At 64.1% G+C, this 115,343-nt stretch carries 93 protein-coding genes, 2 tRNA genes, 3 rRNA genes and 2 pseudogenes (1 of these 100 running past the window's edge); 35 read left to right on the top strand and 65 right to left on the bottom strand.

Annotation, left to right across the window (positions count from 1 at the left end; all coding sequences use genetic code 11):
- The 3 genes in view from QFZ94_RS02575 to QFZ94_RS02565 are tightly spaced (each overlapping or abutting the next) and all read left to right on the top strand, a layout consistent with a single transcriptional unit that may run on beyond the window.
- Positions 1-284, top strand: the 3' portion of a protein-coding gene (locus QFZ94_RS02575) for a (2Fe-2S)-binding protein (RefSeq protein WP_429455490.1). It extends 277 nt beyond the left edge of the window; the window shows 284 of its 561 coding nt (coding positions 278-561); its start codon lies beyond the left edge, outside the window; its stop codon occupies positions 282-284.
- Positions 281-1,288: an FAD binding domain-containing protein gene (locus QFZ94_RS02570; protein ID WP_429455489.1), complete on the top strand. Its 1,008-nt coding sequence runs from the start codon at positions 281-283 to the stop codon at positions 1,286-1,288. The genes QFZ94_RS02575 and QFZ94_RS02570 overlap by 4 nt, the downstream gene beginning before the upstream one ends.
- Positions 1,285-3,546: a xanthine dehydrogenase family protein molybdopterin-binding subunit gene (locus QFZ94_RS02565; RefSeq protein WP_429455488.1), complete on the top strand. Its 2,262-nt coding sequence runs from the start codon at positions 1,285-1,287 to the stop codon at positions 3,544-3,546. The genes QFZ94_RS02570 and QFZ94_RS02565 overlap by 4 nt, the downstream gene beginning before the upstream one ends.
- Positions 3,547-3,590: 44 nt before the next feature.
- On the opposite strand, the gene QFZ94_RS02560 is transcribed toward QFZ94_RS02565, so the two are convergent.
- Positions 3,591-4,013, bottom strand: coding sequence for a PRC-barrel domain-containing protein (locus tag QFZ94_RS02560; protein WP_368583596.1), 423 nt, complete (start codon positions 4,011-4,013; stop codon positions 3,591-3,593).
- A gap of 295 nt (positions 4,014-4,308) precedes the next feature.
- On the opposite strand from QFZ94_RS02560, the gene glgX reads away from it, so the two are divergent.
- From glgX to QFZ94_RS02545, 3 genes are all read left to right on the top strand, one after another.
- Complete coding sequence (gene glgX, locus QFZ94_RS02555) at positions 4,309-6,522, top strand: glycogen debranching protein GlgX (RefSeq protein ID WP_368583595.1); 2,214 nt, start codon at positions 4,309-4,311, stop codon at positions 6,520-6,522.
- A gap of 161 nt (positions 6,523-6,683) precedes the next feature.
- Positions 6,684-6,860, top strand: coding sequence for a DUF2934 domain-containing protein (locus QFZ94_RS02550; RefSeq protein WP_368583594.1), 177 nt, complete (start codon positions 6,684-6,686; stop codon positions 6,858-6,860).
- A gap of 95 nt (positions 6,861-6,955) precedes the next feature.
- Positions 6,956-9,022 carry an AI-2E family transporter gene (locus QFZ94_RS02545; RefSeq protein ID WP_429455487.1) on the top strand — a complete coding sequence of 689 codons (2,067 nt, stop codon included), beginning with the start codon at positions 6,956-6,958 and terminating at the stop codon, positions 9,020-9,022.
- Between the two features lie 46 nt (positions 9,023-9,068).
- Here the strand turns inward: QFZ94_RS02545 and QFZ94_RS02540 are convergent, their stop codons facing one another.
- From QFZ94_RS02540 to QFZ94_RS02520, 5 genes are all read right to left on the bottom strand, one after another.
- Complete coding sequence (locus tag QFZ94_RS02540; RefSeq protein WP_429457677.1) at positions 9,069-10,670, bottom strand: efflux transporter outer membrane subunit; 1,602 nt, start codon at positions 10,668-10,670, stop codon at positions 9,069-9,071.
- A gap of 70 nt (positions 10,671-10,740) precedes the next feature.
- Entirely contained in the window at positions 10,741-12,330 is a 1,590-nt protein-coding gene (locus QFZ94_RS02535) for a DHA2 family efflux MFS transporter permease subunit (RefSeq protein ID WP_429455486.1), read from the bottom strand.
- Positions 12,327-13,523, bottom strand: a complete 1,197-nt coding sequence (locus QFZ94_RS02530) for an HlyD family secretion protein (protein WP_429455485.1) — start codon at positions 13,521-13,523, stop codon at positions 12,327-12,329. The genes QFZ94_RS02535 and QFZ94_RS02530 overlap by 4 nt, the downstream gene beginning before the upstream one ends.
- Before the next feature lie 139 nt (positions 13,524-13,662).
- The gene (locus QFZ94_RS02525; RefSeq protein ID WP_184227466.1) at positions 13,663-13,836 is read right to left on the bottom strand and encodes a hypothetical protein; all 174 of its coding nucleotides are present in this window, start codon (positions 13,834-13,836) and stop codon (positions 13,663-13,665) included.
- Between the two features lie 39 nt (positions 13,837-13,875).
- The gene (locus tag QFZ94_RS02520) at positions 13,876-15,501 is read right to left on the bottom strand and encodes an FAD-dependent oxidoreductase (RefSeq protein WP_429455484.1); all 1,626 of its coding nucleotides are present in this window, start codon (positions 15,499-15,501) and stop codon (positions 13,876-13,878) included.
- A gap of 266 nt (positions 15,502-15,767) precedes the next feature.
- On the opposite strand from QFZ94_RS02520, the gene QFZ94_RS02515 reads away from it, so the two are divergent.
- Together QFZ94_RS02515 and QFZ94_RS02510 are read left to right on the top strand one after the other, a co-directional pair.
- Entirely contained in the window at positions 15,768-17,912 is a 2,145-nt protein-coding gene (locus QFZ94_RS02515; RefSeq protein WP_429455483.1) for a response regulator, read from the top strand.
- Positions 17,913-18,065: 153 nt separating this feature from the next.
- Positions 18,066-18,347, top strand: coding sequence for a hypothetical protein (locus QFZ94_RS02510; RefSeq protein ID WP_429455482.1), 282 nt, complete (start codon positions 18,066-18,068; stop codon positions 18,345-18,347).
- 120 nt (positions 18,348-18,467) lie between these two features.
- Here the strand turns inward: QFZ94_RS02510 and QFZ94_RS02505 are convergent, their stop codons facing one another.
- From QFZ94_RS02505 to QFZ94_RS02495, 3 genes are all read right to left on the bottom strand, one after another.
- On the bottom strand, positions 18,468-19,487 hold the full coding sequence (locus tag QFZ94_RS02505) for a class I fructose-bisphosphate aldolase (RefSeq protein ID WP_368583588.1): 1,020 nt from the start codon (positions 19,485-19,487) through the stop codon (positions 18,468-18,470).
- 97 nt (positions 19,488-19,584) lie between these two features.
- A complete protein-coding gene (locus tag QFZ94_RS02500) occupies positions 19,585-20,004 on the bottom strand; it encodes a secondary thiamine-phosphate synthase enzyme YjbQ (protein ID WP_368583587.1) in 420 nt (139 codons plus the stop codon).
- Between the two features lie 15 nt (positions 20,005-20,019).
- A complete protein-coding gene (locus QFZ94_RS02495) occupies positions 20,020-20,340 on the bottom strand; it encodes a thioredoxin family protein (protein WP_368583586.1) in 321 nt (106 codons plus the stop codon).
- 172 nt (positions 20,341-20,512) lie between these two features.
- Between QFZ94_RS02495 and QFZ94_RS02490 the strand changes: the two genes are divergently transcribed.
- The 5 genes from QFZ94_RS02490 (at position 20,513) to QFZ94_RS02470 (ending at position 24,892) form a co-directional block, all read left to right on the top strand.
- On the top strand, positions 20,513-20,809 hold the full coding sequence (locus tag QFZ94_RS02490; RefSeq protein WP_368583585.1) for a DUF2628 domain-containing protein: 297 nt from the start codon (positions 20,513-20,515) through the stop codon (positions 20,807-20,809).
- 76 nt (positions 20,810-20,885) lie between these two features.
- Positions 20,886-21,329: a hypothetical protein gene (locus tag QFZ94_RS02485; protein WP_429455481.1), complete on the top strand. Its 444-nt coding sequence runs from the start codon at positions 20,886-20,888 to the stop codon at positions 21,327-21,329.
- A gap of 236 nt (positions 21,330-21,565) precedes the next feature.
- Positions 21,566-22,909, top strand: coding sequence for a sugar efflux transporter (locus QFZ94_RS02480; RefSeq protein ID WP_368583583.1), 1,344 nt, complete (start codon positions 21,566-21,568; stop codon positions 22,907-22,909).
- Between the two features lie 213 nt (positions 22,910-23,122).
- Positions 23,123-24,157, top strand: coding sequence for a phosphogluconate dehydrogenase (NAD(+)-dependent, decarboxylating) (gene gnd, locus QFZ94_RS02475; protein ID WP_429455480.1), 1,035 nt, complete (start codon positions 23,123-23,125; stop codon positions 24,155-24,157).
- A gap of 36 nt (positions 24,158-24,193) precedes the next feature.
- Positions 24,194-24,892, top strand: coding sequence for an HAD family hydrolase (locus tag QFZ94_RS02470; RefSeq protein ID WP_368583581.1), 699 nt, complete (start codon positions 24,194-24,196; stop codon positions 24,890-24,892).
- A 63-nt stretch (positions 24,893-24,955) separates the two neighbouring features.
- Here the strand turns inward: QFZ94_RS02470 and QFZ94_RS02465 are convergent, their stop codons facing one another.
- Positions 24,956-25,495, bottom strand: a complete 540-nt coding sequence (locus tag QFZ94_RS02465) for an ankyrin repeat domain-containing protein (RefSeq protein WP_429455479.1) — start codon at positions 25,493-25,495, stop codon at positions 24,956-24,958.
- Positions 25,496-25,959: 464 nt separating this feature from the next.
- Between QFZ94_RS02465 and QFZ94_RS02460 the strand changes: the two genes are divergently transcribed.
- Together QFZ94_RS02460 and QFZ94_RS02455 are read left to right on the top strand one after the other, a co-directional pair.
- Positions 25,960-28,353 (top strand): phosphoketolase family protein, encoded by a 2,394-nt coding sequence (locus QFZ94_RS02460; RefSeq protein WP_410849223.1) that lies wholly within the window; start codon positions 25,960-25,962, stop codon positions 28,351-28,353.
- Between the two features lie 11 nt (positions 28,354-28,364).
- Complete coding sequence (locus QFZ94_RS02455) at positions 28,365-29,510, top strand: acetate/propionate family kinase (RefSeq protein WP_429455478.1); 1,146 nt, start codon at positions 28,365-28,367, stop codon at positions 29,508-29,510.
- Positions 29,511-29,540: 30 nt separating this feature from the next.
- On the opposite strand, the gene QFZ94_RS02450 is transcribed toward QFZ94_RS02455, so the two are convergent.
- Positions 29,541-29,795, bottom strand: a complete 255-nt coding sequence (locus tag QFZ94_RS02450) for a BON domain-containing protein (RefSeq protein ID WP_368583577.1) — start codon at positions 29,793-29,795, stop codon at positions 29,541-29,543.
- Between the two features lie 140 nt (positions 29,796-29,935).
- On the opposite strand from QFZ94_RS02450, the gene QFZ94_RS02445 reads away from it, so the two are divergent.
- Together QFZ94_RS02445 and QFZ94_RS02440 are read left to right on the top strand one after the other, a co-directional pair.
- On the top strand, positions 29,936-30,331 hold the full coding sequence (locus QFZ94_RS02445) for a PaaI family thioesterase (protein WP_368583576.1): 396 nt from the start codon (positions 29,936-29,938) through the stop codon (positions 30,329-30,331).
- 132 nt (positions 30,332-30,463) lie between these two features.
- Complete coding sequence (locus QFZ94_RS02440; protein WP_368583575.1) at positions 30,464-31,159, top strand: YceH family protein; 696 nt, start codon at positions 30,464-30,466, stop codon at positions 31,157-31,159.
- 47 nt (positions 31,160-31,206) lie between these two features.
- Here the strand turns inward: QFZ94_RS02440 and QFZ94_RS02435 are convergent, their stop codons facing one another.
- The 6 genes from QFZ94_RS02435 to QFZ94_RS02410 all read right to left on the bottom strand — a co-directional run bounded on the left by QFZ94_RS02435 (position 31,207) and on the right by QFZ94_RS02410 (position 36,532).
- Complete coding sequence (locus tag QFZ94_RS02435) at positions 31,207-31,725, bottom strand: SLATT domain-containing protein (RefSeq protein WP_176105924.1); 519 nt, start codon at positions 31,723-31,725, stop codon at positions 31,207-31,209.
- Positions 31,726-31,747: 22 nt separating this feature from the next.
- The gene (locus QFZ94_RS02430; RefSeq protein ID WP_429455477.1) at positions 31,748-32,791 is read right to left on the bottom strand and encodes a rod shape-determining protein; all 1,044 of its coding nucleotides are present in this window, start codon (positions 32,789-32,791) and stop codon (positions 31,748-31,750) included.
- Between the two features lie 149 nt (positions 32,792-32,940).
- On the bottom strand, positions 32,941-33,798 hold the full coding sequence (locus tag QFZ94_RS02425; RefSeq protein ID WP_429455476.1) for an IclR family transcriptional regulator: 858 nt from the start codon (positions 33,796-33,798) through the stop codon (positions 32,941-32,943).
- Positions 33,799-33,882: 84 nt separating this feature from the next.
- Positions 33,883-34,611 carry an SDR family NAD(P)-dependent oxidoreductase gene (locus QFZ94_RS02420; RefSeq protein WP_429455475.1) on the bottom strand — a complete coding sequence of 243 codons (729 nt, stop codon included), beginning with the start codon at positions 34,609-34,611 and terminating at the stop codon, positions 33,883-33,885.
- A gap of 13 nt (positions 34,612-34,624) precedes the next feature.
- On the bottom strand, positions 34,625-35,926 hold the full coding sequence (locus QFZ94_RS02415) for an MFS transporter (RefSeq protein ID WP_429455474.1): 1,302 nt from the start codon (positions 35,924-35,926) through the stop codon (positions 34,625-34,627).
- Positions 35,927-36,010: 84 nt separating this feature from the next.
- Positions 36,011-36,532 carry a 2,4'-dihydroxyacetophenone dioxygenase family protein gene (locus QFZ94_RS02410; RefSeq protein ID WP_429455473.1) on the bottom strand — a complete coding sequence of 174 codons (522 nt, stop codon included), beginning with the start codon at positions 36,530-36,532 and terminating at the stop codon, positions 36,011-36,013.
- Positions 36,533-36,859: 327 nt separating this feature from the next.
- Here QFZ94_RS02410 and QFZ94_RS02405 point away from each other — a divergent pair, with 327 nt between their 5' ends.
- A complete protein-coding gene (locus tag QFZ94_RS02405) occupies positions 36,860-38,278 on the top strand; it encodes a Do family serine endopeptidase (protein ID WP_368583570.1) in 1,419 nt (472 codons plus the stop codon).
- A gap of 63 nt (positions 38,279-38,341) precedes the next feature.
- Here QFZ94_RS02405 and QFZ94_RS02400 read toward each other — a convergent pair whose 3' ends face one another.
- The 7 genes from QFZ94_RS02400 to QFZ94_RS02370 form a co-directional block, all read right to left on the bottom strand.
- Complete coding sequence (locus tag QFZ94_RS02400) at positions 38,342-39,847, bottom strand: efflux transporter outer membrane subunit (RefSeq protein ID WP_429455472.1); 1,506 nt, start codon at positions 39,845-39,847, stop codon at positions 38,342-38,344.
- Positions 39,840-43,037 carry a multidrug efflux RND transporter permease subunit gene (locus tag QFZ94_RS02395; RefSeq protein ID WP_429455471.1) on the bottom strand — a complete coding sequence of 1,066 codons (3,198 nt, stop codon included), beginning with the start codon at positions 43,035-43,037 and terminating at the stop codon, positions 39,840-39,842. Before QFZ94_RS02395 ends, QFZ94_RS02400 begins: the two co-directional genes overlap by 8 nt.
- Before the next feature lie 11 nt (positions 43,038-43,048).
- A complete protein-coding gene (locus QFZ94_RS02390) occupies positions 43,049-44,260 on the bottom strand; it encodes an efflux RND transporter periplasmic adaptor subunit (protein WP_429455470.1) in 1,212 nt (403 codons plus the stop codon).
- A 346-nt stretch (positions 44,261-44,606) separates the two neighbouring features.
- A complete protein-coding gene (locus QFZ94_RS02385) occupies positions 44,607-46,073 on the bottom strand; it encodes an amino acid permease (RefSeq protein ID WP_368583566.1) in 1,467 nt (488 codons plus the stop codon).
- A gap of 370 nt (positions 46,074-46,443) precedes the next feature.
- Complete coding sequence (locus tag QFZ94_RS02380; RefSeq protein WP_368583565.1) at positions 46,444-47,172, bottom strand: hypothetical protein; 729 nt, start codon at positions 47,170-47,172, stop codon at positions 46,444-46,446.
- A 388-nt stretch (positions 47,173-47,560) separates the two neighbouring features.
- Positions 47,561-48,988 (bottom strand): ISNCY family transposase, encoded by a 1,428-nt coding sequence (locus tag QFZ94_RS02375; RefSeq protein WP_429455469.1) that lies wholly within the window; start codon positions 48,986-48,988, stop codon positions 47,561-47,563.
- A gap of 555 nt (positions 48,989-49,543) precedes the next feature.
- Positions 49,544-49,966 carry a hypothetical protein gene (locus QFZ94_RS02370; RefSeq protein ID WP_368583564.1) on the bottom strand — a complete coding sequence of 141 codons (423 nt, stop codon included), beginning with the start codon at positions 49,964-49,966 and terminating at the stop codon, positions 49,544-49,546.
- A 713-nt stretch (positions 49,967-50,679) separates the two neighbouring features.
- Between QFZ94_RS02370 and QFZ94_RS02365 the strand changes: the two genes are divergently transcribed.
- Positions 50,680-51,084, top strand: a complete 405-nt coding sequence (locus QFZ94_RS02365) for a helix-turn-helix domain-containing protein (protein WP_429455468.1) — start codon at positions 50,680-50,682, stop codon at positions 51,082-51,084.
- Positions 51,085-51,154: 70 nt separating this feature from the next.
- Here the strand turns inward: QFZ94_RS02365 and QFZ94_RS02360 are convergent.
- Both QFZ94_RS02360 and QFZ94_RS02355 read right to left on the bottom strand, forming a co-directional pair.
- Positions 51,155-52,111 (bottom strand): annotated as a pseudogene (locus QFZ94_RS02360) (pyridoxamine 5'-phosphate oxidase family protein); the annotation flags it as partial.
- 43 nt (positions 52,112-52,154) lie between these two features.
- A complete protein-coding gene (locus QFZ94_RS02355; RefSeq protein WP_429455467.1) occupies positions 52,155-52,796 on the bottom strand; it encodes a glutathione S-transferase family protein in 642 nt (213 codons plus the stop codon).
- Positions 52,797-52,905: 109 nt separating this feature from the next.
- On the opposite strand from QFZ94_RS02355, the gene QFZ94_RS02350 reads away from it, so the two are divergent.
- Positions 52,906-53,820 (top strand): LysR family transcriptional regulator, encoded by a 915-nt coding sequence (locus QFZ94_RS02350; protein ID WP_429455466.1) that lies wholly within the window; start codon positions 52,906-52,908, stop codon positions 53,818-53,820.
- Between the two features lie 136 nt (positions 53,821-53,956).
- A complete protein-coding gene (gene purU, locus QFZ94_RS02345) occupies positions 53,957-54,832 on the top strand; it encodes a formyltetrahydrofolate deformylase (RefSeq protein ID WP_429455465.1) in 876 nt (291 codons plus the stop codon).
- Positions 54,833-54,890: 58 nt separating this feature from the next.
- Here purU and QFZ94_RS02340 read toward each other — a convergent pair whose 3' ends face one another.
- The 10 genes from QFZ94_RS02340 to QFZ94_RS02295 all read right to left on the bottom strand — a co-directional run bounded on the left by QFZ94_RS02340 (position 54,891) and on the right by QFZ94_RS02295 (position 67,345).
- Complete coding sequence (locus QFZ94_RS02340; RefSeq protein WP_368583560.1) at positions 54,891-55,748, bottom strand: glycine betaine ABC transporter substrate-binding protein; 858 nt, start codon at positions 55,746-55,748, stop codon at positions 54,891-54,893.
- Positions 55,749-55,930: 182 nt separating this feature from the next.
- On the bottom strand, positions 55,931-57,121 hold the full coding sequence (locus QFZ94_RS02335) for a 2Fe-2S iron-sulfur cluster-binding protein (RefSeq protein WP_429455464.1): 1,191 nt from the start codon (positions 57,119-57,121) through the stop codon (positions 55,931-55,933).
- 34 nt (positions 57,122-57,155) lie between these two features.
- Complete coding sequence (locus tag QFZ94_RS02330) at positions 57,156-58,442, bottom strand: aromatic ring-hydroxylating oxygenase subunit alpha (protein ID WP_410851095.1); 1,287 nt, start codon at positions 58,440-58,442, stop codon at positions 57,156-57,158.
- Between the two features lie 78 nt (positions 58,443-58,520).
- A complete protein-coding gene (locus QFZ94_RS02325; protein WP_429455463.1) occupies positions 58,521-59,297 on the bottom strand; it encodes an electron transfer flavoprotein subunit beta/FixA family protein in 777 nt (258 codons plus the stop codon).
- Positions 59,294-60,481 (bottom strand): electron transfer flavoprotein subunit alpha/FixB family protein, encoded by a 1,188-nt coding sequence (locus tag QFZ94_RS02320; RefSeq protein WP_429455462.1) that lies wholly within the window; start codon positions 60,479-60,481, stop codon positions 59,294-59,296. The genes QFZ94_RS02325 and QFZ94_RS02320 overlap by 4 nt, the downstream gene beginning before the upstream one ends.
- A gap of 7 nt (positions 60,482-60,488) precedes the next feature.
- Positions 60,489-62,414, bottom strand: coding sequence for a (Fe-S)-binding protein (locus QFZ94_RS02315; protein ID WP_429455461.1), 1,926 nt, complete (start codon positions 62,412-62,414; stop codon positions 60,489-60,491).
- A 2-nt stretch (positions 62,415-62,416) separates the two neighbouring features.
- Complete coding sequence (locus QFZ94_RS02310) at positions 62,417-64,480, bottom strand: FAD-dependent oxidoreductase (RefSeq protein WP_410851098.1); 2,064 nt, start codon at positions 64,478-64,480, stop codon at positions 62,417-62,419.
- A gap of 25 nt (positions 64,481-64,505) precedes the next feature.
- Entirely contained in the window at positions 64,506-65,045 is a 540-nt protein-coding gene (locus tag QFZ94_RS02305) for a DUF5943 domain-containing protein (protein ID WP_410851099.1), read from the bottom strand.
- Between the two features lie 35 nt (positions 65,046-65,080).
- Positions 65,081-66,052 carry a dipeptidase gene (locus QFZ94_RS02300; RefSeq protein WP_429455460.1) on the bottom strand — a complete coding sequence of 324 codons (972 nt, stop codon included), beginning with the start codon at positions 66,050-66,052 and terminating at the stop codon, positions 65,081-65,083.
- A gap of 18 nt (positions 66,053-66,070) precedes the next feature.
- Positions 66,071-67,345 (bottom strand): serine hydroxymethyltransferase, encoded by a 1,275-nt coding sequence (locus QFZ94_RS02295; protein WP_410851101.1) that lies wholly within the window; start codon positions 67,343-67,345, stop codon positions 66,071-66,073.
- Positions 67,346-67,427: 82 nt separating this feature from the next.
- On the opposite strand from QFZ94_RS02295, the gene QFZ94_RS02290 reads away from it, so the two are divergent.
- Positions 67,428-67,688, top strand: coding sequence for a hypothetical protein (locus tag QFZ94_RS02290; protein ID WP_429455459.1), 261 nt, complete (start codon positions 67,428-67,430; stop codon positions 67,686-67,688).
- Between the two features lie 76 nt (positions 67,689-67,764).
- On the top strand, positions 67,765-68,760 hold the full coding sequence (locus QFZ94_RS02285; protein ID WP_429455458.1) for a GlxA family transcriptional regulator: 996 nt from the start codon (positions 67,765-67,767) through the stop codon (positions 68,758-68,760).
- A gap of 115 nt (positions 68,761-68,875) precedes the next feature.
- On the opposite strand, the gene fdhA is transcribed toward QFZ94_RS02285, so the two are convergent.
- A complete protein-coding gene (gene fdhA / locus QFZ94_RS02280; RefSeq protein WP_368583549.1) occupies positions 68,876-70,075 on the bottom strand; it encodes a formaldehyde dehydrogenase, glutathione-independent in 1,200 nt (399 codons plus the stop codon).
- A gap of 278 nt (positions 70,076-70,353) precedes the next feature.
- Here fdhA and ampC point away from each other — a divergent pair, with 278 nt between their 5' ends.
- Positions 70,354-71,535, top strand: coding sequence for a class C beta-lactamase (gene ampC, locus QFZ94_RS02275; protein ID WP_429455457.1), 1,182 nt, complete (start codon positions 70,354-70,356; stop codon positions 71,533-71,535).
- A 12-nt stretch (positions 71,536-71,547) separates the two neighbouring features.
- Here ampC and QFZ94_RS02270 read toward each other — a convergent pair whose 3' ends face one another.
- From QFZ94_RS02270 to QFZ94_RS02245, 6 genes are all read right to left on the bottom strand, one after another.
- A complete protein-coding gene (locus tag QFZ94_RS02270; protein ID WP_368583547.1) occupies positions 71,548-71,811 on the bottom strand; it encodes a hypothetical protein in 264 nt (87 codons plus the stop codon).
- A gap of 75 nt (positions 71,812-71,886) precedes the next feature.
- On the bottom strand, positions 71,887-72,543 hold the full coding sequence (locus QFZ94_RS02265; RefSeq protein ID WP_429455456.1) for a sarcosine oxidase subunit gamma: 657 nt from the start codon (positions 72,541-72,543) through the stop codon (positions 71,887-71,889).
- Positions 72,533-75,535 (bottom strand): sarcosine oxidase subunit alpha family protein, encoded by a 3,003-nt coding sequence (locus tag QFZ94_RS02260; protein ID WP_429455455.1) that lies wholly within the window; start codon positions 75,533-75,535, stop codon positions 72,533-72,535. The genes QFZ94_RS02265 and QFZ94_RS02260 overlap by 11 nt, the downstream gene beginning before the upstream one ends.
- Positions 75,532-75,873, bottom strand: coding sequence for a sarcosine oxidase subunit delta (locus QFZ94_RS02255; RefSeq protein ID WP_368583544.1), 342 nt, complete (start codon positions 75,871-75,873; stop codon positions 75,532-75,534). The genes QFZ94_RS02260 and QFZ94_RS02255 overlap by 4 nt, the downstream gene beginning before the upstream one ends.
- 17 nt (positions 75,874-75,890) lie before the next feature.
- The gene (locus tag QFZ94_RS02250; protein ID WP_013091654.1) at positions 75,891-77,135 is read right to left on the bottom strand and encodes a sarcosine oxidase subunit beta family protein; all 1,245 of its coding nucleotides are present in this window, start codon (positions 77,133-77,135) and stop codon (positions 75,891-75,893) included.
- 45 nt (positions 77,136-77,180) lie between these two features.
- On the bottom strand, positions 77,181-78,575 hold the full coding sequence (locus QFZ94_RS02245) for an L-serine ammonia-lyase (RefSeq protein ID WP_429455454.1): 1,395 nt from the start codon (positions 78,573-78,575) through the stop codon (positions 77,181-77,183).
- 325 nt (positions 78,576-78,900) lie between these two features.
- Between QFZ94_RS02245 and QFZ94_RS02240 the strand changes: the two genes are divergently transcribed.
- Entirely contained in the window at positions 78,901-79,983 is a 1,083-nt protein-coding gene (locus tag QFZ94_RS02240) for a GlxA family transcriptional regulator (protein ID WP_368583542.1), read from the top strand.
- A gap of 16 nt (positions 79,984-79,999) precedes the next feature.
- Here the strand turns inward: QFZ94_RS02240 and QFZ94_RS02235 are convergent, their stop codons facing one another.
- From QFZ94_RS02235 to QFZ94_RS02215, 5 genes are all read right to left on the bottom strand, one after another.
- Positions 80,000-80,995 (bottom strand): GlxA family transcriptional regulator, encoded by a 996-nt coding sequence (locus QFZ94_RS02235; protein WP_368583541.1) that lies wholly within the window; start codon positions 80,993-80,995, stop codon positions 80,000-80,002.
- A gap of 20 nt (positions 80,996-81,015) precedes the next feature.
- Positions 81,016-81,918, bottom strand: a complete 903-nt coding sequence (gene choW / locus QFZ94_RS02230) for a choline ABC transporter permease subunit (RefSeq protein WP_368583540.1) — start codon at positions 81,916-81,918, stop codon at positions 81,016-81,018.
- Positions 81,911-83,086, bottom strand: coding sequence for a quaternary amine ABC transporter ATP-binding protein (locus QFZ94_RS02225; protein ID WP_184128054.1), 1,176 nt, complete (start codon positions 83,084-83,086; stop codon positions 81,911-81,913). The genes choW and QFZ94_RS02225 overlap by 8 nt, the downstream gene beginning before the upstream one ends.
- Positions 83,087-83,347: 261 nt before the next feature.
- Positions 83,348-84,475 carry a VIT1/CCC1 transporter family protein gene (locus QFZ94_RS02220; protein WP_410851108.1) on the bottom strand — a complete coding sequence of 376 codons (1,128 nt, stop codon included), beginning with the start codon at positions 84,473-84,475 and terminating at the stop codon, positions 83,348-83,350.
- Positions 84,476-84,584: 109 nt separating this feature from the next.
- Positions 84,585-84,896: a hypothetical protein gene (locus QFZ94_RS02215; RefSeq protein WP_026229180.1), complete on the bottom strand. Its 312-nt coding sequence runs from the start codon at positions 84,894-84,896 to the stop codon at positions 84,585-84,587.
- A 483-nt stretch (positions 84,897-85,379) separates the two neighbouring features.
- Between QFZ94_RS02215 and QFZ94_RS02210 the strand changes: the two genes are divergently transcribed.
- The 3 genes from QFZ94_RS02210 (at position 85,380) to QFZ94_RS02200 (ending at position 87,824) form a co-directional block, all read left to right on the top strand.
- Entirely contained in the window at positions 85,380-86,585 is a 1,206-nt protein-coding gene (locus QFZ94_RS02210; protein ID WP_429455453.1) for a DUF6402 family protein, read from the top strand.
- Positions 86,586-87,200: 615 nt separating this feature from the next.
- Positions 87,201-87,578: a BON domain-containing protein gene (locus QFZ94_RS02205; protein ID WP_429455452.1), complete on the top strand. Its 378-nt coding sequence runs from the start codon at positions 87,201-87,203 to the stop codon at positions 87,576-87,578.
- 105 nt (positions 87,579-87,683) lie between these two features.
- On the top strand, positions 87,684-87,824 hold the full coding sequence (locus QFZ94_RS02200) for a hypothetical protein (RefSeq protein ID WP_410851111.1): 141 nt from the start codon (positions 87,684-87,686) through the stop codon (positions 87,822-87,824).
- 117 nt (positions 87,825-87,941) lie between these two features.
- Here QFZ94_RS02200 and QFZ94_RS02195 read toward each other — a convergent pair whose 3' ends face one another.
- The 6 genes and pseudogenes from QFZ94_RS02195 to QFZ94_RS02170 form a co-directional block, all read right to left on the bottom strand.
- Entirely contained in the window at positions 87,942-89,090 is a 1,149-nt protein-coding gene (locus QFZ94_RS02195) for a DUF1501 domain-containing protein (protein ID WP_429455451.1), read from the bottom strand.
- 5 nt (positions 89,091-89,095) lie between these two features.
- On the bottom strand, positions 89,096-90,616 hold the full coding sequence (locus tag QFZ94_RS02190; RefSeq protein WP_368583535.1) for a DUF1800 domain-containing protein: 1,521 nt from the start codon (positions 90,614-90,616) through the stop codon (positions 89,096-89,098).
- A gap of 83 nt (positions 90,617-90,699) precedes the next feature.
- Positions 90,700-91,209 carry a periplasmic heavy metal sensor gene (locus QFZ94_RS02185; RefSeq protein ID WP_368583534.1) on the bottom strand — a complete coding sequence of 170 codons (510 nt, stop codon included), beginning with the start codon at positions 91,207-91,209 and terminating at the stop codon, positions 90,700-90,702.
- Complete coding sequence (locus QFZ94_RS02180) at positions 91,206-91,622, bottom strand: hypothetical protein (protein ID WP_429455450.1); 417 nt, start codon at positions 91,620-91,622, stop codon at positions 91,206-91,208. Before QFZ94_RS02180 ends, QFZ94_RS02185 begins: the two co-directional genes overlap by 4 nt.
- Positions 91,619-92,215 (bottom strand): annotated as a pseudogene (locus QFZ94_RS02175) (RNA polymerase sigma factor); the annotation flags it as partial. The gene QFZ94_RS02180 and the pseudogene QFZ94_RS02175, both read right to left, overlap by 4 nt.
- A 239-nt stretch (positions 92,216-92,454) precedes the next feature.
- Entirely contained in the window at positions 92,455-92,769 is a 315-nt protein-coding gene (locus QFZ94_RS02170) for a YXWGXW repeat-containing protein (protein WP_429455449.1), read from the bottom strand.
- 314 nt (positions 92,770-93,083) lie between these two features.
- Here QFZ94_RS02170 and QFZ94_RS02165 point away from each other — a divergent pair, with 314 nt between their 5' ends.
- The 4 genes from QFZ94_RS02165 to QFZ94_RS02150 all read left to right on the top strand — a co-directional run bounded on the left by QFZ94_RS02165 (position 93,084) and on the right by QFZ94_RS02150 (position 97,611).
- The gene (locus QFZ94_RS02165; RefSeq protein ID WP_429455448.1) at positions 93,084-94,880 is read left to right on the top strand and encodes an alkaline phosphatase family protein; all 1,797 of its coding nucleotides are present in this window, start codon (positions 93,084-93,086) and stop codon (positions 94,878-94,880) included.
- Positions 94,881-94,940: 60 nt separating this feature from the next.
- The gene (locus QFZ94_RS02160) at positions 94,941-96,368 is read left to right on the top strand and encodes a cytochrome-c peroxidase (RefSeq protein ID WP_429455447.1); all 1,428 of its coding nucleotides are present in this window, start codon (positions 94,941-94,943) and stop codon (positions 96,366-96,368) included.
- 93 nt (positions 96,369-96,461) lie between these two features.
- Positions 96,462-97,148 carry an HAD family hydrolase gene (locus QFZ94_RS02155; protein WP_429455446.1) on the top strand — a complete coding sequence of 229 codons (687 nt, stop codon included), beginning with the start codon at positions 96,462-96,464 and terminating at the stop codon, positions 97,146-97,148.
- Positions 97,149-97,356: 208 nt separating this feature from the next.
- Positions 97,357-97,611, top strand: coding sequence for a hypothetical protein (locus tag QFZ94_RS02150; RefSeq protein WP_429455445.1), 255 nt, complete (start codon positions 97,357-97,359; stop codon positions 97,609-97,611).
- A 95-nt stretch (positions 97,612-97,706) separates the two neighbouring features.
- Here the strand turns inward: QFZ94_RS02150 and QFZ94_RS02145 are convergent, their stop codons facing one another.
- The 6 genes from QFZ94_RS02145 to QFZ94_RS02120 form a co-directional block, all read right to left on the bottom strand.
- Positions 97,707-98,099, bottom strand: coding sequence for a carboxymuconolactone decarboxylase family protein (locus tag QFZ94_RS02145; RefSeq protein ID WP_368583527.1), 393 nt, complete (start codon positions 98,097-98,099; stop codon positions 97,707-97,709).
- Positions 98,100-98,635: 536 nt separating this feature from the next.
- Positions 98,636-98,977 carry a cytochrome o ubiquinol oxidase subunit IV gene (cyoD, locus tag QFZ94_RS02140; protein WP_018437951.1) on the bottom strand — a complete coding sequence of 114 codons (342 nt, stop codon included), beginning with the start codon at positions 98,975-98,977 and terminating at the stop codon, positions 98,636-98,638.
- Positions 98,978-99,583 (bottom strand): cytochrome o ubiquinol oxidase subunit III, encoded by a 606-nt coding sequence (gene cyoC / locus QFZ94_RS02135; RefSeq protein ID WP_368583526.1) that lies wholly within the window; start codon positions 99,581-99,583, stop codon positions 98,978-98,980.
- On the bottom strand, positions 99,583-101,604 hold the full coding sequence (cyoB, locus tag QFZ94_RS02130) for a cytochrome o ubiquinol oxidase subunit I (protein ID WP_410851118.1): 2,022 nt from the start codon (positions 101,602-101,604) through the stop codon (positions 99,583-99,585). Before cyoB ends, cyoC begins: the two co-directional genes overlap by 1 nt.
- A gap of 3 nt (positions 101,605-101,607) precedes the next feature.
- Positions 101,608-102,501, bottom strand: coding sequence for a ubiquinol oxidase subunit II (gene cyoA / locus QFZ94_RS02125; RefSeq protein ID WP_429455444.1), 894 nt, complete (start codon positions 102,499-102,501; stop codon positions 101,608-101,610).
- Positions 102,502-102,892: 391 nt separating this feature from the next.
- Positions 102,893-104,449: an NADH-quinone oxidoreductase subunit M gene (locus QFZ94_RS02120; protein WP_368583523.1), complete on the bottom strand. Its 1,557-nt coding sequence runs from the start codon at positions 104,447-104,449 to the stop codon at positions 102,893-102,895.
- Between the two features lie 684 nt (positions 104,450-105,133).
- On the opposite strand from QFZ94_RS02120, the gene QFZ94_RS02115 reads away from it, so the two are divergent.
- Genes QFZ94_RS02115 through QFZ94_RS02105 form a run of 3 tightly spaced genes read left to right on the top strand, consistent with a single transcriptional unit; the run spans position 105,134 to position 109,633 of the window.
- Positions 105,134-105,868 (top strand): ABC transporter ATP-binding protein, encoded by a 735-nt coding sequence (locus QFZ94_RS02115; RefSeq protein WP_368583522.1) that lies wholly within the window; start codon positions 105,134-105,136, stop codon positions 105,866-105,868.
- The gene (locus tag QFZ94_RS02110; protein WP_429455443.1) at positions 105,858-108,437 is read left to right on the top strand and encodes an FtsX-like permease family protein; all 2,580 of its coding nucleotides are present in this window, start codon (positions 105,858-105,860) and stop codon (positions 108,435-108,437) included. The genes QFZ94_RS02115 and QFZ94_RS02110 overlap by 11 nt, the downstream gene beginning before the upstream one ends.
- A gap of 26 nt (positions 108,438-108,463) precedes the next feature.
- A complete protein-coding gene (locus QFZ94_RS02105; protein ID WP_429457675.1) occupies positions 108,464-109,633 on the top strand; it encodes a lipocalin-like domain-containing protein in 1,170 nt (389 codons plus the stop codon).
- Positions 109,634-109,707: 74 nt separating this feature from the next.
- On the opposite strand, the gene rrf is transcribed toward QFZ94_RS02105, so the two are convergent.
- From rrf to QFZ94_RS02080, 5 genes are all read right to left on the bottom strand, one after another.
- A 5S ribosomal RNA gene (rrf, locus tag QFZ94_RS02100) occupies positions 109,708-109,821 on the bottom strand.
- A gap of 225 nt (positions 109,822-110,046) precedes the next feature.
- Positions 110,047-112,931 (bottom strand): 23S ribosomal RNA (locus QFZ94_RS02095).
- 291 nt (positions 112,932-113,222) lie between these two features.
- Positions 113,223-113,298 (bottom strand) — tRNA-Ala (locus tag QFZ94_RS02090).
- Positions 113,299-113,355: 57 nt separating this feature from the next.
- Positions 113,356-113,432 (bottom strand) — tRNA-Ile (locus QFZ94_RS02085).
- A 78-nt stretch (positions 113,433-113,510) separates the two neighbouring features.
- Positions 113,511-115,043, bottom strand: a 16S ribosomal RNA gene (locus QFZ94_RS02080).
- The 16S, 23S and 5S rRNA genes sit together here with 2 tRNA genes alongside, the layout of an rRNA operon.
- Positions 115,044-115,343: the final 300 nt, after the last annotated feature.

The raw sequence follows: 115,343 nt of genomic DNA, 5'->3' as shown, positions 1-115,343 counted from the left end.
TCGCGAACGGCGATACGTTGCATCCATTGCAGCAGGCGTTCATCGAACATGACGCGTTCCAGTGCGGCTACTGTACGCCGGGGCAAATCTGCTCGGCGTACGCGATGCTCGAAGAAAGCCATGCGCGCTGCGCGGACGACGTGCGCGAGCAGATGAGCGGCAATCTGTGCCGCTGCGGCGCATACACGAATATCGTCGCCGCGATTCTCGACGTGGCGCATTTCGGCGACGAGGATGCACCGCACGACAGTCCGGTCGGCAATCAGCGCGGAGCGCGGCCATGAACCGCTTCTCATACACGCGCGCCGATGCGGTGCAGGATGCGCTCGAACGGCATCGTTCGGACAAGGCCGCCGCGTTCATCGCGGGCGGCACGAATCTCGTCGACCTGTTGCGCGAAGATGTGGCGCGGCCGGCTTTGCTCGTCGACATCAACCGTTTGCCGCTCAGGCGGATCGAAGCGTCGGCGCAAGGCGGCCTGGTGATCGGCGCGCTGGTAACGAACAGCGCGCTCGCGTATGACGATACCGTCGCAACACGCTACCCGCTGCTCGCGAAAGCGATCCTGGCCGGCGCGTCGCCGCAGATTCGCAACGTCGCGACGGTCGGCGGCAATCTGCTGCAACGCACGCGCTGCTACTACTTCTACGACGTGGGCACGCCGTGCAACAAACGCGAACCGGGCAGCGGCTGTCCGGCGCTGCACGGCGTGAACCGCATTCACGCGATCCTCGGCGCGAGCGAACACTGCATCGCCGTGCATCCGTCAGATATGTGCGTGGCGTTGGCGGCACTCGGCGCCACCGTGCATCTGATCGGCAACGACGGCGCACGCACGCTGCCGTTCGCGGATTTTCACCGGCTGCCCGGCGACACGCCGCACATCGATACCAACTTGCGCGACGACGAACTCGTGACCGCGATCGAACTGCCGGCGCAAGGCTTTGCCACGCATCACGCGTACGTGAAGGTGCGCGACCGCGCATCGTATGCGTTCGCGCTGGCGTCGGCCGCGGTCGGTGTCGAACTCGATGACGACTCGCGTATCGTCGACGCGCGTTGCGCGCTCGGCGGCGTCGCGCACAAGCCGTGGCGGGATCCCGCCGCCGAAGGTGCACTGCGCGGCGAGACGCTGAACGAGCGGACCGTGCGCGATTTCGCGGCGGCGCTGCTGCGCGATGCGCGCGCTCAGCGCGACAACGCGTTCAAGATCGAACTCGCGGCGCGCGTGATCGTGCGCGCCTTCGGCGAGGCTACACAACGTTCGTTCGAGGAGGCCGCGCGATGAACCGTGCCGAAACCTTGCCATCGGCAGGCAGCCCGAAGCCCGCGATCGGCGTGCCGCATTCGCGTGTCGACGGGCCCGCCAAAGTGACCGGCGCCGCGCAATATGCGGCCGAGTTCTGCGCCGAAGGGCTCGTGTATGGCGCCGTCGTGTCGGGCACCATCGCGACGGGCAAGATCGTGTCGATCGATACCTCGGCCGCCGAGGCGCTGCCCGGTGTGCTGCTCGTGCTCACGCATCGCAAGCGCCCGGCGCTGCCGTCGGATGTCGATGCGTTCAAGGACATGATCGCGCCGGCCGGCACGCCATTGAGGCCGCTGTGGGACGAGCGCGTGTGGTATAGCGGGCAGCCCGTCGCGCTGGTGGTCGCGCAGTCGCTCGAACTCGCGCGCTATGCGGCGTCGCTGGTGCGGGTGCGCTACGAGGCCGCTTCTCATCAGACCGATATCGAAGCGGCGTTGATGAGCGCCGTGCCGCCGTCGGCGGAGAAAGGCGGCTTCGATCCGCCGCCGCCCGAGCGCGGCGAGCCGCGCAAAGCGTTGGCCGACGCCAGGGTGCGCGTAGACGCCTTCTACACGACGCCCGCGGAATACCACAATCCGATGGAAATGCACGGCTGTACCGTGGTGCCCGATGCGCAAGGACACTTGACCGTCTATGAGAAGACTCAGGGCGTCGTCAATACGAAGGGCTATCTGAAGCGCGTGTTCGGTTTGCAAGACGACGAAGTGCAGGTGGTGTCGCCGTTCGTCGGCGGCGCGTTCGGCTCCGGCTTGCGGCCGCAATATCATCTGGCGCTCGCGGTGATGGCGGCGCGCGAACTGAAGAAACCCGTGCGCGTCACGCTGACCCGGCAACAGATGTTCACCTTCGCGCATCGGCCGCAATCGGTGCAACGCGTCGCGCTCGGCGCGTCGGCGGACGGCCGCCTGCAGGCGGTGATTCACGAGGCGGTGTCGGAAACCTCACGCTACGAGGAGTTCTGCGACGTCGTGGTCAACTGGGCCGGGCAGCTGTATCGATGCGACAACGTGTCGATGGGATACAAGGTCGCGAAGCTCGACGTGCCGACGCCGGCCGACATGCGCGCGCCCGGCGCGACCCAGGGGCTCTTTCCGCTCGAAGTCGCGATGGACGAGCTCGCCGAGGCATTGCGGATGGACCCGCTCGAATTGCGGCTCGTCAACTATGCGGAGCGCGACGCGAACAAGAACCTGCCGTTTTCGAGCAAGGCGCTGCGCGACTGCTATCGCGAAGGCGCGGCGCGCTTCGGCTGGGCGGGGCGGCCGCTCGAACCGCGCGCACGCCGCGAAGGCAACGAGTTGATCGGCTGGGGGATGGCGACCGGTGCGTGGGACGCGATGCAGAACAAAGCGTCCGCCCGCGCGGTGCTGACGCCCGATGGCCGCGTCAGAGTGTCGAGTTCGACCTCCGATATCGGCACCGGCACCTACACCGCGATGACGCAGATCGCCGCCGATGCGCTCGGCGTGCCGCTCGCGGACGTCAGCTTCGAACTCGGCGATACGCGGTTGCCGAAGGCGCCGATCGAGGGCGGATCGTGGACGGTGTCGTCAGTGGGCAGCGCAGTCGATGCGGCCTGTACGCGCCTGCACAATCGTCTCGTCGAACTCGCGCGCGAACATGGCGGTGCGCGCTTCGCGTCGGTGGAGCGCGAAGCAGTGCGGCGCGAGCGCAACCGGCTCGTGTGCGGCCCGCACGCGGACGACTCGATTGCGATCGCGACGCTGCTCGAACGCGCGGGGCTCGACGAACTCGAAGAGCAGGCGAGCGTGCAGCCGCACGTCAAGCAGCAGGCGTATTCGATGGGCACGTATTCGGCGGTGTTCGCGGAAGTGCGCGTCGACGAAGCGCTCGGCACCGTGCGCGTGACGCGCGTGGTCAGCGCGGTCGCGGCGGGGCGCATCGTCAATCCGAAGACGGCGGGCAATCAGGTCGCGGGCGGCGTCGTGTGGGGCATCAGCATGGCGCTGCACGAGCACGGCCAGTTCGATCACGTGCTCGGACGGCAGATGAATCACAACCTCGCCGAATACCACATGCCCGTGAACGCCGACATTCACGAAATCGACGTGCTGTTCGTCGACGAGCGCGACGACATCGTCAATCCGCTCGGCGTCAAAGGCGTCGGAGAAATCGGCGTGGTGGGCGTGGCCGCAGCGGTCTGCAACGCGATCTGGCATGCGACCGGCAAACGCATCCGCGATTTGCCGATTACGCCCGACAAGCTGCTCGGCTGACGGCCCGTTGCCGCGTCGATCGATGCGACGCGGCAACGCCGCGCTCAATCCGCGTACTTGAACTCCGGCAACGCCTCGAGCGATTTCTTCGTCCCATCGGGCAGCACGACACGCCGGTTGTCGATCTGCAGATCGTTGAACGGCACGGCGACCAGATGCTTGCCCAGGCCGAGAAAGCCGCCGACCGACAGGATCGCGTAAGTGGTGCGCTCGGTGCCTGGCGAAACGATCAGATCGTCGAGCGTGCCGATGTTGTCCTTGTTGCGGTTGTACACGTCCGCGCCCGACAGCTTCGACGCGCGATAGCCGCTCGCGAGCTGCACGACGTCGGTGCGTTTTTCGGTGATCGCCTGCGGCGCGCCTTGCGCGAACGCGCTGCCGCATGTGCCGAACGCGGAAATCAGCGTAATGGCGGCGAGAAGCGATGCGGAAGCGGCCAGCGGTTTGATCTGCGTGTTGCGCATCATCTGTGTTCTCCCTGATTGCTGTCGTGGCTTTTCGATGGCGCGGAACGCGTGCGCCTTGCCGCTGTGCTGCAAATCTCATGCCGCGACTTTGATCTGAGGGAAGGGGAGCCAATCAGGCCCATAAGTTGCTATCAGAACTCGCCTGCTGGGTGCGCGCTGTGCATTGTCCGGCGCGTTCGCCCCGAATGCCTACACTTGAATAGAGAGCAGCCCGGAACAGGTGGAAAGGCAGTTGAAAAAAAGCACATGCATGCCCCCGAGATACCAACCTTCCTTGCATCCACTGAGACCATCTATGTCATTCCCAGCCAGCTACTCGACGCGCATTTCCGAAGGCGCGCCTTTTCCGCTCGGCGCGACATGGAACGGCAGCGGCGTCAACTTCGCCCTGTTCTCCGCGCACGCGACGAAAGTCGAACTGTGTCTGTTCGACGAATCCGGCCAGCACGAACTCGAACGCATCGAGCTGCCCGAGTACACCGACGAGGTATGGCATGTGTTCGTACCGAATCTGAAACCGGGTGCCGTCTATGGATATCGCGTGCATGGTCCCTACGAGCCCCAGAACGGGCATCGCTTCAATCCGAACAAGCTGCTGCTCGATCCGTATGCGAAGGCGCACATCGGCGAGCTGAAATGGGCGCCGGAAATTTTCGGCTATACGCTCGATTCGGAAGAGCTCGACCTGTCATTCGATGAGCGCGACAGCGCGCCCTTCGTGCCGAAATGCAAGGTGGTCGACGCGAATTTTTCGTGGAGTCATCCGGAGCGTAACGCGCTGCCGTGGGAGCGCGTGATTCTGTACGAGACGCATGTGCGCGGCTATACGAAACGTCATCCGCAAGTGCCCGAGCGTTTGCGCGGCACATTCGCGGGTCTCGCGCAGCAGCCGGTGCTCGACCACATCCGCAGCCTCGGCGTGACCACGGTCGAACTGATGCCGATCCAGACCTTCGTCAACGACAAACATCTGCTCGACAAGGGGCTGACGAACTACTGGGGCTACAACACGATCGGCTTTTTCGCGGCCGATCCCCGTTTCTTCGCGTCGTCGACCGAATCGGTCGGCGAGTTCAAGGAGATGGTCGACCGCTTTCACCAGGCCGATCTCGAAGTGATACTCGACGTCGTGTACAACCACACGGCCGAAGGCAACGAACGCGGCCCGACGATCTCGTTCAAGGGCATCGACAACGCGTCGTACTACCGGCTGATGCCCGACGAGCCCCGCTACTACATCAACGACACCGGCACCGGCAATACCTTGAACCTCTCGCATCCGCGCGTGCTGCAGATGGTGACCGACAGTCTGCGCTACTGGGTCACCGAAATGAAAGTGGACGGTTTCCGCTTCGATCTCGCGACGATCCTCGGCCGCGAAGATCACGGCTTCGACGAAGGCGGCGGCTTTCTCGACAGCTGCCGCCAGGACCCGGTGCTCTCCAGCATCCGGCTGATCGCCGAGCCTTGGGATTGCGGCCCCGGCGGCTATCAGGTGGGCGGTTTTCCGCCGGGCTGGGCCGAATGGAACGATCGCTTCCGCGACACCGTGCGCGCGTACTGGAAGGGCGACGAGAGCACCGCCGCGGATCTCGCAACACGCATCACCGCGTCGGGCGACAAGTTCAATCACCGCGGCCGGCGGCCGTGGGCGAGCGTGAACTTCATCGCCGCGCACGACGGCTTCACGCTGAACGATCTGGTCTCGTACAACGACAAGCACAACGACGCAAACGGCGAGGACAATCGCGACGGCCACGCGGACAACCGGTCGTGGAACATGGGCGCCGAAGGACCCACCGACGACCCCGACATCCGCCAGCAACGCGAGCGCCAGAAGCGCAATCTGCTCGCGACGCTGCTGCTCTCGCAGGGCACGCCGATGATCCTCGCCGGCGACGAATTCGGCCGCACGCAGCAGGGCAACAACAATGCGTATTGCCAGGACAACGAGATCAGCTGGGTCGATTGGGATGCGATCGATGACGACGGCCGCGCGCTGACCGAGTTCGTGCGCAAGCTGACCACGCTGCGCCACCGCTTGCCGGTGCTGCGGCGCGGCCGGTTTCTGACCGGCGAATACAACGAGACGCTCGACGTAACCGACACGCGCTGGCTATCGCCGGACGGCACCGACATCACGGACGAGCAATGGGCCGATCCGGCGATGCGCTGCTTCGGCCTCGTGATCGACGGCCGCGCGCAAGCGAGCGGCATTCGCCGTCTCGCGTCCGACGCGACCTTGCTGCTGGTGCTGAACGCGCATCACGACGTCGTCAACTTCACGCTGCCCGACATTCCCGAGGGCGAGCGCTGGACCTGCCTCGTCGACACCAACATGCCGGTGCGCGCCGAGCTGCCGCAATTCAGCGCGGGCGACGCCTACCAGGTGACGGGCCGCTCGCTGCTGCTGTTCGCGCTCGAAGCGCCGAGCCGCGCGACGCAGCGCGTGTTCGACCGTCTCGAAGAGCAGTTGACTTCCGACGAAGGCGACTCATCGCCAGGCTAGTCCGGGTGAGCGAGCGACGCCAGTTCCGTCGCACTCCGTGGTACAAGCGGGCCGCAGCCCGGGTACAAGGTTTGCTCCCTCTGTTGTCGACGACACGCACGCGTCTCCGATCTTCGCGACGATAGACGCGCGAACGCAAACAGCCAGGCTGGGGTGAACAAATGGAACAGGAACCGAGCGTCGACGAGCAGATCCGCATGCGCGCCTACTATCTGTGGGAGCAGGCGGCCGAGCCGAAGGGCAGGCCCGAGCAATACTGGGAGCAGGCGCGCAGTGAGATCGAGAAGGAGGCACCACCGGTCGAGAGCGGGCCGGTGTCGGGCGACACGATGAAATAGGCGTTACTTGGCCTTCACAAGTAACTAGACTCTGAGCCGGCGCATCGCGGCGCGGCTCAGGGACCGCTTTCCCATGCCCGATCTTCTTCAACGAGATGAACGACACACCCGAGCCGCGCGCCACGAGCCCCGCCGCGCGCATTCAGGCGGCGAGCGCCGCATTCGGTATCGAGGGCCTCGTCACGTTCGTCGTCGCGGTGATCGCGGTCGCATGCCTGTACTTCGCGAGCGCGGTGATGATTCCGATCACGCTCGCGATCCTGTTGAGCTTTCTCGTCGCGCCACTCGCCGATGCACTGGCCCGGCTCAAACTCGGCCATGTCGCGTCGGTGTGCGCGGCGGTGCTGATCTCGGTGTCGGTCATCGCGCTGTTGTGCGCGGTGATCGCCACGCAACTGACCGATCTCGCCGCCGGCATGCCGCGTTATCAGGCGACCATCCATCACAAGCTCGATACCGTGCACAGCCTGACGATCGGCAAGCTGAACCGGTTCGCGAGCGAGGCAGGGCAGGCGTTGCAGCGCACGACGATCGAGCCGCCACAATTACGAGCGCCGAACGGCGCGGCGGCCGCGGCGAGCCCGCAGGCATCGACGGCCGTGCCGGTCGAAGTGCGCGAGCCGGTGCCGACGCCGTTCGAGCTCGCGCGACGCGTGCTGTCGCCGGCCATCAGTCCATTGGAAACCGCGTTCATCGTTTTCGTCGTCACGATCGTGATCCTGCTGCAACGCGACGACCTGCGCGATCGCGCGATCCGGCTGTTCGGCTCGCGCGACCTGCATCGCACGACCACGGTGATGGACGAGACCGCGCGGCGCCTGAGCCGCTACTTCGTGTCTCAGCTCGGCGTGAACACCGGCGTCGGCGTCGTGATCGGCGCGGGGCTGTTTCTGATCGGCGTGCCTAGCCCGATCCTGTGGGGCATTCTCGCGGCGCTGCTGCGGCTCGTGCCCTACGTCGGCATCTGGATCGCCGCGATACTGCCCACCGCGCTCGCGGCCGCGGTCAGTCCCGGCTGGGAGATGGCGATCTGGTCGCTGGTGCTGTTCGTGGTCGCCGAACTCGCAGTGGGGCAGGTGGTCGAGCCGTTGCTGTATGGGCGCAGCACGGGCCTGTCGCCGTTTTCGGTGGTGGTCGCGGCGATCTTCTGGAGCTGGATCTGGGGGCCCATCGGCCTGATCCTGTCGACACCGTTGACGCTGTGTCTGATGGTGCTCGGCCGGCATGTGCGGCGTCTGGAGTTTCTCGACGTGCTGCTCGGCGATCAGCCGCCGCTGACGCCGGTCGAAAACTTCTATCAACGCGCGCTCGCTGGCGATCCGGATGAACCGATCGAGCAGGCCGAAGTGCTGCTGCGTGATCGCTCGTTGTCGGCCTATTACGACGAAGTCGCAATCAAGGGCTTGCGGCTCGCGGCCAGCGACGTAACGAGCGGCAGCGTGACGAGCGCACAACTCGCGCGCATCGAATCGACGACCAACGAGCTGGTCGACGGCCTCGACGGCTACGAGGATCGCGAGCCCGCACCGCTCGCAACACAGCCGAACTGGGGAGCACCGGGGCCGCTCGCGCCCTCCGACGAAACGCAGACCGCCCGGGCGATGCCACGATCGGTCGACGCGGCGAACAGTGGCGTGAGCACCGCGACGCTCGCGCCGGAACAGAGCCACGGCCCGCAGCAGGAGCCGGGCGGCGAACCGTCCGTCGTAGAGCCCGTATTCGCGTGGCATGCGCCGACGAGCCGCGTGTTGTGCCTGCCGGGCCGTGGTCCGCTCGACGCGCTCGCGACGGTCATCCTGCTGCAGTTGCTCGGCAAGCACGGCTTCGCGGCGCGTTCGCTGCCGCACGAGGCGGTGTCGCGCGCATCGATCGATCGCCTCGAGGCAGACGACATCGGCATCGTCTGCCTTCTGTATCTGCAGATCGACGGTATTCCGTCGCATTTGCGCAATCTGATCCGGCGCATCCGCGCGCGCCTGCCGAACGTGTCGATCGTGGTCGGCCTTTGGGCACCCGAGGATACGCAGCAGTGGAGCGCGGAACAGCAAGAGTCGCTGGAAGCGGATTGCGCGGTGACGTCGTTGCAGCAGATGCTAGCCGCATGCCGTCATCTCGATGCGACGCGAACGGAGATTGCGGAGCCGCAGTTCGAGCATGGCTGAAGCCTTGCGGCCTTGCGACCTTGCGGCACCGCTGCATCGCGGCCGCTTATCCGCCACTGCCTGGCGGCGCCGCCGCGCCGGTTGCCCCCGCCGCATCCGCATCGCTCTGCCAGCCCCCGCCTAGCGCCTTGTAGAGCGCCACCAGATCGGTGCTGACCTGGGTCGTGCCTTGAGCGTATTGCTCGCGTGCCTGCGCGAGCTGCCGCTGCGCGTCGAGCACGTTGATGAAACTCGTGAGCCCCTTTCGATAGCTGTCGCGCGACAGATCGAACGAGGTCTGCTGCGCGCTGACGCTGTCGGCGAGCGCATCGCGCCGCGCCTGATCGGTGCGATAGACGACGAGCGCGTTGTCGACGTCCCGCAGCGCCGTCAGCACGGTTTTGCGGTAATCGAGCGCGGCCTCGGCCTGCTGGGCCTTCGACATGCGCAGATTGGCGACCAGCGCGCCGCCCTGGAAAATCGGCAGCGACACGGTGGGTCCGAACGAATAGAACAGGTGCGACCAGCGCGCGAGATCGCGCGCATTCGTCGCGCGCATGCCGGCCTGGCCGGTCAGCGATACGTCCGGATAGAACTGCGCGACCGCGACGCCAACACTCGCGGTCGCCGCATGCAGGTTCGCCTCGGCGCGGCGGATGTCGGGCCGGCGCCGCGCGAGCGTCGAAGGCAAGCCTACCGGCACGACGGGCGGCACCGGCGGCACGGTCTGCGGCGTGCTCAGCTGCGCTTCTAGCGCGCCGGGCGGCTCACCGATCAGATACGCGAGCGCGTTCAGCGCCTGGGCAATCTGCTGATCGAATTGCGGCAACTGCGTTTTGGTTTGCGCGAGCTGGGCGCGGGCGCTTTGCACATCGAGCTGGCTCGCGAGTCCGACCTTCGCCTGGTTCTCCGTCAACGCGACGGTCTCGCCTTGCTGCTCGACGAGGCTCACCGCGATGTCGTGCAAGGTCTGCGCGCCGCGCAACTGCATATAGGTCTGCGCGACCTCGGCTTCGAGCGATAGCAACGCGTCGTTGCGGCTTTCGTAGGCGGCCTCGGTTTGCGCGTTCGCGGCCTCGACCGAGCGACGCACGCGGCCGAACAGATCGAGCTCCCAGGTCGCGTCGAAGCCGACCTGCCACAGATTGACCGGCGCGGTGAGCTGATCGAGCAGGTTGTTCGCGCCGTTTTGCAGCGCGGCCCCCGCGCCCGGTGCGATCGCATTGACCGGCGAATTCGGCGCGCCGAGCTGATCGACCTTATCGAACGCGCCGTTCTCCTCCAGAAAGCCTTTGAGGCCGAGCTGCTCGCGCTGATAGCTGCCGGTCGCGCGCAGATTCGGCAAACCTTGCGCGGCCGCCGCTTGCACCTGGGTGCGCGCTTCGACGATGCGCAGCACAGCCTGCTGCAAGTCCAGGTTGCCGAGCGCGGCGCGGGCGATCAGCGCGTCGAGCGTCGGATCGTTGAAGCTGCGCCACCAACGCGGGTCGGGATCGGTGTCGAGCGTCGGCACGGAAGCGACTTTGGCCGCCGTTGCGGATGATGCGCCGCTTGCGGCCGCCTCGCTCGCAGCGGTGCGCTCGGTATCGTGCCACTGCGCCGGCACGTCGGCGTGCGGCACATGAAAGTCGGGGCCTACCGTGCAGGACGCGAGCAGCAGCGCGGGCATGCCGATGACGAAACACGCGATGAAACCCGCAGCGGAATCGAGAACGCCGCGCTTCGAACGAAGCTTCACTTCAATGTCCTCCGCCGCCGGACGCCTTGACCGGTGAAAAGAAAATCGTGATCGGGATGCAAAGCGTGCAGAAAATCGCGAGGAACGCGAACACGTCGACATAGGCGAGGAACGTCGCCTGCGAGATGTACGTGGTGTACAGATGGCCGTTGGCGGTTTGCAGCGCCTGCGAAAGCGGCATGCCATTCATATCCGCGATCCTTTGCGCATTGCGTTGCAAGGTATCGTCGTAGTTCTGCGAGAGCGGCGACATGAACTCCGACAGATGCGCCATGCGCGCCTGCGTGCGCTCGCGAACCATCGCGGTCGACAGCGAGATGCCGATCGAACCCGCGACGTTGCGGAACATCGTGAACAGCGCGGACGCGTCGTCGTTGAGTCGCGGCGGCACCGTCAGATACGCAAGCGTCGTGATCGGCACGAACAGGAAGCCGATCGCGAGCGACTGCGCGCTGCGCATCTTCACCAGCGTGAAGTAATCGATGTCCGGCGTCAGCGTGTGCGTATACGCGAGCGCGCACGCGAGCAGCCCGAAGCCGGTCGCCACCAGAAAACGCGTCTGCACGTGCGGCATCATTTTGCTGATCAGCGGAATTTCCATCGTGATCAGCACCGCGCCCGGCGATAGCACGAGGCCCGCGAGCATCGCCGTATAGCCGAGCTGCTGCTGCGCGAGCTGCGGCACGAGCACCGCGCTGCCATAGAGCATCGTCGCGAACGCGGCGATCGTCACGCAGCCGAGCGCGAAGTTGCGGTCCTTCAGACAGCGCAGGTCGACGACCGGCTTCTTCGTGTACAGCAGCCAGTAGGTCGCGCCGACGATGCCCGATACCGCGAGCACCGTGAACGCGCGAATGAAGTTCGATGAAAACCAGTCGTCGTCCTCGCCGCGATCGAGCATCACCTGCAGGCAGCCGAGGCCGATCGCGATCAGCAGGATCCCCACGTAATCCACCGACACGCGCAGGTCGCCCTTGCGTTTCCACGGCGGGTCCTCGACCAGCTGCATCACCGCGAGCGAGGTCAGCACGCCGAACGGCACGTTCACGAGGAACACCCAGCGCCACGAAAAGTTGTCGGTGATCCAGCCGCCGAGCGTCGGCCCCAGCACCGGCGCGACGACGATCGCGACCGCCGAGATCGAGAACGCGCGGCCGCGCTGCTGCGGCGGGAACGTGTCGAGAATGATCGACTGCTGGTTCGGTTGCAGTCCGCCGCCGAAAAAGCCCTGCAAACAGCGGAAGATGATCAGCTGCCATAGACCGGTCGCGATGCCGCACAGAAACGAGCAGACGGTAAACGCAACGATGCAGACGAGGAAATAGCGCTTGCGGCCGAGCAACCGGCCGAAGAAACCCGAGAGCGGCAGCACGATGCCGTTGGCGACCAGATACGAGGTCAGCGTCCACGTCGCTTCGTCGTAGCTCGCGGACATCGTGCCCGCGATATGCGGCAGCGCGACGTTGACGATGGTCGTGTCGAGCACTTCCATGAACGCCGCGAGCGTCACGACGATCGCGATCAGCCACGGATTCGCGGATGGCTTCCAGTTCGACGATGCGTCGCCCGGCGCGGCATCGGACGCCGTCATTTCAGGTACACCTTCGGCGTGACCGACAAGCCGAGCCCGAGCGGATGATCGCGCGGCAGACCTTCGTCGATGACAATCTTGACCGGTACGCGTTGCACGATCTTCACGAAGTTGCCGGTCGCGTTTTCGGTGGGGAACGCCGAGAAGCGCGAGCCGCTGCCGAGTTGCACGCTATCGACATGGCCGCGCAGCTCGAGCTTCGGATACGCGTCGACGTCGACCTTCACCTTGTCGCCGGGGCGCATGCGTTCGAGCTGCGATTCCTTGAAGTTCGCGGTGATCCACACCTGCGGCGTGACGATCGAGAACAACGACACCCCCGCGGTGAGGAAGCTGCCGAGCTGCACGTTGCGCCGCGTGATCCAGCCATCCGACGGCGCGCGCACCTCGCAGTAGGACAGGTTCAGCTGCGCCTGTTCGAGCTGCGCCTCGGCCTGATGCACCTGCTGGCGGCGTTCGTCGACGCTGGCCTCGGCCTCCCGCAACTGCTGCGGCACGAGGCTCGCGGTGCGCTGCTGCGCACGCGCCTGCTCGACGCTCGCGCCGGCCGACTGGCGCTGCGCGTCGGCGGTATCGACGTTCTGCTGCGTGGTCGCGCGCGGATCGACCGAGTGCTGCCGCTGCCAGGCGGCTTGCGCCTCGCGCAGATTCGCTTCCGCCGACGAGGTCTGCGCCTTCGCCTGGCGGTACTGCGCGGGATACTGCACGCGCGCGATATCGAGCTGCACCTGCGCGGCGTTCAATTGCGCCTTCGCAAGACCGAGCTGCGCCTTCGCCTGATCGACCTGTGCCTGGTAGTCTCGCTTGTCGATTACGAGCAGCAGGTCGCCCTTGTGCACGAACAGGTTGTCGTCGACCGCTAGCGTCGCCACGTAGCCGGAGACTTTCGGCGCCATCGTGATTGCGTTGCCGTCGGTGTAGGCGTCGTCGGTCGTTACTTCGTTGCGGGTCGCGAACCACCAGACGAAGCCGACGATGCCGATCAGTATCACGACCGCGCCGAGAATGATCAGCGGCTTTTTGCCGGGCTTTTTCTGCTGGCCGTCGTCGTCGCCGTTGTCCTTGTTCTTCTCGTTGCCGCGTTTGCCCCCGTCATCGCGTGCGTCGTTGCCGTCGCGGCGCGCAGCGCCGTGCGGCGCATCGCGCCCGGATGCTTCCTTCCCGGTGCTGGCCGAGCCGGTCTCGTCTGACATGGTGAGTCGTTTCCATCGTTCCAGTGGGTTGAGAATGGGGAGTGCAATAGATGCCGCCCACGGCCGCCGTGATTACCGCAATGGGCGACGCCGCGGGCGCTCGGGAAGCGCGGGCAGCGCGTAGCGCGCTGCCACGCGCCTATTGACCGGCGGGCTTGTCGTGCCCGGTCTTTGCCTTGTCCTGCTCCGGCTCGATCTTCGTGGTGCCGCCGGTCGAAGGCGGGTCGCTAGCCGGGAAGCTGTCCTCGACCTGTTCGTCGATCTGCTGTTCGCTCTTTTCCGAGTGCGGATGCTGTTCCTTGTGTGTCGTCATGGTGGCTCCTTCCTCCAGGTTGAACGGCAAAACGATGGATCACGACGGCGCCGCTTGCGGCGCGCTGCCGGCCGTCGCGCCGATGATCGTGAGCGCGTCGGCGCGCGACAGTCCGCCGCGCATCGCGTCCGAAAGCCGCGCGGTCAGCGCTTCGCGCTCGCAGGCGAACACCGCGTCGACATTCCCGTCGCGCACGTACAGCGCGATGAACTGGTGATGATCGAAGTCGCCATCGACGACGATCTCATCCCACTCGCTAGCGTGACCCAGGTATTCGAAGTTCTTGCCGTAGTGATAGGTCCAGAAGAACGGCACGTCCGCATAGCGGGTACGCACGCCGCACATGTTCTGCGCGGCGATGCGCGCATGCTGCTGCGCGACGCGCCAATGTTCGATACGCAGCGGCTCCTGGTTCTCGTGCAGCGAGAACACGGCGATATCGCCGGCCGCATACAGACCGCACGCGGCGCTCATGCCGGCATTGACCACCAGGCCGCCGTCCTTCTGCAACGGCAGTCCTTCGACGAACCCTGTAGCCGGCGCAACCCCCGTGCCCAGCAGCACGACATCCGCGGCAATGGCTTCGCCGTCCGCGAGCATTACCGTATGCACGTTGCCTTCCTCGCCCTCGAGCGACGCGACCTTGGCGTCGAGATAAAACTTCACGCCATTGCTTTCGTGCAGCGCGCGAAACATCTGGCCCGCGCGCTCGCCGAACTGCTTCACGAACGGCACCTTGTCGTGCGAAATCACGGTGACGGGCACACCGTGCTTGCGCAACGCGGATGCGACTTCGAGGCCGATGAAGCTGCTGCCCAGAATCGCGACGCGGGTTTGCGATGCATCGTCGCCGAGCGCGTCGATCAATGCGGCGGCATCGTCGAGGTGGCGCAGCACATGCACGCCGCCCAGTTCGCAGCCGGGAATGTCGGGCACTTTCGGCACGCTGCCGGTGGCGAGCAGCGCGGTGTCGTATTTGAGCGGCTCGATGCTCTGCCCGCCATTACCCGCGCCGGCTTCGAAATGGATCGTGCGCGCGGGCACATCGAGCCGCGCGACCTTCGCGACGATCCGTTCGATGCCGTGCGCGTGCAGCCAATCGGGCGGCAACAGCGGTGGCACGTCGGCGGGTGGCATCTCGAACGAGGGGACGAATTTGCTCAGCGAGGTGCGGTCGTAGGGCGCGTGCGCTTCGTCGCCGATCAGCGTGATGCGGCCTTCGAAGCCGAACTCGCGCAACGCGGCACAGGCGGCAGCGCCGGCCGCGCCCGCGCCGATCACCACGTAGTGCTTGCGTTGCGCGGCGGTATCGAGTGCGGGCGTGTGCCCCGCAGCTTCCGGCGCGGCGATTTTTTCCGCCGACACGAGCACGTCGTCGCCATCGAGCGTGACCGGGTAGCGATCGAGCGGCAGCAGCGGGGGAGGCTCCAGCACGTTGCCGGTCGCGACATCGAAGGTGCCCTTGTGCCACGGACAGATGATGCGGCCGTGGCACAGCGCGCCCTCTTCGAGCGGGCCCCCCGCATGCGGGCAATCCGGGGAGTACGCGTGCACGGTGTCGCCATCGCGCACCAGCAGGATCGGCGTGTCGTCCACGGTGACGCGCACCGCGCGCTCAGCCGGCAATTCCGATAGCCGCGCAACGCGGCGGGCAGTCGTCGACATGGTGAGGCCTCGCGCATGGAAAGGCTCGCGCAGCGCAGCGAGGCGCGTCGCGAGCAGGAACGGAAGTGGGCTTGCCATCAAGCAGTGATAAGGCAGCAATCGCTGTGCCCGTCCGGGTTCGCGAAGTGATGCAGCGAACCCGCTTGGGAAGATAGGCCGAGTTGCGGTAAATTTCGAGGCAGGGGAATTAGCACGCGAACAGCGGCGTGCGAATTCACAGGCAATGCCTTCCCTGACCGTATGCAACTTTGATGGAGCAGGTGAGCGTGCAGCGTGCAGAACGTGTCGCAGTCGATGTGCCGATGCCGTCACGCAACTTCGCGGCGACACGGCGCATGTTGCTGATCGTGCTGGCCGTGTCGATCGTGTTTCCGTTGGCCTGCCTCGCGGGCTATGGCTACTTCGACTACCAGCGCAGGATCTCCGATGCGAACGATATGATCGACCGCCTCGCGCGCGTGGCGCAGGAGCAGGCCGTCAAGGTGCTGGATCTGAACCGGCAGATGGCCTCGCGCGTGATCGAGCTGCTCGGCGATTCCGACGATGCGCAGATCCGTGCGCGCGAGCGCGAACTCCACGCGCGTCTGCAGAGTATTGGCGGCGACTTTCCGCAGGTGGCATCGATCGCGCTGCTCGGCGTGAACGGCGAGCTGCTCGCGTCGAGCCTCGCGTACCCGGCGCCGGCGGTGCAGATCGGCCAGCGCGACGATTTTCTCGCCGCGAAGGCGATGCGTCCGCAGCCGTATTTCTCGCTGCCGATGTTCGGCGCACTGTCGAAGGTCGACGTCTTCACGACCGCGATCGGCCGCTCGGACGCGAACGGTCGGTTTCTCGGCGCGGTCACGGTCGCGCTGCGCAACGAATATTTTTCGCGCTTCTATCACGAACTGACCAACGGCGATCCGTCGCTCGCGCTCGCACTCTACCGGCAGGACGGCAATCTGCTGGTGCGCTATCCGCCATGGCCGGCCGGCGCGCGACCGTCGGTGCACAGCGCGTTCATGTCCGCGTTGCGCGACAAACAGCTGTTCGGCCACGTGCGTCTGAATTCGACCGTCGACGGCGTCGAGCGGCTGCTCGCGTTTCGCCGCGTCGGCGACTACCCGTTGTATGTGATGAGCGCGTACGCGACGTCGTCGATCGTGGCGGCGTGGCGCACGCACTTTCTGTTGATCGCGGCGCTGACGGCGGTGCCGTGTATCGCGATCTGGGCGCTCGTGCTGTATTCGCTGCGCCAGCTCGAAGCGGAGCGGCGCGCGTGGGAGCGCTGGCAGGGCGAGGTCGCGATGCGTCTGTCGGCCGAGGCGTCGAGCCGGCAACTGCAGCGCATGGGCGCGCTCGGCAATCTGGTCGCCAATGTCGCGCACGATTTCAACAACCTGCTGATGGTGGTGTCGGCCAACACCGAGCTCGCGCGGCTCAAGCATTACAACGATCTCGAGAAGGAAGTGCATGCGGTCGAGCGTGCCACCGCCACGGCCCAAGCGCTGACACGGCGTCTGCTCACCGTCGCGCGCAAACAGCCGCTGAAGCAGGAGCCCGTCGAGCTTGCGCGCTGGCTGCCGGCCGCGGTGCCGCTGATCAACGCGGCGCTCGGCGACACGATCGAGCTGGCGCTGCGCATACCGGAGGGCTTGTGGCAGGTGCTCGTCGATCCGACCGATCTCGAGTTCGCGATCGTGAACATCGCGATGAACGCGCGCGATGCGATGCCGCGCGGCGGACGCTTCGTGATCCGCTGCCAGAACAATCGGCTGGTCGGCAGCGACACGCTGCTGCCGGACGGCGAGTACGTGCTGATCGCCTGTTCCGACGACGGCGAAGGGATGCCTGAATCGGTCGCGCGGCGCGCGTTCGAGCCGCTCTTCACGACCAAGCTGCGCGGCGCGGGCACCGGCCTCGGGCTCGCCCAGGTGCTGTCGATGTCCGAGCAGGCCGGCGGCACCGCGAAGATCGACAGCGTGCTGGGCAGCGGCACGACGGTACGGATGTTTTTGCCGCGCTATCGCGAGCGCGCGGCAACGGCCGGCGTCGATGCACGCCAGCCGCAGCCGACCGCGGCCGGGGTCGTGCTGCTCGTCGAGGACAACGAGGACGTCGCGGCCGGCGTGACCGCGGTGCTCGAAACCTTCGGCTGCGAGGTCCATCACGAGCCGACCGCCGACCAGGCGTTCGACGTGCTCAGCGCCGGCGAGCGCTTCGAGCTCGTGCTGTCGGACATCCAGATGCCGGGCAAGCTGAACGGTATCGACCTCGCGGAGAAGATCCGCAGCGCGTGGCCGACGCAGAAGATCGCGCTGATGACCGGTTACGCCGACGAACTAGACCGCGCGCGTCGGCTCGGCATCGCGATACTCGCGAAGCCGTTCAACATCGACGAATTGCATGCGGTGGTGGCGTGCGGCGCCTGAAGCCGCGGCACGCCGTTTGCGCATTGCGTGCATGAGCTTTTCCTGTCGTGCTGTGCTGCGGCACAGCCCTTGCTGAAAAGAGTGCGAGGTTTGCGCGTGCGGCTGTCGCGCGCCCACTTCCTTTCGACAGTTTCGACACCAAGGAGAATCGCCATGAAGATCAGACACGCAGTGCTCGTTTCCACCTTGCTCGCGGCTTCGTCGCTCGTGATGGCGCAAGGCGCCGGCGGCGGCGGCGGCGGGGGGCCGGCCGGCACCGACCCGAGCACCAACGCCGCGACCTCGTCGCGCGAGGGCGGCGATGCGGGCCCGGCGGCGACGACCACGCCTGCGACCCACCATCACATGAAGAAGCATTCGAAGTCGAAAAAGCCCATGACCGATTCGACGAATATGCCGGGCGCCGACGCGAGCAGCGATACGAAGGGGCAGTAAGCGCCGCGTATCGAGGCAGAAGGACGGCAGGAGCCGCACGCCGGTCCCCCGGCGTATCGGCTGCTGCGGTTTCGTACAGAAGCGTGCTGACGGGCGATTCGCGCTTCGCCCGCCGGCGGGTCAATCCTTTTCCATCGACGGGTCGTACTTGCCGAGCGCGGCCGCGCCATTCAGACGCGCGCGCTTGAGCAGCGCCTGCTGCGCTTGCTTCACGTTGCCCGGCTGGCCGCGCCACGCATTCAACGGCGGCTCCTGCAACGCGCGCCCATACGAGAAGCTCAGATTCCACGGCAGCGCGCCGAGCCGGTTCATCGCGCTGAGATTGGCGGTAGCTTCCTCGGGCGACTGTCCGCCCGACAGGAAAACGAGACCCGGCACCGAAGAGGGCACCGTGCGCATCAGCACGCGAACGGTCGCCGCCGCGATATGCGCGGTGCTCGACTGCTGCTCATGCTCGGAGCCAGCCAGCACCATGCTCGGCTTCAGCACGATATGTTCGAGCACGACGCGATGCCGATGCAGCGCATGAAACACCTCGTGCAACACGGCCTCGGTCACTTCCGCGCAACGCTCGATCGTGTGATCGCCGTCCATCAGCACCTCGGGTTCGACGATCGGCACGATGCCGGCTTCCTGGCTGATCGCCGCGTAGCGCGCGAGCGAATCGGCGTTCGCCTCGATCGCGAGCCGGCTCGGCAGGCTCGCGGTGATGTTGTAGACCGCGCGCCACTTCGCGAAGCGCGCGCCTTGCCGCTTGTAATCGACGAAGCGTTTGGCGAGACCGTCGAGGCCTTCGGTAATTTCATCGCCCGGAGCGAGCGCGAGCGGCACCTTGCCGAGGTCCACCTTGATGCCCGGCACGATGCCGTTCGCCGCGGCCACTTGCGGGAACGGCGTGCCGTCGTCGGCTTTCTGGCCGAGCGTTTCCTGGTAGAGGATCACGCCGCTCACGAACTCGCCGAGGCCGGGTGTCGTCAGCAGCAGGTTGCGATACGCGCGACGGTTTTCTTCGGTCGATTCGAGGCCGATCGTCTTGAAGCGTTTGGCGATGGTCGGGCCGCTTTCATCGGCGGCGAGAAGACCCTTGCCCGGTTGAATCATCGCCTTGACGGTGGCTTGCAGCTCGCTACGGGTGTCCATGAGGTGTGCTCCCTTGGGTAGGCTCCGTACGATGCGGTGTGCGGAGAAGTGCCGGTGACAGTTTCCTTTGCGTGACGAGTGGGTGCGAAAGCGGACTTTATTCGCCGAGCAGATGCAACACGATATCGCGCGGCTGTGGCTGACGCCGATGTTCGAACAGATAGAGCCCCTGCCATGTGCCGAGCACCATTCTTCCATGCTCGACGGGCACCGATAGCTGCACCTGGGTGAGTGCCGTGCGCAGATGCGCGGGCATATCGTCGGGGCCTTCGGTGTCGTGCTCGTAGCGCGTGTCGTCCTCGGGCGCGAGGGTCTCGAAGTAGCGCTGCAGATCGCGCCGTACCGATGGATCGGCATTCTCCTGAATCAGCAGCGACGCCGACGTGTGCCGGCAAAATACCGTCAGCAGACCGGTACGGATGTCCGTATCGTCGACGAAGCGGCGCGCGTCGTCGGTAAATTCGACCAGGCCGCGGCCACGGGCCTGGACACGCAGATGATGGATGACCTGGCGCATGATGGAGCTCGAATCTCAGAGCGACGCGAACGCGTCCTCGATGTCCTCGGCGCTGCGTGGCCGCACCACGCGCGCGACCTCGGCGCCGTCGCGCATCAGCACGAGCGTCGGCCAAAGCTTGACCTTGAACGAGCGGCCGAGCGGGCGGCCGGGACCGTCCTCGATCTTCAGATGCCGCACGCCCGCGTGCGGTGCGAGCGCCTGCCGGATCGAGGCCTGCGCACCCTGGCAATAGCCGCACCAGTCGGTGCCGAATTCGACGACGGTGGCGCCGGGCAGCGAGTCGAGCTCGGCGCGGGAAGGGGCTTTCGGGGAATAAGCTGTCGGGGAGGTCATGCGTGCTCCGCTCTTGATCGTGATCTGCCAAGGGTAGCAGCTATGCCGCGGATCGTCAGCGCAGCGGCCGTATGCAGCCGATGCGCGTGATGTCGCCGCGGCATGTTAAAAAGCGGTGCGCGCGTGCTCGACCGATCGACGCGCCGCGTCATCGCACGGAACCTCGCAAGACATGAACGCACGAATCTATCTGCAACATCCGCAACACAAGGACGCGATCGCGGTCGCGACCGGCTTCAGCTGGGGCGCGTGCCTGCTCGGCTTCATCTGGGCGCTGTCGAAAAGAATGTGGTTCGCCGCTTTCGTGATGCTAGGCATCAATGTGATCCTGCTCGGCATCGGTCTGTGGGGCGAGACGGCCGATCTGATCGGCTTCGGGCTGTCGATCGTGTTCGCGTTCGCGTGCGGCGCGTATGGCAACCGGTGGCATCGCTGGACGCTCGAACAGCGCGGCTACGTCGTCGTGTGATGCGTTCACGCTGGAGCGCGGATTGCTGCGCGGGCGTGTGATCGAAGCTCGGTTCAATCCGTGATGGAGGCGTTTCATGCTCATTGCATCGACAGTCGCTGGTCTCGCCGTGTCGTTGGGAATGTTGGCCATCGCGCCGCTCGCCCACGCCGCCGACGCGGCGCCCCCCGCCACGATCGCGGCCACCCCGGCGACCCCAACGTCCGCTCCCGCCGACGACACCTTCCTGCTGACGATCTTCCTGCGCCACGACGAATCGAAGCCGCTGCCGAAGATCAACGATCAACTGCGCGAGCAGGGCTTCTTCAAGACCTTTCCGCCGCCCGGCATCGAAGTCGTGTCGTGGTACGTGATGATGGGCATCGGACAGGTGGTGACGCTGCGCGTGCCCGCGAGCCGGCTGCGCGACGTGAACCGCGCGATCGAATCGACCGCGTGGGGCGGCTATCACACCGAGTTCTATCCGACCTACGACTACAAGGCGCAGGCGCAGCAAATGCGCGCAACTGAGGGCAAGTAGCGGCGAGTGTGCGGGGAGCTTGCCGCTAACGGCGCGCATCGGCACCGCACGGCGCGAGCAGCGCTACACCCACGCGCGCGCATTTCACAATTGGGACGGCTGTGAGCGGGTTTACGCGAGCCGCGCTCCGGGTCGATAATGCCCCGGTCGTTTTTGGCCCCGAGCCCGCGACGCCTATCGTGCCGTCGCGCGCATCGAAGCGCAGCGAGGCCCGCTCCACCTGACCTTCCGTCCCCGTGTTGAAAACTGCGCGTTTTTTCGACCTGCTTCGCATTCCTGGCTTCAAGCCGCTCGCTGCCGCCACCCTGATGCTCGGTGTGGCGATGTCCTTCACCGCACCGTATCTGTCTTTGTTCGGCATCGAACGCGCCGGCATGACCCCGTTCCGGCTCGGCGTCTTCATGACGCTGATCGCCGCGAGCGGCGTGCTCGCGAGCACGGCCGCCGGGCGCTGGAGCGACAGGAGCGGGCGGCACCGCCCGTTGTTGCTGGCGGCGCTGATCCTGGCCGCGCTCGGCTACCTGTGTCTGTGCGTGGTGCGCGATTACCGGCTGCTGCTCGTGGTCGGTATCGTGTTCATCGGCGCGGGCGGCTCGGCGATTTCGATGGTGTTCTCGTTCAGCCGCGCGGCGCTGCCGGTGCCCGACCCAGCCGAGCGGGTGTTCGCCAGCGCGACGCTGCGCACGATCCTGTCGGCCGCATGGGTGTTCGGGCCGTCGGTCGGCGCGCTGGTGCTCGCCGCGACGAACTTCACCGGGCTGTTCCTGTTCGCGGCCGCGAGCTTCGCGATCTGCGGGTTCATCGTCTGGCGCATGCAGGAGCCGCAGAGCCATCTCGGCGATCACACGGTCGAGGACACCGCGTCCGAGCCGTCCGCGTCGATCACGGTGCCGCCGCTGCGGCAACCCGGCGAGGATGCGCACGAAACGCTGCCGGCCGCGTCGGCGAACGACATCCTGCGCTCCGTGACCGCGCTGACCTTGCTCGGCCTCGCCGCGAACGCGACGATGATCGTGCTGCCGCTCTACATCGTGCACGGGCTGAACGGCACGCATCTCGACGTGTCGGTGATGCTCGGCCTCGGCGCGCTGACCGAGATCCCGATGATGCTCGCGCTCGGCGCGAAGTCGTCGTCGCTGCACAAGCCGAACTGGCTTGCCGCGTGCGCGGCCGTGCATGCGGTGTACTTTGTCGCGATGTCGCTGGCCGGCAGCGTCAGCGTGCTGATCCCGATGCAGATGCTGAACGCGTTCGTGGTCGCCGTGACCTCGTGCCTCGGCATGACCTACGTGCAGGATCTGATGCCGCACTCCCCCGGGCGCGCGACCGCGCTGTTCTTCAATGCGGCGCGGGTCGGCTCGATCCTGTCGGGCGTGCTGTCCGGGCTGCTCGTGCAGGCGTTCAGCTATCGCGGCACCTTCCTGTTTTGCGGACTGCTGGGGCTGTGCGCGCTCGTGCTGTTCGCGGTGCCCGGCTATCGCTATCCGGTGATGTGGCGCGCGGTGAAGCGCTTCACGGCTGAGCAATACGCGAAGCTGGCCGCGCGCCGCGGCACGCGCTTGCCCGAGCGCAGCGAATGACGCGCGACGCCGCGTTCGCTTTCGTGCGGATGCGGCGCGCCTCCAGCCGCGCGGAACTTTGACCCGCGCCGCACCTCTGCAAAAAAGTGCGGCTTCTTTCGACCCATTCGGCGCACCTCGCGACACAGCGCCTATGCTTAAGGGCAACCGCGCCGCCGCAACACGACGACCAGAAAATCGGACAGCGCAACGCAGCATCTTTCGGAGCGAGCTATGCAGCTAGGCATGATTGGATTGGGACGGATGGGCGCCGACATGGTGCGGCGCCTGACCAAAGGCGCTCAGCAATGCATCGTGTACGACGTGCAGCCGGCGGCGGTCGACAGGCTGAAGCAGGAAGGCGTAGCCGGCGCCAGTTCGCTCGAAGACCTCGTCGCGAAGCTCGCCAGGCCGCGTGCCGTGTGGCTGATGGTGCCGGCCGCGGTGGTCGACGCGACGCTCGACAAGCTCGTGCCGCTGCTCGAACCGGGCGACATCGTGATCGACGGCGGCAACTCCTACTATCACGACGACATCCGCCGCGGCCAACAGCTCGGCGCGCACCAGCTTCACTATGTGGACGTCGGCACTAGCGGCGGCGTGGCGGGGCGCGAGCGCGGCTACTGCCTGATGATCGGCGGCGAGGCCGAGGTCGTGAAACGGCTCGAACCGATCTTCTCGGCGCTGGCGCCCGGCGTCGGCACCGAGAGCGCGACACCGGGCCGCGTGGCGGGCGCGAGCACCGCCGAGCAGGGTTTTCTGCATTGCGGCCCGCAAGGCGCGGGGCATTTCGTCAAGATGGTTCATAACGGCATCGAGTACGGGCTGATGGCCGCCTACGCCGAGGGTTTGAACGTGCTGCGCCACGCCGACGCCGGCCGCCACGCGCGCGAAGCCGATGCCGAGACGGCGCCGCTGCGCCGCCCCGAGCTGTATCAGTACGATCTGAATCTCGCGGACATCGCCGAGGTGTGGCGGCGCGGCAGCGTGATCGGCTCGTGGCTGCTCGACCTGATCGCCGGCTCGCTCGCCGGCGACACCGACCTGAAGGGCTACGCGGGCCGCGTATCGGATTCGGGCGAGGGGCGCTGGACCGTCGCCGCGGCGATCGACGAAGGCGTGCCGACGCCGGTGCTCAGCGCGGCGCTGTTCGCGCGCTTCAGTTCGCGCGGAGAAGCCGATTTTGCGAACCGCGTGCTGTCGGCGATGCGGCACGATTTCGGCGGTCACGCGGAAAAACCCGTCGCGCCGGACGGCGGACTGAAGTAGCCGAGGCGATCCACGAACCTGCCACGAGGAACCGCGATGCCAGTCACTTCCGCCACGCCGCACGACGTCGTATTTCTATTCGATTGCGATAACACGCTGCTCGACAACGATCACGTGCTGCAAGATCTGCGCGCGCACATGATGGGGCAGTTCGGCGAAGAGAACAGCGCGCGCTACTGGGAAATCTTCGAGAACCTGCGTAAGGAACTTGGCTACGCCGACTACCTCGGCGCGCTGCAGCGCTACCGGACCGAGCATCCACGCGACACGCGTCTGCTGCTGATGTCGTCGTTCCTGATCGAGTATCCGTTTGCGAACCGGCTCTATCCGGGTGCGCTCGACGCGCTGCGGCATGTCGGCAAATACGGGCCGACGGTGATCCTGTCGGACGGCGACGTCGTGTTCCAGCCGCGCAAGATTTCGCGCTCGGGCCTGTGGGACGAAGTGGAAGGACGCGTGCTGATCTACATCCACAAGGAGTTGATGCTCGATCAGGTGATGGATTGCTATCCGGCGCGCCATTACGTGATGGTCGACGACAAGCTGCGGATTCTGAGCGCGATGAAGCAGGCATGGGGCGCGGAGCTGACGACCGTGTTTCCGCGCCAGGGACACTATGCGTTCGATCCGAAGGAGATCGCGAACAATCCGCCCGCGGACGTGAGCATCGGGCGAATCGGCGAGTTGGCGGAGATCGACGTGCAGACGCTGTTGCGTAGCGGGAAGGGCAACTAGGCGGCGCCGCGCGCGATGTGCGGGCACCGCCTCTTGGATGGAGTCGCGGGTGAAGTCGCGAGATCAAGCGCCCAGCGCTTTCAGGCGCGCCTGGGTATCGGCTGCGCCCATGCGCGCGGCGGCATCGGCCGCGCTGACGCCGTTCGCGTCGCGCGCATGCGGGTCCGCGCCGTGCGCGAGCAGCAGATCGACGATTGCGGTGCGGTTGAACATCGCGGCGATCATCAGCGCGGTGCGGCCATCGGGCGATGCGCCTTCGACGTCGGCGCCATGCGCGAGCAAGGTTTCGATCACGTTGTCGAAGCCCTTGAACGCGGCGCCCGCGATCGGCGTCTGCCCCGCATCGTTGCGCAGGTTCGCATCGGCACCCTGTTCGAGTAGCGTGCGCACCGCGTCGACGTGGCCGTGGTAACTCGCGAGCATCAGCAGGCTGTCGCCGCGCTCGTTGCGCAGATTCGGCGGTACGCCCTTTTCGATGACGGCGGCGAGCATCGCCGCATCGCCGCGTCGCGCGAGGTCGAAGACTTCCCGGGCGAGCGCCTGCAATTCAGGATCGGGTTGCGAAGCGGACGGGTTGTTGGTGTGGTCGCTGTGGTTGGCCAAGGCTCTCTCCTTGCGTTGAATGAGAGGCGCGATGCAAATGTCGCGCCCGGTTTTTCAGAGAGCATACACATTCCGCGGCGCTCGCGTCCGCGTGCCGACAGCGGCGCCGCTGTGCTACGCGTGGCTGAAAAGCTTGACCAGCAGCCCGAATACGCCTATCGGTATTCCGACCGCCACGAACGTCAATACGAGCGTAAGGACCAGAACCTTAAGCACTTTGAGCGCACTGGGAGATGTCGACATGGCGGCCATTGACCTGAGACAGAGGATCACGAAAAGAAAGCAGACAGCGCAAGGCAATTGCAGTACGAATGCCACAGTCAGCGCCAGATACTGCGAGGGGTAGAAACATTCGCCCCCGGTTTGAGCAGCTTAGTACATTCGACCCGTGCCCCACGGCTTCGTTTCGATTGCACCGCATCATCCGCCAACCAGCCTGACAGTTCTTTTCGAGGAGTGACGCCATGGCCGAAGCAACCTCGCATCCCACCCCACCGCAAGTTCTGGACCCCGATATGCTGCGCAACCTCGATCGGTACTGGCGCGCATGCAATTATCTGTCGGTCGGCATGATCTATCTGCGCGACAACCCGCTGCTGCGCGAACCGCTGAAGCCCGAGCACATCAAGAACCGGCTGCTCGGCCACTGGGGTTCCGACGCCGGCCAGAGCTTCGTGCTCGTGCATCTGAACCGGCTGATCCGCAAACACGATCTCGACATGATCTTTCTGTCCGGCCCCGGTCACGGCGCGCCGGCGAGTCTCGCGCACTGCTATCTGGAAGGCACCTATTCGGAGGTCTATCCGGACCGCAGTGAGGACGAAGACGGTATGCGGCGCTTTTTCCGGCAATTCTCGTTCCCGGGCGGCATCGGTTCGCATTGCACGCCGGAAACGCCGGGCTCGATTCACGAAGGCGGCGAACTTGGCTACTGCCTGTCGCACGGCTACGGCGCCGCGTTCGACAATCCTGATCTGATCGTCACCGTGATGATCGGCGACGGCGAAGCGGAGACCGGGCCGCTCGCCACCTCGTGGCATTCGAACAAATTCCTGAACCCGATCCGCGACGGTGCGGTGCTGCCGGTGCTGCATCTGAACGGCTACAAGATCGCCAATCCGACGCTGCTCGCGCGCATTCCGCATGAAGAGCTCGAGGCATTGATGGTCGGTTACGGGCACAAGCCATATTTCGTCGAAGGCGACGATCCCGACACGATGCATCAGCAGATGGCGGCGACACTCGAACAATGCCTCAGCGAAATTCGCGCGATCCAGCAGAACGCGCGGCAGAACAACGACACCACTCGGCCGCGCTGGCCGATGATCGTGCTGCGCTCGCCGAAGGGCTGGACCGGGCCGAAAGAAGTGGACGGTCACAAGGTGGAAGGCTCGTGGCGCTCGCATCAGGTGCCGGTGGCCGATGCGGTGACCAATCGCAAGAGTCTGAAGATCGTCGAGGATTGGCTGCGCAGCTACGGTCCTGAAACGCTGTTCGATGCGAATGGCCGCCTCGTCGAAGAACTGCGCGCGCTCGCGCCCGAAGGCGCGCGCCGCATCAGCGCGAATCCGCACGCGAACGGCGGGCTGCTGTGCAAGATGCTCGACATGCCGTCGTTCCGCGATTACGCGGTCGCCGTGAAGAAACCGGCGGCGGCGTATACGTCGCCGACCGCGGTGCTCGGCACCTTCCTGCGCGACGTGATGCGCAAGAACATGTCGAACTTCCGGCTGTTCGGTCCCGATGAAACGTCGAGCAACAAGCTGCATGCGGTTTATGAAGTGTCGGGCAAGACCTGGCTCGATCCGCTCGAACCGAGCGACGCTGACGGAGGCCACCTGTCGCCCGACGGCCGCGTGATGGAGATGCTCAGCGAGCACACGCTCGAAGGCTGGCTGGAAGGCTATAACCTGACCGGCCGTCATGGGCTCTTCGCGACCTACGAAGCGTTCGTGCACGTGATCGACTCGATGTTCAACCAGCACGCGAAATGGCTCGAAAAATCCAAGCGTGAGCTCGGCTGGCGGCAGCCGGTGCCGTCGCTCAATCTGCTGATCACGTCGATCGTGTGGCGCCAGGATCACAACGGTTTCACGCACCAGGACCCCGGTTTTCTCGACGTGGTCACGAACAAGAGCCCGGATGTCGTGCGCATCTATCTGCCGCCCGATGCGAACTGTCTGCTGAGCGTTGGCGACCACTGCCTGCGCTCGCGCGACTACGTCAACGTGATCGTGTCCGACAAGCAGCCGCATCTGGATTATCTCGACATGGACGCGGCCGTCATTCACTGCACCAAAGGTATCGGCATCTGGGACTGGGCGTCGACCGATCAGGGCGCCGAGCCGGACGTCGTGATGGCGTGCGCGGGCGACATCGCGACGATGGAAGCGCTCGCCGCGGTGCAGATCCTGAAGGAGCACTGCCCGACGCTGAAGATCCGCTTCGTCAACGTGGTCGATCTGTTCCGCCTGATGCCGGAGCGTGCGCATCCGCATGGACTGTCCGACCGCGATTTCGATTCGCTGTTTACGACCGACAAACCGGTGATCTTCAACTTCCACGCGTATGCGGCGCTCGTGCACAAGCTCACGTACAACCGCAAGAACCACGGCAACATGCACGTGCATGGCTACAACGAGAGGGGCAACATCAATACCCCGCTCGAACTCGCGATCATCAACGGCGTCGACCGCTTCACGCTGGCGATCGATGCGATCGATCGCGTCCCGACGCTGCGCGGCGTCGGCGATCATACGAAGGAGTGGCTGCGCGGGCAGATCATCGAGCATCTCGCATATGCGCACGAGGAGGGGATCGACAAGGAGGAAATCCGTAACTGGACGTGGAAAGGCTGAGGGGGAACACCATGCACGACCACGATCAGGAACGGACGATCCTCGTGTTGAACAGCGGGTCGTCGTCGTTGAAGTTCGGGCTTTTCGCACCTTCGGCCGACGACGAAACGCTGCTGCTCGAAGGCGCGGCCGAGGGCATCGGCCGCACCGACGGCCGCCTGCGGATCAAGGCGGCCGACGGCCGCGTGCTGTTGCAGCAGGACCAGAGGCTCGACTCGCAGACCGAGGCGCTGCAACAGCTTTCGCAACTGCTCGTGCAACAGCATCATGCGCGGCCCTCGGCGGTCGGGCATCGCGTCGTGCATGGCGGCCCGCATCTGCGCACGCACCAGCGCATCACCGACGACGTGCGCCGTCAGTTGCTCGACGCGCTGCACTTCGCGCCGCTGCATATCCCGCCGGCACTCGAGTTGATCAACGAAGCCACGCAGATTTTCCGCGACGCCACGCATTACGCGTGCTTCGACACCGCGTTTCATGCGACGCTGCCGCCGCGCGCCGCGCGGCTCCCGCTGCCGCGCCGATATGCGGATGCCGGTGTGATCCGCTATGGCTTTCACGGGCTGTCGTACGAATCGCTGGTCAAGCAACTCGGCGCGGCGTTGCCGTCGCGCGCGGTGTTCGCGCATCTCGGCAACGGAGCGAGCCTGTGCGCGCTGCTCGACGGCCGCTCGGTCGATACGACGATGGGTCTGACGCCGACCGGCGGCATCCCGATGGGCACGCGCAGCGGCGACCTCGATCCGGGCGTGCTGCTGTATCTGATGCGCGCGGAACGGCTCGACGCGGATGCGCTGGACACGCTGCTCAATCGCCAGAGCGGTCTGGCCGGTTACGCGGACGGCGAAAGCGACATGCAAGCGCTGCAAAAAGGCGCGGCGGCCGGCGATGCGCACGCGTCGCTCGCGCTCGATGCGTTTGCGACCGGCGTGCGCAAGACGATCGGCGCTTACGCGGCACTGCTTGGCGGCATCGATCTACTGGGGTTCACCGGCGGGATCGGCGAGCACAGCGCCGAGGTCCGGCGGCGCGTATGCGATGGGCTTGCGTTTCTTGGGCTCGTCGAGGGCGATCCGGCGGGCAAGGTGAGGGTGCTGCACACCGAGGAGGAGAAGCAGATCGCGCGGCATTGTCGGGAACTGCTGCTAGCGGGCTAGAGCTGACGCGCCTGACCCGCTCGAGCCGCGTTATGCCGATTTGACCATGGTCCGGTCCGCGATGCCGGTGACGCCGAACAACCGCGTCACGTCTTCGAGCATCGCGGTGCGCTGTGCTTCGTGCTGAAGCTCGCCCGACAGCGTGATGCGCCCGCGCGTGACCTTCACGCGCACGGCGCGCGGCGGCACGGCCGAGTCCCACGCGAGACGGCGTGCCGCTTCAGCGGCGATCTGCGCGTCGGTCAGGCGGGTAGGCTCGCCAGATTTCGAGCTAGCGGAGCGCATGGAATCTCCACGAAACAGAATGTCCATCCCTTCACACTAGCAGATGCGGCGGGATTTGCCCGCGTGCGCGCCTGGCCGCTGCCGCCGCCCGGTTCAAGGGTATGCTCACGGTTCGTTCCGACCGAGCCAAGGCCCGAATCATGTCCGACTTTCCCATCGACAACCCGTTTCTCGACTCGCTCGGCGTGCGTCTGACGCAATGGCGCGACGGCTACGCCGAGCTGCTGATGCCGATCGACGCGAGCAAGCTCAATCGTCAGGGCGTGCTGCAAGGCGGCGCGATCGCGACGCTGCTCGATGCCGCCGCGGGCTACGCGGGCCTGTATGCGCAGCCGGGACAACCGGCGCGGCATGGCTTCACGCTGTCGCTGACCACCAACTATCTGGACAAGGGGCTCGGCGCGACGGTCACCGCGAAGGGTTTTCTCGAACGCTCGGGCCGTTCGATTTTCTTTTCGCGCGCGGAAGCGTGGGTGGACGGCAAGCTGCTGATCGCGAGCGCGCAGGGCACCTTCAAGTATTCGAAGACCGCCTGACGCGCGGCGGCCCCGGCAGCGCAGATTCCCGCACCGCGCGGGCCGCGCCGCGTTTATCATAGTGGCCACCTGACAGGACGCGCCGTCCAGCCGTGAACGGCGCGCGCATCTTCCACGAGACCTCGCATCCCCATGAATTCGACTCCCGACGCTCCTTCCCGACCCTCGCTGCGCGCGCTGACCGCGCTCGAAGGACGTGTCCTCGGTGTGCTCGTCGAAAAACAGAACACAGTACCCGACAGTTATCCGCTATCGCTGAACGCGCTGACGCTCGGCTGCAATCAGAAGACCGGCCGCGCGCCGGTAATGAACGCGACCGAGGCCGAGGTGCTGACCGCCATCGACGGCTTGAAACGCCTGAGCCTCGTGTTCGAGGGCAGCAGTAGCCGCGTGCCGCGCTTCGAGCACAACATGAACCGCGTGCTCGGACTGCCGGGGCAGTCGATCGCGCTGTTGACCACGCTGCTGCTGCGCGGCCCGCAAACGGCCGCCGAATTGCGCCTGAACAGCGCGCGTCTGCATGGTTTCGCCGATATCTCGTCGGTCGAAGCGTTTCTCGACGAACTGGCCGCGAACGATCCGCCTCGCGTCGTCCGGCTGCCGCGCATGGCGGGCGAGCGCGAGAACCGCTGGATGCATCTGTTGTGTGGCGAGGTCAGCCTCAGCGAAGCCGCGCAGTCGGCGGTGGCCGAGGACGACAGCGTGCCGCTGTCCGCATTCGAGGCGCTGAAGGCCGAGCAGAAGCGTCTCGCCGACGAAGTCAGCCGTCTGCAGGCCGTCGTGCGGCGCATGGCGGCCGAGCTGGGTATCAGCGCGGACGATTTGTGATCTGAAATGAAGACGGAAATGGAAACGGAAACGTAAAGCCGCCCGTTTCACGCGTCGCGCCGACGCGGCCTGTCCGCCAGCAACGTGCGCTGCGTGCGATAGAAGATTCGCGGCGGCACGTTCGGCGAGTCTTCGGCGAGACGGTCGAGTTCGGTACGAATGCCGGTGAGGTAGTGCGCTTCGCGCGCATCGGCGTCGCCGGCAAACACCGCTTCGAGCCGCCGGCGCACCGCGCCATAGCGCGCACCGGCCGCGCGATGTTTCTCGGCACGCTCCGCATACCGCAGGAACGTTTGCAACGCCGCGGAAATCGCCGCCGTCACGCTGACGAGCCCAACGAATATCCGCATCTCGAACGACACCGGCGGCACGCTCAACGACGCGAACACCGCGGTGCCGACGAACGCGGTCAGCGCGGTCACCAGCCAGCCCATGCGGCGCTCGCGCGCCGACAGCAGATCGGCCATGTCGTAATGGCTCATCTGCGATTCGCGCGCGCGGCGAATCCATTTCAACAGCAACTCGGTTTCGTCGACGGGCGGCTCGTAGGCGGGCAGGGTCGTCATCGTTCAGTGGTCGGCGCGCACATCAATCGTAGGAAAACGAGCTGCCGAACTTCTCGATCCGCTCCAGCGCCATGCCCGAGCCGCGCACGACGCAGGTCAGCGGCGCCTCGGCGACGAACACCGGCAGGCCGGTTTCCTCGGCGAGCAGACGGTCGAGATCGCGCAGCAGCGCACCGCCTCCCGCGAGCGTGATGCCGCGCTCGGCGATGTCCGCGCCGAGTTCCGGCGGCGTCTGTTCCAGTGCGATCTTTACCGACGAGACGATCTGGTTCAGCGGATCGGTCAGCGCTTCGAGGATTTCGTTGCTCGACACGGTGAAGCTGCGCGGAATGCCCTCGGACATGTTGCGGCCTTTGACCTCCATCTCCATGACCTCGGAGCCCGGAAACGCGGAGCCGATTTCCTTCTTGATCGCTTCGGCGGTCTGCTCGCCGATCAGCATGCCGTAGTTGCGGCGAATGTAGTTGACGATGGCGTCGTCGAACTTGTCGCCGCCGACCCGCACCGAACCCTTGTACACGATGCCGCCGAGCGAGATCACGCCGACCTCGGTGGTGCCGCCGCCGATATCGACGACCATCGAGCCGGTCGCATCGGACACCGGCAGGCCGGCGCCGGTCGCGGCAGCCATCGGTTCCTCGATCAGATAGACCTGCGAGGCGCCCGCGCTATGCGCGGCCTCCTTGATCGCGCGACGCTCGACCTGGGTCGAACCGCATGGAACGCAGATGATGATGCGCGGCGACGGCGCAAAGAGCCGCGCCTCATGCGCCATCTGGATGAAGCGCTTGATCATCTGCTGGGTGATGTTGAAATCGGCGATCACGCCGTCTTTCATCGGCCGGATCGCCTCGATGTTGCCCGGCACCTTGCCGAGCATCTGCTTCGCTTCGCGGCCCACGGCGAGGATGATCTTCTTGCCGTTCGGCCCGCCTTCCTGGCGGATCGACACGACCGACGGCTCGTCGAGAACGATGCCCCTGCCGCGCATGTAGATCAGCGTGTTCGACGTGCCGAGGTCGATCGCGAGGTCGTTGGAAAAGTAGCCGCGCAGAAAACCGAACATGCGTATTCCTGTCTTTGCGAAGGCGGGCGCGTGAGCGCCGCCGGGAGCTTGTCGGGGTCTGCCGCTTGCACGCGGCGGGCGGCCAGAGCGTGGGCCGCGCGACAGCAAGAATAGCAGTTTATCGACGGCTGCGGCCGCAGTATCGTTTGCTATCTGCCGCTCGCCGGACCCAGCCGCGCCGCGATCGTGCGGCATGCCGCAAGCAGCGGCTCGATGTAAGTAGCCTGCACATCGTCGCGACGGCGGAAGGTCGGCATGCTGATGCTCACGCAGCCGGCCGCGCGGCCGTCCGGGCCGCGAATCGCGGCGCCGTAGCAGCAGATCGAAGCTTCGTTCTCCTCCTGATCCTCCGCGTAGCCGCGTTGCGCGGTCGCATCGATCTCGCGGCGCACGGCGTCGAGGTCGGTCAGCGTGTGCTCGGTGAAACGCGCGAGTGGCGCGTTCTTCAGCAACGCCTCGCGCTCGGCCACGGTAAGTGTCGCCAGGTAGGCCTTGCCGACCGAGCTCGACGTCAGCGACACGCGCGTGCCGATGCGCGAGGCCATGCGCACCGCGTGCGGGCTTTCGAGCTTTTCGATGTAGACCATCTCGCCCTGACTCGGCACCGCGAGGTGGATCGTCTCCGACGTGAGGTCGCGCAAGGCCATCAACGCGTCGACGGCCGCGAGCCGCAGGTCCGAGCGCTCCCAGCTATGGCTCGCGAGATTGATCAGGCGCGGTCCGAGGCCGAAGGTGTTGCCGCTGCCGCTTGCGATGATCAGCCCTTCGGCCTGCAATGCGGCGACGATGCGATGCACGGTCGGGCGAGGATAGCCGCTCGCCGCGCTCAGTCTGGCGACGTTGGGCGGCGTTGGCGCATCGGCGATCAATTGCAGCACCGCGATGAACTTCGAGAACGCGGCGGCGCCGGCGACGGCCTTGGAGTCGGCTTTGTTCTCAGCGTGCCGGACGGCATCGTGGCGGGCGGCGCCAGCGCGCGAAGAGGGTTTGGAAGCGGAACCGGACATTACATAGAGGCAGGGCAGGGGTACGCAATTATGCTTTATCGATGGCGTCGAACGAAGGTAGCGCCGCTTCACGCAACGACTGGCTCACGCGACGAGATACCCGCCGTCGACCGGCACGATCGCGCCCGTCATGAACGACGCCGCCGGCGTGCAGAGGAACACCGCGACCTGCGCGACTTCTGCCGGCGTGCCCCAGCGACGCAGCGGTGTCCGTTCGAGGATCGCCTGCGAGCGGCCATCGTCGTCCTGCAACGCCTGCGTGAGCGGCGTTGCGATCCAGCCCGGCGCAACCGCATTCACGCGAATGCCGTCGGCCGCATACGCGATGGCCAGCGACTTCGTTAGCTGCGCCACCCCGCCCTTGCTCGCGCTATAGGCGGGCACAAGTCCGCCGCCGAAAAAACTCAGCATCGACGCCGTATTCACGATGCAGCCCGCCGACGCCTTCAGCAAGTCGCGCGCGGCCGCGCACACCCGCATCGTGCCGTTCAGATTGATATCCATCACGCGTTCGAACACGTCGAGCCGATGTTCTTCGGCGCGGCTGATCACGCCCGCGCAATTGACCACGATGTCGAGACGCTCGAACGCGTTAACCGCTGCGCTCACGGCGTCCGCCGAGCGCACGTCCAGCGTGACGCGCGGGATCTCGCGTTCGAGCGTATCGGGTGCGCCTGCGGGCAGCGGCAAACCGGCCGCGATCGTCTGCGCCCCGAGTTGCGCGAGCGCGTTGGCGATTGCCGCGCCGATGCCGGACAAGCCGCCGGTCACGAGCGCGGTCTTGCCTTCGAGTAGCTGATTCTGGAATGTCATGTGAGAAGCCGCGTCAGGTGGGTTGGGTCTCGATCGAACTCGCGAGCGGCGCGGGCGCCACTTCCTTGACGACGAACAGATAGACGAACGCCGCCGCGAACGCAACCGCCGCGCTGATCAGCAGCGCGTTGACGAACGAATGCGTCTGATCGACGACGATGCCCGTGATCACAGGCGCGAACGAGCCGCCCAGATAGCCGCCGAAGTTCTGCATGCTGCCGAGCGACGCGACCAGGTGGCGCGGCGCGGCGACGCTGACGAGCGCCCATGCGCTGCCGCTCGACAGGTTCACGAACAGCATCGCGAGCGACACGTAGACGATCGCGAGCGTCGTGCTCGGCGTGTAGGCGGCCGGCACCGTGAACGCGGCCGCGCCGACGAGGCCGATACACAGCGGCCATTTGCGGCTGCGGATCGGCGCCATGCCGCGCTTCAACAGATAGTCGGCGATCACGCCGCTGCTCGCCATGCCGATCGTGCCGAACACATAGGGAATCGCGACCAGCCAGCCGGTATGCGCGATGCTCAGATGACGCTCGCGCTCGAGATAGCCGGGCAGCCAGGTCAGATAGAGCCACACCATGTAGATCACGCCCATGAAGCCGAAGATCATGCCCCACGTATTGCGCAGCTTGAACAGCGCGCCCCATTCGGACCAGCTGAGGCCCTGCGGGTTTTCCTGGGCGGTCGCGCCTTCGTTCAGATGCGCGGTTTCGGCTTCGGTCAGCGCGATTTCGCTGCGATTGCGATAGACGACGTACCACGCGAGCGCGACGATAATGCCGATCACGCCCATGATGACGAACATCGTTCGCCATCCGAAGGCCAGCATCAGCACCGTGAGCAGCGGGGGCGCGATCATCGGCGCGATGGTGGATGACGAGATGAAGGTGCCGATCGGCGTGCCGCGCTCGCGTACCGCGAACCATTCGCTGACGACTTTCGCGCCAGCCGGAAACAACGGCGCCTCGGCGATGCCGAGCACGACGCGCGCGCTCAGGAAGTGATTGAGCGTCTGGATGAAGCCGCCCGCGACCTGGGCGATCGACCATACGAGCATGCCGAGGCCGAGCATCACGCGCGAACCGAAACGGTCCAGCAGTGCGCCGACCGGCAACTGAGCGAACGCATACGACAACGAGAATGCGGACAGCAGTAACCCCATCTGTGAAGCCGACAGATGCAATTCCTCGCTGACCAGATGATTCGCGATCGACAGCGTGCTGCGGTCGAGATAATTGACGATGCCCGCAACCGTCAGGAAGACGACGGCGACCACCTGGATACGTTTCAGACGTTGCGACTTCTGAAGCATGCTTGTCTCCTGCGCAATGGGTCCTGCTGTGTCGGGATGGTGTTGCTGTGACTCCGGGTATTGCAGAGTCGTTGGGCGTGTTGTTTACCGGATGAACTGGTCGACGTAGTCTTCGCCGAGCCCGACCGCCGTGTAGTGCTTGCGGCACATGTCGATCTTCGTGAACACGTCTTCGTAGCCGGTGTAGTTGCCGTACGGATCGCAATAGAACATCACGCCGTTGACCTGGAAGTACGTGATCATTTCCTCGACGTCTTCGGGCACATATAAGGTATGCGTTTCGCCCGGCGGCTCGTACACGTAGCTGCCTTCGGTCGCGACCCAGTCATGTTCGAGATAGCGCCAGCGGCCCTTGAGCACCATGCCGTGCACGGCCTGCGGATGACGATGGCGGCTCAGCACACCCGAGCGGCGCACGCGCAGCAGATTCATCCAGTATCCCTGCGACGCATTCAGACATAGCGGACGGAACGACACGTTTTCGGCCTGCGGGACCCACACGCGTTCGTCGGTCGGAATCGCGAAGGGCACGACGATTTCCTTTTGCGCTTCCTTCGGGAACGGCAGTTGGTACGGCGTCAAGGCGGATTGATTAGCCTCTGGCATGCGGAAATTCCTCGCGAAGTGTGCTCAAAGAACTTCATGTCCACATGGTGGATATCAAGTCCACGATATGGCTATTATCGGAACCGGTTTCGGCGGGGTCAATCCTGGGGAAATCACCGGTCGGACACGACAAACCACACGTGAATTCATGCTCACGTCGCGCGACAGATGCACGGGCAACGGTGGCCGCAAGCGCGCACGCGCAAATAGCCCATAAATCAAGGCTTCTTCGCCCGTTCTGATCGAGCACCATCTTTAAGCCTTGTTTAAGAGGAGGCCACTACATTACGCATCCATCTCGAAATTTTCGGCAATATTCCCTTGACTATGACCACGAAAAAATACTGGAGCGGTAGCGCTGCGATTTGCGTAGTACTCGCCTTTGGCGGCGCGTATGCGCTCAGCCATCGCAATGCCGATGCGTCCGTGAGCGACACGCAGGGCCCGACGTCGTCGCTGCACGCGGCGGCGGATATCGTCGGCTCGCGCTCGTCGGCACCGGACTTCTCCAGCATCGTCACGCGCTATGGTCCGGCGGTCGTGCATATCGGCGTCAAGGCAGCCGCGTCGATCGACGAGAACGGTCAACGCAAGAGCGGCGGCGAAGCGCTCGGCTCGGGCTTCATCATCAGCCAGGACGGGTACATCCTGACCAACAATCACGTCGTCGACGGCGCGACCAGCGTGAGCGTGAAGCTCACCGACGGCCGTGAATTCCGCGCCCGGGTGATCGGCAAGGACAAGACCACCGACGTCGCCGTCGTCAAGATCGACGCGAACAATCTACCGACCGTGAAGATCGGCAACCCGGACAGCAGCAAGGTCGGCGAATGGGTCGTGGCCATCGGCTCGCCGTACGGCTTCGACAGCACGGTGACTTCGGGCATCATCAGCGCGAAATCGCGCTCGATGTCCGACGACAGCCCGATCCCGTTCATCCAGACCGACGTGCCGGTCAATCCGGGCAACTCGGGCGGTCCCCTGTTCAATCTGAATGGCGAAGTGATCGGCATCAACTCGATGATCTACTCCCGCACTGGCGGCTTCCAGGGTCTGTCGTTCGCGATTCCGATCGATGCGGCGATGCATGTGAAAGACCAGCTCGTGAGCACTGGTCACGTGACTCGCGGCCGCATCGGCGTGGCCGTGCAGCCGCTCAGCGCTGACAAGGCGAAGGCGCTCGGCCTCGACTCGACGGGCGGCGCACTGGTCGGCTCCGTCGATCCGAATGGTCCCGCGCACGCAGCCGGTCTGCGCCAGGGCGACGTGATCGTCGGCGTGAATGGCAAGCATATCGATAACACCAGGGAATTGGTCGGTCAGGTTGCGCAACTGTCGCCGGGCAGCAAAGCGACGATCAGCGTGTGGCGCAACGGCAGCGAAAACAAGCTGTCGGTGACGGTAGGCGCGCAGCAAGCGCAGGACATGGCGTCGGCCCAGCCGCGCGAAGAGCAGCAGGAGCAACCGCAGCAGCAGAACCGTCCGCGTCTGGGCGTCGCCGTGCGTCCGCTGAGCCGCGACGAACTGCAGCAAGCGCAGCTGCCGGGCGGCGTGGTGGTGCAGCAGGCCACCGGTCCGGCCGCCGAGGCAGGCATTCAGGCGGGCGACATCATCGTTGCCGTCGACGGCAAGGTGATTCGCGGCGTCGAGCAGCTGCGCCGCATGATCGCGCAGGCGGACGAAAGCGTGTCCGTCACCGTGGTGCGCGATGGCGAACAGGCGTCGGTCGACGTGACGCTTGGCTGATGAGTAGAACCCGCCGGTGCAATGCCGGCGGCGGGCACGACGCGCTGATGCAGCGCGCGTGCCTCAGTTGGACGGCTGGACCCCATCCGCGTGAGACGTGCTTTGCGATACGTTCGGCGGCTCGTCGGGTCCGCCCCCCAACGCGACGTAAAGCGACACGCCATTCTGCAACGCTGTCGCCCGAAGCTGGATCAATTGCTGCTCGGCGGCAAACTGATTGCGTCGCGCATCCACTACCTCCAGATAGATCGAGATCCCGTTTTCGTAACGCAGCTCCGCCGTTTCGGCGAGCTGCCGCTGCGCCTGCACCGCCTGTTCCTGCGCCGCGATCTGCTCCTTGTAGCGTTGCCGTGCGACCAATGCATCGGAGACCTCGCGAAACGCGTTCTGCACCGTGCGCTGATAGTCGGCGACCAGTTCGTCGCGCCGCGCGCGCGCCTGCGCGAGTTGCGCCTGGCGCTGTCCCGCATCGAAGATCGGCATGCCGACCAGCGCGCCGAACGACCACGCCTGCTTGGCCGGCACGAACAGATCCCCGAGTTCCGGCGACACATAACCGAAGCTGCCCGTCAGCGCGATGCGCGGGAAAAAGTCCGCGCGAGCGGCGCCGATGTCGGCATTGGCCGCGCGCAGCTGCTGCTCGGCCTGCTGGATGTCCGGCCGGTCGATCAGCAACGCGGAGGGCAGGCCCGCATCGAGTTCGCGGAACTGCGCGGCGTCGGCGATCGGCGGCGCTTGCGGTAGCGCCTCGTTCAGCGGCCCGCCGATCAGCACCTCGAGCAGATTGCGCTGCTGCGCGGTGGTTCGTTGCAGCTCCGCGAGCTGCGTCTGCGCCTGCGTGACGAGAATGGCGGCCTGGTCGTAATCGACCATCGACGTGACGCCCGCATCGAGCCGCATCTTCGCGACTTCCAGCGCGTAGCGCCGACTGTCGAGCGTCCGTTGCGCGAGCGCGATGCCTTCTTCCCCCGAACGGATCGCGTAGTAGTTCGACGCGACATTGCCGATCAGCGACAAACGGAACGCGTGCTGCGCGTCGACGGTGGCCAGATACCGGCGCCGCGCCGCTTCGCTGGTATTGCGCACGCGCCCCCAGAAGTCGAGTTCGAACGACGTCACCGCGGCCTGCACGTTGTACTGGTTGAACTGGACCGAGATGTCCGTGTTGTCGAACTCGGGGTCGATCGAACCGAGCGGCGCCTTCGTGCGGGTCGCACCCGCGTTCGCATTGACCTGCGGCAAACGCGCGGCGTTCTGGATGCGATAGAACGCGCGCGCCTGCTCGATGCGCGCGATCGACGCGGCGAGATCGCGGTTGTGCCCGAGCGCGGCCTCGATCAGCAGCTTCAGTCGCGGATCGGCGAAGAAGGTCTGCCAGTCGACTTCGCTTGCCAGATGCGCGGCGGCCGGATTGACGGTCTCCGTCGTATCGAAATGATCGGCGATCGGCAGCGAGGGCTGCTGATACTTCGGCGCAAAGTTGCAGGCGGCGAGCGAGCAGCAGAAGAGGGGCAGCAGCAGGCGCTGATGAAGGCACCGATGAAGGCTCGGATGAAGGCTCTTAGGCATCGCGCTGCCCTCCACCCAATTCGCCCGGCGTGGCCGTCGGCCGATCGTCATCGTCGAGATCGATGCTGCGCTTCTTGCGGCTCAGCCAGCGACGCGCGGCCACGTAGAACAGCGGCGTAAAGAAGATGCCGAACATCGTCGCGGTCAGCATGCTGCCCATCACGCCGGTGCCGACCGCACGCCGGCTCGCAGCGCCCGCACCGGTCGCGAGCACGAGCGGCAGCATGCCCAACACGAACGTGACGCTCGTCATCAGAATAGGGCGCAGACGCTGCTGTGCGCCGTTCTTCGCAGCGGCCAGCGCATCCTTTCCTTCGGCTTCCTCCTTGATCGCGAACTCGACGATCAGAATCGCGTTCTTCGCGGCAAGGCCGATGATCGTCACGAGGCCGATGTTGAAGTACACGTCCGCTGACAGTCCGCGCAGCATCGTCAGCAGTACCGCGCCGATCACGCCGAACGGGATGATCAGCAACACCGCGACCGGAATCGCCCAGCTCTCGTACAGCGCCGCGAGCAGCAGGAACACGACGACGAGCGACAATCCCAGCAGCATGCCGATCTGTCCGCTCGCCTGTTTTTCCTCGAACGCAGTGCCGGTCCATTCGTAGCTCAGGCTGCCGGTCAACACGTGCGACGCGATGCGTTCCATCTCGGCGATCGCCGCGCCGCTCGAACGGCCGGGCGCGGCCTGCCCAGACAGCGTCGCGGACGGAAAGCCGTTATAGCGTTCGAGTTGCTGCGGCCCGGAAATCCAGCGCACGTGCGAGAACGCCGAGAACGGCACCATCTCGCCGCGGTTGTTGCGCAGGCGCAGCGCGCTCACGTCCTCGGCGCGCATGCGTTGCTCGGCGTCAGCCTGCAACAGCACGCGCAGCACGTTGCCCTCGAACACGAAGTCGTTCACGTAGTTCGAACCGAACGTCAGCGCGAGCGCCTGGTTCACCTGACCGATCTGCAGACCGAGCGCGCGCGCCTTCACGCGATCGATCTCGACATACAGCTGCGGCGCCTCCGGCATGCCCTCGGCGCGCACGCCCGCAAGAAGAGGGCTTTGCGACGCCTCGATCATCATGCGCCGCGCGGCCTGTTGCAGCGCTTCGCCGCCGACGCCGCTACGATCCTGGATCTTCATCGTGAAGCCAGTCGCGGTGCCGAGCGACGGAATCGGCGGAGGATCGAGCGCAAAAATGATCGCCTCGGGAATCTGCCGGAACGCGGCATTCGCGCGACGCACCAGCGCGCTCGCCGAATTTTCCTCGCCCGAGCGCTCGTCCCATGGCTTCAGATCGACGAACGACAGCGCAGCCGATTGCCCCTGGCCGAAGAAGCTGAAGCCCGTCACGGACGCGACGTTGCGCACCTGCGGCTGCGTTCGCAAGAACGCCTCGACCTGATCGATCGCACGCTGCGTGCGCTGGTCGGTCGAACCCGGCGGCCCGGTATAGGTGACGAATATGTATCCCTGGTCCTCGGTCGGCAGAAAGCCGGTCGGCAGCCGCGTGAAGAAAAACGCGGTGATCGCGCAGGCCGCGACGAACACCAGCAGCCAGCGCAGCGGCGCGCGCAGCATCGCATCGACGCCGCCGATATAGCGCGTGGTGCCCGCGTCGAGCCCGCGATTGAAGCCGCCGAATACGCCGTGCAGCAGACGTGACGCCGGGTTCTTCGGCCGTTGCTTGGCCGCCGCCTCGCTGCGCAACATCGCCGCGCACAACGCCGCGCCGAGTGTCAGCGCCAGCACCGTCGACAGCAGGATCGACACCGCCAGCGTGACCGAAAACTGCCGGTAGATGCCGCCCGTCGAGCCGGGAAAAAACGCCATCGGAATGAACACCGCGACGAGCACCAGCGTACTCGCGATCGCCGCTCCCGATATCTGCCCGATCGCTTTGACGGTTGCGCGCGGCGCGCCGAGCCCTTCCTCGCGCATGATGCGCGCGACGTTTTCGACGACGACGATCGCGTCGTCGTTGAGGATACCGATCGCGACCACCATGCCGAACAGCGACAGAATGTTGATCGACAGCCCGAACAGATAGAGCCCCGCGCAGGTGCCGATCAGCGCGATCGGCACGACGATCGTCGGGATCACGGTCGCGCGCCAGTCCTGCAGGAACAGGAACACCACGACCGTCACGAGCAGCAGCGCTTCGACCATCGTGCGGATCACGCCCTGCACCGAGGTCGTGATGAACGGCGTGGTATCGAACGGCACGGTCCACGTGACGCCGCGCGGGAAGATCGGCTGTAATTCGCGCATGCGCTGGCGCACCGCGTTGGCGACCGCGAGCGCATTCGCGCCGCTGGCGAGCTGAATCGCGATGCCGGCCGACGCCTTGCCGTTGACGGTGAGCCGGTTGCCATAGCTGTCGTTGCCGAGTTCGACGCGCGCGACGTCGCCCACCCGCACGGTCGAGCCATCCGGATTCGCGCGCACGATGATCTCGCGGAACTGCTCGGGCGTGGTGAAGCGGCTTTGCGTGACGATCTGCGCGGTGAATTCGGAGCCCGGCGCGATCGGCTGATCGCCGAGGCCGCCGCCGGCGGTCTGGCTGTTCTGTTCCTGGATCGCCTGCAGCACCTCGCTTGCCGACAGACCAAAGCCCGCGAGCTTGCGCGGATCGATCCAGATTCGCATCGCGTACGACGAGCCGAACAGCTGCACGTCGCCGACGCCGTCGATCCGGCGCAACTCGTTGACGATGTTGTTCGTCGCGAAGTTGCCCATCGCGACGGCGCTGGTGGAGCTGTCGGTCGCCTGCAACGCAAGCAGCATCAGAAAGCCCGACGACGCCTTCGTCACGCGCACACCGACCTGCCGGACTTCGAGCGGCAGGCGCGGCTCGACGCGGCTCAGACGGTCCTGCACCTGGCTGCGCGCGACGTCGAGATCGGTGCCGGGCTTCAGCACCACGGTGATCTGCATCGTGCCGTTCGAGCGGCTCACCGACGACATGTACAGGAAATTGTCGATGCCGTTCATCTCGTCTTCGACGATCGACGTGACGGTACGCTCGAGCGTGTTCGCGTCGGCGCCGCTGTACACCGCGGCGATGCTGAGCGACGGCGGGGCGACGTCGGGGTACTGCTCGACCGGCAACAGCGCGAGCGCGATCGCGCCGAACAGCACGATGAACAGGGCTATGACCCACGCGAAAACCGGCCGGGCGACGAAGAATCGATTCATCGGCCCGCCCGTCAGTGCGCGGCAGAAGCGGGGGCGGGGGGCGCGGCCGGCTGCGCCGCTGGCGAAGCATCGGGCGCGGGCCGCGCGTCGACGTGCTGACCCGGTTGCACCTTCTGCCAGCCGTCGACGATCAGGCGCTCGCCGGGCTTCAGGCCACCGCGCACGGTCCAGCGTCCTTCGCCCTGTTCGCCTAGATCGATGTTGCGGCGAACCACGGTGCCGTCGTCGGCGACCAGCGCGACGCTCGCAACGCCGTTGTCGAGTTGCACCGCCCGCTCGGGAATACGGATGCCCTGCAGCGTGCCCGCCGCGATGATGCGCCCGCGCACGAACTGCCCCGGCAACAGCGTGCGGTCCGGATTCGCGAAGCGCGCGCGCACCGTCTGCGTGCCGGTCGACGGATCGATGACGAGATCGGCGAAGTCGAGAAAACCGCGCTCGTTGTAGACCTGGCCGTTGGCGAGGATCAGTTGCACCTCGACGTGCTTCATGCTGGTCGGCTTGCGCGCGCCCGACTGGATCTGCTGCTCGACATCGAGCATCACGGTATTCGACTGCGTGAACACCGCGTTGATCGGCGTCAGCTGATTGACTTGCGTGAGCAGCGTTGCCGCGCCCGCGCTGACGAGCGCGCCTTCGGTGACGAGCGCGCGGCCCGCGCGCCCGGCGATCGGCGTGCGTATGATGCAGCGATCCAGCCGCAGTTGCGCAAGCGCAACCGCCGCTTGCGCATCGGAGACATTGGCCTGCGCCTGCTGCATCGTCGCGAGCGCGGCGTCGTATTCCTGCGCGCTGACCGCATGACGGCCGACGAGCGGCTTGAACCGCTCCACGACCGACGCCGCGTTGTCTCGCACGGCGGTCGCGCGCGCGAGCGCGGCCTGCGCCTGCTGCAACTGCGCGCGATAGTCGCTCGCGTCGATCTGGAAGAGCGGGGCGTTGGCCGGCAGGTCCGTGCCTTCCTGATAGAGCGTGCGCTCGACGATGCCATCGACGCGCGCGCGAATCTCGGCGGTGCGCACGGCCTCGATGCGGCCCGGCAACTCGACCACATCGGCGACAGGGGTGGTGGAAACCGTTTCGACCAGCACGGGAACCGGCGGCGGCATCGACGCGGCGGTGGGAGGCTGCGACCGGTCGTTGCAGGCGGCAAGCAGGAGCGGCAAACCGGTAACAAGCAGCGATACGGCACGACTACGCAGGCGGAATGCGGAGCAAAGCAAGCGAAACTCCTTTGATCAAGGCAGTCTTTTTTGCGCGTGAGATCGGTGACGGTTTTACCGGTTTGCGGTCGAATTAACTATTGGGAACGAGTGTGGGCGCGTTAATGCGCGGAAAAATATTTCCGTTGATCCTACCGTGTCTGGGTGGCTTGTCAATTTATTCTTGGTGTCGCGAGCAGGACCAGGCTTCGCGCTCGCAAACGCGGCACCACGTGGATCGCCGGATAGAGACGCAGCGCGCATGTCCAAAGAGACCGGCAGGTTGAATGGCAATCGTCAATTACATGTCAATTGCCATCCGGTAATCGCGGCTATTTAAAGGCATGCAATTGTCACTGAATAACAGTCACGTACGCTTGCGCTCCGGATGGCGCAACACCGAATGATTGCGGCCGTATGACAGATAAATCGTCATGCCGATCACGAGCCACACGACGAGACGCAGCCACGTGACGAGCGGCAGGCCGACCATCAGCAGCAGGCAGAACAGGATGCCGAGCACTGGCACGACCGGTACGCCGGGTGCCCGGAATGGACGCGCCGCCTCGGAGTCGCTGCGCCGCAGATAGATCACCGCGCCGCACACGAGCACGAACGCGAACAGCGTGCCGATGCTGACCATCTCGCCGAGTACGCCGATCGGCGTCAGCGCCGAGACGATCGCGACGACCGTGCCGATCAGGATCTGGCTCAGATAAGGTGTGTGCAGACGCAGATGCACCTTCGCGAAAAAGTGCGGCAACAGACCGTCCTGCGACATCGTGAAGAAGATGCGGCTTTGTCCATAGAGCAGCACGAGTATGACGGTGGTCAGCCCCGTCAACGCGCCGATTTTGATCAGTATCGCGAACCACGTGAGCCCGATCGTGTCGACGCCCTTGGCGATCGGATCGGGAACGTTCAGCTCGGTGTACGGAACGAGGCCGGTCAGCACGGCGGCAACGAGGATGTACAGCACCGTGCAAATCACCAGCGAGCCGAGAATGCCGATCGGCATGTCGCGCTGCGGCTGTCGCGCCTCCTGCGCGGCGGTCGACACCGCATCGAAGCCGATGAACGCGAAGAACACCACGGCCGAGCCGCGCAGAATGCCGCTCATGCCGAAACTGCCGAACTGGCCGGTGTTGGCAGGAATGAACGGATGCCAGTGTTCCGGCTTGATGAAAAACACGCCGATCGCGATGAACGCGACCACCACGGTCAGCTTGACCGCGACCATCACGTTGTTCAGGCGCGCCGATTCCTTGGTCCCCAACACGAGCAACGTGGTCAGGATTGCGATGATCACCACCGCCGGCAGGTTGATCACGCCGGTGACCGTCGAGCCATCGGCCAGTTTGACGACGGTGCCGGGGGCGGCGGCGAGGGTAGCTGGGATGTCGATACCGACGTTGCGCAACAGGCTCACGATATAGCCGGACCAGCCGACCGCGACGGTCGCGGCGCCCATCGCGTACTCGAGGATCAGATCCCAGCCGATGATCCACGCAAAGATTTCGCCGAGCGTCGCATACGTGTACGTGTAGCTGCTGCCGCACACGGGCAGCATCGCCGCGAGCTCCGAATAGCACAGGCCGACGAACGCGCACGCGATGCCGCCCAGGATGAACGACAGCGTGATGGCCGGCCCCGCGAACTGCGCGGCGGCGGTCCCCGTCAGCACGAAGATGCCGGCGCCGATGATCGCGCCGATGCCCATCGCGGTGATACTCGTCGCGCCCAGCGTTTTGGACAGATGACGGCCTTCTTCGACGTCGGCGCTGGCGACGATCTCAGCGATGGTTTTGCGTGCCATGTAACCGGTATCGGCCATGATGAGTCGTCCCTTTTCAGTGTTGATTAGGCACGAACCGGTCGGACCGCCATCGGCTCGCGGAGCACGACAAAAACATCCGTCGCCGCGCACGGCAACGGTCACGGCAAGTGCGAAGAAAGCGTCTTACGGAAAAAGTCTGGATTCAGTCTATGCCGGATTAAAAGCAAAGTGAAATCGGCTTGCTTCGACGGGGCGATAGGGCAGTGACGTGGCCGGCGCGCGCAGCAGCGGCGTGCTGTGCGCCGGTGTGCATTTGTGCATTGCGATCCCGCATGCGGACGCCTGCTGTCCGATGCAGTAGAACTTACGATGTGCGCCTGCGATACCGGCAAGGAAAGGTGGCGATTCCAGCCTTGCGAGGCGGACCTCAGCCGATACGCCCGCGCCGCAGCACGCCGCTCAGGCCGAGCGAGTGACCGGGGTCGTAGTAGTGAATCAGGAGCGTGCGCCGCTGCCCGTTCTGTACGTCGAGGTTCGCATGCTGAAGCGCAAAGCCGTTGAATTCGTAGACGCTGCCCGGTTTGACCGGAATGCGCTTGCAGTTGCCCACACGCAGATCATGCAGGGTATGCCAGCTGCGCCAACTGAGCGGCAGGCTATGCAGGAAACCATGCCGCATCTTGCAGATCACGTTGGTCAGCGTCGTGACCGACAGGCGCGGTTTGCAATACATCACGAGATCGCCGTTGTGAACGCCGTCGGGTGCGAGCTGAAGCGGAATCAGCAGCGTCAGCAGGTGCGAGTCGTAGTGGCGGCAGTGGCTCTCCGCCAGCGAAGCCTTGCTCGCGCAACGCAGTACGTGGAACGGCTCGGCCGGTAAGTTTGTCTGCCCGATCCTGGCGGCCATCGCGCGCGCATTCGCGCAGATCGACTGCTCGAGTTCGCGAAAGGCCTGAACGCCACGCAGCATCCCGGCAATCTTCGCGCCGGATTGCGAGCGCGGAGCGGTCGTGTCAAATAAATGGTCGATGAACTGGTTGATTTCGGCGATCGTCTCCTGGGGAATTACGTCGTCAAAAGATTTCAGGGCGACGCTTTGGTCGATTCGGATCCGGTTAATCTCAGTGTGCCCACGCACGTCTGTCAGGGTGTCCATAGCCCAAATTCCATTCGTTTTTTTGCGCTACAACCGTAATGAAAAATATTCCCTACTAGCCGCGCACAATGTGCGGCAGCGTACGTAAAGTCCTCAGGTCATTGATTCCGATCATTAAATCTAAAGTCGGACTTCTCTGGCTGCTTTTCTAAACTCGTTACGAGAATTTGGAAATGGCTCGACTGCGGCGATGCGCGCCGGCGTTCGACGAAATGCGGAAATAATGACTCGATCTCCAAATTCGAATTTGTCAAAGCCATTCTGAAATGTCCGCTGTCCGGCTATTTAGAAATGTCCGATTTCGAGGGTGCAGGCCTTGTGTTTCATGGGTTTCCGATCACGCAGTGTCGAAGGACACGACTGAAACGGGCAGGGCGTGTCAGTCCGGTCAGCGGGTGCCTGCAGACCGCTGGCCAGGTGTTGAAGGCGCCTTCGGCTGTTGCGCGAACTGCAGGATCGTTTCAGCGAGATCGGCCCGCGTGAACTCGCGCTGTTTCTTCGTGCCGGGCAGCGGGTCCTTTGCACGCACCGCCACCCCATGATTCGTGCGGGACGGCGAACCGGAGGCCCGCCGGTCGTCACGCTGCGCCTGCAATGCCTGTGCGACCTGCAGGGCGTGACCAAGCCGCTTGTGCTCGATCACCGCCCCCTGGTCGACCTCCGAGAGCCGGTCATAGGGCATACAGGGCAGGGACCGGCCGTCTGCCCGGATCTCGATGCGCCCGTCCGGATACTCCCAGACCTCGATGTACCGATGGATCAGCTTGCGGTTTGCCGGCGTGTCCGCGAGCAGATAGATTACGCGGTCGTACTGCACCGTCAGCGACTTCGTCACGCGGCGCGGCTCGCGCCAGGTCATGACTGCGTCGAGATCCTCGTCGGCGCGCAGCGGCCGGTGCGCGTCGAACGTGCTCTTCGGCGGTTTCGCAAAGCGTGCGTTATAGCTGGCGATGAAAGAGGGCGCCCACGCATTCGCGGCTTCGACCGTGCTGATCCCACGCAGCCGCAGCTCCTTCACGAGCCGGTCCTGTAGCGTCAGGTGCGCCCGCTCAACCCGGCCCTTGGCGGAACTGCTGGCCGCACACCATGTGTCAATGTTCAGCTCGTACATCGCCCGGCCGAAATGCGTGACGCCCTTGCCTGGCGTCGCCGTGTGGCCCTTGCAATAAAACACGCTCGCCCGGTCGCTGTAGAACGCCACCGGCTTGCCATGCTGCTCCAGATACATGCGTGTTGCCTCGAAGTAGCTGAAGGTCGACTCCGTCTGCGTGAAGTGCAGCGTCATCAGGCGGCTCGTCGCATCGTCGACGTACACCAGCAGCGTGCACGCTGGCGCCCGCTCCTCGAACCAGCGATGGTCGCTACCATCGATCTGCACCAGTTCACCCAGGCACGCACGACGGGCTCGCGGCTGGTAGACCTTCGGCGGACGCTGTTTGCGCGGGATCCACAGACCGGCATCACGCATCCACCGCCGCACCGTTTCCTTTGCCAGTCGGATGCCATGACATTCAGCGAGCTTCTCGCACGCCAGGGTCGGGCCGAAATCCGGGTAGCGCTCACGAACCAGCGCCATGGCCCGCGCCCGCAGATCAACTGGCAGTTCACGGTTGCTGGCCCGGCCGCGCCTGCCCGAGACCAGCCCAGCCGGGCCGCAGGCTTCATAGCGCCGGCACAGCCGGCTGATCTGCCGCTCACCGAGCTGCAGCCGTTCAGCCGCCTGAAAACACCGCAGGCGACCTTCAATGACAGCCGCAATGATCTTGACTCGTTCCAGTTCGCGCATGCTCGCCGTGATCAGGCCACGTCCGTTCATGATTCACCCCTCATCGACGCATCGCGTCAGCGTGCGCCTCAGGGGCAGGAATCGGACATTTCTAATGAGCCAGAATCGGACATTACTAAAAAGCCCTGACAAATTTTTGTTTGATAATTTATATTATGTCAAATGCCGTATTTGTCGAAGACAGCCACCACGGGACACCGACGATGCCCAATCACGATAGCGAGCTGTCCAAAGCGCGAGTCTCCGTCGTACCGCAATCGACGCCCGGATGCTGGACGATTCAGTGATCGTCAACAAAGCTGGCTCGACAATTCAATGTCAACTTTCCGCGCCCTCAATCAGATCCTTCACGAATTACGACCCTCCACTCGGATCGGGTGCTTCCATGCGCGCGATATGCCGCAATTAGACAATTGCTAAATCTTTCTTTGTGCCCTTGAGGAATAAGCTTTCCAGCTAACGCGAATACCGCTATCGCAGCTCAAGCGGATTTTTTATCGTTGTCTATTGGCTTGTGGCTCAGAGACGTTTCGCATTTTCTCCCGCCCGGCGAGCGTCTCCTCGCGCCAGAAGACTGCGCATGCGCTACGTGCATTTCGACGCGGCGCACGGACACAACGCGTTCGCCGCGTTGCCGTTTGCCTCGGTCTTCGATGCATGTTCGAACACCCGTAGACGCTCGGCATCCGCAATCAGTCGTTTCTTGGTCGTCGAGCGTCCCGCCGATCCGAAGCCCATCACCTTTTCGTATTCACCCGGCCTGTCGTGCCTGAAACGATTAAAGAAGTCATCCCCCGGCAGGCCGTTATCAAGGCTCATCAGGCAGCCGTAGTCGAGCGACGCGCAATCGCTCAGCGAGCGCGCCGCGTCCGCCAACGCGCGATAACGGCTTTGCAACGGTTCGTCGCGACCGAAAAGAGCGTGCAGTTCCTGATAAGACACGAGTCTCTTGCGCCTGGCGGCACGCAATAGCATCGCGGCAATATCGCGGGTCCTATCAGTGTTCATGTCATTCTCCTTACCACCTGCTTGCAGTGCCCAATGGCACCGATGAGAGCGCTGCTGTCACCTTTGATCGTTTTATGCGTATCGAGTCAGAAAGTGCCCGGGGGAAAGTATTTCCGGGTATTGAGCGACGCAGTCAAATTAAGCAGATGGTTACCGGAGTCGGGATTCACAGCGATACTCTGCGCGAATGTCCCGTTTTCCTATAGTCCGCCTGGAAAAGCGCCGCGAAACGGTTTTCAATCTTCAGAACCCATTTTTCGCAGATTTCAAGCGAATGCGACCCTGCATCGAAAAATGCATTCGAATTGCATTCGCAAAACAGAAATCCACGCATTCAAACGATTCTGTCTTCCGACCTGCCGCGCCCACTATCAAGCCCCAGACGCCAAGCTCTGTGCGGCTTGGCGGTATTTGGCGGCTATCGGCGCGAGCCCAGCCAGATTGATCTTTTCTTTAAATCAGTTCAATCAGGTTAGCAAACGTGAAATTCAATCGCAAGGAAGATCTTTACGGTTGTAGAAAGAAAAAGATAGTGCGGACGTCTTACTCGACGATTACGTCGTTTTCTATCAGAGGAAAGACGCGATTGATTTTTTATTCTTTTAGACACAGCGGGCGACTTTTCGATTATCTGTAAGTGGGCGTGCCCTCTTCTCTGTCTACACCAGCAACCGATTGCAGTCCGGTCAGCGACCCAACGGCGGAGTTCTTCAATGCATCGACCGAATGACAATTTACCGACCGTCGCACGACGTCTCACGGCGGGCAAGAAACTGCTCGACGGCATCGCTGCGGCCGAGGTCGCGAAACAGATGGGAATGGCAAAGACGACCGTCGAGCGATACCGCAAGCTATTGGAGCAAGGCGGGCTCGACGCGCTCAGAAACATGAGCGTCGGCGGGCGCCATTCCGCACTCGCGGTGGCGGATCTGGACTGGTTGGCCGAGGCGCTGAGGGCCTCGCCGCGCGACTATGGGTTCGACTCCGATGGCTGGAGCAATGCGCGCATGCGCGAGCTGATAAGCCGTCAGTTCGGCATCTCTTACTCGCGGGTCTATGTATGGCAACTGGCCACCAGACTCGGCGTGTCTTACCGGCTCGGCCGAAATGCACACTAAAACGGCGGCCGCACCACGCTAACGCACGCGCGTTCGCATCGGCTCAGGCGCTTTCTCGAACCTTTGGCAAAAACTGCGGCGCGAATTCGACCTGCGACCATTGGAACGGCAACGCGCCGCGGCTGCGCCGGACTTCGTCCACATGGAACCGCACGAGCCGCTGCGCGCCCGCAAATGCCGCGAGTTCGTCGCCGTCCCAGACGATCTCCGCTCGCACCGCCAGATAAAGCAGATCGCCGGTTGCGAAGTCGATGAACAGCAGGCCCGCGCGCGGATCGTGCACGAGGTTGCCTATCGTGTTGAAGAAGCGGTTGCCGCTGTAGTCGGGCGTGGTCAGCGTGTTTGCGTCGTCCACGCGCACGAAGCCCGGTGCGCCGCCGCGATGCGAAACGTCTACACCCTTCCCCACCCCCGCTTCCTCGCTCAGATTCGCACTGGCGATAAAGAACGTGTCCGCGCTCGCGAGCAATTCGCGGTCGGCACTGTCCAGGTGGGTGGAGATCTCGGGCTGCACGCCCGTCGCGGCCGGGTCCCGCTCGATGAAAGACGGCGTACGGCTCTGGATGTACTTCGGGCAATTGCCGAAACTCTGCGTGACTTCGACCTGCAACGCGTCGCCCTGCACGGACCGTACGACGCCATTCACCCGGTTGCGGCGCCGCGTGCGCGGCTCGATGCCCAGCGCGCCGAGCTGCGCCCCTTCGCGCCACGCCGCGGCGAGCGGATCGCCAGCCAATGCGCCGCCTTCGATGCGCAGCGTGCGCGCATCCGGTGACGTGACGAAGCCCGGCGAACTCGCGCGTAGCGTCGCCCACGGCTGACCGCTCGCATCGACGCCGCCGATCACGAGCAACGGCTGCGCGGCAAAGAACTCGCGATGCTGCTCCGGCATGAAACGGCGAATGCCCCGACGCCCCATCGACTCCGCCACGTCGCGCACACCCGCGCGCTGCTGCGCATCCTGCTCGCCGGCATGAAACGGCGACACGTCGGCTCCCCAGTTATTGAGCGGAACGAACTCGGACATGATCTGACTCCCTTGCAAGATCTGAAGCGGCTCTGAACGCGTATCACGCCGCCAGCAAACCCGCCTTCGTCGACGGCATCGCGATGAAACGCGGCAATGCTTCCACGCGACCCAGCCACGCACGAATGTTCGGATACGGCTGCAACGACACGCCGCCTTCGGGTGCGTGAGCGATATACGTGTGCGCGGCGATATCGGCGATCGTGACGTGGGTGCCAGCCACGAACGGCTTGCCGGCAAGCTCCTCGTCGATCACGTCGAACAGCTTGACGGCGATCTGCTTAGCACGCTCGTGGTCGAGCGGCGCGCCGAATACGGTAACGAGCCGCGCCGCGCACGGCCCGTATGCGATCTGGCCTGCCGCGAGCGACAGCCAGCGCTGCACCGCTGCGGCGCCGATTGGATCGTTGGGCAGCCACGACGCGTCGCCATAGCGCTTCGCCAGATAAACGAGAATCGCGTTCGAGTCGAACAGCGTCAGGTCGCCGTCCTGAATCGTCGGCACCTGACCGAACGGGTTCAGCGCGAGGTACGCGGGCTTGCGGTTCTCGCCCGCTTTCATGTCCAACACGATCACCTCGAACGGCAGATCGAGCAGCGACAGAAACAGCTTCACGCGATGACCGTGGCCTGACAGCCGTGTCGTATACAGCTTGATAGGCTGGGCGGGTCGGGTGGCGGACATGGAGGTCTCCGGAGAGGTTGAATGACACGCCCAGCATAGGGCGTAGGCACTACCGCGCGGAAGCCCGATAATCCGGGAAACACAGTCAAGCGAGAATGGACAATCGATCATGGCCGATGTGCGCAACGTGAACCTGAACCGCCTCGCGATCTTCGTCGCGGTCATCGACGCGGGCTCGCTGAGCGCCGCCGCGACGCGGCTCGGACTCGCGAAGACGATGGTCAGCACGCACATGCAGCGGCTCGAGGCTGAGGTCGGCGCGAGCCTGCTGGTGCGCACCACGCGGCGGCTCGGCGTCACCGAGGCGGGCCGCACGTTCTACGAGGCGAGCGTGAAGATACTGCGCGCCACCGAGGACGCGTTGAACGCGCTCGGCGGAGAAACGTCGCCGGTGCGCGGCACGCTGCGCGTCAGTGCGCCGAACGACTACGGCGCGCTCGTCGTCACGCCCGCGCTGGTCGAATTGCGCCGCACCCACGCGCAACTCGACGTCGAGCTGCTGAGCAGTGACCGCTACGTCGATCTGATTGCCGATGGCATCGACGTCGCGATCCGGCTTGGTCGTCTCGCGGATTCGAACTATCGCGCGGTGAAGCTCGGCAGCTTCGTCAAGTGGCTCGTCGCGAGTCCCGAGTTCCTGCACACGTGGGGCGTGCCGAATACGCCGGCCGCTTTGGAGACTCTGCCCTATTGCGCGTTGTCGGTGCTGCCGCATCCGTTGACGCTCGATCTGCGCCACGCCGACGGTAGAACCGCGAGCGTGCGCTGTGAGTCCGCTCTGCGTGTCAACACGGCCGATGCCTGCCGCGCGGCGACGCTCGCGGGCGGCGGCATCGGTCTGCTGACGGATTTTTCGATCGCGGACGACGTCGCGGCGGGACGGCTGATCCGGCTGCTGCCCGAATGGGCAACCGCGCCGGCGAGCATCCAGGCCGTGTTTCCGCCGACGAGTCACCCGCCGGCGAAAGTGCGCGCATTGATCGATACGCTGAAGCGAAGGCTCGCTGCGGACCCCGCGGACTAGCGCGGCAGATCCTCCTGGCGTTCCCATTCCAGCGCAACGGCGGTTAGCTTCTATCCCCGCGATCGCCCGATTTGCTCTACTGCGACGATGCGCGCCGCGCCCCGCGGCCGCGGCTGATCGTCAATGTGGAGAGCTCATGTCCGCCATTTCCCGTCCTGCTCAAAGGGTCCTTACCGTCGCGTGTCCGAGCGCGGCGGGCCAGGTTGCCGCCGTCGCCGGCTTTCTCGAACGGCATCGTTGCTATGTCGACGAACTCACCGTTTTCGACGACGAACTCAGCGAGCGCTTTTTCGTGCGCTGTGTGTTTCACCACGTCGATCGCGACGACGCGTTGCAGATCGCCACGCTCAAGCAGGAATTCGCGCCGATCGCCGAACGCTTCCGGATGACGTGGGCGATCCACGATCTGTCGGTCCGGCCGAAGGTCATGATCATGGTGTCGAAGCTCGAACACTGCCTCGCCGATCTGCTGTTTCGCTGGCGCATGGGCGAGCTGAAAATGGACATCGTCGGCATCGGCTCGAATCATCGCGATCTCGAACCGCTCGCGCGGCAGCACGGCCTGCCGTTCCGTCATCTGCCGATCACCGCCGACACGAAGCCGCAACAGGAAGCGCAACTGCTCGAGCTGTTCGACTCGTCCGGCGCCGAGCTGCTGATTCTCGCGCGCTACATGCAGATCCTGTCCGCCGAAACGAGCCGCGCGCTCGCCGGGCGCGCGATCAATATCCATCATTCGTTCCTGCCGGGGTTCAAGGGGGCGAAACCGTATCATCAGGCCCATGCGCGCGGCGTCAAGGTGATCGGCGCCACCGCCCATTTCGTTACCGACGATCTCGACGAAGGTCCGATCATCGAGCAGGGAGTCGAACCGGTCGATCATTCGTACAGCCCCGAACGGCTGCTGACGTCCGGACGCGACGTCGAATGCATCACGCTCGCGCGCGCGGTGAAGGCGTTCGTGGAGAGGCGCGTGTTCATCAACGGCGAGCGCACCGTCGTGCTGCGGTAAACAGAAAAACGCCGCTGAAAAGCGGCGTTTTCATCAGGCCGAGCCGGCGCTTGCCGACTTACTTCACCCAGCTATCCACGCGGTCCGAATGCGCGCTGATCCACGCGTCGGCCGCCGCAGTCGGCTTTTCACCATTCTGCGTGGCCAGCATCACCGTGTCGATCTCGCCCGGCTTCCATTGGAACTTCTTCAGGAACGCGACCACCGTCGGCGCTTTTTTCTCGAGCTCGGGATTCACCACCGTATCGACGTGCTCCGCTTCACCGAACACCTTCTTCGGATCGTCGAGGAATTTCAGCTTGTACTTCGCGAACATCCAGTGCGGCTTCCAGCCGGTCACGATGATCGGCTTGCTGGCCGCCTCCGAGCGCGCCAGTTCGGCGGTCATCGCGCTGCCGGAACTCGGCATCAGCTGATAGTCGAGCCCATAGGCCTTGATCGCCTCGCTGGTTTTCTGCATCACGCCAGCTCCAGCGTCGATGCCGACGATGCGCGCGCCGAATTCCGCCTTCTTCGCCTGCAGATCGCCGACGCTCTTCACGTCCACGTTGTCCGGCACGATCAGCCCGATCTTCGCGTCGTTGAAGTTCGCCCCGAGGTCGACCACCTTGTCCTTGAAGTTGTTCCAGTACGCGCCGTGCGTGACCGGCAGCCACGCGGACAGCGTCGCGTCGAGATCGCCGCGCGCCACGCCCTGCCACATCACACCGGCCGCCACCGGCACCAGTTGCACCTGATAACCGAGGCGTTTTTGGATCACCTCGGCGGCCACGTTCGACGTCGCAACGCTATCGTCCCAGCCCTCCACGTAACCGATCTTGATGGTCGGCTTCGAATCGGCCGACACGCCCGCACTGACCGCCGCCAGCATCACCCCCAACGCGCTTGCCACCACTATCTTTCCGATCAGTCTCATCGACGTTCTCCCGTTGATACATTTGCCAATTGACGCGTTTGCCATCGAACCGCAGATCGCGCATTTAGAATCGCCAGCCAGAATTGCCAAGTAGTGTTGTTTTGCGACATGCAGTTGTCCGCATGCGACTTCCACGCACATCCGCGCAGTGTTTGCTGTTTCTTGTGGTGTTATCAGTCGTATTACTTGTCGACGACGAGATCGCTCAGCGGCTTGCTACAGCACAGCAGCACCATGCCCTGATCGATCTCGCGCTGACGGATACCGCCTGCGTGCTTCATCGCCACTTCGCCCGACACGAGCTTGACCTTGCAGGTGCCGCACATGCCTTGCGTGCACGACGCCGGCAGCCGCACGCCCGCCTGCTTCGCCGCTTCGAGCACGTGCTGGCCAGCGCCGCACTCGATCTCGCGATGACTGCGCGTAAAGCTCACCTTGTAGCGCGTTTCGGTTTCGACTGGCGCCGGCGCATCGCGCAGCTCGTCGGCGGCATGCGCTTCGGCCAATGGCGCGGCCACCTCGCTGACGGTCTCGAACGAGAAGCTTTCCTCGTGATAGTGCCGGCGATCGAAGCCGCCTTCGTCGAGCAGATTGCGCACCGCCTGCATATAAGGCGCGGGGCCGCAGGTGAAGATTTCGCGCTCCTGAAAATCCGGCGCAATCAGTTTCAGCAGCGGCAGCGTCAGAAAGCCGGTGATGCCGGGCCAATTGGTGCGCGCGCCCACGCGCTCGCAGACGAACGCGGTGCGGAAATGCGCCTGATTTGCGGCGATCAGATCGAGTTCGCGCGCGAAGATGATGTCGTCCGGCGTGCGCGCGCTATGCACGAAGACGATATCGCTGTCCTCGCCGAGTTCATGATGCGTACGGCTCATCGACATCAGCGGCGTGATGCCCGAGCCCGCCGACAAAAACAGGAACTTGCGCGCCGGATGCCGCGCGCAGGTGAATTCGCCGGCAGGCCCCAGCACCCGTACCTGCATGCCCGCATGCAGATGGTCGTGCAGCCAGTTGGACACCGGGCCGCCCGGCACGCGCTTGACGGTGATCGAAATCGTATGCGGTCGCGTGGGCGGCGACGAGATCGTATAGCAGCGATTGATCCGCTCGCCGTCGATCTCCAGCTCCAGCGTGATGAATTGCCCCGGCTCGAACACGAACGCCCGGCCGGATGGCGCGCGGAAGAAGAAGCTCTTCACGTCGTGCGTTTCGCTGCGGACCTGGCAGCACTCCAGCGTGTCGTCGGAATCACTGCTCCAGCGCGCCGGCAGCGCGTCCCAGAAGCGCGGCTGCGTCACACGGCTCAGCGCGCCGGCTGGATTCTGTGAAGTCTGCTCGATGTCCGCTTGAAACATGGCCTGATCGCGCATCATGGTTGTCCCCCCGCTCGTCATTGCGGTGTTGCACTCAGCGCGCGAACGACACGACTTTCTCGTCGTGCGCTGCTCGCGGGTTCGCGTCGTAATCCGCGAGACGGCCGATATACCATTCGCAGAACTTTTCGACGAGTCCTTCGGTGAACGGCGAATACGGACCCGGCTCATACGCGCTGCTCGTCGCGCCGCGCTGCGAATATTCGACGAGCGCGCGATCCTGGTCGTTGGTCGCTCGCCACACGGCGGTCAGATTGTCGACGTCGTAATCGATGCCTTCGCGCGCGTCCTTGTGCACGAGCCATTTGGTGCGCACCAGCGTCTTGCCGGCCGACAGCGGAATCACCGAGAAACTGACGATATGGTCGCTCATGAAGTGATGCCACGAATTCGGCTGGGTCCAGAACGACAGGCCGCCGAGGTCGGCCTCCTTGAAACCGCCGAGCAGTTTCTTCGAGGCGACCTTCGCGTCGAGCGTCTGCGATTCGCCGTCGCGATCGAGCGGCAGACGTTGCGTGCGAAACCCGGTGACCAGATCGGCGAGCCGCTCGATTTCCGCCGATGGCAACTGCATCGCCTCCCACTGCGCGGTGCGGCGCGCGACCGTCGCCTCGAACGCGGCCATGCCCTCTTCGTTCGCCGGCGTGCGCTGATAACCGAAACCGTATTCGTACAGCGAGATGGTCAGCTCCGGATGGTTCGCGACGCAGTGATAGCACTCGCGATTGTTCTCCATCGTCAGCTTCCAGTTGCCCTCTTCGATGATGTCGATCGACGCGGCGATCTTGCAGCCGGCCAGATCGTGCGGCAACAGATACGGCTCCATCGCGGCGCGCATCACTGAAAAATCGGCGGGCGGCTGCTCGGCGAGACAGATGAAAATCAGCCCGGCGAGATTTTCGACATGCACCGCCTTCAGGCTATGTTTGCAGCGGTCGAACTGTTCGCCCATGTGCTCGGCGAACATCAGGTCGCCATTGAGGCTATACGTCCAGCTGTGATACGGACAGACGATATTGCCGAGCGAGCCCTTGCCGGTATTGCACAGACGCGCGCCGCGATGGCGGCAGACGTTATGAAACGCGCGCACCTGCATGTCGTCGTCGCGCACGATCAGGATCGAGTCGTTGCCGATCTCGACCGTCACATAGTCGCCCGGCTCGGGCACGTCAGGCTCGACCGCGACCTGAATCCAGTGCTGGCGGAAAATCGCGTCGAGATCGAGCGCGAATATTTCTTCGCTCGTATAGAACGGCGCTTCCAGCGTGTAATTCTGCTTGCGGCGTTCGATCATTGCGCGAACGTCTGCGGAAACTTTCATTGTGTGCTCCGTTGCGTGTCACGTCTGGCGCCGCGCCAGGCCCTCCTGGTCGCATGCTGGCCCGAGCCGGAATTCAGTTCAGTAATCCACCAGTTGATGCTCGCGCAAATACGCGAGGATCACTTGTGCTTTTTCGACGGAACTCCCTTCAATTACGACGCTGCCGCCGCGGCTCTCGGTCGTCGTCGCCGACAGCATGCGGGCATGGCCCGAGCGCTTTTCGGCGGCGGCGAGTCGCACCGGTTTCGAGGCGGGGCCGATCGTCCATGCGGACTGTTCGGGAGTGGTGCCGTGCGGCGCGGCGCCGCCGACCGCGGCGGTGCGCTCGATCCTGCCTTCGCGCAGCCGCGCATACGCGTACGAGGTCGCGGCGTTCGCGAGCGGATGCACGGCGATCAACGCGGGCAGTCGCACTTCGACGCGCCGTCGCAGGCCCTTCGGCATGAACTGCCGGACTTGCGCACAACCGTCGCGCACAGCCAGATCCACGGCGGCGCCGACGAGCGGTACCGCCAGCGCATGCGCGACGCGATACGGCAGCATGCCGCTATCGAAGCCGCCTTCGGCGCGCGTGCCGGTGAGAACCAGTTCGTAGCCACGCAAACGCGCGGCGAGTTGCGGCGCCGGATCGGCGTCGGGTGGCATCTCCAGCACTTCGACCGAACGCGCGCCGAGCGCCAGATATTCGTTCAGTGCGGCGTTCGACGGATCGCCCGCATGCAGCACGTCGAGCGTCGCGCCATGCGTTCTCGCGAGCGACAGCGCCAGCGCCAACGCCGCCGCATCGTTGCGGCTGTAGCGCGCGACGCCGCTAACCGGATGACGTCCGATTGAAACCAATACGGCGATCTTCATGCGAGCACTCCTTCGGCAAGCTTGCCCGGTTGCAGCAGTGCGGCCGACGTCGCACGCGCGCCGCGCGCCGCGGCCGCCGCTTCGTTGAGCGCCGCGATGGTTTCCTGCGCGTCCGCGATCACGGTCAGATTCGCGCGCTTGGCGATCGGCGCGCTCGCGTCGAGGTTCACCGCGATCACATGGCGGCAATCCTTGATGCCCTGAAGATGCTGCACAGCGCCGGAGATACCGAACGCGATATACACGCTCGCCTCGACGGTCTTGCCGGTCGCGCCGATCTGCTTGTCGCGCGTGAACTTGCCGTCGTCGACGGCGACCCGGCTCGCGCCGATCGCCGCGCCGAGGGTCGTCGCGAGCCGCTCGAACGCGGCTACGTCGCTCACGCCATTGCCCGCAGATACGATGAAGTCCGCTTCTTCCAACGCGACCTGCGCTGCGTCGATTTCGTCGATGCCGAGATCGCGTATTGCGCGTTGCACGAGCGGGCGATCCGCTTCCCGGTCGAAGCGCCACGCGACCCGTTCGCCCGCGCCGACGAACGGCAGCTTCGGGTCGACCGCATTCGGCGCGAGCAGCACGACTTCGGGCAGCGCGCGGCTGGCTAGCGCCGTATTCGCGCGGATATAGGTGGACACGTGCGCCGCATCGATCTCGACGACGTGCGTCGCGACGCTCGCATCGGCCACCGACGCATAACGGCGGCCCAGGTCGCCGTCGCCGGTCGCGTTGTCGGGCAGGAAGACATGGGCCGGCGCGTATGCGGCGACGCAGGCCGCCAGCGCATTCAGCTCATCGTCCGGCGCGTACGTGCGGCGATCGAACATCGGCAATTCGATCAGTTTGTCGGCGCCGAGCGCGGCGGCATCGCCGGTAAATTCGCCGAACACCAGCAGCGCGACTTCGGTTTGCAAGTCCGCGATCAGCGCCGCGGCGGCGAGCGTTTGCCGCGCATGTTCATCGAGCGCGCCGCGATCCGCGTGCGCCGCTACCAGCAGCACATGGTGCGGAGTGGCCGTCGTGCGGCGCGGCTTCGGCTGCTCGCGATGCGCGGCATGACGCGCATCAGCTAACGACGCACTGCCGCCGGCAGCCGTCACGCCAATTGCGCCGAGCGTGATGCGCTTGAGTCCGTGTGCCGTCACCGTGAACGGCCGGCGCGGATCGATTCGTTTGAGCGTATTCATCATCGCGTTACTCCAGCGCCGCGGCGACCAGTTCGGCCACGTCCAGCACTTCCGGGCGCGGCCCCACTACCCCTTCGAGCATCGCCGTGCAATTCGGGCAGCCGACCGCGACGATCTCCGCGCCGCTCGCGCGCGCGTCATCGATACGGATATCGGGAATCCGCCGTTTGCCGGGAATATCGGTCAACGGTGCGCCACCGCCGCCACCGCAGCAGCGTCCGCGCATCCCGTGCCGCTCCATCTCGACCACCTTGATGCCGATGCTCTTCAGCACACGGCGCGGCGCTTCCGTCTCACCGTTGTAACGGCCCAGATAGCACGGGTCGTGATACGTGATGTTGCGCTCCGTCACGGCGGCGGCCGCGCGCGGCGACAGCTTGCCGCTCGCGATCAGTTCGTCGATCAGCGCCGTGTGATGCTGCACCTGGTAGAAGCCGCCGAGCGCGCGATACTCGTTGCGCAGGCTATGCAGCACATGCGGATCGGCGGTGACGATGCGCGCGAACGAGTACTGCGAGAGCGTGCCGATCAGCGTACGAGCCAGTTGCTGGAACGTCGCTTCGTCGCCCAGACGCCGCGCTGTGTCGCCGGTATCGGTTTCGACGCCGCCCAGCACCGCGTAATCGACGCCGGCGCGGTTCAGCACCTTGACCAGCGCGCGCAGCGTGCGCTGATAGCGCATGTCGAACGCGCCTTCGCCGGCGATCAGCAGCACGTCCATATGACGGCCAGGCTGCGCGACCTGCACCTGCAGATCGACGGCCCAGTCGTAACGCGCACCGATGTCGTAGCCGTTGCTGCTGCCGGTCTCGCGCAGATTCGCGAGCGTCGCCGGCCCTTTGCCCGGCACGCTGCCCTCGACGAGCGTCTGGTTGCGGCGCATGTCCACGATCGCGTCGACGTGCTCGATCAGCATCGGGCACTCCTGCACGCAGGCGCGGCAGGTCGTGCACGACCACAGCGTGTCGGCTTCGATCAGCGACGAGATCAGCGGCTTGCCCGGCGCGCCCCCATGCTTGCCGACCGGAATGCCGGGCGTCGGGCTGCCCGCGTACTGCGCGTCGGTGCCGCCGACCATGCCGGTCACCAGATCCTGAATCAGCTTCTTCGGGTTCAACGGCTGTCCCGCCGCGAACGCGGGGCACGCCGCTTCGCATTTACCGCATTGCACGCAGGCATCGAAGCTCAGCAACTGGTTCCAGCGGAATTCGACCGGCTTGCCGACCCCGTATTCCTTCGCGTCGAGCAGCGGCATTTTCAATGCCGTGGGCGGCACCGCGTCGGGAGCGTTACGCGCCGCGGCCGCATCGGCAAAGCGCTCCTGACGCGGATGAAACGCGAGGTGGAGCAACCCGGCCAACGCATGCTTCATCGGACCGCCGCGCGCCGCGCCGAACGTCATCGTGAACGCGCCCGCCGCGATCAGCAGCGCGACGATCACAGCAAGAGCACCAGACATCGCCGTCGCGGGCAATGCGATGAACAAGGCGAGACCGAGCGCGAACGAACCCAGCAGCAACGGCAACTGATCCCACGGTCCCCGCGAGAGCCGCGCCGGCACTGCTTTCGCGCCATGCCGGCGGCGCCAGACGAACACCGTGCCGATCAGCATCGCCAGCGCGGCGACGAAGATCAGCTTGTCGAGCCACGGCGAGTAGATCGCGAAGCCGTAGTTGACGAACACGAGCGCCATCGCGAGGATCGCTCCGCCCGCCGTCGCAACGTGCGTGCGGGCGATGTACGGATCGCGCGCAACCACATGATGCAGGTCGACGAAGTAGCGCTTCGGGATCGCGAGCAGATTGGCCCAGCCGTAGGCGCCCGCGACGGTCGCGCGGCCCTCGCGCCAGTAGGCGGCGCGGCGTGCCAGCGCGAACGCGAGACCGGCCACCGACACCCACAGCAGGACGGTGATGACAAACACGGGGCTCATCGTCAGAAATCCTTGCAAAGGCGCAGCGCGTCGTAGATCGCGCCGTGAATGTTGTGCATCGAGATGCAGTCGCCGACCCGGAACAGCAGGAAGCGGCCGTTGCCGAGTTCTTCGTCCAGACACGGCTGCGGTTCGGACGCGAACAGCTTGTGCACGTCGACCTGGCCGCGATTGAGCGATTCAGGCTTCAGCTTCCAGTAAAGCTGGTCGTTCGGCGTACTGCCGTTTTCGATCACCACCTGATCGACCGCGCGTTCTTCCTGCTCCTCGGTGTACTCGTTGCGGATCACGGCGATCTTCTTGCCGTCCTCCTCATACACCTTGTCGAGCCAGTAATTGGGCGTATGGATCACGCCTTGTGCGTACAGCCGGCGATAGAAGATCGGGAACGTGGTGCCGCCGACGTCGTCGGCAACCTTCACGTCGGGCGTGACGATCTCCACGTTCCCGCCACGGCTCGCGATGAAATCAGCGACGCCCGCGCCCGCATGCGTGCTGACGCCGTCGTACACGAGCACGTTTTTGCCCGGCTCGACCTTGCCGGCCAGCACGTCCCACGAACTGACCGCGAGCCCCGCGTCGACACCCCATGCCGCGACCTGCGACGTGAACGCCGAACCGCCGGTGGCGAGCACGACGATGTCGGGCTTCTCGGCCATGATGGTCCGCTCATCGGCGGCGACACCGAGGCGGCGGTCCACGCCGAGGCGCTTCGTCTCCATGTCGAACCAGCGCACGATGCCCGCCATCTGCTCGCGCTGCGGCGCTTTCGCCGCCAGCATGATCTGGCCGCCCACGTGATCGTTCTTCTCGAACAGCACCACGTCGTGACCGCGCGACTTCGCGACGCGCGCCGCTTCGAGCCCCGCCGGTCCCGCGCCGACCACGACGACCTTGCGCTTCGGCCCGCGCGACTTCACGATCACGTGCGGCATCGTCGCTTCGCGTGAGGTCGCGGCGTTTTGCACGCACAGCACGTCGAGCCCGTTGTACTGACGGTCGATGCAGTAGTTCGCGCCGACGCACTGCTTGATTTCGTCCTCGCGGCCATCGCGGATCTTGATGACCATATGCGGATCGGCGATCTGCGCGCGCGTCATGCCGACCAGATCGACCATGCCGCTCGCCAGCAGCCGCTCGGCCTGGCCCGCGTCGCGAATGCTTTGCGCGTGCATCACCGGCACCTTGACGACCTGCTTGATGCCGGCCGCCAGATGCACGAACGGCTCGGGCGGCAGCGCCATCGGCGGCATGCAGTTGGCGAGCGTGTTATGGGTGTCGGCGCCCGAACCGATCACGCCGAGATAGTCGATCAGGCCGCTCTCGCTCATTGCCTGGGCGATTTCCTTCAGCTGTTCGTGATCGAGCCCGTCTTCATGGAATTCGTCGCCGCACATGCGCAGGCCGACGCAGAAGTCGGCGCCCACCGCGGCGCGCACCGCCTGCAACACTTCGACGCCGAAACGCAGCCGGTTTTCGAGCGAGCCGCCCCATTCGTCGGTACGGAAGTTGGTGCGGGGGCTCCAGAACTGATCGATCAGATGCTGGTGCGCGGCCGAGATTTCGATGCCGTCCATGCCCGCATCCTTCACGCGCTTCGCCGCCGCCGCGAAGTCGCCGATGATGCGGCGAATCTCCTCGACCTCGATGATCTTCGCATTGCCGCGATGCACCGGCTCGCGCACACCGGACGGCGACATCAGATGCGGCCAGTGCTCGCCGTGAAACGCCGAACGGCGTCCCATGTGCGTGGCCTGAATCATGATCTTCGCGCCATGCGTGTGCATCGCTTCGGCGAGCCGTGCGAGCGGATCGACGATCTTGTCGGTCGCGAGATTCACCGACTTCCACCAGCCTTGCGGGCTGTCGATCGACACCGGGCTCGACCCGCCGCACACGGCGAGTCCGACGCCGCCCTTGGCCTTTTCCTCGTAGTAGCGGATATAACGGTCGCCGGGCAGACCGCCCGGTTCCGCATAGACCTCCGCGTGCGCGGTACTGACGATGCGATTGCGAAGCGTCAGCTTGTTCAACGTGAGCGGCTTGAAAAGGTTCGGGTAACGCATCGCGGTCGACCTCGGAATGCTCGGATTAGATTGATGCCAGCGGCGACACTTCGAACACGCAGTGTTCGTGTCCTTCCGCCGCACAGCGTGCTTCTTTCGATTGCGACGGCGGACCCTTGCGCGCGCCGTCGGGCACGGTGTCGTTGACCCAGTCCATCGCGCCCGCGAACCAGCCGGCGAACATGTAGCAGAGCTTGCCGGTCTTGCCCGGTTGCGCGAGCACGAACGACGAGTGCCGCAGTTCGATCCGCGCATGCGAGTTCGCCGGATCGGCTTCGATGATCCTGAACAGGCCCCAGCCGCGCTGCGACAGACGGTTCAGGTAGTGCTCGAATACCGCCATGCCGGTGAGGCCGTGCTGTTTCGCTTCCTTCTCGCACCAGAAATAGGCGGACTTGTAGCCGGCCTTGTAGAGAATCTCGGCGTACGTGTCGCGGCCGAGCGCTTCCTCGACGGCGACGTGGTTGTTGGTGAAGAAATGACGCGGCACGTAGAGCATCGGCAGCGCGTCCGTGGTCCAGACGCCGGTGTCCGGATTCACATCGATGGGCAGTTGAGGTTGCATGTGGGGAACTCCGTTTCTATCCGCTGTAAAAAGGCTCACACCTTCCAGACTTCGCCGAACACCCGTACCCAGTTCTCGCCCATGATCTTGCGGATGCGCGTCTCGCTCCAGCCGGCGCGTTCCATCGCGGCGGTCAGGTTCGGAAACTCGCCGATCGTGCGAATGCCTTCCGGATTCACGACCTTGCCGAAGTTCGTCAACTGGCGATAACGGCCCTTGTCGTGCGTGATCCAGTCGAAGAACTCGGTGCTGTAGCCCTGTGTGAAGTCCGTGCCGATTCCTACCTGGTCCTCGCCGATCAGATTCACCACGTAGTCGATCGCCTCGATGTAGTCTTCGACGGTCGCATCGGGGCCGCGCTTCAGGAACGGCGCGAACATCGTCACGCCGACGAAGCCGCCCGCATCGGCGATCTCCTTCAGTTGCTCGTCGGTCTTGTTGCGCGGGTGCTCCTTGAGCCCGGACGGGCAGCAATGCGAATAGCAGACCGGCTTCTTCGACGCCGCGATCGCCTCCGACGAAGTCTTGCCGCCCACATGCGACAGATCGACCATGATGCCGACGCGGTTCATCTCCTGAATCACTTCGCGCCCGTAACCCGACAGACCGCCGTCGCGCTCGTAGCAGCCGGTACCGACGAGGTTCTGCGTGTTGTAGCAAAGCTGCACCACGTTGACGCCGAGATCCTTGAACGCTTCGATATAGCCGAGGTTGTCCTCGAACGCATGCGCGTTCTGGAAGCCGAAGATGATGCCGGTCTTGTTCTCTTTCTTCGCGCGGAAAATGTCGTCGGTGGTGCGCACCAGCGTGAGGATCTCGCTGTACTGGCGGATCTGCTGCTTCATTTCGGCGATGTTGTCGACGGTCTTCTGAAAGCTTTCCCAGACCGACACCGTGCAGTTCACGGCGGTGACGCCGCCTTTGCGCATGTCTTCGAACACCGAGCGCTCGAACTTCGAAATGTTCAGCCCGTCGATGATGATGCTGTTTTCGTGCAATTGACTCATCGTTTGCTCCGCGCGTAATCAGTAAATGGGGAAGCGGTCGCACAGCGCGAAAATCTCGCGGCGCACGCGTTGTTCGGTGGCGGCGTCGCCTTCGGGGGACGCCCGCAGCGCATCGAGCACCTCGACGATCAGACGCCCGACGTCGCGAAACTCGCTGACGCCGAAGCCGCGCGTCGTGCCCGCCGGCGTGCCGAGGCGAATGCCGGACGTGACCGTCGGCTTCTCCGTGTCGAACGGAATGCCGTTCTTGTTGCAGGTGATGCCTGCGCGCTCCAGCGCCTGCTCGACCTGATTGCCCTTGAGCCCCTTCGGCCGCAGATCGACCAGCAGCAGATGGTTGTCGGTGCCGCCCGTCACCAGATCGACGCCGCCCGCTTTCAGCACGTCGCCGAGCGCCCGCGCGTTCGCGAGCACGCTGTCGATGTAGGTTTTGAAGCCCGGCTGCAGCGCCTCGCCGAACGCGACCGCCTTGCCGGCGATCACGTGCATCAGCGGGCCGCCCTGCAAGCCGGGGAACACGGCGGAGTTGATCTTCTTCGCGATCTCTTCGTCGTTGGTCAACACGAAGCCGCCGCGCGGACCGCGCAAGGTCTTGTGGGTGGTCGACGTGACCACGTGCGCATGCGGGACCGGATTGTCATGACGGCCGGCCGCGATCACGCCCGCGATATGCGCCATGTCCACCATCAGCTTCGCACCGACGCCGTCGGCGATCGCGCGCAGCCGTGCGAAGTCGAGCGCGCGCGGATAGGCGGAGAAGCCAGCGATCAGCAGCGTCGGTTTGTGCTGTTGCGCTAGTTCGTCGATCTGCTCGTAGTCGATCAGCATCGTGTCGCGCCGCACGCCGTACTGCACCGCGTTGAACCACTTGCCCGACAACGCGGGCTTCGCGCCGTGCGTCAGATGCCCGCCCGCGTCCAGCGACATGCCGAGCACCGTATCGCCCGGCTTCGTCAGGGCGAGCATCACCGCGCCGTTCGCCTGCGCACCGGAATGCGGCTGCACGTTGGCGAACTTCGCGTCGAAAAGCCGCTTGATACGATCGAGCGCTAGCGTCTCGATCTCGTCGACGTATTCGCAGCCGCCGTAGTAGCGCTTGCCCGGGTACCCTTCCGCGTACTTGTTGGTCAGCACCGAGCCCTGCGCGTCGAGCACCGCGCGCGACACGATGTTTTCCGACGCGATCAGCTCGACTTGCGACTGCTGACGCTCGAGCTCTTTCAGAATGGCGCCGCGCACTGCCGGATCGCGCGCCGGTAGCGAGTCTTCGAAGAAGGGATTCGGGTTCGACATGGAAGGTCCGTAAGAACGTTGACGGGGAGGCCGTTGCGGGTTGCCGGCGGGGTCGCGCCGCCGCTTTGCCTTGGATCTATTCTTGACGGTCGGCCCGCGCGTCGATTTACGAATTCAGACGCGTTCTTTGCCTTTTCCGCCATGCGCGTCCTTTTTCGACAAGTCGGCGCAGTCCGCCCGCGTGGGGCTGCACTACAACGCAGACTTGCTGCGCCGTTCGGGTGCGCCGTATGCCGTCGCGGCGCCGTTCTGGTGCCGCCTGGAAGCGATTTCATCAGTGGATTGCTTAGCCATTCCAGGCTTTGTGCGGAGCATCCAAGGGTTTAGCCTGATGGCATGGTAGTTGCCCTGCTACTCAGAATTGAGATAGTCGCCTTCCCCACGGCGACGCGAAAATTACATCAGGATTCCCCGTTCCCATGTCCACCGATCGCACGGCATCGTTGTCGCATTTCGCATTTATGCCGGTTCCCAACTTCACGATGATCGCGTTCACCAACGCGATCGAAGTGCTACGCATGGCGAACTACCTGACGGGCCAGACGCTTTACCGCTGGTCGATCGTGAGTCCGGCCGGCGGGCCGGTCATGGCGAGCAACGGGCTTTCCGTCGATACCGGTCCGGTCGAATGCGTCGGGCAACCCGATATCGTGTTCGTGGTCGGCGGCATCGACGTGCAGCGCTCCACCACCGCCGAGCATCTGTCCGCGCTGCGCCGTTTCGTGCGCATGGGCTGCGTGCTGGGCAGTCTGTGCACGGGCACCTATGCGCTCGCGCGCGCCGGTCTGCTGGCCGGTTATGCGTGCGCGATTCATTGGGAAAACATGTCGGCGCTGAAGGAGGAGTTTCCCGACACGCGCTTTCTGAAAGAGCTGTTCGTGATCGATCGGGATCGGGTGACCTGCACCGGCGGCGTCGCGCCGCTCGACATGATGCTGAATCTGATTTCGCCGCGCGTCGGTACCGCGCGCGTCACGCAGATCGCCGAGCAGTTCATCGTCGAACACGTGCGCGACACCAGCGCGCAGCAAAAGATGCCGCTGGTCGCGCGGCTCGGCTCGGCCAACAAGTCGCTGTTCGAGGTGATCTCGCTGATGGAGAACAACATCGAGGAGCCGCTGTCGCGCGAGGAGCTCGCGCGGCTCGCCGGCATGTCGCAACGGCAGTTGCAACGGCTGTTCCGCGAGCACCTGGGCATGACGCCGACGCATTACTACCTGACGCTGCGCCTGCGGCGCGCACGCGAGCTGCTGTTGCAGACCGACATGTCGATCATGAACATCACGATGGCGTGCGGCTTCCAGTCGGCTTGCCACTTCTCGAAGAGCTACCGCGATGCGTTCGGCACCGCGCCGACGCGCGAACGCCGCAGCCAGGTGCCCTCGCTGTCCAGTGCGCCCGTGCTGGCGGCTTGATCGATGAAAATACGCGCTGAACGGTGTCTCCGTTCAGCGCATGCATAAAGACGACGCGCTGCGTGGACCAGCAGCCCACCCAGCGCTGTCGCGGCACGCTCGCGGCTAGCGAACCTCAAGCCGCCTTCAAAAGCCCATGCGGGTCGATCACAAACTTCTTCGGCGCCCCGCCGTCGAATTGCCGGTAGCCCTCGGGCGCATCGTCGAGCGATACCACCGTCACGTTGACGATATCGGCGATCGGCAAACGATCCCACAGGATCGCCTGCATCAGATTGCGGTTGTACTTCATGACCGGCGTCTGCCCGGTGTGGAACGAATGCGACTTGGCCCAGCCCAGGCCGAAACGCAAACTGAGGCTGCCCTTTCGTGCGGCGGCATCGGTCGAGCCCGGATCATCGGTCACGTAGAGGCCGGGAATGCCGATCGCGCCGGCCGCGCGGGTGATTTCCATCAGCGAATTGAGCACCGTGGCCGGGGCTTCCTCGTGTGAGCCGCTGCTGCCATGACCGTGCGCTTCGAAGCCGACGCAGTCCACCGCGCAATCCACTTCGGGCTTGCCGAGGATCTGCTCGATCTGTTCGCCGAGCGTCGCGTCCTTCGACAGATTGATGGTCTGGAAGCCCATCTTGCGCGCATGCGCGAGGCGCGCTTCGTTCATGTCGCCGACGATCGTGCACGCTGCGCCCAGCAGGCGCGCGGACGCGGCCGCCGCCATGCCGACCGGTCCCGCGCCCGCGATATAGACAGTCGCGCCGGGCTTCACGCCGGCCATCACCGCGCCGTGATAGCCGGTCGGCAGAATGTCGGACAGGCAGGTCAGGTCGCGGATCTTCGCCATCGCCTGCGCGCGGTCCGGGAATTTCAGCAGGTTGAAGTCCGCGTAAGGCACCAGCACGTATTCGGCCTGGCCGCCTATCCATCCGCCCATGTCGACATAGCCATACGCGCCGCCCGCGCGCGACGGATTCACATTCAGGCACACGCCGGTATGCTGCGCCTTGCAGGTCGGGCAGCGTCCGCAGGCCACGTTGAACGGCACCGACACCAGATCGCCGACGCTCAGCGTTTCGACGTCGCGCCCTACCTCGATCACTTCGCCGGTAATCTCGTGCCCGAGTACCAGGCCGACCTCGGCGGTCGTGCGGCCACGCACCATGTGCTGATCGGAGCCGCAGATATTCGTGCTCACCACCTTCAGGATTACGCCATGGCCGATCGAACGGCCGCGTGGATCGACCATCTTCGGATAGTCGATCGACTGCACTTCGACCTTGCCCTGCCCCAGATACACGACGCCGCGATTGCTGCTCATTGTCTCGTCTCCATGTTCGTGAGCGGCGCGCCCGCACGCTGCATGGCGCGCCGTTTCACCAGCGTAGCGGCCGTCCGCGGCGGCACCTGTGCCGAACCCGACACGCGTTTGGCCACAACCGACAACGCCGGCATCGCTCGCGTTGCGGCCCACAACTTTTTCTTTATCCCCGCGCAACATATCCTCGTTTGCCAGCGTTTCGCAAAAGCCCGATAGTGCTGCCTCAGCCGAATCGCCGATCCGCCGACTCACACTCCCCGACCGAGGACCCGTTTGCAATGAAGACCCGAGCGCTCAAACTGATAACAACCGCGACGTTCGCGCTGTTCACGCTGTGCGCGATCTCACCCGCCGCTCACGCGGCCGAGCCCGCCGCCGCGCAACTCCAAGCCACCGTCGATGCGGCGATCCGGCCGCTGATGGCGAAGTACCATATCGCCGGCATGGCGGTCGGCGTGATCGACGACGGCAAGCCCTACGTGTACAACTACGGCGTCGCATCGACCCAAACCGGCAAGCCGGTCACGCGCGACACGCTGTTCGAACTCGGCTCGGTCAGCAAGACCTTCACGGCGACGCTCGCGTCGTACGCGCAGCTCGACGGCAAGCTGTCGTTGGCGGACGGCACGGAGCGCTATCTGCCGACGCTGCGCGGCCGGCCGTTCGGCAAAGTCAGCCTGCTGAACCTCGGCACGCACACGCCCGGCGGTCTGCCGCTCCAGGTGCCCGACGACATCCATAACGACACGCAATTGCTGCAGTACTTCCACGACTGGCAGCCCGCTCATCCGCCCGGCACGTTCCGCACCTACTCGAATCCCGGCATCGGCACGCTGGGCCTGATCACCGCGAAGACCATGGGGCAGGACTTCACCGCCCTGATGCAGCAACGCGTGTTTCCGGCGCTCGGCATGAAGAGCACTTACATCGACGTCCCCGCCGCGAAAATGCCGGACTACGCGCAGGGCTATGCGAAAGACGGTGCGCCGATCCGCATGACGGGCGGCGTGATTTCCGCCGAAGCGTACGGCGTCAAGTCGACCGCCGCCGACATGCTGCGCTTCGTGCAGGCGAACATGAACCTGATTCCGCTCGACAGCCAGTTCCAGCGTGCGATCACGGATACGCATACCGGCTACTTCCAGGCCGGCGTGCTGACTCAGGATCTGATCTGGGAGCAGTACCCGTATCCGGTCGAATTGCCGACCTTGCTGGCCGGCAATTCGCTGCAGATGGTTCTCAATGGAACGCCGTCGACCGCAATCGAACCGCCGCTGCCGCCGCAGCAAAATGTCTGGATCAACAAGACCGGATCGACCAACGGCTTCGGCGCGTATGTCGCGTTCGTGCCGCAAAAGCGCCTCGGGATCGTGATGCTCGCGAACCGCAATTTTCCGAACGAGGCACGCGTGAGCGCCGCGCATCAAATCCTCTCTGCGCTGGATGGCGGCAAGCACTGAGACGCCGTGTGTCTAACTCCGCAGTCGCGCACGCGCGGCACTGGCGATGCGCGCGAGCGCATCCGCGCTCAGACGGGCCGCGATTTTTTCGACGTACGCGTGATGCCGCGCTTCGAGCGGCGCGCCCAGCTCCCGCGCGAGCAGATAGCGGATCAGCGCAATGCGCCGATGACGCAGCGCGATACTCTGATCGAGCAGCGCGAGCGCGGCGCCGGCATCGCGCTCATCGCACGCAAGCGCCGTAAGACGCGCGGTGGCGACACGTGTCGACGTCATGGCGAAAGATGAGGAAGAAGCGAAGAAAGCGGCGGACGGTGCCTGAACACACACCGCCCGCCGTGTATCAACCACTCAGGACATCAACGGCTCGGCGGCGTCGAGCATGATCCTGACGAAGTAATCGGCGAAGCTGCGGCGCACGACGATGTCGAAACTGTCGGCGCCGGTGGGCAGCAACGTGATCGACGCCTTGAAATAATGGCTCTGCGCGCACTGCCCCACGCCGAATAGTTTCGGATGCAGATCGAGCGGACAGCCGCGCGCGAGCACGTCGCGCGTCCGGGTGCCCTTGATTTCGAGCACGGTATAGCCGCTGCCGACGTCGACCGCCGAGGCGAACACGCCCGCGAACGCCGCGCCGAGCAACGCCAGCAACGGCGCCGTGCGGGTCGCATCATGCGCGGTCTCCGAACGCACGAGCCATTCGTCCGGGCCGAGCCACACCATGTCGTAGCCGTTGCCGCGCGCGACGGTGTTCGCCTTCTCCGGCGGCTTGCAGCCGATCACCTGTTCCACCGCACGGATGAACGCCGCGTCGCGCGTATCGCCGCGCACGTTCACGAGTTCGAGAAACGGCCGCTCGCCGAGCCGGAACGCGGCAGTCGCGCTGGCCTGATGCTGTTTCAGCAGGCCATCCACACCGACGAGCGGCGACTCCTGCCACGCGCCGTTCTGCCGCCCGATCGTACGGTCCACGACCGATACCGTTCCGCCTGTTTCATTCCACATGTTGACGTGCTCCTTCGCTGTCGTAGAACACCGGACTCGCGATTTTCGCCGCGATCTGTTTGCCGCTCGCGAGCGGAATGGTGACGGTCGTGCCGATCTTGTCGAGACCGCCCTTGACGACCGCCATCGCGATCGAGCGCCGCAAAATCGGGCTGTAATAGCTCGACGTGACATGCCCGAGCATCGGCGCGGTCTCGCCCTGGAAAGGACCGGCGACGATCTGCGAGCCCTCGGGGATCACGAACGACGCATCCTCCGATAGCAGCCCGACCAGTTGCTTGCGGCCCGCCTTCGCGGTGTCCGAGCGGGAGAGCGAGCGCTTGCCGAGAAAGTCTTTCGACTTCGCGACGAGCCCGCCCATGCCGAGGTCGTGCGGCGTCATCGAACCGTCGGTATCCTGGCCGACGATGATGTAGCCCTTCTCCGCGCGCAGCACGTGCATCGTCTCGGTGCCGTACGGCGTGATATTGAACTCCTCGCCCGCGGCCATCAACGCTTCCCACACCGCGCGTCCGACGTTGGCCGGCACGTTGACTTCATAAGCGAGTTCGCCGGAGAAGCTGATGCGCATCACACGCGCCGCCGCACCCGCGACCGTGCCTTCGCGATACGTCATGAACGGGAACGCCGCATTCGCGAAGTCGATGTCCTCGCAAACCTTTTGCAGCACCTTGCGGCTCTGCGGTCCGACCACCGCGAACGTCGCCCAGTGATCGGTGACCGATGCGAGCCGCACACGCAGGTCGGGCCATTCGGTTTGCAGCCAGCGTTCGAGCCACGTGAGTACACGCGCCGCGCCGCCGGTGGTGGTCGTCATCATGTAGTGCTGATCGGCGAGACGCACGGTCACGCCGTCGTCGAAGATCATGCCGTTTTCGTCGAGCATCAGGCCGTAGCGGCACTTGCCGACTTCGAGTTTGGTCCACGGGTTCGTGTACACCCAGTTCAGCAGCTTTGCGGAGTCCGGGCCCTGAATGTCGATCTTGCCGAGCGTCGACGCATCGAGAATGCCGACGCTCGTGCGCACCGCGAGCGACTCGCGCGCAACCGCCGCGTGCAGGTCCTCGCCTTTCTTCGGGTAGAACCACGGCCGCTTCCAGTTGCCGACGTCCTCGAACGCCGCGCCATGTTCGACGTGCCATTCATGGATCGCGGTCTTGCGCACCGGATCGAGCAATTCGCCCAGTTCGCGGCCGGCAAACGTGCCGAACGTGACTGGCGTGTAGTTCGGCCGGAATGTCGTGGTGCCGGTCTCGGGAATGGTCTTGCCGAGCGCCTGCGCGAGAATCGCCATGCCGTTGATGTTGCCGAGCTTGCCCTGGTCGGTGCCGAAGCCCATCGCGGTGTAGCGCTTCACGTGTTCGACCGATTCGAAGCCTTCACGCGCGGCGAGGAAGATATCGGCGGCCGAGACGTCGTTCTGGAAATCGACGAACTGCTTGGGTCCGCGCGTGGCCAGTTCGCGTCCGCCGACGAGCCACAGCGGCTCCAGCTTCGTTTCGCTCAGCTCGGCGACCTGCACCGGCTTGGGCCGCGCGACGATGTGCCCGGCCGCGCGCGCCGCTTCGACGCCGGCATCGACCGCGAAACGGATGCCCTGGCCGAGCGTGAAGTCGCCCGCGCAGGCGCCGACGCTGGTCTCCGGCTGGACCGCCTTGCCCGGCACGAAGCAGGCCTTGTCGTCATGCCAGTGGGCCTTGCCGCCCGACTGCGCGAACAGATGCAGCACCGGGCTCCAGCCGCCCGACGTCGCGAGCAGATCGCATGGCAGTTGGCCCTGTTGAGCGGTGATCTGACCTTTCGCATACGACGCGATCGACACCGACGCGACGCGCAGCTTGCCGTGCGCCGCCGTGACGACCGTGCCGTTCAGCACCTTGATGCCGTGGCGGCGCGCGAGCGCGGGCAGCGTGCCCTTCGATTCACCGGCGCGCGGATCGATGACGCTCACCTGCGCGCCGGCCGCTTTCAGATCGAGCGCGCATTGATAGCCGTCGTCGTTGTTGGTGAACACGACCGCGTTGCGACCCGGCAGCACCGCATAGCGATGCAGATAGGTCGACACCGCCGACGCGAGCATCACGCCAGGCAGATCGTTGTTGCCGAACACGATCGGCCGTTCATGCGCGCCGGTCGCCAGAATCACGCGTTTCGCGCGGATATTCCACAGCAGTTCGCGCGTGCCCTTGCGTTGCGACACGGGCAGATGATCGGTCAGTCGCTGCGTGACCGTAACGAGATTGTGGTCCTGATAGCCGAACGCGGTGCTGCGGCTCAGGATCTTCACGTCGGGCAATTGCCGCAATTCGTCTTCGATCTTCTGCACCCACTGCAGCGCGGGCTTGCCGTCGATCTCCGCGCCACACGACAGCAGCGAGCCGCCGAGTTCGGGCTGATCGTCGACGAGCGTCACCCGCGCGCCGGACAACGCCGCCGCGTGCGCGGCCGCGAGCCCGGTCGGGCCGCCGCCGACCACCAGCACGTCGCAATGCGCGAAGCACTTGTCGTAGCGGTCCGCGTCGCGCTGTTTCGGCGCGGTGCCGAGGCCGGCCGCGTCGCGGATCGCTTCCTCGTACTTCGGCCAGAGTTTGCGCGGCCACATGAAGGTCTTGTAGTAGAAGCCCGCCGGAATGAAGCGCGCGATCTTCTGGTTGATCGCCATGCGGTCCTTCTCGATGCTCGGCTTCGCGTTCACGCTGCTCGCGACGAGGCCCTGGTACAACTCGACCTCGGTGGCGCGCGCGTTCGGCACCGTGTAGGCGCCGGTCTCCAGTTGCACGACCGCGTTCGGCTCCTCGACGCCCGCGGTCACGATGCCGCGCGGCCGATGATATTTCCAGCTGCGCGCGACGAAGTGCATGCCGTTGGCGAGCAATGCGGACGCGAGCGTATCGCCCTGATAGCCCTGGTATTCGACGCCGTTGAACGTGAAGCTGAGCGCGATCGCGCGGTTGATGCGGCCGCCGGTTGGGAGTCGGTCTTTCTGGCTCATGATGCTTTGCCCTCTTGTGCCTTCGCCTTTACCTGTGCGTTGGCTGCCTGTGGATCGCTAGCGTCCAGCGCCAGCAACGGACGCTCGAACGTCTGATAGCCCTGGAACGCATAACTGACGGTGTCGCGCTGCGCCTTGAACCAGCGGCGGCAACCCTGCGTATGGAACCATTGCTCGCGATGCACGCCGCGCGGGTTCTTGCGCATGAACAGGTAGTCGCCCCATTCCTTGTCGGTCAGCGATTCGGTGTCGAGCGGGCGGGCGATGTCCGCCTCGCCGCCGCAGGAGAATTCGGTTTCGGCGCGGGGACCGCACCACGGGCATTCGATCAGCAACATCTGTGTCTCCTCGTCGACTAGTGGGCTACGGCAGCAGCGCCGTGCTCATCGATCAGATGACCGGTATAGAACCGGTCCAGCGAAAACGGCGCGTTCAACGGATGCGGTTCGTCCTTCGCGATCGTGTGCGCAAAGACCCATCCCGAACCGGGCGTCGCCTTGAAGCCGCCCGTCCCCCAGCCGCAGTTGAAATACAGCCCCTTCACATCGGTCTTGCTGATGATTGGGCACGCGTCCGGCGACACATCGACGATGCCGCCCCACTGCCGGTTCATCCGCACGCGAGAAAACACCGGGAACATTTCGACGATCGCCTCGAGCGTGCCCTCGATGATGTGGAAGCTGCCGCGCTGCCCAAACCCGGTGTACTGATCGACGCCCGCGCCGATCACGAGATCGCCCTTGTCGGACTGGCTGATGTACGCATGCACCGCGTTCGACATCACGACCGTGTTGACCACCGGCTTGATCGGCTCCGACACCAGCGCCTGCAACGGATGGCTTTCGAGCGGCAGGCGCACGCCGGCCATATCGGCGAGCGTCGAAGTGTTGCCGGCCGTGACCACCGCGACCTTCTTCGCCTTGATGAAGCCCTTGGTCGTATCGACGCCCGTCACCTGGCTGCCGTTGCGGCGAATGCCGACCACCTGGCAGTTCTGCACGATATCGACGCCGGCCTGATCCGCGCCGCGCGCGAAGCCCCAGGCCACCGCATCGTGCCGGGCCACGCCGCCGCGCCGCTGGATCGAGGCGCCGAGCACCGGGTAGCGGCTGTTCAGATTGATGGTCGGCTCGAGTTCCTTGATCTGCGCGGGCGTGAGAAATTCGGCGTCGACGCCGTTCAACCGGTTCGCGTTGACGCGGCGTTCGGTGTCGCGCACGTCCTGCAGCGTATGCGCGAGATTCATCACGCCGCGCTGGCTGAACATCACGTTGTAGTTCAGATCCTGCGAGAGCCCTTCCCACAGCTTCATCGCCTTCTCGTAGAGCCCGGCGGATTCGTCCCACAGGTAGTTCGAGCGGACGATCGTCGTATTGCGCGCGGTATTGCCGCCGCCGATCCAGCCCTTCTCGAGCACCGCGACGTTGCGCACGCCGTGTTCCTTCGCGAGGTAGTACGCGGTCGCGAGACCATGCCCGCCACCGCCGACGATCACGACGTCGTACTCACGTTTAGGCTCGGGGCTGCGCCATTGCCGCTCCCAGTTTTCGTGATACGACATCCCGTTGCGCAGCAGGCTGAATATCGAATAGCGGCTCATCGTGGGTCCTTTGCGGTTTTGCAGATACGGTGTAGCGGTAGCGGTTCAACACTCGATGACGTTCACGGCCAGCCCGCCGCGCGACGTCTCCTTGTATTTCGTCTTCATGTCGGCGCCGGTTTCGCGCATCGTGCGGATCACGCTGTCGAGCGACACCACGTGCTTGCCGTCGCCCTTCATCGCGATGCGCGCCGCGTTGATCGCCTTGATCGCGCCCATCGCGTTGCGCTCGATGCACGGAATCTGCACGAGCCCGCCGACCGGGTCGCACGTCATGCCGAGGTTGTGTTCCATGCCGATTTCGGCGGCGTTCTCGACCTGTGCGGGCGTGCCGCCCATCACGGCCGCGAGGGCCGCGGCGGCCATCGAGCAGGCCACGCCCACTTCGCCCTGGCAGCCCACTTCGGCGCCGGAGATCGACGCGGTTTCCTTGTAGATGATGCCGATCGCCGCGGCGGTCAGCAGGAACTCGACGATGCCGGCGTCGTTCGCCGCATGCATGAACTTCACGTAGTAGTGCAGCACCGCCGGGATCACGCCGGCCGCGCCATTGGTCGGCGCCGTGACGACCCGGCCGCCCGCGGCGTTTTCCTCGTTGACGGCCATCGCGTACAGGTTGACCCAATCGAGCATCGACAGCGGGTCGCGCAGCGATTCCTCCGAGCGTGCGCGCAAGCGCTCGCACAGTTCGGCCGCGCGACGCTTCACGTGCATCGGGCCGGGCAGTTCGCCGCGCACCTTGCAGCCGCGTTCGACACACGCGGCCATCGTTCGCCAGATCGCCAGCAGGCCTTCGCGCACTTCCTGTTCGGGCCGGGTCGCGCATTCGTTGCGCAACGTTACTTCGGCGATCGACAGGCCGCTTTCGCGGCACACGCGCATCAGATCGTCGCCGGTGCGAAACGGATACAGCACCTCCGCAGTCGCGCGACGTCCGTTCACGCGATCGCCGTCGCGATTGACGACGAAGCCGCCGCCGATCGAGAAATACTCTTTCTCGACCAGCAACTGGCCGTTCTCGTCGAAGGCCTGGAAACGCATGCCGTTCGGATGCACGACGCCCGAGCCCGGTGCGCCCGGCATCAGCTTGCGGTAGAAGCCGACATGCTCGCGCTCGTCGAACGCGACCGGATGCTTGCCGAGCAGCACGAGCTGCTTGGTTTCGCGGATCGCCCGCAGCCTCGGCTCGATCAGGTCGGGATCGATCTGGTCGGGCAGATTGCCTTCGAGGCCGAGCAGCACCGCCTTATCGGTGCCGTGGCCCTTGCCGGTCGCGCCGAGCGAGCCGAACAGCTCGGCTCTGACGCGCCGCACGAAGCCGAGCAGATTCGCGTCCTCGACATGCGATGCGAAGCGGCATGCGGCGATCATCGGCCCGACCGTGTGTGAGCTCGATGGACCGATGCCGATCTTGAACAGATCGAAGACGCTGACGTTCATGGCTTGCCTTGTGCGTTGTGTCCTGCGAGTTGCGATCGCCGGAAGCGCTGTGACTCGACTGATGCGCCCGGATGGAAAGTGCGTCTATTGCACCGCACGGCAGGCCCGATCGATAGAATAAAAACGGCATCGCAATGGGATGGCGTCGTCAAACGACCCGTCAGGCGGGCCTTCCGGCGGATTTGCGATGACTTGCGACGCATTAGCGAAAGGCGGCCCGATGGCGGCAGGCAATGCTGAAGGTCCGTGGTGCTATGCTTGCCTATACCCTTTTCGGTCAACGTTCGTCCCTCTTTCACAGTTCATTTCACCGACCGCCGCGCGCATGAATTCCGCTGAAACGCTTGCCCCTTCCTCACTCGACACAGCCACGAAGCAGCGCATCCGCTTCGGCATCATCCTGCTGCCCAACTTCACGCTGACCGCGTTCTCGGGTTTCGTCGATCTGCTGCGCCTGTCCGCCGACGAAGGCGACTTCAGCAAGCCGGTGCGCTGTTCGTGGAGCGTGATCGGGGAAACCCTTGCTCCGGTGCGCGCGAGTTGTGGCATCCAGATCACGCCGTGGGAAACCTTCGAGACCGCGGAAAAGTTCGATTACGTGGTGGTGGTCGGCGGACTGCTGCACTCGGGGCCGGCCGCCAGCGAGGCGACGCTCGCGTTCATCCGCCGCGCCGCCGCGCGCGACGCGACGCTGGTCGGCATGTGCACCGGCGTGTTCTCGCTGATGCGCGCGGGCGTGCTCGACGGCCATCGGATCTGCGTGAGCTGGTTTCACTACTGGGATTTCATCGAGCGCTTTCCGTCGGTCGACGAACAGATGCTGGTCGCCGACCGCCTCTTCGTGATCGACCGGCGGCGCATCACGTGTTCGGGCGGGCGCGCGTCGATCGACGTCGCCGCCGCGATCCTGCTGCGCCACTTCGAAACGGCGACGGTGCAGAAGGCGCTGCGCATCCTGCTCGTCGACGATCTGCAGAAAGGCAACGCGCCGCAGCCGCATCCGCCCGGTCTTGCGCCGGCCTCGCATCCGAAGGTCAAGCGCGCGATCCTGCTGATGGAGCAGCACGTGGGCCGCGCGCTGTCGCTCGACGAACTGGCGGGCAAGCTCGATCTGTCGCCGCGTCAATTGGAACGGCTGTTCAAGGCGCAGACCGGCAAGGCGCCGCAGGCCTACGCGAAGCAGGTGCGGCTGCGCACCGCCGCGTGGCTGCTGACGAGTTCGGACAAGACCGTCGCCGATATCGCGTCGAGCTGCGGCTTTTCGGACGCGTCGCACCTGGGGCGGGAATTTCGCAAACAGTTCGGCGTGCCGCCGATGATGTATCGCGAGCAGCGCGGCACGGCGCAACAAGTCGACGACGGCTCGTGCTACGACGAAACGTTTCCTGGGCGCGCGCAGGCGATCTGAATTGACGCGGCCTGCGCTACTCCGGCATGCGCCGCTCGACGCTCGGCGCATGCCCGAACTGCGCGCGATACGCCTTGCTGAAATGACACGGCGAATGAAAACCGCACACCGTGGTCACACGTGCGATGGATGCATCGGTATTGCGCAGCAGATCGCGCGCGCGGCGCAGCCGCAGGCTCAGGTAGTAATGCGTCGGCGACACGTTCAGGAACAGCTTGAACATCCTCTGCAAATGACGCTGCGACAGGTTCACGAGCCGCGCGAGTTCATCGAGCGATAGCGGCTCCTCGATGTTCGCTTCCATCAGCCGCACCACTTCGATCAGTTCGGCGCGCGACAGGCCGACCCGCGCATCGACCGGAATATGCTGGCAATCGGTCGAACCGCGAATCCGCTCGACGATGAACTGCTCGGACACCTGCGCGGCCACCGCGGGCCCGAGCCGCATGCCCACCAGATGCAGCATCAGATCGAGCGGCGCGGTGCCGCCGGTGCAGGTGAGCCGATCGCGGTCGATCACGAACAGCTCGTCGTCGAAATGCACGTGCGGATAGCGCTGGTGCAACGGCGACATGTCCTCCCAATGCACGGTCGCCCGATAGCCGTCGAGCAGCCCGGCCGCGAGCAGCGCATACGGGCCCGTGCAGATGCCGCCGAGCGGCACGCCGCGCGCGCCCGCGTCGCGCAGCAGCGCGATCACCTCGTCGTTCACATACTCGCGCACGTGCCAGCCGGCGCACACGAACAGCAGGTCCGGCATGCCGGACTCGGCGAGCGTGGTGGTCGGCTTCACCGTGATGCCGTTGCTCGCGCGCGCCGGCTCGCCATCCGGTGTGACTACCGACCACCGGTAGTGCTGTGCGCGGCCCACGTAGTTCGCCATGCGCAGCACCTCGACCGCACTGGTGAACGCGATCATCGAGAAGTTCGGCAGCGTCAGGAAGCCGACGTGCGCGACGGCGGACAGCCGCGCATCGGCTTCTTCGGTGGTGGCGATTGCGTCGCGCTTCATGGACGTATCGGATCAGACCATCAGCCGTGTTGCGCCGCCGGTTCCCGGCGCACTTTCATCGCCTGGCGCAGCCCGGCGAACAACGGTGCGCGTGCCTTGCCCGGCGCCCGGCCGAAGCTCTCGGTGATGCGGTCCAGAATGATCGCCAGCATCACGACCGACATGCCGCTTTCGAAGCCGAGCCCGATATCGAGCCGCTGGATGCTCGCGAGTACGTCGTTGCCGAGGCCGCCCGCGCCGACCATCGACGCGATGATCACCATCGACAGCGCCATCATGATGGTCTGGTTCACACCCGTCATGATCGACGGCAGCGCGTTCGGAAACTGCACCTTGTAGAGCAGTTGCCACGGCGTGCAGCCGAACGCCTGCCCCGCTTCGACGATCTCGTGATTCACGTGCTTGATGCCGAGCGCGGTCAGACGCACCGCGGGCGGCATCGCGAAGATCACCGTCGACAGGATGCCGGGCACGCGGCCGAGGCCGAACAGCATCGCGGCCGGAATCAGGTAGACGAACGCGGGCATCGTCTGCATCAGATCGAGCACCGGGCGCACGATCATTTCGACGGTGCGGCTCTTCGCCATCCAGATACCGAGCGGCACGCCGAGCACGAGACTGATCACCGTCGACGACAGCGTGAGGCCGAGCGTGATCACCATCTGGTCCCAGAAGCCGGTGCCGTAGATCAACAGCAGCGCGGCCAGCGTGAACACCGCGAAGCGCCAGCCGACGCGCCACAAGCCGATGCCGACGAAGAACGCCATCAGCGCCCACATCGGCACGGCCTGCAAGCTGTGCTCGACCGCCGCGGCGAAGCTCTCGATGACCTTGCCAATCGTGTCGAAGGTCTTCGCATCATGATCGAGCAGGTAGTGAACGCCGTGATCGACCCAGGCGCCAAGCGGAATGATTTCAGACATGGGAACCTCGATGATGCGTGAGAACGCTCAGCACGTTCGTCTTGTTGACCGAGCCGCAGTAGGAACCGTCCGCTTCGACGACCGGCAGCGGCGCGCGGCTCGCCACCACGCGCTCGACCACGTCGTTGAGCGGCGTGCTGCGATGGATGCATTCGATCTGGTTGAGCTGCGGCGACACGCTGCCCGTCGCGTCGCGGCACACGAAGCCGCGTATCCTGCGCTCGCTGTCGAGCACGAACGCGTAGTCGGCGCTGCCGTTCAGCGTCGCGGCGACGCTCGACGCGTCGATCTGCGGCGCGTGCATCAGCGGCACGTCGTCGGTCTGCATCAGATCGCCGGCCGTCAGATAGCGGCTCGTGTCGATGCCTTCGAAGAACGCGCGCACGTAGTCGTCGGCCGGATTCTTGATGATTTCCTGCGGCGTGCCGATCTGCACGACGCGGCCGCCTTCCATGATCGCGATGCGCGTGCCGATGCGCATTGCCTCCTCCAGATCGTGCGATACGAACAGGATCGTGCGCTGCTGCTCGCGCTGCAGATCGAGCAGCACGTTCTGCATTTCCTTGCGCTTGAGCGGATCGAGCGCGGAGAACGCCTCGTCCATGATCATCAGCGACGGGTTGACCGTGAGCGCGCGCGCGAGCCCGACGCGCTGCTGCATGCCGCCCGACAGCTCGGCGGGCAGCTTCTGCGCGAACGGCGCGAGGCCGACCTGTTCGAGCACCGTCAGCGCCCGCGCCTCCCGCTCCTTGCGGCCGACGCCCGCGACCTCGAGGCCGAACGCCGCGTTGGACAGCACGGTGCGCTGCGGCATCAGCGCGAAGGACTGGAACACCATGCTCATGTCCTTGCGGCGTAGCGCCGTCAGCTCCGCGCGCGGCACGCTCGCGACATCGCGGCCGTCGATCAGCACCTTGCCGGCGCTGGGCTCGACGAGCCGATTGATCAGGCGAATCAGCGTCGACTTGCCGGAGCCGGACAGTCCCATCAGCACGAAGATCTCGCCCTCGCGAACCTCGAACGACGCGTTGTGCACGCCGACGATCTGACCGGTGCGGGCAAACACCTCCTCTTTGGTGGCGCCGCTGGCCAGCATTGCGAGCGCCTGTTTAGGGTTGGTGCCGAACACCTTGCACAGCCCTTCGACCACGACCTTGGGGGAATTCATCGAATGCTCTCCTCGCTTGCGGACGTCGCCCGCGCTGTGCCTACATAGTTGCCAGAAAAAAGTGCGGTTAGCCGACTAATTCCGACAAGCACATGAGGAAATGCGACACCCGGCCGCGCCGTGAGCGCTCGACTCGGCGGCGAAAGCCTTGTGGGAGAAGGGATTGGCGCGGGTTGGCCCGCGCGCGGAGGATGTCGCGACAGAGCAAAAGCTGCTCCCGGACGGCGGCAGGGGCGAGACGGTGCGTGGGAGCTGAACCGCTCAGGAAATCGACACACCCAGCAAACGTCCGACGCCGAACGTAAATCCCGCCGCGATCAGCCCGATGATGATCTGGCGCAGCGCCGAAAACCCCGCGCTGCGGCCGTTGAACAGCGACGTGAACACGCCGATCGACGCCAGCGCCAGCATGCTCAGCACGACGCACTGCACGATCGCGCTGACGCCGTGCGACCACAGAAAAGGCATCACCGGAAAAATCGCGCCCAGCGAGAACAGACAGAACGACACGCCCGCCGCCGACCACGGATTGCCGCCCAGTTCCGCCGGGTCGAGACCGAGTTCCTCGCGTGTGAGGGTGTCGAGCGCCTTGTCCTTGTCGCGCATCATCTGCGCGGCGACGCGTTTCGCCTCGTTCGCGTCGAGTCCTTTCGCGCGGTAGATGAGCGCAAGCTCGTGCTCCTCCGCTTCGGGCTGTTCCTCGATCTCCTCGGCTTCCTTGGCGATCTGCGTGCTCGCGAGTTCGCGGGCATTGGTGACCGACAGCCATTCGCCGAGCGCCATCGAACAGGCACCGGCGATCAGCCCGGCGAGGCCGGTCAACAGGATCGCCTTGTTGCCGGTGCCCGCGCCGGCGACGCCCATGATCAGGCAGAAGTTCGACACGAGGCCATCGTTCGCGCCGAGGACGGCCGCGCGCAGATCGTTGCCCGATGCGGCGCCCTTGTGCCACGACTCGGCCGCGGCGATGCGCGCGCCGGGCGACAGGTCGGTATTGCTGGTGCTCGCGAGCGTCTGCACGACCGCCGCGTGGTGATGCTCGTCGGCGGACATGTGGCCTGCGTCGCGTTGGCCTCGATATTTGTTGCGGTCCGCGTATTCGGCGGCGGCCAGAGTAGGCAGCACGAAGTCCGCGCCGCATACGCGCACGAGCCCCTTCATCAAACGCGTCTTGATCGCATGACCGCGGCCTTTCGGTTCGATGCCGTTGGCTCGGAGCTTGTCGGCCCACACTTGCGCGTGACTGTGTTCCGATTGCGCGAGATCCTGATAGACCTGCTTGCGGGTCTCGTCTTTCTCGACGCGCGCGAGCGTCTCGTACAGGGCGGCGCTGTGCAGTTCGTCGGCGAGATTCGCCTTGTAGCGTTTCACTTCATGCTTCGTTGCCATGATCACGTTCCCCGCGGATCGCGTTGCTGACGGCAAAGCCTGACCGAAGCCGCCCGGCGTCTCATCGGCGCTGATTACCGCGCCGGGCGTGGGCTTGTCCGCTTGTCCGTTACTGGCTTGCCGGCGCACCGACGCCGGCCTTCTTCTGCGCCGCCTGCAGCTTGTCCGGATAGTTCGGATCGTTCTGCGCCGGCTGGTAGCCCGCGTCTTCGAGTTTCTTCAGTTCGGCGTTCTTTTTCGCGCGAGCCTGTTTGCGCTCTGCCTTGCGCTCGGCCTTCGTTGGCTTGGGAGTGGTGGTCGTCGCGCCTTGCTGGGCCGCGGCATCCGTCGAGCCCTGTGCGACCGCGAGCGGAATGGTGCCGGCCACCAGTGCGACAGCCGAAACCCCAAGCATGATTCGTTTAATGGCGAAGCTCTTCATAACTGATATCTCCCAAAAAAATTGGCAATAACGTGCGAGTCCGTCTGCGAATCGTGAAGCACCAAAGCGGGTCGCGCAGCCTTGGCGCGAACCCGTCACGGAAGCTTACAGGCAAATGGCGGGATGCGCGCTGTAACGGTCGTCGGGTGCGTTCGTCGGTTCGTCGACGGATATCCGTGGGCGAAATTCCTTTGCCGTGAAACGGCCGCCTGGTGCCGATGATGCGAGCCGTGGGAGTGGTCGAGATGTTCCGGGATGCCGCACCAGAGTCCGCTCAGCAGGCCACCTGGCCCTGGTATCGGGGCAGCGGCGTGCCCTTGCGGCCTCACTTTCAGATTTCTCCGCATTTTGCCGCGGACTGACTCGCGAACAATAGTGGCGCGGACCGGAAACGTCACGGCCATGCTCAATTCCCAATGGTCGAATTCGAACGTTTGAGGCGATCCGGTTCCATTCACTTATGCTTAAGAGCCGTAAGCACCCATGAACCACGACGACAAATACTCTTACTACAAGATCGACAAGCTGTTTTGGCGTTGGAAGAAGCAAGACGGGGCTCGGATCGTGCATGAGGTCTCGCTTTCGACGGACAAGGCACCGCCGCCGTTTCCGGCCTCGCCAGTCGCGAAATCGAATGCCGTGCCTCGCCCAGCCAAGTCTCCCAAACCTGATCCAACCGTAAAAATGATCAACGATCTTCTCAAGGTCGCCGATTCGGTTTCCCGTTTCAGAACATGGTTGAACACACCTGTGCCGTCCAAACCGTCCGAAGCGACGAAGATCGTCGCCCCGAAAAAGACGGTACCGCCATTCGATATCCAGGAGATTCCGAACGCTCTGCGCAAAGAAATGATGCCTATCGGAGCGAAGTTGATGGAACGATGGTTTGCCGGCCGATTGAACTACTCCGCAGTACCCAGCGACGAGCTCAAAGAAATCAATCAGGAGGGCAAGCCATACCCACCTGACATGTACGATACAACCACGATAAAGATGGACTGGGTACTGAAGTTCGCTCGCGCCAAACGGAAATACGACTTCCTGGTCAACGATGCAATACGCTCACCAGCGGCACTTCAAGTGCTTCACAAGAAGCTCCGTTTCTACAGGCATAGTAGTGAGCTATCTACGCACCATATCTGTCGGGATGATCCCCAGCATCTGCATCAGTTTTTTCAATTTCAACACGTCGAAGTTGACGGTACGTTTGCGGAAAAAATCAAACTGAAGCTAATGGCGGATACTACGCGATCAGGTGTCCCCGACGATTTGACCGCCGCGCTTGGATCGTTCGTAATCTATGCCGCTATAGGTCATGTTCGACTGTCAAGGGAGCCGTTTGGCACGCGAAGGACGACTGCCGAAGTAACTGGCGCATGGGTGTACATAAAAGACAACTTCACGTTTACCGATGAGCCCGGGGAGCGGTCCCAATATCTGGGGCATTGGAGCAGCAACGGTGTTATCGTGATGCCACTTGATGGCGTGGCGGCCACGTCTCGTTATATTCCCTACGTGGAGTCGCCGGTGACGCTTGGCGATCCAGTTATCAAAGGACAGGTTTACTACCCAATCCATAACAGCGACTTCCGGCAGTGGGCAATCAGACATCAGCGTGGCGGCGATTTCATCATCTACTCGGACCGTCGCTACGTTCCGCTTTTCCCGCCGATCGTGCTCTACCTATGAAGCGCATCCTTAAGCGTGCTGCATTATTGGCTGGTCTTAGCGCAGGGCTTTATTTTGGGCTCTTCGACCATACTCCGCATGGACTCGAGTGTCGTCATTCGGCACCTGTCGACGGCATATACAGAGCAGAGCTTTGCCTGTTGCGATGGACTCCGGGCCGCAGCGGGAGCCCTGAATATGTCGGCCGACTATTCGATGCAAAGAGCGGGAGGCTGCTTGCACAGCGCACTTTCAGCACGCCTGTCCCCGATCTTTTTTGGTCAACGGGCCTGCGATACTCGCTGAATCCGTATTCGCCGCCCCGCTATCTCGGTCCGTCCGTCGAGTTTTCCCGCGGAGATGCCGGTAAAGGAGACTCGAGGATTTCGTTGCCCCCGTCGTTCTGGGACAAACTGGCCGCCAGCCGCCCGCGCTTATAGCTGGTCGCACCTCCCCGCGGTACGGTTTTTTGGCATGCCAGCCCCGCCAGGAGTATCGTTTAACCGCGTCGGAAGCGCCCAAACCGCCACTCCTCTACAAGACAGGCACTTCCCAGAGTCGGGACCAGCTCGACAAAAAGCGCGACGTTTCTAACATGCAAGGAAGCGACATCAACTTTTCGAGGATGGTGAAACCGTGAAAACAGTCAATCTTTTGAAGATGCTCGGAGTTGCATTGTGCGTGGCAACCGCATCCAGCGCCTACGCGCAGGCAAGCGACGCGCAGGCGCCTGCCGCCACGGCAGCCGCGCCGGCCACGACCACCCAATCGACGCGTGCGGCGGATCGCAAGCTCGGCCGCGACGTGCGGCGCGCGCTCGCGAGAGCGCAGGGCTTCAACGTCTCGAACGTGTTCGTGCGGGCGCGCGGCGGCGCGGTGACGCTGACCGGCTCGGTGCCTGAAAGCGGCATGATCCAGCAGGCTGCCGACGTGGCGAAAGGCGTGCCAGGCGTGACCTCGGTGACCAATAAGCTCACGCTGAATTTCCCGTCCCGCGGAGGTGGTGGAAGCTGAGCGTCGGCATCCGACTCGCGAACGGGAGCGCCGCGAACCTGCGACGCGTGCGGTGTCTCCCGCTAATCCCCAGTCGTCGGCACGCACACGGTGTTCTTCTGCGCGGTGAAGGCCACGCGAACGCAGGACGCGGGCGATGCGCTGATCTACTACGGCCGCCGCTATCATCGCGTCGGCGAGCGCTCGGTGCAGGCGACGCATCAGGTCGCGGCGAATCAAGGCGAAGCGTCCGTCTGCGCGCGTTGAGGTCTCACTGCGCGTTGGAGTCGGCCGAGCGCCGCGATCCTCCGGCCGAATAGCGCGGCCGCGGTGCGCTCCGGATTGAGCGCAATAAGTTCGCTTGCCGCGCCGACCATCCACGCGTCACGCCCGTACGACGCCCGTCATCGGTTTGCCCGCCACCGTCCGGCCAAACAGCGCCGCTGCCGTGCGTTCCGGATCGAGCCCGAGGCTCTCACTCGCGGCGCCAGCGATCAACGCATCGAGCGAGGTGGTCGGCCTCAGGTCACGCGACTGATACAGCTGATGCGGCGCGAGCCCCGGCCAATCCGCTATCACGCGACCGCCCTGCACCGAGCCGCCCAGCACCATCGCGACAGATCCGGTGCCGTGATCGGTGCCGCCCGTGCCGTTCGCGGCCGCGGTCCGGCCGAACTCCGTCGCGACCAGCACCGTGGTCTTGCTCCACGATGGTCCCATGCCGTCGCGCAACGCCGCGAGCATCGTGTCGAGCGCCTTCAGCTGATTCGCGAGCCGCGCATTCTGCGCGCTGTGCGTATCCCACCCGCCGGTCTCGATCATCGCGATACGCGGACCGTCGTCGCGCGCCAGAAAACTCGCCGCGAGCTTGCCGAGGCTCGCCGGGTCCTGACGTGCGCCGGCATCGCCCGCGACGCCGCGCGCCGCCATCGCCGATTCCCACAGCGGACGCAACTGCGCGTCCTGCTCGTACAGCTGCGACACGCGCGCGAGCAGATCATCGGGCGCCTGCGGCAACGCCGACGGCGCATACGACGTCACCGAAGCGGGACCGCGCAGCGCCATCGGCACGGTCAGCGCGAACGCGATCGCGTTCTCGCGGGTCGCGGGCAATTGCGCGGCGAGCCGGTTGAGCCAACCATCCTTTGTCTGATACGGCGATGTGCCGCCGGTTTCCAGCACATTCTGTCCGTCGAAATGCGAGCGGTCGCGATACGGCGAAGCGACCGCGTGCACGAACAGCGCCTCGCGTTGCGCGTACAGCTTCGCCATTTGCGCGAGCGCCGGATGCAGCGCGAACGTGCCGTCCAGATGCGGCGCGTTCGACGCATCGATTGCGAGCGGTCCGCGCAAACTCGCATACGCGGGGTCCGCGTAAGGCACGACGATGTTCAGGCCATCGGCCGCGCCACGCTGGATCACGAACACGAAGCGGCGGTCGGTCGCGACATGCGCGAACGCAATTCGCGGCGACACGAGCAGTGCGCCGGCACCGACGGCGGCGACGCTCAGAAACTGGCGGCGTGACAGCATGGCGTTCACCTCCGTTGAAAATCGGGCGATACGAGCAGCAGCGCTATCGCCGTCGACGCGCTTTCCGCGCGCGATACCGCCGTGGCCGTCGGCTCGCTGAGCGAGCCAGCCAGCAAGGTCTGGCCGAGCGAGCGCGCATCGAGCCGGTCACCCACGCGCGAAGCGAAACGTTGCGCGACTTCGACGCGGCGCACGAGCGCATCGGGCGCGGCCCAGCTCGCGGCGATATCGTCGTAGCCGGCGGGCGAACCCGGCCGCCACACCGGCTGGCCTAGCTGCGTCAGGATCGGCGCGCTCTGCAGATTACCGAGGTCGTGCCAGCCGAGTCCGCGCATCGACGAAATGGTCCACTCCCACGGAGTCTTGAACTTCACCGCGCCCGGCGACCACGCTTGCGGTGTATCGATCAACGCGCGATAGACGGTCGGCAGATCGCCGTCGCTGCGAGCGAACGCATCGGCCAGACGAGCGCTCACGCCAGCCGGCGGATTATCGGCGACGAAATGGCGCGCGAGCTTCGTGCCGATATGCTGCGCGGTGGCCGGCGCGTGCGCGAGGTCGTGCAGGATCGCGAGCGCCTGCTGTTCGCCGGCTTCGTCGTAGCGGCGTCCCATGATCGTGCGCGAGCCCGGTTCGTGCAGCGCCTGGCGAAACACGAAGCTGCCGGGTTCGCCGCCTGGCTCCTGCGTGCGCCGGTTTGGATTGGCGCCGCCGTTGCCCGGATTGCCGACGAGACTCCAGCCGGTCAGCGCACGCGCGAATTCGGTCACGTCGTCCTGGCTATAGCCGCTGCGCACGCCGAGGGTATGCAGTTCCATGATCTCGCGCGCGAGGTTCTCGTTGAGTCCCCGTCTGTTGTCCGGATTGCGTTGCGCGGCGCGCAGCGCGGCCATGCTGTCGGGACCAACCGAGCGCGTCTGATCGAGGAACAGCTGCATGGCCGGATGACGCTCGACGGCGACCAGCATGTCCTCGAAACGGCCCAGCACGTGAGGGCGAATCGCCTCCGCTTCGAACGACCCGGCGAGCGCCGCGACGCCGGGCTTTTCCGCCGATACCGCAAAGTGGTTCGCCCAGAAATGCACGAGGCGTTCGATAAATGGCGTCTGAGTGCTCAGCGCGCTGGCGACTCGCGCATTCACCGATGAGCGATACATGTCGAGTATTTCGACGCGAAACGCCTTTCGCTCGGATTGCTTTGCAGCTTGCGCGTCGGTCTGGCTGGCTGCTGCCGCGTTGCTGGCGATGTTGGTCGCGCGGTTGTTCGCACTCTGGTTCGAGTTGGATTCTTCGCCCGCCTTCTGTTTCGCCTGCTGCTCGATCTGCATGCGCTGCTGCACGAGCTGCGTCGACAACGCGATTGAATCGGGCTGGTTCGCCCACGCGTCCGGCCGCGGCTGATACTGCTCGAACTGCGCGAGCAGCCATCCCTTCGGATCGGCTGGCGGCGTATCGTCGGCGCGCGCGCCGAGGCCGAAGCGGTTCAGTGCGATCGCCGCGGCATTCAGATTCGGTGAGTGGGCCATACGATCCTCGTCGGCAGGTAACACGCCTGCATGTCCGTTAAACGGCCGACACACGAAAATCCGTCGCCACCGCACGCATTTTTCTATTCGCCGGATGCGCCATTCGCCTCCGGCTTCTTCGTGTTCGGAGCGGGCTGCGCTTCGCGCCATTGCCCGCGCAGCTTCAAGCTCTCGGCGAATTTGACGCGCTCCTCGGGCGTCAGCGTCGCCGCGAAATCGGCGACGCTCGCTTCGACCATCGCGCGCAGATTGCTGTCGGCCGCGCGGGTACGCGCGAGCGCGGCATCGAGCGCGGCGCGATCGAACTGCGGCGCGGCGAGCAACCGCAATACCTCGCGACGCCCTTCGCGAGCGTCACGCGCATACTGGCGACCGTCGCGCCGCGCGTTCTTCAGGCCGTCGATAAACGCCTGCCGCTGCTGCGCCGACAGCGGCTCGGCGGCGAACCGCAACGCGCGCTGGTCCGGCGCCACCGGCTGATTCGCACCGTGCGCGGCGAACCACTGATACGCGCCGCCGGCGATCGCGCCGAGCAGGAACACGTTGAGCACCGCGGAGCCCAGCAGCGCAAATTTCCACGAGCGCCCGTTCATTCGCCGCTCCAATCGGCGGAGCTGCCGCCGAAGCTCGAAGTCAGATACGAGGATTCATGCACGACCGGCGCGTTCTCGGTCAGCACGAAGAACGACACCGCGAGCGCGCCAGCCACGCCCCCTAGCAGCCCGACGCCTGCCACCGCCGCGCCCGACCACCAAAAACGCCAGCGCGCGGCCGGGCGTCGCGCTGGCGCGCCATCGATGATGCGACGCTGCAGTTCGAGGCTCGGCGGCTCGATCCAGTCCGCGGCGAGCCATGCGTCGAGGCCGGCCGCATCGCTCAACGCCGCGTCGGCTTCGTCGCGATGCGCGCGCGCCCACTGCAGCGCGGCCGCGCGTTCGCGCTCCGGCCAGCGACGCGCGTCGGCGCCGTACGCTGCAACGATCTGTTGGAATCTTTCGGGCGTCATGACTTGTCCTTGCTAAGGCCGCTGCCGGCCAGTTGAGCGCGCAAACCGCGGCGCGCGCGGCTCAGCAGACTCTCCAGCGCATCGACGCTGACGCCCATCAAGGCGGCAGCGTCGACGTTCGACATTTCCTGGTAATAGCTCAGCACGAGCGCTTCGCGCTGTCGCGCCGGCAGCGCGGCGAGCGCCGCGCGCACGCGCGCGTGGTCGGCGCGTGCTTCGAGCCGCGCGTCGGGTGGCGCGGCGGGATCGGCCGTGTCGGGCAGTTCGTCGCTCGGGTCTTCGCGCTGGCCGCGCAAACGGTCGTAGCAAAGATTGAGCGCGACCCGATGCATCCACGTGTCGAATTTCGCTTCGCCTTCGCGCCAGCGAGCCGCCTGTTTCCAGATTCGCACGAAGACCTCCTGCGCGACATCCTCCGCTTCCATGCGATCACCGAGCATGCGCGTGGCGAGCGCGAGCAGCCGCGGCAGCTTGCGCGCGACCAGCGAGCGGACCGCGCCCGGCTCCTCGCGGCCCACCCGCGCGATCAGCTCGGCGTCCGGATCGGGCGGCGCGTCGCTCAAGGCGTGCGGCTCCGTCGCGACGTCACGCGCGCGCGTTCGCGTGCGGGCCGCATCACGGGATCAACGTCGTTCACTTGCCGCCGCTCCTTCAGCTGTCGTGTTGTTATGGTTTTGCTGCCGCTACGCCGCTATCCGGCCTGGTATCACGTACGCGGTCAATATACGACGACCGCCGGACGGTAATAGGCCGGACGTGCCGGATAGACCACACAGCCGGCGAGCGAGGCCGCCAGCAGAATCATCACGAGTGTTTTCATCGCAAGCCTCGCTCAAGCCCAATGTCCTTCGATCCAGCGCCAGTGCGGCCCACGTTGCGCCCAATGGCCGGGCACCCAGCGATAGCCGACGCGCACCGGCTGCCAGTGGCCCGGCGCCCACACATAGCGGCCATGCTGCCAGCGCCAGCGGCCCTGATCCCATACGTAGCCGTCCCGCGGCGCGGGCACGACTTCGACGTGAGGCGGCGGCGCCATTGGCGCGATCACCACTTGCGCGAAGGCGGGTGTGGCCGTCAGCGTGGCCGCACAGCACAGCGCGGCGCTCAGCGTGGAACCGAGCAGGCGACTCATGCGGTTAGAGATCATGTCGTTTTCTCCCATAGGACCGAAAAGAGCCGGAGACAGCGTGGCCCCGTTTCTGCTTCAACGGGTCAATTGGGGGAAATCCGTCGCTCTGCGTGCAAAAAAGTGCGGCGGGAAGAAAGCGCTTCACGATTAGCGCGGCGCGAACCGGAAGTCAGGGAGATGAATGGGAACCGATAGCCGGCGTAATGTCCGCGACTCGAATCTTTAATCGCGGACTGCTGAAATCGTCGGCAGCCTGATTGCGGCAACAACAGTAACAGCAACGGCATTTCTACCCATATTCCGCGGCGAAGGTCGAATCTGGAGTCAGTCACATGTTCCGTAGAGCTTTGTTACCCATTCCGTTCGCTGCGATGCTGATGCTCGCCGGCTGCGGCAACAACAGCGTCAGCACGCCCGCGGCGTCGACCACGGGCGCATCGTCGCCGGCCGCCCCGGTGTCCGCGCAGGACTCGCTGACGACCGCGACGCCGATCAAGCATGTCGTCGTGATTTTCGGCGAGAACGTGTCGTTCGATCACTACTTCGGCACCTATCCGCAAGCGGCCAACCCGGTCGGCGAACCGCAATTCACCGCGGCCGCGGGCACGCCGACGGTCAACAACCTCAGCAGCAACAATCTGCTGACATCGAACCCGAACGCGCTGGCGAGCTCGCCGAACACGGCGGGCCGCACGGTCGGCACGGTGGCGATCGCGGGTCTCGGGCTGCCGGCCGCGGACCTGCTGCCGTTCCGCCTCGATCGCTCGCAGGCGAATACGTCGAGCCAGAATCACGCGTACGCGGCCGAGCAGCTCGCGTATAACAACGGCGCGATGGATTCGTTCCCGCTGTTCACGGCGGCCGGCACGACGATCGCCGGCAGCACCGGCGCGTTCGCGACGAAAGGCCAGGTGCTCGGCTACTTCGACGGCAACACGGTCACCGCGATGTGGAACTACGCTCAAAACTTCGCGATGAACCAGAACGCGTATACGGATACCTACGGACCGTCGACGCCCGGCGCACTCGCAGTCGTGTCCGGCCAGAACAACGGCGTGATCCTGACGGGCGGCACGTCGGCCAACGCGATCCCCGACTCGGCCGGCGGCAACACGATGATCGGCGATCTCGACCCGACCGGCGACGCCTGCACGATCGCGGCGGGCAGCAAGGTGACCGGCGCGATGTCGTCGAAGAACAGGAACATCGGCGACCTGCTGAACGCGAAGAACATCACGTGGGGCGGCTTCATGGGCGGCTTCAATCTGCAGACCGTCAACCCGAACGGCACGACCGGCTGCGCGCGTTCGACGTTCTCGCAGGTGCTCAACGCGAGCAAGGCCGACTACGTGCAGCACCACGCGTGGTTCCAGTACTACGCGAGTACGGCGAACCTCGCGCATACGCGGCCGTCGTCGACGGCGGCGATCGGTGCGACCGATCCGCTCGATAACTCCGCGACCCCGGTGCATCACCAGTACGACACCGACGATTTCTTCACCGCGGTGAAGGCCGGCAACTACCCGTCGGTCAACTTCCTGAAGGCGCCGGCCATCGGCGACGGCCACCCGGGCAATTCCGACCCGATCGACGAGCAGGCGTTCGTCACGAAGGTGATCAACTTCCTCGAACAGCAGCCTGACTGGAAGAACACCGCGGTGATCATTGCCTACGACGATTCGGACGGCTGGTACGACCACCGCTACAAGGCGCCGACGAGCGCGTCGTTCGACTCGACGAGTCCGCAATCGGCGGGCGGCGCGACGGTGGCCGGCAGCGACAACCTCAGCGCGGCGGGCCAGTGCACGGCCGCGGGCGCGGTACAGCCGCAAGGCGTCAACGGCGACGTGGTGAACGGCCGCTGCGGGCCGGGGACGCGCACGCCATTCATCGTCGTGTCGCCGTGGGCGAAGGTCAACTTCGTCGACGACACGCCGATCACGCAGGCGTCGGTGGTGCGCTTCATCGAGGACAACTGGCTCGGCGGCCAGCGCCTCGGCGGCGGCTCTTTCGATGCGACGGCCGGCAGCATCATGAACATGTTCAATTTCTCGGGTACGGGCAACACCGCGCCGTTGTTTCTCGACGAAAACCTCGGCACGAAGCTGTCTTCGCCGCCGTCGACTTGAGCGGGTGCCGCTGACGTGTAAGTCGCTGTTTAGTATCCGTTCGATCTATTCGTCAACGTCATGAACCGACCGTCAGACGCATTTGCACCAGCGCCGCTGCTGGACTCCGCGAGCACTCGCCGCGCGTGGCTGCGGCTGTTCGCGGGAAGCGTAGCGACTGTCGTGCTCGGCTTTGCCGCGTTCTCCGCGTACGCACTCGTGTATCCGGAGTGGATGCCGCCGGCGGTAGGCGAAATCGTCGAGGAGATCACCGGTGCGAATCCGCATCCGGTGCATCTGATGCGTCCGCGGCAAGCGCCGCTCAGTGCGGTTGCGGTGCTCGGCAAACAGATCTTCTTCGACAAGACGCTGTCCGCGTCGGGTCGGCAGTCGTGCGCGACATGTCACTCGCCGCAGCATTCGTATGGACCGGATAACGCGTTGCCGGTGCAGAGGGGCGGCTTGCATCTTGACCAGGCCGGCTATCGTCCACCCCCATCGCTCGCATATCTGTACCGGCAGGCGCCGTTCAGCATCGGCCCCGATCAGGGCGATACCGACGTTCCCGTCGACATGACGCAGCTCGCCTCGCAGGCCGCCGGCATGCAACGCGCGCAGAAGACCGCGCTCGCCGCGCCCAAGACGCCGGCGATGGTGCCGCAAGGCGGCCTGTTCTGGGACGGCCGCGCCGATACGTTGCAGAACCAGGCAATCGGCCCGCTGACGAATCCGGTCGAGATGGCCAACGCGAGCGAAGCCGACGTCGCGCGAAAGCTGCTGCAAACGCGCTACCTCGATCAGTTCAAACGGATCTTCGGAGCTGGCATCGTGAACAACCCGAGCCTGCTGATTTCCGAAGCGATGTTCGCGGTGGGGCGCTATCAGATCGAAGATCCGTCGTTTCATGCGTTCACGAGCAAGTACGACTACTGGCTCGAAGGCAGGGCGCGGCTCACGCATGCCGAACTGCACGGTCTGCAACTGTTCAACGATAAGAACAAGGCGAATTGCGCGGGCTGCCACCTGAGCCAGCCGAGCCGCGATGGCCTCCCGCCGCTCTTCACCGATACGCAATACGAGGCATTGGGTGTGCCGCGCAATCCGGCGATTCCGATCAACAAGGACCCGAAGTTCTTCGACATGGGGATATGCGGACCGTTTCGCGACGACCTCGCGAAGCAGACCCAGTACTGTGGCATGTTCCTCACGCCGACGCTGCGCAACGTCGCCGAACGCAAGGTGTTCTTTCACAACGGCGTGTATCACGACCTGAAGCACGTGATGGACTTCTACAATCTGCGCGACACGGCGCCGGACAAGATCTATCCACGCGATGCGTCGGGCAAGGTGATCAAGTACGACGATCTGCCGCCGCGGTATCACGCGAACATCGATGTCGCCGACGCGCCGTTCGACCGCAAGTTCGGCGATCAACCCGCGCTGAACGACCAGGACATTCGGGACATCATCGCGTTCCTGCAGACGCTGAGCGACGGGTACAGGGAATGACTGCGCGCGCGTGACGGGCGGCCATCGCGCTGCGGCCCGCGAGCCGGTGGGGTATCCTTGCCGGTTTAGCAAACTCTATCCATACCCTCCCCGATGGCCGATTTTCCTTTCGACGCCGTGCTCTTCGACTGCGACGGCGTGCTCGTCGATTCCGAACCCATCACGAATCGCGTGCTCACCGAAATGCTCGGCGAGCTCGGCTGGCATATGAGCGTCGAAGAGACGATGCGCATTTTCGTCGGCAAGATGGTCAAGGACGAAGCCGAACTGATCGAAGCGCACACCGGCTTTGCCATCACGGCCGAGTGGCTGGCGCAGTTCCGCGCGCGTCGCAACGCGGCGCTCGACAGGGAGTTGCGTGCGATCGACGGCGCGTCTTTCGCGGTACACGCGCTGCACCGAACGTTGAACGGACGCATTGCGGTGGCGTCGGGCGCGGATCGCATCAAGATCGAATTGCAGCTCGTGAAGGCCGGCCTCCTCGACTGCTTCGAAGGACGCATCTTCAGCGGACACGAAATGCCGCGCAGCAAGCCGTTTCCCGACGTCTATCTCGCCGCGGCCGCGGCACTCGGCGTCGACCCGGCACGCTGCGCGGTAGTCGAGGATACGGTGACGGGCGCAACCGCGGGCGTCGCGGCCGGTGCGACGGTATTCGGCTATTGCCCGACGCACCTCGGCCACAGCAGCGCGACCGCGCTGCATGGCGCGGGCGCGGTGCACGTGTTCAGGGAGATGGCCGAGCTACCCGCGTTGCTCGCCGGATGGAGCAAGCGCTGATCGGCCGACGTGTTGGCGGCTGAACGACACCGGCCTGCCGCAAGTTGGCCAACGACGATCAGTTACCGACTGCGCGGAGGCAGTCGATCAGCGCTCGCGCCAGTACAGACGTTGAATCCCGCCGCATGGCATGGTGCGTGCAACAGGAACGCCCGAGCGTAAAGCATTTGGGCGCTCGCTACCCATCCAACGTTGCCGGAGATTCATCATGTCCAACTTGACCCTTGCCGACCTGTCGCGCTGCGACGACCTCGACCACGTAGCTGCACAGTCCGTACGCGGCGGCCACTCGTGCCACTCGCCGGAATACCCGCCTTCGTGTTACGGCGAAAAACCGCCGGTTCGCGGGCCGTCCTCCTACAACCCGCCCTCCTACAATCCCTGCCATCCGGTGCACTACGGCTGCGAGCCGGTCTATACCCCGGTCTGCCATCCGGAGCCGATCAAGGTCGTGCCGCTGTAAGCACGAGGCCTCGCGCCGCTGCGCGCAACGGCGCAAGCATGCATGCGTTGCGGGCCGGGTCGGTACGATCGGGCCGCAACGTGCGCTTCATGCTCTTATTCGAAGGCCGGATCGATCGGCACGCGATAGCCGACCGCGAGCCGGTTCGTCTCGTTAGCCATTCCGACGATCGCCTGCAACTCGCCGAACATCTCGTCGGTCATGCCGGCGCGCCGCGCGGCCGCCGTGTGGCTCGCGACGCAATAGCCGCAGTTGTTCGTCACGCTGACCGCGACGTACAGCAGTTCCTTGACGAGTGGATCGAGCGCGCCGGGCGCCATCACTTCCTTCAGGCTGTCCCACGTGCGCGCGAGGGTCGGCGGATGCTGCGCGATGTACTTCCAGAAGTTGTTCACGTCGTCGACCTGGCGAGTCGCTTTGATGTCGTCGTAGACGGCGCGGACTTCGGGGGATGCGTCGGCGTATTCGAGGGGTTTGAGGTGGGGCATGGGGGGTCCTTGGTTTCGAGGGGTTGCGGGTGGGTGTCGGGGGTATCGTGCACTTGCGGGGATAACTCGAGCTCGACACACCGGGCCTTTTCAGCGCATCGAAAGCCACTGAGCAAAATCGATCACTGCAATACTACCCAGACAAACGCATACCGGTGCAACCGTCTGCGGCTCAGGCCGGTTACCAGGAGCCTGTCCCGTTGAGTGGAGCGAGATCGCCGATTTCACCGCACATGCGAGTGTCGCGAAACCGCGTCGGCAAACCATGATTGAAAATCAAGTCGACTGTATCGATAGGCTGCGCGACCTCAAGCGTCTCAAAGAATTGGAACGTTACGTTTTCTCGCTGATCGGACAAACCAATCGTCCACTCAATAACATTGTCACGTTACAGACGAAGCCCCATTCTTCGTCTGATATGTCTGTCGCATAAGGTTTTGGGTTCTCTCTCGTCATGCCGCCATCAAAGCAAAAGCCCCGCAAGATCGCAATCTTGCGGGGCTTTTTATCGAAGCTAACGCTAAAGCATTATCCGCTTAGCGCGACATCATGTTCATACTGACGTTATGCATCACCCACAACGTTCCGCCGACCACGATAACCGCGGTCAACGCAGTGAACACAAACGCCGTCACATTCCAGCGCTGCGACGACGACGCGTTCATATGCAGGAAGAACACCAGATGCACGAGGATCTGCACGACCGCGAGGCCCGCGATCGCGAACAACGCGCTCTGGCCCGTCAACGTGCCGGTCATCACGATCGCAAATGCCGCGACGGTCAGAATGACGGAGAGCACGAAGCCCGTCATATAGCTGCCGAAGCTGCCGTGACCGCCTTCCGAGTGTGCGCCATGGGCGCTATGGCTATGGTCCATTTAGATCACGCTCGCAAGATAGACAAAGGTGAAAACGCCGATCCACACGACGTCGAGGAAGTGCCAGAAAAGGCTCAGGCACGTCAGACGGATCATGTCGCGTTCGGTCAGGTCGCGATGACGCAGCACCTGCAGCGCCAGCACCACCATCCAGATCAGGCCGAACGTCACGTGCAGACCGTGCGTGCCGACCAGCGTGAAGAACGACGACAGGAACGCGCTGCGGCTCGGACCCGCGCCTTCGGCGATCATGTGCGAGAACTCGCGCAATTCCAGCACGAGGAACGAGAGACCCAGCAGGAAAGTCACGCCGAGCCAGCCGAGCAGCACGCCCTTGCGGTTCTTGTGCGCGCCGAGCATCGCGAAGCCGTAGGTGATACTCGAGAGCAGCAGCATCGTCGTTTCGAGCGCGACGCCGGGAATCTCGAACAGCTCCTTACCGGTAGGACCGCCCGCGAACTGCTGGCTCATCACCGCGAACACTGCGAACAGTGCCGCGAAGATGATGCAGTCGGTCATCAGGTACACCCAAAAGCCGAACACCGAGTGCGACGGCACGTGGTCCGGCGCGAGATGCGGCTCAACCGCAATAGTCTTCTGTAACATCAGTCCACCTCCAGCGCGACCTGCTTGCCGACGCCTGCGCCGACACCGGCCACGGCGCCAGCACCGCCGTTGCGTTTCTCTTCAATCAGCGCGACAGTGTCCGCCGGAATGTAATAGCCGTCGTTGTCCATGAAGCTGTAGACGATCACGGTGAGCACGGTGCCAACCAGGCCAACGATCGCAAGCCACCAGATGTGCCACACGGCTGCAAATCCGAGCACCAGCGAGAACAGCCCCACCAGCAGACCCGCGGACGTATTCGACGGCATGTGAATGTCGCGATACGCCGGCACTTTGACACCGCCCTTGCGCGACTTCATTTCGCTGAACGCGTCGAGCGAGCGGACATCCGGGATGTGCGCGAAGTTATAAACCGGCGGCGGCGAGCTCGTCGCCCATTCCAGCGTATGACCGTCCCACGGATCGCCCGTGAGGTCGCGGTTTTCCATCTTGTTGCGATCGCGGATGCTGACGACCAGTTGCAGCAGCTGGCAAGCGATACCGATTGCGATCAGCACCGCGCCGAATGCGGCGATGATCATCCACGGATGCCAGTCCGGGTTGTCGTAGTGGTTCAGACGACGAGTCGCGCCCATGAAGCCGAGCACGTACAGCGGCGTGAATGCGACCCAAAAACCGATCTGCCAGAACCAGAACGCGGCCTTGCCGAGCTTCTCGTTCAGCTTGAAGCCGAACGCCTTCGGGAACCAGTAGTTGAAGCCGGCCAGATAGCCGAACAGCACGCCACCGATAATCACGTTGTGGAAGTGAGCGATCAGGAACAGGCTGTTGTGCAGCATGAAGTCCGCGCCTGGGATCGCCAGCATCACGCCGGTCATACCGCCGATCGTGAACGTGATGATGAAGCCGATCGTCCACAGAACCGGAGTCGTGAATTGCAGACGGCCCTTGTAGATCGTGAACAGCCAGTTGAACACCTTAACGCCGGTCGGAATCGAGATCACCATCGTCGCGATGCCGAAGAACGCGTTCACGTCCGCGCCCGAGCCCATCGTGAAGAAGTGATGCAGCCACACGAGGAACGACAGCACCATGATCGCGCAAGTCGCCCAGACCATCGTCTTGTAGCCGAACAGCGGCTTCTTCGCGAAGGTCGCGACGACTTCCGAGAAGATACCGAACGCCGGCAGGACCAGGATGTACACCTCGGGGTGACCCCAGGCCCAGATCAGGTTCAGGTACAGCATCGCGTTGCCGCCGGCTTCGTTCGTGAAGAAGTGCATGCCGAGGTAACGGTCGAGACCGAGCAGCGCGAGCGTGACGGTCAGGATCGGGAACGACGCCATGATCAGCACGTTCGCGCACAACGAGGTCCACGTGAATACCGGCATCTTCATCCACGACATGCCCGGAGCGCGCATCTTCACGATCGTCACGAAGAAGTTCACACCGGTCAGCAACGTGCCGACACCGGAGATCTGCAGACTCCACAGGTAGTAGTCGACGCCGACACCCGGACTGAACTGCAATTCCGACAACGGCGGATAAGCGAGCCAGCCCGTCTGTGCGAATTCACCAACCACCAGCGAAATGTTGATCAAAATCGCGCTGACTGCCGTCAGCCAGAAGCTCAGCGAGTTGATGAACGGGAAAGCGACGTCGCGCGCGCCGATCTGTAGCGGCACGATGATGTTCATCAAACCGATCATGAACGTCATCGCCATGAAGAAGATCATGATGACGCCGTGCGCGGTGAAGATCTGGTCGTAGTGATGCGGCGGCAAATAACCTGGGCTCAGGTACGACAGCGCCAGCTGCATACGCATCATGATTGCGTCGGCAAAGCCGCGCAGCAGCATGATGAACGCAACGACGATGTACATGACACCGATCTTCTTATGGTCGACGGACGTCAGCCATTCGCTCCACAGGTAGCGCCATTTGCCGAAATACGTGATTCCGCCGAGCACCGCCAATGCGGCGAGGGCCATGCCGGCGCCCGCCGTGACGATGATGGGCTCGTGATACGGAATCGCATCGAGAGTGAGTTTTCCGAACATGAGTTACCCCTTAGGCGCACAGTTGGCGTCTTTCATGTTGTCGATGACGTTGCCGTTGTTGTATTTGGCAATGATGTTGTTGAAGAGCTTCGGATCGACGGTCGAGAAGTACCGCACAGGGTCCTTTTCGCTCGGTTCCGATACCGCGTGATAGCGGTCCATGTCGAGGCGGTCCGACGAAGCGCGCACCTTCTCGACCCAGGCGTTGAACTCTTCAGGCGACGAGGCGAGCGTACGGAACTTCATGTCCGAGAAGCCCTTGCCGCTGAAGTTCGCCGCGAGGCCCGCGTAGTCGCCGGCGTGATCGGCGATCAGGTGCAGGCGCGTCTGCATGCCTGCCATCGCGTAGATCTGGCCGCCCAATTGCGGGATGAAGAAAGAGTTCATCACCGTGTCCGACGTGATCCGGAAGTTCACCGGCGTGCCCACCGGGATCGCGAGCTGGTTCACCGACGCGATACCGAGGTCCGGATAGATGAACAGCCACTTCCAGTCCAGCGCGACGACTTCGACGTTGATCGGCTTGACCTCCGACTCGAGCGGACGATACGGATCGAGCTCATGCGTGCTCTTCCACGTCAACACGGCGAGGAACAAAATGATCAGCGCCGGAATCGTCCAGACGACGACTTCGATCGCGGTGGAATGCGTCCACCCCGGTTTGTATTCGGCGTTTCTATTCGACGCGCGATAACGCCACGCGAAAAACAGTGTCATCAGAATGACTGGCACCACGACAATCAGCATGGCCCACACCGAAGTCGCGATCAGATCACGCTCCGCCAGTCCCACACTCCCCTTCGGATTCAGAATATCGAGGTTGCTGCAACCCGAAAGCAGCAACATGAGGCTGGCGGAAACGAAACTTGCCGGCCTTCCCAGCGCCCGTCCTTTCATATCCACTGCCTCGTTTTTTTGACTTCAACGAACGTCATTCGACGGCTCTCCAGTAATAAGCGCTCGCATAATAGGGGGGCATCGAATGCTAATAAACACTCGAATTTGCAACGATCTATTGCAGCGCGCCGCAGTGCGACACGTTGCCGCATTTCCCCGCACACCCTATTCACCAGCGTCGTTTGCGACGCTTCAAAACGAAGCATCGAAAAGTTGACGCATCGCAAGAGCCCCTTCAAATAAGCGCTGGAAAACCGCTGGGCGCGCGGCGGGTTCGCAGTACTCCACCGTGCATGCATTCATAAAGGGGTTGATAGCGACGCGCAAAAGCGCAAAAGCGTCGCCGCATCCTGACGCGCGGATGCGACAACGGTTCTTGCGCTCTGTTCTTTTAACCCGGATTGTGCGTGGCGACGGGTGCCGGTCCGGGCACCGCCGCCTGCAGATGCTCGCCAGCTTCGGCCGGCACGTTGTCAGAAGGCAGCGCCGAGCGTTCCGATTGCGCGAGCAGCGTGCCGACCGACGGATCGATCGCATCGGTAAACGGCTTCGGATTAAGTCCGATCGCGAGCACGAGCAGCGCCAACGCACCGAGCAGCGCGAACTCGCGCTTGCCGAGGTCCTTCAGATTCGCAACGCGCGCATTGGCGATCGCGCCGAAGATCACGCGCTTGTACATCCACAGCGTGTAGGCCGCGCTCAGGATCAGCGTGGTCGCGGCGATCGCGCCGATCCAAAAGTTGAAGCGGATCGCGCCCATCAGCACCATGAATTCGCCGACGAAACCCGACGTGCCCGGCAGACCGATGTTGGCCATCGAGAACAGCATCACGAAACCGGCAAAGCGCGGCATCGTGTTCGCGACGCCGCCGTATTCGGCGATCGATGCGCTCTTCGTGCGGTCGTACAGCATGCCGGTGCACAACAGCATCGCGCCGGACACCACGCCATAGGAGATCATCTGCACGATTGCGCCGGCCTGACCGAAGCGGTTGAAGACGAACAGACCAAGCGTGACGAGGCCCATATGCGCGACCGTCGAATACGCGAGCAGGCGGCGCATGTCGGTTTGGACGAGTGCGAGCAGGCTCGAATAGATCACCGCGACGAGCGACAGCGTGATCATCATCGGCGCAAAGAAGTGGCTCGCTTGCGGTGCGATCGGCAGCGCGAAACGCAGTAGACCGTAGCCGCCGATCTTCAGCATGCCGATCATCACCGCGGCGCCGGTCGGGCCGTCGAGGTGCACGTCGGGCAGCCACGTGTGCAGCGGCCACATCGGCACCTTCACACCGAACGCGGCGAGGAAGCCGAGGAAGATCAGCGTCTGCGGCACCATGTCGAGATGCGCTTCGCGCCACACGGCGAGGTCGAAGCTGTGCGTCTGGCTGTACAGATAGAGCAGCGACATCAGCATCATCAGCGAGCCGAGGAACGACACGAAGAAGAACTTCACCGCCGCATACGTGCGGTTCTTGTGACCGTACGTGCCGATCAGCAGGTACAGCGGGATCAGCGTCGCCTCGAATGCAACGAAGAACATCATGCCGTCGAGCGACGTGAACACGCCCTGCATGAAACCCGACAGCATCAGGAACGCGCCGTAGTACTGCGCGGTGCGCTGCGTGATCGACTCCCATGACGCGATCACGATGATGATCGTCGTCAGCGCGGTCAGCGCGACGAGCCACAGCGAAATCCCGTCGATTCCCACATGCCATGCGATATCGAACGTCGGCGACCAGCGGACGTTCTCGACGAACTGCATCGAGGTCACGTCGTTGCGGAAATTCGCCACGACCGGAATCACCGGCAAGAAACCCGCCACCGCGCCGATCAGCGCGAGCCAGCGCGTGCGATTACGCGCCGCGTCGGACCCGGCGCGCAGAACCACGAAGCCGGCGACTATTGGGATCCAGATGAGAAGACTTAGGAGAGGCAATGGCATGTGCTCTGTCAAAACTTGAAGTACAAAACGCTGCGTCAATGCCGCCAAAACAGCAGGCATTGAAATAGAAATGTAAGTTGGAGTGCGCTGAAATTGACGCGTGGAGGGGTTTCCCGCTACACGTTTACCCGCAGCCGACCGACCGAGGGTGGGAGATTACCAAGATAAGAATAATTTTGCATCGCAGCAGCCGCGAAATCCCTTCGGATTAGATTGTTGCGACGTGGACGCTTGCAAAACGCATCAAAATGTGCGTTTGCACATGACTACAAACGGCTTGGCGGGCCGGGATGATTTGGCTGCAAAAGCTCGCAATTACCCGGAGGTTGACCGCTTTTAGACATCGCCTGTTTGTGGGGCCGGTTCGGCTGGAACGGATCGTGCTGGACGGTCCTTTTCGACCAGTGGCGACGACCCGCATTTGAACAAGAATTTGCCCTGTTCGACGATAAAAAATTTTTTTGTGGTGGCGGTCTAAATTGACCGGCGAACAGGGGCAACCGTGCTGAGCGCCTCAGATGAAGATGCTTTGAATTTGTTCCACCGAGGCGCGCGAATCTTCCATTTACCTTACGAACAACAGCGTTACGGCGCGGGTAGCTGCTGCGCAAATTCGCGCGGCAAGGCACACTCATTTCGCCTGGCCAGCTCCCCTCGCCCGGCCCCTTTTCCGGACCTCCTCGCATGGCGCTTCGTGACGACGACGTAGTACCCGCACTCGAATGCCGCGGCCTCAGCAAGCGGTACGGCATCGGCCGCATCGTGCTCGCGCAGCTCGACTTCACACTCGCTGCGGGAGAGTTCGTTGCGATCATGGGCGACTCAGGCGTCGGCAAGTCGACCTTGCTCAACCTGATCGCCGGACTCGACCGCGCCGATAGCGGCAGTGTGCTGATCGACGGACGCCCGGTCGAGCAACTCGACGATAACGCCGCGACGCGTCTGCGCCGCCAGAAGCTCGGCTTCGTATTCCAGGCGTTTCATGTGCTGCCGCATCTGACGCTCGCGCAGAACGTCGCGCTGCCACTGCTGCTCAATGATCTACCGACGGCCGCCGCGCTCGACATGCTCGCGGCGGTCGGCCTCGGCGGACGCGGCGACGATTTTCCGCGCGATCTCTCCGGTGGCGAATTGCAGCGCGTAGCCATTGCACGCGCACTCGTGCATCGTCCGACGCTGCTTCTCGCCGACGAACCAACCGGCAACCTCGATCCCGCGACCGCGCACGACGTGCTCGGCCTGTTCCGCGCGCAAAGCAAGGCGACGGGCGCGGCGACCATCATGGTCACGCATTCGGAAGCCGCGGCAGCCGTGGCCGACCGCGTGTTGATCCTGAGCGACGGCGGATTGCATGCCGCGCGCGATAAAGCCGCGAACATCGCGCACGCCGCGGCCCGCTCGACCGACGATGGCCGCTGACCTTCAGCCGCTGCCGCGCGCGCCCGGATATCGCGTTCTCGCGCGCTGGCTACTGGCCGCGGAATGGCGCAGCCATCGCGGACGCGCACTCGTCGCAATCGCGACGATCGCGCTCGGCGTCGCGCTCGGCTATGCGGTGCAATTGATCAACAGCGCGGCCTTCAATGAATTCTCCGCGGCCGCGCGCAGTCTGTCCGGCCAAGCGGATCTGCAAGTGCGCGGCGCGCAGCCTTTCATCGACGAGTCCCTTTATCCGCAGCTGGCCAACGAACCGGGGGTGGCGCTGGCGAGTCCCGTGCTCGCGCTCGACGTCGCGGTGCCCGGCCGCAACGGTGCACTGCCCATTCTCGGCATCGACGTCTTCAAGGCGAGCCGGATCACGCCCGATCTGATCGGCGTGCCCTCGCCTGCGCGCCCGTTCGACACGCTCGCCTCCGATGCGATATTTCTGTCGACGGCCGCGCAGCAATGGCTGAACGTCAAGACCGGCGGCGACGTGACGCTGCGCGTCGGCACCTCGGATCTGCAGCTGCGCGTCGCGGGCGGGCTCGTGCGCACGCGGCCGGGTCAACGGCTCGCGGTGATGGACATCGCCGCTGCGCAATGGCGGTTCGACAAGGTGGGCAAGCTGTCGCGCGTCGACTTGCAACTCGAACGCGGTGTGGATCGGCAACGCTTCAAACGCGATCTGCAGCAACGGCTCGGCAGTGCCTGGGTAGTCGCCGAAACGCGCGATACTGAGAGCCGTACCGATCGCCTGTCGCGTGCTTATCGGATCAACATGAATGTGCTCGCACTGGTCGCGCTGTTCACCGGCGCGTTCCTCGTGTTTTCGACGCAGGCACTCGGTGTCGTGCGACGCCGCTCGCAATTCGCAATGCTGCGTGTGATCGGCCTCACGCGAGCTCAGCTGTTGCGGCAGATCTTGCTCGAAGGGGCGCTGCTCGGGCTGCTCGGCTCGTTGTGCGGACTTGCGCTCGGCTACGCGATGGCAAGCGGTGCGCTGCGCTTTTTCGGCAGCGATCTCGGCGGCGGCTATTTTCCGGGTGTGCAACCGCGAGTCGGCTTCGAGCCGCTAGCAAGCACGGTGTTTCTCGCACTCGGGGTGGCGGTGTCGGTGTTGGGCAGCGTCGCACCCGCCATCGATGCTGCACGCGCACGGCCTGCCGCGGCACTCAAGGCCGGCGCCGAGGAAACCGCGCTGGCGCGGCTCGCGACGCCGTGGCCGGCGTTCGGCTGTTTGCTGGCGGCCGCCGCGCTGACGCGCATGCCACCGTGGTTCGATGCGCCGATCGCTGGTTATCTGGCGGTCGCGCTGCTGCTCGTCGGCGGCATCGCGCTGATGCCGCGCGTGACCGCGCTGATATTCGGCGCGGCGAGTCGCGCACGCGCCACGCGACGCCGCGCGGGCGCGACGAGTTCGCTCGCGATTGCGCGTCTCGCGAATGCGCCGGGGCAGGCGTCGATCGCGATGGGCGGCGTGCTGTCGAGCTTCGCGCTGATCGTCGCGATGGCGATCATGGTGGCCAGCTTCCGCGTATCCGTCGACGACTGGATCACGCATCTGCTGTCCGCGGATCTGTACGTGCGCGTCACCTCCGGCGGCAATAGCGGTGACAGTGGCGGCTTGCGGCCCGATGAACAGACGCGCATCGCGACGGTGCCCGGCATCCGCAACGCCGCGTTCTCGCGCATCACACATCTGACGCTCGATCCCGCCCGCCCGGACGTCGCGCTGCTCGCCCGCGAGATCGATGCGGCCGATCCGGGCGCGACCCTGCAGATGACCGGCGCGGTGCTGTCGCCGTCCGCGCTTCGCACCGGCGACATACCTATTTGGGTTTCCGAAGCAATGGTCGACCTGTATGGGTATCAGTTAGGTCAACGTGTACGGTTGCCGCTCGGCGAGCACGGTCAGACGTTCGTCGTCGCCGGCGTCTGGCGCGACTACGCGCGGCAGAGCGGCGCGATTCAGATACGGCTTGGCGACTATCGGCGGCTGACCGGCGACTCCACCGCAACCGACGTCGCGGTGACCGGGGTGCCGGGCGTGAGTGTCGAACGCGTCGTCGCAAGTTTGAAGGCGTTGCCGTTCGGCGCTTCGCTCGAGATGTCGCAACCGTGGGAGATCCGTAAGCGCACGCTGATCATCTTCGATCGCAGTTTCGCGGTCACGTATCTGCTCGAGGCGGTGGCGATCGTGATCGGATTGTTCGGTGTCGCCGCGACCTTTTCCGCGCAGACACTTGCTCGGGCTCGCGAGTTCGGGATGTTGCGCCACGTCGGCGTGACGCGCGCGCAAATTCTCGCGATCCTCGCATCGGAGGGCGGCCTGCTCACGGCATCCGGCATTGCGCTCGGTTTCGCGCTTGGTTTCGCGATCAGCCTGATTCTCGTGTTCGTCGTCAATCCGCAGTCGTTTCACTGGAGCATGTCGCTGCATGTGCCGTGGCTTGTGCTGGGCACGGTCGCGTCGGTGATGCTCGTACTGTCGTGCACGACGGCGGTGCTCGCGGGACGCGGTGCGGTGTCGGTGGATGCCGTACGAGCGGTGAAGGAGGACTGGTGATGCGAGTTGCGCGAAGTGCGTGCGGGATGCGATTGCTCTGGAGTACCTGCAAATCTTTGCTCAAATACCCGCATCGAACTTTTCGGAGCCTACTTTGCGTTGGCATAGCCGCTGCGTCGCCGTCTTTTGCCGCTAGCGGCGATTCCTCTGCATCCGCGCCGGCCGCCTTCGCGGTAGTTACACCAGAACATCCGATCTCGTTTCCGCGGGACACCGGTGCCCATCCGGAATTCCGCACCGAATGGTGGTACGCGACGGGCTGGCTCACGACACCCGACCACCAACCGCTCGGATTCCAGATCACGTTCTTCCGTTCGGCGACCGGTCACGACGCGGCCGACCCCAGCGCGTTCGCCCCCTCGCAACTGATCATTGCGCACGCTGCGTTGAGCGATCCGGCCATCGGCCACCTCGTTCACGATCAGCGCATCGCTCGGCAAGGTCTCGGGCTTGCCTACGCGAGGCCCGACAACACCGACGTCAAACTCGACGCATGGAAAATGATTCGCGCCGCGGACGGCCACTACGACATCACCGCCGACGCAAGCGGATTTTCGCTCCACCTCCAACTCGCGCCAATGCAGTCTCCGCTGATTCAGGGCGAGCGCGGTTACTCGCGCAAAGGACCGCGTCCCGAACAGGCAAGCTATTACTACAGCGAACCGCAACTCCGCGTGACGGGCACTGTGGTGCGCCCGGCCGCGGGTGCAAACGACAGGACGCGCAATGCTGTGGTGACGGGTACCGCATGGCTCGATCACGAATGGTCGAGCACATTGCTCGACGCCAATGCGGTTGGATGGGATTGGCTCGGCGCCAATTTGACGGACGGGTCGGCGCTCATGGCATTCAAGATCCGTAGCCGCGATGGACATGCAACGTGGGCCCACGCGACGCTTCGCAGACGCGATGGACAGGTAGCGAACTTCGGCCCCGGCGAGGTTTCGTTCACGCCGCGTCGCATGTGGCGGTCGCCGCACACAAATACTTTGTACCCGGTCTCGATGACGGTTAGAACCGGAACGCTGACGTGGCAACTCGATCCGCTGATGGACGATCAGGAACTCGATTCACGACAGTCGACCGGCGCGGTGTATTGGGAAGGCGCGGTGCGGGTAAGTCAACAGAATGCGGATGTAGGGCGGGCCTATCTGGAACTGACGGGTTACGCGGATGCGCTGCGGATCGGAAAGTAGTTGAAGCGCGCGGAATTGGCCGCGTAAACGCAAAAACCCCACCGCTGGGGGTGGGGTTTCTGGCTTGTGGGGGAGCCTGACGATTACCTACTTTCACACGGGCAATCCGCACTATCATCGGCGTGGAGTCGTTTCACGGTCCTGTTCGGGATGGGAAGGGGTGGGACCGACTCGCTATGGTCATCAGGCATGACGGGTTGCTGCGTCGCTGTCAGGTTGAGGTCAACCTGGCGCCACAGCCAATCGGGAAGAAGCGTAAAGGATTCGTGTGTGGGTTGTGTTGTTTCTGGCGCAACACTGATCTCTCAACCGTGTGGGCTGGTGACTCCTGCGGGAGTTCCAGCGCATCCCTTTCGGGGATCGGACAGTCGCAAGCGCTAAAGCGCTAACTCATGTCGAAACACACCTGTTATAGGATCAAGCCTTACGGGCAATTAGTATCAGTTAGCTCAGTACATTACTGTACGTGCACACCTGACCTATCAACGTCCTGGTCTTGAACGACCCTTCAAGGGGCTCAAAGCCCCGGGGATATCTCATCTTAAGGCGAGTTTCCCGCTTAGATGCTTTCAGCGGTTATCTCTTCCGAACATAGCTACCCGGCGATGCCACTGGCGTGACAACCGGTACACCAGAGGTTCGTCCACTCCGGTCCTCTCGTACTAGGAGCAGCCCCCTTCAAATATCCAGCGCCCACGGCAGATAGGGACCAAACTGTCTCACGACGTTTTAAACCCAGCTCACGTACCTCTTTAAATGGCGAACAGCCATACCCTTGGGACCGGCTACAGCCCCAGGATGAGATGAGCCGACATCGAGGTGCCAAACACCGCCGTCGATATGAACTCTTGGGCGGTATCAGCCTGTTATCCCCAGAGTACCTTTTATCCGTTGAGCGATGGCCCTTCCATACAGAACCACCGGATCACTATGACCTGCTTTCGCACCTGTTCGACTTGTCAGTCTCACAGTCAAGCACGCTTATGCCATTGCACTATCAGCACGATTTCCGACCGTACCTAGCGTACCTTCGTACTCCTCCGTTACACTTTGGGAGGAGACCGCCCCAGTCAAACTGCCTACCATGCACTGTCCCCGATCCGGATCACGGACCAAGGTTAGAACCTCAAACAGATCAGGGTGGTATTTCAAGGACGGCTCCACGCAGACTGGCGTCCACGCTTCATAGCCTCCCACCTATCCTACACAGACCGGTTCAAAGTCCAATGCAAAGCTACAGTAAAGGTTCATGGGGTCTTTCCGTCTAGCCGCGGGGAGATTGCATCATCACAAACACTTCAACTTCGCTGAGTCTCGGGAGGAGACAGTGTGGCCATCGTTACGCCATTCGTGCAGGTCGGAACTTACCCGACAAGGAATTTCGCTACCTTAGGACCGTTATAGTTACGGCCGCCGTTTACCGGGACTTCAATCAGGAGCTTGCACCCCATCATTTAATCTTCCGGCACCGGGCAGGCGTCACACCCTATACGTCCACTTTCGTGTTTGCAGAGTGCTGTGTTTTTATTAAACAGTCGCAGCCACCAGTTTATTGCAACCCCTTCACCCTTCTGGCGCAGGCCAGTCAAGCTACCGGGGCGTACCTTATCCCGAAGTTACGGTACCAATTTGCCGAGTTCCTTCTCCCGAGTTCTCTCAAGCGCCTTAGAATACTCATCTCGCCCACCTGTGTCGGTTTGCGGTACGGTCACTGTGAAACTGAAGCTTAGAGGCTTTTCCTGGAACCCCTTCCAGTTGCTTCGCTTCCGAAGAAGCTCGCGCCACACCCTTGAGTCCTGTGCCCGGATTTGCCAGGGCACCCTCTCCAATGCAGCGACCGGGACTTCCAACACCCGGACAACCTTCCGCGATCCGTCCCCCCATCGCATTTCACAATGGTGCAGAAATATTAATCTGCTTCCCATCAGCTACGCATTTCTGCCTCGCCTTAGGGGCCGACTCACCCTACGCCGATGAACGTTGCGTAGGAAACCTTGGGCTTACGGCGAGGGGGCCTTTCACCCCCTTTATCGCTACTCATGTCAGCATTCGCACTTCCGATACCTCCAGCACACTTTCCAGTGCACCTTCGCAGGCTTACGGAACGCTCTCCTACCATGCACATAAATGTGCATCCGCAGCTTCGGTATATGGCTTAGCCCCGTTACATCTTCCGCGCAGGACGACTCGATCAGTGAGCTATTACGCTTTCTTTAAAGGGTGGCTGCTTCTAAGCCAACCTCCTGACTGTTTTAGCCTTCCCACTTCGTTTCCCACTTAGCCATATTTGGGGACCTTAGCTGGCGGTCTGGGTTGTTTCCCTCTTGACACCGGACGTTAGCACCCGATGTCTGTCTCCCGTGATTGCACTCTTCGGTATTCGGAGTTTGCTATGGCGAAGTAATCCGCAATGGACCCCACAACCATGACAGTGCTCTACCCCCGAAGGTGATACACGAGGCACTACCTAAATAGTTTTCGGAGAGAACCAGCTATTTCCAGGTTTGTTTAGCCTTTCACCCCTATCCACAGCTCATCCCCTAACTTTTCAACGTTAGTGGGTTCGGTCCTCCAGCACGTGTTACCGTGCCTTCAACCTGGCCATGGATAGATCACCTGGTTTCGGGTCTACACCCAGCGACTGGACGCCCTGTTCGGACTCGCTTTCGCTACGCCTGCCCTAATCGGTTAAGCTCGCCACTGAATGTAAGTCGCTGACCCATTATACAAAAGGTACGCCGTCACCCCTTGCGAGGCTCCGACTGTTTGTATGCATGCGGTTTCAGGATCTGTTTCACTCCCCTCCCGGGGTTCTTTTCGCCTTTCCCTCACGGTACTGGTTCACTATCGGTCGATCACGAGTATTTAGCCTTGGAGGATGGTCCCCCCATCTTCAGACAGGATTTCACGTGTCCCGCCCTACTTGTCGTACACCCAGTTCTTTCACAATGTTTTCGCCTACGGGGCTATCACCCGCTATGGCCGCACTTTCCAGAGCGTTCGGCTAACACTGCAAATAAAGAGAAGAGTACAGGCTGATCCCATTTCGCTCGCCACTACTTTGGGAATCTCGGTTGATTTCTTTTCCTGCGGTTACTTAGATGTTTCAGTTCACCGCGTTCGCTTCACGCAGCCTATGGATTCAGCTACGGATACTCCATTAGGAGTGGGTTTCCCCATTCGGACATCTCCGGATCAAAGCTTGTTTGCCAGCTCCCCGGAGCTTTTCGCAGGCTACCGCGTCCTTCATCGCCTGTGATCGCCAAGGCATTCACCACATGCACTTGTTCGCTTGACCCTATAACGGGTGTGTCTCAGTTCAGACGCACGCGCTACAGGTTGAGTATTCGTGTTGCGCCGTATTCCAAAGCGATCTCTCGATCACTTATAAAATACATCGATACAATCACAACCCTGATTCACCTACTCACGCACCCATCTCCAGGTCCGCTTTCGTGAATCTCTTTACTACTTCTTCCTGATTGTTAAAGAACGACAGCCGATCATGAGTTGCCTCACATCGCGCTGACTGGCTCAATCGCCAATGCGCAACGCTCTGCATGTGTGCAGAACCCTGCGCATTGAGGATTGGTGGAGGATGACGGGATCGAACCGACGACCCCCTGCTTGCAAAGCAGGTGCTCTCCCAGCTGAGCTAATCCCCCAGTCATACAGCACACACTCCAGAGGGGCTCACCCGACCAGCTCACCAGACAAGACAGTGGTGGGTCTGGATGGATTCGAACCATCGACCCCCGCCTTATCAAGACGGTGCTCTAACCGACTGAGCTACAGACCCCTGAGTCTGTCTGCGTTGCTTCTCTAAACCACAGCCGATAAGCGTGAGCACTTGAATGCACTGAATGCATAGCTCTGGAAAGGAGGTGATCCAGCCGCACCTTCCGATACGGCTACCTTGTTACGACTTCACCCCAGTCATGAATCCTACCGTGGTGACCGTCCTCCTTGCGGTTAGACTAGCCACTTCTGGTAAAACCCACTCCCATGGTGTGACGGGCGGTGTGTACAAGACCCGGGAACGTATTCACCGCGGCATGCTGATCCGCGATTACTAGCGATTCCAGCTTCACGCACTCGAGTTGCAGAGTGCGATCCGGACTACGATCGGTTTTCTGGGATTGGCTCCACCTCGCGGCTTGGCAACCCTCTGTTCCGACCATTGTATGACGTGTGAAGCCCTACCCATAAGGGCCATGAGGACTTGACGTCATCCCCACCTTCCTCCGGTTTGTCACCGGCAGTCTCCCTGGAGTGCTCTTGCGTAGCAACTAGGGACAAGGGTTGCGCTCGTTGCGGGACTTAACCCAACATCTCACGACACGAGCTGACGACAGCCATGCAGCACCTGTGTGATGGCTCCCTTTCGGGCACTCCCGCCTCTCAGCAGGATTCCATCCATGTCAAGGGTAGGTAAGGTTTTTCGCGTTGCATCGAATTAATCCACATCATCCACCGCTTGTGCGGGTCCCCGTCAATTCCTTTGAGTTTTAATCTTGCGACCGTACTCCCCAGGCGGTCAACTTCACGCGTTAGCTACGTTACCAAGCCAATGAAGGCCCGACAACCAGTTGACATCGTTTAGGGCGTGGACTACCAGGGTATCTAATCCTGTTTGCTCCCCACGCTTTCGTGCATGAGCGTCAGTATTGGCCCAGGGGGCTGCCTTCGCCATCGGTGTTCCTCCACATCTCTACGCATTTCACTGCTACACGTGGAATTCCACCCCCCTCTGCCATACTCCAGCGCTGCAGTCACCAATGCAGTTCCCAGGTTAAGCCCGGGGATTTCACATCGGTCTTACAGCACCGCCTGCGCACGCTTTACGCCCAGTAATTCCGATTAACGCTCGCACCCTACGTATTACCGCGGCTGCTGGCACGTAGTTAGCCGGTGCTTATTCTTCCGGTACCGTCATCCCTCATGGATATTAGCCACGAGGTTTTCTTTCCGGACAAAAGTGCTTTACAACCCGAAGGCCTTCTTCACACACGCGGCATTGCTGGATCAGGCTTGCGCCCATTGTCCAAAATTCCCCACTGCTGCCTCCCGTAGGAGTCTGGGCCGTGTCTCAGTCCCAGTGTGGCTGGTCGTCCTCTCAGACCAGCTACAGATCGTCGGCTTGGTAGGCCTTTACCCCACCAACTACCTAATCTGCCATCGGCCGCCCCTTGAGCGCGAGGTCCCGAAAGATCCCCCGCTTTCCTCCACAGAGCGTATGCGGTATTAATCCGGCTTTCGCCGGGCTATCCCCCACTCCAGGACACGTTCCGATGTATTACTCACCCGTTCGCCACTCGCCACCAGACCGAAGTCCGTGCTGCCGTTCGACTTGCATGTGTAAGGCATGCCGCCAGCGTTCAATCTGAGCCAGGATCAAACTCTTCAGTTCAAACCTGTTACTGTTTTCGGTTTCGTCAGAAACCGGTCGCTCACTCAACGTACTGACGATGATCAATCCGTCTTTCGACAGATAAACCTTCCTCTAATACTGTGTGAGGCTTTCTGATACTTTTTGCCTTGCAGCAGATCCACAAGAATCCGCCGCCGCATTCCGCATCAAGCGCCCACACTTATCGGCTGTTAGTTTTTAAAGATCGATCCGCCCAACCCGCCGCGCCTGAACCACCACTACCCGGCACCGCTTCGTTTGCGTCGCTGCGTCTGCAGCAGAGAAACGAGATTATGGAGA

It is taken from the genome of Paraburkholderia sp. JPY465 (assembly GCF_050436725.1).
GTDB lineage: Bacteria > Pseudomonadota > Gammaproteobacteria > Burkholderiales > Burkholderiaceae > Paraburkholderia > Paraburkholderia youngii.
Note: the sequence above shows the minus strand (reverse complement) of the source record. Positions and strands in the feature narration are given on the sequence as shown.

Bases quoted from the DNA above. Each gene is read 5' to 3' on its own strand.
- QFZ94_RS02190 (WP_368583535.1), bottom strand. From the start codon at position 90,616: ATGGCCCACTCACCGAATCTGAATGCCGCGGCGATCGCACTGAACCGC.
- cyoA (WP_429455444.1), bottom strand. From the start codon at position 102,501: ATGAAAGGACGGGCGCTGGGAAGGCCGGCAAGTTTCGTTTCCGCCAGC.
- QFZ94_RS02350 (WP_429455466.1), top strand. From the start codon at position 52,906: ATGGCCGATGTGCGCAACGTGAACCTGAACCGCCTCGCGATCTTCGTC.
- QFZ94_RS02295 (WP_410851101.1), bottom strand. From the start codon at position 67,345: ATGTCGAACCCGAATCCCTTCTTCGAAGACTCGCTACCGGCGCGCGAT.
- QFZ94_RS02505 (WP_368583588.1), bottom strand. From the start codon at position 19,487: ATGGACACCCGTAGCGAGCTGCAAGCCACCGTCAAGGCGATGATTCAA.
- QFZ94_RS02285 (WP_429455458.1), top strand. From the start codon at position 67,765: ATGTCCACCGATCGCACGGCATCGTTGTCGCATTTCGCATTTATGCCG.
- QFZ94_RS02335 (WP_429455464.1), bottom strand. From the start codon at position 57,121: ATGATGCGCGATCAGGCCATGTTTCAAGCGGACATCGAGCAGACTTCA.
- QFZ94_RS02310 (WP_410851098.1), bottom strand. From the start codon at position 64,480: ATGCGTTACCCGAACCTTTTCAAGCCGCTCACGTTGAACAAGCTGACG.
- QFZ94_RS02565 (WP_429455488.1), top strand. From the start codon at position 1,285: ATGAACCGTGCCGAAACCTTGCCATCGGCAGGCAGCCCGAAGCCCGCG.
- QFZ94_RS02450 (WP_368583577.1), bottom strand. From the start codon at position 29,795: ATGCGCTCCGCTAGCTCGAAATCTGGCGAGCCTACCCGCCTGACCGAC.
- QFZ94_RS02110 (WP_429455443.1), top strand. From the start codon at position 105,858: ATGGCCGCTGACCTTCAGCCGCTGCCGCGCGCGCCCGGATATCGCGTT.
- QFZ94_RS02560 (WP_368583596.1), bottom strand. From the start codon at position 4,013: ATGATGCGCAACACGCAGATCAAACCGCTGGCCGCTTCCGCATCGCTT.
- QFZ94_RS02340 (WP_368583560.1), bottom strand. From the start codon at position 55,748: ATGAGACTGATCGGAAAGATAGTGGTGGCAAGCGCGTTGGGGGTGATG.
- QFZ94_RS02435 (WP_176105924.1), bottom strand. From the start codon at position 31,725: ATGACGACCCTGCCCGCCTACGAGCCGCCCGTCGACGAAACCGAGTTG.
- QFZ94_RS02145 (WP_368583527.1), bottom strand. From the start codon at position 98,099: ATGCCCCACCTCAAACCCCTCGAATACGCCGACGCATCCCCCGAAGTC.
- QFZ94_RS02525 (WP_184227466.1), bottom strand. From the start codon at position 13,836: ATGACGACACACAAGGAACAGCATCCGCACTCGGAAAAGAGCGAACAG.
- QFZ94_RS02550 (WP_368583594.1), top strand. From the start codon at position 6,684: ATGGAACAGGAACCGAGCGTCGACGAGCAGATCCGCATGCGCGCCTAC.
- QFZ94_RS02115 (WP_368583522.1), top strand. From the start codon at position 105,134: ATGGCGCTTCGTGACGACGACGTAGTACCCGCACTCGAATGCCGCGGC.
- QFZ94_RS02225 (WP_184128054.1), bottom strand. From the start codon at position 83,086: ATGAATTCCCCCAAGGTCGTGGTCGAAGGGCTGTGCAAGGTGTTCGGC.
- QFZ94_RS02415 (WP_429455474.1), bottom strand. From the start codon at position 35,926: ATGCTTCAGAAGTCGCAACGTCTGAAACGTATCCAGGTGGTCGCCGTC.
- QFZ94_RS02570 (WP_429455489.1), top strand. From the start codon at position 281: ATGAACCGCTTCTCATACACGCGCGCCGATGCGGTGCAGGATGCGCTC.
- choW (WP_368583540.1), bottom strand. From the start codon at position 81,918: ATGTCTGAAATCATTCCGCTTGGCGCCTGGGTCGATCACGGCGTTCAC.
- QFZ94_RS02255 (WP_368583544.1), bottom strand. From the start codon at position 75,873: ATGTTGCTGATCGAATGCCCGTGGTGCGGTCCCCGCGCCGAAACCGAA.
- QFZ94_RS02395 (WP_429455471.1), bottom strand. From the start codon at position 43,037: ATGAATCGATTCTTCGTCGCCCGGCCGGTTTTCGCGTGGGTCATAGCC.
- QFZ94_RS02330 (WP_410851095.1), bottom strand. From the start codon at position 58,442: ATGAAAGTTTCCGCAGACGTTCGCGCAATGATCGAACGCCGCAAGCAG.
- QFZ94_RS02385 (WP_368583566.1), bottom strand. From the start codon at position 46,073: ATGGCCGATACCGGTTACATGGCACGCAAAACCATCGCTGAGATCGTC.
- QFZ94_RS02120 (WP_368583523.1), bottom strand. From the start codon at position 104,449: ATGCCATTGCCTCTCCTAAGTCTTCTCATCTGGATCCCAATAGTCGCC.
- gnd (WP_429455480.1), top strand. From the start codon at position 23,123: ATGCAGCTAGGCATGATTGGATTGGGACGGATGGGCGCCGACATGGTG.
- QFZ94_RS02420 (WP_429455475.1), bottom strand. From the start codon at position 34,611: ATGACATTCCAGAATCAGCTACTCGAAGGCAAGACCGCGCTCGTGACC.
- cyoB (WP_410851118.1), bottom strand. From the start codon at position 101,604: ATGTTCGGAAAACTCACTCTCGATGCGATTCCGTATCACGAGCCCATC.
- QFZ94_RS02485 (WP_429455481.1), top strand. From the start codon at position 20,886: ATGCTCATTGCATCGACAGTCGCTGGTCTCGCCGTGTCGTTGGGAATG.
- QFZ94_RS02445 (WP_368583576.1), top strand. From the start codon at position 29,936: ATGTCCGACTTTCCCATCGACAACCCGTTTCTCGACTCGCTCGGCGTG.
- QFZ94_RS02545 (WP_429455487.1), top strand. From the start codon at position 6,956: ATGAACGACACACCCGAGCCGCGCGCCACGAGCCCCGCCGCGCGCATT.
- QFZ94_RS02180 (WP_429455450.1), bottom strand. From the start codon at position 91,622: ATGACGCCCGAAAGATTCCAACAGATCGTTGCAGCGTACGGCGCCGAC.
- QFZ94_RS02535 (WP_429455486.1), bottom strand. From the start codon at position 12,330: ATGACGGCGTCCGATGCCGCGCCGGGCGACGCATCGTCGAACTGGAAG.
- QFZ94_RS02530 (WP_429455485.1), bottom strand. From the start codon at position 13,523: ATGTCAGACGAGACCGGCTCGGCCAGCACCGGGAAGGAAGCATCCGGG.
- QFZ94_RS02400 (WP_429455472.1), bottom strand. From the start codon at position 39,847: ATGCCTAAGAGCCTTCATCCGAGCCTTCATCGGTGCCTTCATCAGCGC.
- cyoC (WP_368583526.1), bottom strand. From the start codon at position 99,583: ATGTTACAGAAGACTATTGCGGTTGAGCCGCATCTCGCGCCGGACCAC.
- QFZ94_RS02240 (WP_368583542.1), top strand. From the start codon at position 78,901: ATGAATTCCGCTGAAACGCTTGCCCCTTCCTCACTCGACACAGCCACG.
- QFZ94_RS02195 (WP_429455451.1), bottom strand. From the start codon at position 89,090: ATGCTGTCACGCCGCCAGTTTCTGAGCGTCGCCGCCGTCGGTGCCGGC.
- QFZ94_RS02510 (WP_429455482.1), top strand. From the start codon at position 18,066: ATGAAGATCAGACACGCAGTGCTCGTTTCCACCTTGCTCGCGGCTTCG.
- QFZ94_RS02325 (WP_429455463.1), bottom strand. From the start codon at position 59,297: ATGAAGATCGCCGTATTGGTTTCAATCGGACGTCATCCGGTTAGCGGC.
- QFZ94_RS02260 (WP_429455455.1), bottom strand. From the start codon at position 75,535: ATGAGCCAGAAAGACCGACTCCCAACCGGCGGCCGCATCAACCGCGCG.
- QFZ94_RS02155 (WP_429455446.1), top strand. From the start codon at position 96,462: ATGGCCGATTTTCCTTTCGACGCCGTGCTCTTCGACTGCGACGGCGTG.
- QFZ94_RS02500 (WP_368583587.1), bottom strand. From the start codon at position 20,004: ATGCGCCAGGTCATCCATCATCTGCGTGTCCAGGCCCGTGGCCGCGGC.
- QFZ94_RS02410 (WP_429455473.1), bottom strand. From the start codon at position 36,532: ATGCCAGAGGCTAATCAATCCGCCTTGACGCCGTACCAACTGCCGTTC.
- QFZ94_RS02185 (WP_368583534.1), bottom strand. From the start codon at position 91,209: ATGAACGGGCGCTCGTGGAAATTTGCGCTGCTGGGCTCCGCGGTGCTC.
- QFZ94_RS02215 (WP_026229180.1), bottom strand. From the start codon at position 84,896: ATGAAGAGCTTCGCCATTAAACGAATCATGCTTGGGGTTTCGGCTGTC.
- QFZ94_RS02375 (WP_429455469.1), bottom strand. From the start codon at position 48,988: ATGAACGGACGTGGCCTGATCACGGCGAGCATGCGCGAACTGGAACGA.
- glgX (WP_368583595.1), top strand. From the start codon at position 4,309: ATGTCATTCCCAGCCAGCTACTCGACGCGCATTTCCGAAGGCGCGCCT.
- QFZ94_RS02455 (WP_429455478.1), top strand. From the start codon at position 28,365: ATGCACGACCACGATCAGGAACGGACGATCCTCGTGTTGAACAGCGGG.
- QFZ94_RS02160 (WP_429455447.1), top strand. From the start codon at position 94,941: ATGAACCGACCGTCAGACGCATTTGCACCAGCGCCGCTGCTGGACTCC.
- QFZ94_RS02250 (WP_013091654.1), bottom strand. From the start codon at position 77,135: ATGAGCCGCTATTCGATATTCAGCCTGCTGCGCAACGGGATGTCGTAT.
- QFZ94_RS02220 (WP_410851108.1), bottom strand. From the start codon at position 84,475: ATGGCAACGAAGCATGAAGTGAAACGCTACAAGGCGAATCTCGCCGAC.
- QFZ94_RS02315 (WP_429455461.1), bottom strand. From the start codon at position 62,414: ATGAGCCCCGTGTTTGTCATCACCGTCCTGCTGTGGGTGTCGGTGGCC.
- QFZ94_RS02430 (WP_429455477.1), bottom strand. From the start codon at position 32,791: ATGTTCGGTTTTCTGCGCGGCTACTTTTCCAACGACCTCGCGATCGAC.
- QFZ94_RS02490 (WP_368583585.1), top strand. From the start codon at position 20,513: ATGAACGCACGAATCTATCTGCAACATCCGCAACACAAGGACGCGATC.
- ampC (WP_429455457.1), top strand. From the start codon at position 70,354: ATGAAGACCCGAGCGCTCAAACTGATAACAACCGCGACGTTCGCGCTG.
- QFZ94_RS02470 (WP_368583581.1), top strand. From the start codon at position 24,194: ATGCCAGTCACTTCCGCCACGCCGCACGACGTCGTATTTCTATTCGAT.
- QFZ94_RS02105 (WP_429457675.1), top strand. From the start codon at position 108,464: ATGCGATTGCTCTGGAGTACCTGCAAATCTTTGCTCAAATACCCGCAT.
- QFZ94_RS02265 (WP_429455456.1), bottom strand. From the start codon at position 72,543: ATGTGGAATGAAACAGGCGGAACGGTATCGGTCGTGGACCGTACGATC.
- QFZ94_RS02540 (WP_429457677.1), bottom strand. From the start codon at position 10,670: ATGCCCGCGCTGCTGCTCGCGTCCTGCACGGTAGGCCCCGACTTTCAT.
- purU (WP_429455465.1), top strand. From the start codon at position 53,957: ATGTCCGCCATTTCCCGTCCTGCTCAAAGGGTCCTTACCGTCGCGTGT.
- QFZ94_RS02365 (WP_429455468.1), top strand. From the start codon at position 50,680: ATGCATCGACCGAATGACAATTTACCGACCGTCGCACGACGTCTCACG.
- QFZ94_RS02170 (WP_429455449.1), bottom strand. From the start codon at position 92,769: ATGATCTCTAACCGCATGAGTCGCCTGCTCGGTTCCACGCTGAGCGCC.
- QFZ94_RS02520 (WP_429455484.1), bottom strand. From the start codon at position 15,501: ATGTCGACGACTGCCCGCCGCGTTGCGCGGCTATCGGAATTGCCGGCT.
- QFZ94_RS02300 (WP_429455460.1), bottom strand. From the start codon at position 66,052: ATGAGTCAATTGCACGAAAACAGCATCATCATCGACGGGCTGAACATT.
- QFZ94_RS02150 (WP_429455445.1), top strand. From the start codon at position 97,357: ATGTCCAACTTGACCCTTGCCGACCTGTCGCGCTGCGACGACCTCGAC.
- QFZ94_RS02440 (WP_368583575.1), top strand. From the start codon at position 30,464: ATGAATTCGACTCCCGACGCTCCTTCCCGACCCTCGCTGCGCGCGCTG.
- QFZ94_RS02425 (WP_429455476.1), bottom strand. From the start codon at position 33,798: ATGTCCGGTTCCGCTTCCAAACCCTCTTCGCGCGCTGGCGCCGCCCGC.
- QFZ94_RS02355 (WP_429455467.1), bottom strand. From the start codon at position 52,796: ATGTCCGCCACCCGACCCGCCCAGCCTATCAAGCTGTATACGACACGG.
- QFZ94_RS02305 (WP_410851099.1), bottom strand. From the start codon at position 65,045: ATGCAACCTCAACTGCCCATCGATGTGAATCCGGACACCGGCGTCTGG.
- QFZ94_RS02270 (WP_368583547.1), bottom strand. From the start codon at position 71,811: ATGACGTCGACACGTGTCGCCACCGCGCGTCTTACGGCGCTTGCGTGC.
- fdhA (WP_368583549.1), bottom strand. From the start codon at position 70,075: ATGAGCAGCAATCGCGGCGTCGTGTATCTGGGGCAGGGCAAGGTCGAA.
- QFZ94_RS02370 (WP_368583564.1), bottom strand. From the start codon at position 49,966: ATGAACACTGATAGGACCCGCGATATTGCCGCGATGCTATTGCGTGCC.
- QFZ94_RS02405 (WP_368583570.1), top strand. From the start codon at position 36,860: ATGACCACGAAAAAATACTGGAGCGGTAGCGCTGCGATTTGCGTAGTA.
- QFZ94_RS02165 (WP_429455448.1), top strand. From the start codon at position 93,084: ATGTTCCGTAGAGCTTTGTTACCCATTCCGTTCGCTGCGATGCTGATG.
- QFZ94_RS02460 (WP_410849223.1), top strand. From the start codon at position 25,960: ATGGCCGAAGCAACCTCGCATCCCACCCCACCGCAAGTTCTGGACCCC.
- QFZ94_RS02495 (WP_368583586.1), bottom strand. From the start codon at position 20,340: ATGACCTCCCCGACAGCTTATTCCCCGAAAGCCCCTTCCCGCGCCGAG.
- QFZ94_RS02210 (WP_429455453.1), top strand. From the start codon at position 85,380: ATGAACCACGACGACAAATACTCTTACTACAAGATCGACAAGCTGTTT.
- QFZ94_RS02320 (WP_429455462.1), bottom strand. From the start codon at position 60,481: ATGAATACGCTCAAACGAATCGATCCGCGCCGGCCGTTCACGGTGACG.
- QFZ94_RS02245 (WP_429455454.1), bottom strand. From the start codon at position 78,575: ATGAACGTCAGCGTCTTCGATCTGTTCAAGATCGGCATCGGTCCATCG.
- QFZ94_RS02380 (WP_368583565.1), bottom strand. From the start codon at position 47,172: ATGGACACCCTGACAGACGTGCGTGGGCACACTGAGATTAACCGGATC.
- QFZ94_RS02235 (WP_368583541.1), bottom strand. From the start codon at position 80,995: ATGAAGCGCGACGCAATCGCCACCACCGAAGAAGCCGATGCGCGGCTG.
- cyoD (WP_018437951.1), bottom strand. From the start codon at position 98,977: ATGGACCATAGCCATAGCGCCCATGGCGCACACTCGGAAGGCGGTCAC.